Source organism: Paenarthrobacter sp. NPDC056912 (assembly GCF_042786555.1).
In the GTDB taxonomy this organism is placed as follows: Bacteria; Actinomycetota; Actinomycetes; order Actinomycetales; family Micrococcaceae; genus Arthrobacter.
This window is the reverse complement of record NZ_JBHUCD010000001.1, coordinates 168,389-283,313: the sequence shown is the minus strand read 5'-3', so window position 1 is coordinate 283,313 and position 114,925 is coordinate 168,389. Positions and strand designations below refer to the sequence as shown.

The 114,925-nt window shown below is 63.0% G+C and carries 100 protein-coding genes and 1 pseudogene (2 of these 101 cut by a window edge); 54 read left to right on the top strand and 47 right to left on the bottom strand.

Annotated features, from left to right (window positions below; translation table 11 throughout):
• Both ACFRJ9_RS01320 and ACFRJ9_RS01315 read right to left on the bottom strand, forming a co-directional pair.
• A protein-coding gene (locus ACFRJ9_RS01320; RefSeq protein ID WP_377663575.1) for an SRPBCC domain-containing protein crosses the window boundary here: on the bottom strand, positions 1-296 show its 5' end (the start). The gene continues 397 nt to the left of window position 1, outside the view; the window shows 296 of its 693 coding nt (coding positions 1-296); its start codon is at positions 294-296; its stop codon lies beyond the left edge, outside the window.
• Positions 289-924, bottom strand: a complete 636-nt coding sequence (locus tag ACFRJ9_RS01315; RefSeq protein ID WP_377663573.1) for an ArsR/SmtB family transcription factor — start codon at positions 922-924, stop codon at positions 289-291. The genes ACFRJ9_RS01320 and ACFRJ9_RS01315 overlap by 8 nt, the downstream gene beginning before the upstream one ends.
• A gap of 151 nt (positions 925-1,075) precedes the next feature.
• Between ACFRJ9_RS01315 and ACFRJ9_RS01310 the strand changes: the two genes are divergently transcribed.
• Together ACFRJ9_RS01310 and ACFRJ9_RS01305 are read left to right on the top strand one after the other, a co-directional pair.
• Entirely contained in the window at positions 1,076-2,005 is a 930-nt protein-coding gene (locus tag ACFRJ9_RS01310) for a pseudouridine synthase (protein WP_377663859.1), read from the top strand.
• A 33-nt stretch (positions 2,006-2,038) separates the two neighbouring features.
• A complete protein-coding gene (locus ACFRJ9_RS01305; RefSeq protein WP_377663571.1) occupies positions 2,039-2,698 on the top strand; it encodes a hypothetical protein in 660 nt (219 codons plus the stop codon).
• 18 nt (positions 2,699-2,716) lie between these two features.
• Here the strand turns inward: ACFRJ9_RS01305 and ACFRJ9_RS01300 are convergent, their stop codons facing one another.
• On the bottom strand, positions 2,717-3,256 hold the full coding sequence (locus tag ACFRJ9_RS01300; protein ID WP_377663857.1) for an O-acetyl-ADP-ribose deacetylase: 540 nt from the start codon (positions 3,254-3,256) through the stop codon (positions 2,717-2,719).
• Positions 3,257-3,309: 53 nt separating this feature from the next.
• On the opposite strand from ACFRJ9_RS01300, the gene ACFRJ9_RS01295 reads away from it, so the two are divergent.
• Entirely contained in the window at positions 3,310-3,942 is a 633-nt protein-coding gene (locus ACFRJ9_RS01295; RefSeq protein WP_377663569.1) for a DedA family protein, read from the top strand.
• Positions 3,943-3,951: 9 nt separating this feature from the next.
• On the opposite strand, the gene ACFRJ9_RS01290 is transcribed toward ACFRJ9_RS01295, so the two are convergent.
• From ACFRJ9_RS01290 to ACFRJ9_RS01245, 10 genes are all read right to left on the bottom strand, one after another.
• The gene (locus tag ACFRJ9_RS01290; protein WP_377663567.1) at positions 3,952-4,257 is read right to left on the bottom strand and encodes a hypothetical protein; all 306 of its coding nucleotides are present in this window, start codon (positions 4,255-4,257) and stop codon (positions 3,952-3,954) included.
• Positions 4,258-4,378: 121 nt separating this feature from the next.
• Positions 4,379-5,122: an IS3 family transposase gene (locus ACFRJ9_RS01285; protein WP_377663855.1), complete on the bottom strand. Its 744-nt coding sequence runs from the start codon at positions 5,120-5,122 to the stop codon at positions 4,379-4,381.
• A gap of 39 nt (positions 5,123-5,161) precedes the next feature.
• Positions 5,162-5,464 carry a transposase gene (locus ACFRJ9_RS01280; protein ID WP_377663565.1) on the bottom strand — a complete coding sequence of 101 codons (303 nt, stop codon included), beginning with the start codon at positions 5,462-5,464 and terminating at the stop codon, positions 5,162-5,164.
• A gap of 121 nt (positions 5,465-5,585) precedes the next feature.
• Positions 5,586-8,384 (bottom strand): phosphoenolpyruvate carboxylase, encoded by a 2,799-nt coding sequence (ppc, locus tag ACFRJ9_RS01275; RefSeq protein ID WP_377663563.1) that lies wholly within the window; start codon positions 8,382-8,384, stop codon positions 5,586-5,588.
• Positions 8,385-8,502: 118 nt separating this feature from the next.
• Positions 8,503-8,823 (bottom strand): hypothetical protein, encoded by a 321-nt coding sequence (locus ACFRJ9_RS01270; protein ID WP_377663561.1) that lies wholly within the window; start codon positions 8,821-8,823, stop codon positions 8,503-8,505.
• Positions 8,824-8,864: 41 nt separating this feature from the next.
• Positions 8,865-9,989 (bottom strand): hypothetical protein, encoded by a 1,125-nt coding sequence (locus tag ACFRJ9_RS01265; RefSeq protein ID WP_377663559.1) that lies wholly within the window; start codon positions 9,987-9,989, stop codon positions 8,865-8,867.
• A complete protein-coding gene (locus tag ACFRJ9_RS01260; protein WP_377663557.1) occupies positions 9,986-11,260 on the bottom strand; it encodes a glycosyltransferase in 1,275 nt (424 codons plus the stop codon). Before ACFRJ9_RS01260 ends, ACFRJ9_RS01265 begins: the two co-directional genes overlap by 4 nt.
• Positions 11,257-12,177, bottom strand: a complete 921-nt coding sequence (locus tag ACFRJ9_RS01255; RefSeq protein WP_377663555.1) for an ATP-grasp domain-containing protein — start codon at positions 12,175-12,177, stop codon at positions 11,257-11,259. The genes ACFRJ9_RS01260 and ACFRJ9_RS01255 overlap by 4 nt, the downstream gene beginning before the upstream one ends.
• Before the next feature lie 2 nt (positions 12,178-12,179).
• The gene (locus ACFRJ9_RS01250; protein WP_377663553.1) at positions 12,180-13,109 is read right to left on the bottom strand and encodes a PIG-L family deacetylase; all 930 of its coding nucleotides are present in this window, start codon (positions 13,107-13,109) and stop codon (positions 12,180-12,182) included.
• Between the two features lie 110 nt (positions 13,110-13,219).
• On the bottom strand, positions 13,220-14,749 hold the full coding sequence (locus ACFRJ9_RS01245; RefSeq protein WP_377663551.1) for an RNA polymerase sigma factor: 1,530 nt from the start codon (positions 14,747-14,749) through the stop codon (positions 13,220-13,222).
• Between the two features lie 294 nt (positions 14,750-15,043).
• On the opposite strand from ACFRJ9_RS01245, the gene ACFRJ9_RS01240 reads away from it, so the two are divergent.
• The 3 genes from ACFRJ9_RS01240 to ACFRJ9_RS01230 all read left to right on the top strand — a co-directional run bounded on the left by ACFRJ9_RS01240 (position 15,044) and on the right by ACFRJ9_RS01230 (position 18,346).
• Positions 15,044-15,757 (top strand): hypothetical protein, encoded by a 714-nt coding sequence (locus ACFRJ9_RS01240; protein WP_377663550.1) that lies wholly within the window; start codon positions 15,044-15,046, stop codon positions 15,755-15,757.
• A gap of 95 nt (positions 15,758-15,852) precedes the next feature.
• On the top strand, positions 15,853-17,244 hold the full coding sequence (locus ACFRJ9_RS01235; RefSeq protein ID WP_377663548.1) for an Ig-like domain-containing protein: 1,392 nt from the start codon (positions 15,853-15,855) through the stop codon (positions 17,242-17,244).
• A 274-nt stretch (positions 17,245-17,518) separates the two neighbouring features.
• Entirely contained in the window at positions 17,519-18,346 is an 828-nt protein-coding gene (locus ACFRJ9_RS01230) for a DUF1684 domain-containing protein (RefSeq protein WP_377663546.1), read from the top strand.
• 43 nt (positions 18,347-18,389) lie between these two features.
• On the opposite strand, the gene ACFRJ9_RS01225 is transcribed toward ACFRJ9_RS01230, so the two are convergent.
• On the bottom strand, positions 18,390-19,661 hold the full coding sequence (locus ACFRJ9_RS01225; RefSeq protein WP_377663543.1) for an acyl-CoA dehydrogenase family protein: 1,272 nt from the start codon (positions 19,659-19,661) through the stop codon (positions 18,390-18,392).
• On the bottom strand, positions 19,661-20,467 hold the full coding sequence (locus ACFRJ9_RS01220; protein WP_377663541.1) for an SDR family NAD(P)-dependent oxidoreductase: 807 nt from the start codon (positions 20,465-20,467) through the stop codon (positions 19,661-19,663). Before ACFRJ9_RS01220 ends, ACFRJ9_RS01225 begins: the two co-directional genes overlap by 1 nt.
• Before the next feature lie 92 nt (positions 20,468-20,559).
• On the opposite strand from ACFRJ9_RS01220, the gene ACFRJ9_RS01215 reads away from it, so the two are divergent.
• Complete coding sequence (locus ACFRJ9_RS01215; protein WP_377663538.1) at positions 20,560-21,714, top strand: glycoside hydrolase family 76 protein; 1,155 nt, start codon at positions 20,560-20,562, stop codon at positions 21,712-21,714.
• Between the two features lie 48 nt (positions 21,715-21,762).
• Here the strand turns inward: ACFRJ9_RS01215 and ACFRJ9_RS01210 are convergent, their stop codons facing one another.
• Positions 21,763-22,356: a YdeI family protein gene (locus tag ACFRJ9_RS01210; RefSeq protein ID WP_377663536.1), complete on the bottom strand. Its 594-nt coding sequence runs from the start codon at positions 22,354-22,356 to the stop codon at positions 21,763-21,765.
• A gap of 126 nt (positions 22,357-22,482) precedes the next feature.
• Here ACFRJ9_RS01210 and ACFRJ9_RS01205 point away from each other — a divergent pair, with 126 nt between their 5' ends.
• The gene (locus tag ACFRJ9_RS01205; RefSeq protein WP_377663534.1) at positions 22,483-23,166 is read left to right on the top strand and encodes a hypothetical protein; all 684 of its coding nucleotides are present in this window, start codon (positions 22,483-22,485) and stop codon (positions 23,164-23,166) included.
• On the opposite strand, the gene ACFRJ9_RS01200 is transcribed toward ACFRJ9_RS01205, so the two are convergent.
• The 5 genes from ACFRJ9_RS01200 to ACFRJ9_RS01180 are packed head-to-tail and all read right to left on the bottom strand — an operon-like array spanning position 23,163 to position 30,522.
• The gene (locus ACFRJ9_RS01200; protein ID WP_377663532.1) at positions 23,163-24,419 is read right to left on the bottom strand and encodes a M20 family metallo-hydrolase; all 1,257 of its coding nucleotides are present in this window, start codon (positions 24,417-24,419) and stop codon (positions 23,163-23,165) included. The genes ACFRJ9_RS01205 and ACFRJ9_RS01200 overlap by 4 nt on opposite strands.
• A gap of 8 nt (positions 24,420-24,427) precedes the next feature.
• Positions 24,428-26,134, bottom strand: a complete 1,707-nt coding sequence (locus ACFRJ9_RS01195; RefSeq protein WP_377663530.1) for an amidohydrolase — start codon at positions 26,132-26,134, stop codon at positions 24,428-24,430.
• Between the two features lie 8 nt (positions 26,135-26,142).
• Positions 26,143-27,540, bottom strand: a complete 1,398-nt coding sequence (locus ACFRJ9_RS01190) for a gamma-aminobutyraldehyde dehydrogenase (RefSeq protein ID WP_377663528.1) — start codon at positions 27,538-27,540, stop codon at positions 26,143-26,145.
• Positions 27,541-27,553: 13 nt separating this feature from the next.
• Positions 27,554-29,194 (bottom strand): thiamine pyrophosphate-dependent enzyme, encoded by a 1,641-nt coding sequence (locus tag ACFRJ9_RS01185; RefSeq protein WP_377663526.1) that lies wholly within the window; start codon positions 29,192-29,194, stop codon positions 27,554-27,556.
• The gene (locus ACFRJ9_RS01180; RefSeq protein WP_377663524.1) at positions 29,191-30,522 is read right to left on the bottom strand and encodes an MFS transporter; all 1,332 of its coding nucleotides are present in this window, start codon (positions 30,520-30,522) and stop codon (positions 29,191-29,193) included. The genes ACFRJ9_RS01185 and ACFRJ9_RS01180 overlap by 4 nt, the downstream gene beginning before the upstream one ends.
• A gap of 136 nt (positions 30,523-30,658) precedes the next feature.
• Here ACFRJ9_RS01180 and ACFRJ9_RS01175 point away from each other — a divergent pair, with 136 nt between their 5' ends.
• From ACFRJ9_RS01175 to tgt, 8 genes are all read left to right on the top strand, one after another.
• Complete coding sequence (locus ACFRJ9_RS01175; protein ID WP_377663520.1) at positions 30,659-31,870, top strand: PucR family transcriptional regulator; 1,212 nt, start codon at positions 30,659-30,661, stop codon at positions 31,868-31,870.
• Positions 31,871-32,024: 154 nt separating this feature from the next.
• Positions 32,025-33,404, top strand: coding sequence for an MFS transporter (locus tag ACFRJ9_RS01170; protein WP_377663518.1), 1,380 nt, complete (start codon positions 32,025-32,027; stop codon positions 33,402-33,404).
• Entirely contained in the window at positions 33,401-33,808 is a 408-nt protein-coding gene (locus ACFRJ9_RS01165; protein WP_377663516.1) for a RidA family protein, read from the top strand. Before ACFRJ9_RS01170 ends, ACFRJ9_RS01165 begins: the two co-directional genes overlap by 4 nt.
• A complete protein-coding gene (locus ACFRJ9_RS01160) occupies positions 33,805-34,413 on the top strand; it encodes an RraA family protein (RefSeq protein ID WP_377663514.1) in 609 nt (202 codons plus the stop codon). The genes ACFRJ9_RS01165 and ACFRJ9_RS01160 overlap by 4 nt, the downstream gene beginning before the upstream one ends.
• Positions 34,414-34,474: 61 nt before the next feature.
• Entirely contained in the window at positions 34,475-35,014 is a 540-nt protein-coding gene (locus ACFRJ9_RS01155; protein WP_377663512.1) for an NUDIX hydrolase family protein, read from the top strand.
• 73 nt (positions 35,015-35,087) lie between these two features.
• The gene (locus ACFRJ9_RS01150) at positions 35,088-36,089 is read left to right on the top strand and encodes a DUF6707 family protein (RefSeq protein WP_377663510.1); all 1,002 of its coding nucleotides are present in this window, start codon (positions 35,088-35,090) and stop codon (positions 36,087-36,089) included.
• 71 nt (positions 36,090-36,160) lie between these two features.
• Positions 36,161-36,871: an SRPBCC domain-containing protein gene (locus ACFRJ9_RS01145; RefSeq protein ID WP_377663508.1), complete on the top strand. Its 711-nt coding sequence runs from the start codon at positions 36,161-36,163 to the stop codon at positions 36,869-36,871.
• 47 nt (positions 36,872-36,918) lie between these two features.
• Positions 36,919-38,235 carry a tRNA guanosine(34) transglycosylase Tgt gene (tgt, locus tag ACFRJ9_RS01140; RefSeq protein WP_377663506.1) on the top strand — a complete coding sequence of 439 codons (1,317 nt, stop codon included), beginning with the start codon at positions 36,919-36,921 and terminating at the stop codon, positions 38,233-38,235.
• A gap of 83 nt (positions 38,236-38,318) precedes the next feature.
• Here the strand turns inward: tgt and ACFRJ9_RS01135 are convergent, their stop codons facing one another.
• Positions 38,319-39,029 carry a queuosine precursor transporter gene (locus tag ACFRJ9_RS01135; protein WP_377663504.1) on the bottom strand — a complete coding sequence of 237 codons (711 nt, stop codon included), beginning with the start codon at positions 39,027-39,029 and terminating at the stop codon, positions 38,319-38,321.
• Positions 39,030-39,278: 249 nt separating this feature from the next.
• Here ACFRJ9_RS01135 and ACFRJ9_RS01130 point away from each other — a divergent pair, with 249 nt between their 5' ends.
• Both ACFRJ9_RS01130 and ACFRJ9_RS01125 read left to right on the top strand, forming a co-directional pair.
• Positions 39,279-39,941: a TetR/AcrR family transcriptional regulator gene (locus ACFRJ9_RS01130; protein ID WP_377663502.1), complete on the top strand. Its 663-nt coding sequence runs from the start codon at positions 39,279-39,281 to the stop codon at positions 39,939-39,941.
• On the top strand, positions 39,938-40,855 hold the full coding sequence (locus tag ACFRJ9_RS01125) for a TIGR01777 family oxidoreductase (protein WP_377663500.1): 918 nt from the start codon (positions 39,938-39,940) through the stop codon (positions 40,853-40,855). Before ACFRJ9_RS01130 ends, ACFRJ9_RS01125 begins: the two co-directional genes overlap by 4 nt.
• Positions 40,856-41,456: 601 nt before the next feature.
• Here ACFRJ9_RS01125 and ACFRJ9_RS01120 read toward each other — a convergent pair.
• Complete coding sequence (locus ACFRJ9_RS01120; RefSeq protein WP_377663498.1) at positions 41,457-41,987, bottom strand: methyltransferase family protein; 531 nt, start codon at positions 41,985-41,987, stop codon at positions 41,457-41,459.
• 349 nt (positions 41,988-42,336) lie between these two features.
• Here ACFRJ9_RS01120 and ACFRJ9_RS01115 point away from each other — a divergent pair, with 349 nt between their 5' ends.
• From ACFRJ9_RS01115 to ACFRJ9_RS01095, 5 genes are all read left to right on the top strand, one after another.
• Positions 42,337-43,734 (top strand): MFS transporter, encoded by a 1,398-nt coding sequence (locus tag ACFRJ9_RS01115; RefSeq protein WP_377663496.1) that lies wholly within the window; start codon positions 42,337-42,339, stop codon positions 43,732-43,734.
• Positions 43,735-43,912: 178 nt separating this feature from the next.
• Positions 43,913-44,575 (top strand): response regulator transcription factor, encoded by a 663-nt coding sequence (locus ACFRJ9_RS01110; RefSeq protein WP_377663494.1) that lies wholly within the window; start codon positions 43,913-43,915, stop codon positions 44,573-44,575.
• Positions 44,572-45,984 (top strand): ATP-binding protein, encoded by a 1,413-nt coding sequence (locus tag ACFRJ9_RS01105; RefSeq protein WP_377663492.1) that lies wholly within the window; start codon positions 44,572-44,574, stop codon positions 45,982-45,984. Before ACFRJ9_RS01110 ends, ACFRJ9_RS01105 begins: the two co-directional genes overlap by 4 nt.
• Positions 45,977-46,960, top strand: a complete 984-nt coding sequence (locus ACFRJ9_RS01100; RefSeq protein ID WP_377663490.1) for a TAXI family TRAP transporter solute-binding subunit — start codon at positions 45,977-45,979, stop codon at positions 46,958-46,960. The genes ACFRJ9_RS01105 and ACFRJ9_RS01100 overlap by 8 nt, the downstream gene beginning before the upstream one ends.
• A gap of 44 nt (positions 46,961-47,004) precedes the next feature.
• A complete protein-coding gene (locus tag ACFRJ9_RS01095) occupies positions 47,005-47,838 on the top strand; it encodes a hydroxymethylpyrimidine/phosphomethylpyrimidine kinase (RefSeq protein ID WP_377663488.1) in 834 nt (277 codons plus the stop codon).
• On the opposite strand, the gene ACFRJ9_RS01090 is transcribed toward ACFRJ9_RS01095, so the two are convergent.
• A complete protein-coding gene (locus ACFRJ9_RS01090) occupies positions 47,835-48,764 on the bottom strand; it encodes a cytochrome b/b6 domain-containing protein (RefSeq protein ID WP_377663486.1) in 930 nt (309 codons plus the stop codon). The genes ACFRJ9_RS01095 and ACFRJ9_RS01090 overlap by 4 nt on opposite strands.
• A 303-nt stretch (positions 48,765-49,067) precedes the next feature.
• On the opposite strand from ACFRJ9_RS01090, the gene ACFRJ9_RS01085 reads away from it, so the two are divergent.
• Positions 49,068-49,682 (top strand): TetR/AcrR family transcriptional regulator, encoded by a 615-nt coding sequence (locus ACFRJ9_RS01085; protein ID WP_377663484.1) that lies wholly within the window; start codon positions 49,068-49,070, stop codon positions 49,680-49,682.
• 89 nt (positions 49,683-49,771) lie between these two features.
• Here ACFRJ9_RS01085 and ACFRJ9_RS01080 read toward each other — a convergent pair.
• A pseudogene (locus ACFRJ9_RS01080) lies at positions 49,772-51,074 on the bottom strand (serpin family protein).
• 139 nt (positions 51,075-51,213) lie between these two features.
• Positions 51,214-52,728, bottom strand: coding sequence for a helix-turn-helix domain-containing protein (locus ACFRJ9_RS01075; RefSeq protein ID WP_377663481.1), 1,515 nt, complete (start codon positions 52,726-52,728; stop codon positions 51,214-51,216).
• Positions 52,729-52,870: 142 nt separating this feature from the next.
• Between ACFRJ9_RS01075 and aceA the strand changes: the two genes are divergently transcribed.
• Complete coding sequence (gene aceA / locus ACFRJ9_RS01070; protein WP_224094253.1) at positions 52,871-54,193, top strand: isocitrate lyase; 1,323 nt, start codon at positions 52,871-52,873, stop codon at positions 54,191-54,193.
• A gap of 92 nt (positions 54,194-54,285) precedes the next feature.
• The gene (gene aceB, locus ACFRJ9_RS01065; protein ID WP_377663479.1) at positions 54,286-55,938 is read left to right on the top strand and encodes a malate synthase A; all 1,653 of its coding nucleotides are present in this window, start codon (positions 54,286-54,288) and stop codon (positions 55,936-55,938) included.
• Positions 55,939-56,085: 147 nt separating this feature from the next.
• Here aceB and ACFRJ9_RS01060 read toward each other — a convergent pair whose 3' ends face one another.
• From ACFRJ9_RS01060 to ACFRJ9_RS01035, 6 genes are all read right to left on the bottom strand, one after another.
• Entirely contained in the window at positions 56,086-57,279 is a 1,194-nt protein-coding gene (locus ACFRJ9_RS01060) for a CynX/NimT family MFS transporter (protein WP_377663477.1), read from the bottom strand.
• Positions 57,280-57,778: 499 nt separating this feature from the next.
• Positions 57,779-58,153 carry a DUF6188 family protein gene (locus tag ACFRJ9_RS01055; protein ID WP_377663475.1) on the bottom strand — a complete coding sequence of 125 codons (375 nt, stop codon included), beginning with the start codon at positions 58,151-58,153 and terminating at the stop codon, positions 57,779-57,781.
• Between the two features lie 647 nt (positions 58,154-58,800).
• Complete coding sequence (locus tag ACFRJ9_RS01050; RefSeq protein ID WP_377663473.1) at positions 58,801-59,178, bottom strand: hypothetical protein; 378 nt, start codon at positions 59,176-59,178, stop codon at positions 58,801-58,803.
• Positions 59,175-65,249, bottom strand: coding sequence for a hypothetical protein (locus ACFRJ9_RS01045; RefSeq protein WP_377663471.1), 6,075 nt, complete (start codon positions 65,247-65,249; stop codon positions 59,175-59,177). The genes ACFRJ9_RS01050 and ACFRJ9_RS01045 overlap by 4 nt, the downstream gene beginning before the upstream one ends.
• Positions 65,246-67,927 (bottom strand): LamG-like jellyroll fold domain-containing protein, encoded by a 2,682-nt coding sequence (locus ACFRJ9_RS01040; protein ID WP_377663469.1) that lies wholly within the window; start codon positions 67,925-67,927, stop codon positions 65,246-65,248. Before ACFRJ9_RS01040 ends, ACFRJ9_RS01045 begins: the two co-directional genes overlap by 4 nt.
• A 690-nt stretch (positions 67,928-68,617) precedes the next feature.
• Positions 68,618-69,835: an ROK family transcriptional regulator gene (locus ACFRJ9_RS01035; protein WP_377663467.1), complete on the bottom strand. Its 1,218-nt coding sequence runs from the start codon at positions 69,833-69,835 to the stop codon at positions 68,618-68,620.
• Positions 69,836-70,035: 200 nt separating this feature from the next.
• Here ACFRJ9_RS01035 and ACFRJ9_RS01030 point away from each other — a divergent pair, with 200 nt between their 5' ends.
• From ACFRJ9_RS01030 to ACFRJ9_RS00965, 14 genes are all read left to right on the top strand, one after another.
• Complete coding sequence (locus ACFRJ9_RS01030; protein ID WP_377663465.1) at positions 70,036-71,124, top strand: Gfo/Idh/MocA family protein; 1,089 nt, start codon at positions 70,036-70,038, stop codon at positions 71,122-71,124.
• Complete coding sequence (locus tag ACFRJ9_RS01025; protein WP_377663463.1) at positions 71,121-71,930, top strand: hypothetical protein; 810 nt, start codon at positions 71,121-71,123, stop codon at positions 71,928-71,930. The genes ACFRJ9_RS01030 and ACFRJ9_RS01025 overlap by 4 nt, the downstream gene beginning before the upstream one ends.
• A 118-nt stretch (positions 71,931-72,048) precedes the next feature.
• A complete protein-coding gene (locus tag ACFRJ9_RS01020) occupies positions 72,049-73,371 on the top strand; it encodes an ABC transporter substrate-binding protein (protein WP_377663461.1) in 1,323 nt (440 codons plus the stop codon).
• Between the two features lie 12 nt (positions 73,372-73,383).
• Positions 73,384-74,346, top strand: coding sequence for a carbohydrate ABC transporter permease (locus ACFRJ9_RS01015; protein WP_377663459.1), 963 nt, complete (start codon positions 73,384-73,386; stop codon positions 74,344-74,346).
• A complete protein-coding gene (locus ACFRJ9_RS01010) occupies positions 74,346-75,239 on the top strand; it encodes a carbohydrate ABC transporter permease (protein ID WP_377663457.1) in 894 nt (297 codons plus the stop codon). The genes ACFRJ9_RS01015 and ACFRJ9_RS01010 overlap by 1 nt, the downstream gene beginning before the upstream one ends.
• A 61-nt stretch (positions 75,240-75,300) precedes the next feature.
• Positions 75,301-76,047, top strand: a complete 747-nt coding sequence (locus tag ACFRJ9_RS01005) for a sugar phosphate isomerase/epimerase family protein (protein ID WP_377663455.1) — start codon at positions 75,301-75,303, stop codon at positions 76,045-76,047.
• On the top strand, positions 76,044-77,165 hold the full coding sequence (locus tag ACFRJ9_RS01000) for a Gfo/Idh/MocA family protein (protein ID WP_377663452.1): 1,122 nt from the start codon (positions 76,044-76,046) through the stop codon (positions 77,163-77,165). The genes ACFRJ9_RS01005 and ACFRJ9_RS01000 overlap by 4 nt, the downstream gene beginning before the upstream one ends.
• A 21-nt stretch (positions 77,166-77,186) precedes the next feature.
• Complete coding sequence (locus ACFRJ9_RS00995) at positions 77,187-78,368, top strand: Gfo/Idh/MocA family protein (protein WP_377663450.1); 1,182 nt, start codon at positions 77,187-77,189, stop codon at positions 78,366-78,368.
• A gap of 2 nt (positions 78,369-78,370) precedes the next feature.
• Positions 78,371-79,372, top strand: a complete 1,002-nt coding sequence (locus ACFRJ9_RS00990) for a sugar phosphate isomerase/epimerase family protein (protein ID WP_377663448.1) — start codon at positions 78,371-78,373, stop codon at positions 79,370-79,372.
• 3 nt (positions 79,373-79,375) lie between these two features.
• Positions 79,376-80,263 (top strand): DUF1080 domain-containing protein, encoded by an 888-nt coding sequence (locus tag ACFRJ9_RS00985; protein ID WP_377663446.1) that lies wholly within the window; start codon positions 79,376-79,378, stop codon positions 80,261-80,263.
• Complete coding sequence (locus ACFRJ9_RS00980; RefSeq protein ID WP_377663444.1) at positions 80,260-81,144, top strand: TolB family protein; 885 nt, start codon at positions 80,260-80,262, stop codon at positions 81,142-81,144. Before ACFRJ9_RS00985 ends, ACFRJ9_RS00980 begins: the two co-directional genes overlap by 4 nt.
• A 4-nt stretch (positions 81,145-81,148) precedes the next feature.
• Positions 81,149-82,150, top strand: coding sequence for a Gfo/Idh/MocA family protein (locus ACFRJ9_RS00975; RefSeq protein ID WP_377663442.1), 1,002 nt, complete (start codon positions 81,149-81,151; stop codon positions 82,148-82,150).
• On the top strand, positions 82,147-82,623 hold the full coding sequence (locus ACFRJ9_RS00970; protein WP_377663440.1) for a heme-degrading domain-containing protein: 477 nt from the start codon (positions 82,147-82,149) through the stop codon (positions 82,621-82,623). Before ACFRJ9_RS00975 ends, ACFRJ9_RS00970 begins: the two co-directional genes overlap by 4 nt.
• Before the next feature lie 3 nt (positions 82,624-82,626).
• A complete protein-coding gene (locus ACFRJ9_RS00965) occupies positions 82,627-82,920 on the top strand; it encodes a Dabb family protein (protein ID WP_377663438.1) in 294 nt (97 codons plus the stop codon).
• Here ACFRJ9_RS00965 and ACFRJ9_RS00960 read toward each other — a convergent pair.
• On the bottom strand, positions 82,917-84,008 hold the full coding sequence (locus ACFRJ9_RS00960; protein WP_377663436.1) for a LacI family DNA-binding transcriptional regulator: 1,092 nt from the start codon (positions 84,006-84,008) through the stop codon (positions 82,917-82,919). The two genes, ACFRJ9_RS00965 and ACFRJ9_RS00960, sit on opposite strands and share 4 nt — an antisense overlap.
• A gap of 186 nt (positions 84,009-84,194) precedes the next feature.
• Between ACFRJ9_RS00960 and ACFRJ9_RS00955 the strand changes: the two genes are divergently transcribed.
• From ACFRJ9_RS00955 to ACFRJ9_RS00925, 7 genes are all read left to right on the top strand, one after another.
• Entirely contained in the window at positions 84,195-85,442 is a 1,248-nt protein-coding gene (locus tag ACFRJ9_RS00955; protein ID WP_377663433.1) for an extracellular solute-binding protein, read from the top strand.
• A gap of 6 nt (positions 85,443-85,448) precedes the next feature.
• A complete protein-coding gene (locus ACFRJ9_RS00950) occupies positions 85,449-86,579 on the top strand; it encodes a carbohydrate ABC transporter permease (protein ID WP_377663431.1) in 1,131 nt (376 codons plus the stop codon).
• Positions 86,576-87,487 (top strand): carbohydrate ABC transporter permease, encoded by a 912-nt coding sequence (locus tag ACFRJ9_RS00945; protein ID WP_377663429.1) that lies wholly within the window; start codon positions 86,576-86,578, stop codon positions 87,485-87,487. Before ACFRJ9_RS00950 ends, ACFRJ9_RS00945 begins: the two co-directional genes overlap by 4 nt.
• Positions 87,488-87,573: 86 nt before the next feature.
• The gene (locus ACFRJ9_RS00940; protein WP_377663427.1) at positions 87,574-89,592 is read left to right on the top strand and encodes a glycogen debranching N-terminal domain-containing protein; all 2,019 of its coding nucleotides are present in this window, start codon (positions 87,574-87,576) and stop codon (positions 89,590-89,592) included.
• A gap of 40 nt (positions 89,593-89,632) precedes the next feature.
• Positions 89,633-91,273, top strand: a complete 1,641-nt coding sequence (gene mptB / locus ACFRJ9_RS00935; protein WP_377663425.1) for a polyprenol phosphomannose-dependent alpha 1,6 mannosyltransferase MptB — start codon at positions 89,633-89,635, stop codon at positions 91,271-91,273.
• 10 nt (positions 91,274-91,283) lie between these two features.
• Positions 91,284-92,315: an LLM class flavin-dependent oxidoreductase gene (locus tag ACFRJ9_RS00930; protein WP_377663423.1), complete on the top strand. Its 1,032-nt coding sequence runs from the start codon at positions 91,284-91,286 to the stop codon at positions 92,313-92,315.
• 107 nt (positions 92,316-92,422) lie between these two features.
• Positions 92,423-93,010, top strand: coding sequence for a TetR/AcrR family transcriptional regulator (locus ACFRJ9_RS00925; RefSeq protein ID WP_377663421.1), 588 nt, complete (start codon positions 92,423-92,425; stop codon positions 93,008-93,010).
• Between the two features lie 109 nt (positions 93,011-93,119).
• On the opposite strand, the gene ACFRJ9_RS00920 is transcribed toward ACFRJ9_RS00925, so the two are convergent.
• Complete coding sequence (locus tag ACFRJ9_RS00920) at positions 93,120-94,655, bottom strand: APC family permease (RefSeq protein ID WP_377663419.1); 1,536 nt, start codon at positions 94,653-94,655, stop codon at positions 93,120-93,122.
• A gap of 203 nt (positions 94,656-94,858) precedes the next feature.
• On the bottom strand, positions 94,859-95,272 hold the full coding sequence (locus ACFRJ9_RS00915; RefSeq protein ID WP_377663417.1) for a cupin domain-containing protein: 414 nt from the start codon (positions 95,270-95,272) through the stop codon (positions 94,859-94,861).
• Between the two features lie 355 nt (positions 95,273-95,627).
• On the opposite strand from ACFRJ9_RS00915, the gene ACFRJ9_RS00910 reads away from it, so the two are divergent.
• The 3 genes from ACFRJ9_RS00910 to ACFRJ9_RS00900 all read left to right on the top strand — a co-directional run bounded on the left by ACFRJ9_RS00910 (position 95,628) and on the right by ACFRJ9_RS00900 (position 98,481).
• Positions 95,628-96,005 carry a cupin domain-containing protein gene (locus tag ACFRJ9_RS00910; RefSeq protein WP_377663415.1) on the top strand — a complete coding sequence of 126 codons (378 nt, stop codon included), beginning with the start codon at positions 95,628-95,630 and terminating at the stop codon, positions 96,003-96,005.
• A gap of 219 nt (positions 96,006-96,224) precedes the next feature.
• On the top strand, positions 96,225-97,619 hold the full coding sequence (locus ACFRJ9_RS00905; RefSeq protein ID WP_377663413.1) for an NAD(P)-binding domain-containing protein: 1,395 nt from the start codon (positions 96,225-96,227) through the stop codon (positions 97,617-97,619).
• 331 nt (positions 97,620-97,950) lie between these two features.
• Positions 97,951-98,481, top strand: a complete 531-nt coding sequence (locus tag ACFRJ9_RS00900; protein WP_377663410.1) for a GNAT family N-acetyltransferase — start codon at positions 97,951-97,953, stop codon at positions 98,479-98,481.
• A gap of 17 nt (positions 98,482-98,498) precedes the next feature.
• On the opposite strand, the gene ACFRJ9_RS00895 is transcribed toward ACFRJ9_RS00900, so the two are convergent.
• Complete coding sequence (locus ACFRJ9_RS00895; protein WP_377663407.1) at positions 98,499-99,545, bottom strand: glycosyltransferase family 4 protein; 1,047 nt, start codon at positions 99,543-99,545, stop codon at positions 98,499-98,501.
• Between the two features lie 146 nt (positions 99,546-99,691).
• Here ACFRJ9_RS00895 and ACFRJ9_RS00890 point away from each other — a divergent pair, with 146 nt between their 5' ends.
• Complete coding sequence (locus tag ACFRJ9_RS00890) at positions 99,692-100,390, top strand: DsbA family oxidoreductase (RefSeq protein WP_377663404.1); 699 nt, start codon at positions 99,692-99,694, stop codon at positions 100,388-100,390.
• Positions 100,391-100,459: 69 nt separating this feature from the next.
• On the opposite strand, the gene ACFRJ9_RS00885 is transcribed toward ACFRJ9_RS00890, so the two are convergent.
• From ACFRJ9_RS00885 to ACFRJ9_RS00865, 5 genes are all read right to left on the bottom strand, one after another.
• Positions 100,460-101,998 (bottom strand): alpha-N-arabinofuranosidase, encoded by a 1,539-nt coding sequence (locus ACFRJ9_RS00885; protein ID WP_377663401.1) that lies wholly within the window; start codon positions 101,996-101,998, stop codon positions 100,460-100,462.
• Between the two features lie 56 nt (positions 101,999-102,054).
• Positions 102,055-102,951: a carbohydrate ABC transporter permease gene (locus tag ACFRJ9_RS00880; RefSeq protein ID WP_377663399.1), complete on the bottom strand. Its 897-nt coding sequence runs from the start codon at positions 102,949-102,951 to the stop codon at positions 102,055-102,057.
• Positions 102,952-102,953: 2 nt separating this feature from the next.
• Positions 102,954-103,901: a carbohydrate ABC transporter permease gene (locus tag ACFRJ9_RS00875; RefSeq protein WP_377663397.1), complete on the bottom strand. Its 948-nt coding sequence runs from the start codon at positions 103,899-103,901 to the stop codon at positions 102,954-102,956.
• Between the two features lie 36 nt (positions 103,902-103,937).
• Complete coding sequence (locus ACFRJ9_RS00870) at positions 103,938-105,272, bottom strand: extracellular solute-binding protein (protein WP_377663395.1); 1,335 nt, start codon at positions 105,270-105,272, stop codon at positions 103,938-103,940.
• Between the two features lie 185 nt (positions 105,273-105,457).
• On the bottom strand, positions 105,458-106,459 hold the full coding sequence (locus ACFRJ9_RS00865) for a LacI family DNA-binding transcriptional regulator (RefSeq protein ID WP_377663393.1): 1,002 nt from the start codon (positions 106,457-106,459) through the stop codon (positions 105,458-105,460).
• 197 nt (positions 106,460-106,656) lie between these two features.
• Between ACFRJ9_RS00865 and ACFRJ9_RS00860 the strand changes: the two genes are divergently transcribed.
• Entirely contained in the window at positions 106,657-107,361 is a 705-nt protein-coding gene (locus tag ACFRJ9_RS00860; protein WP_377663390.1) for a TetR/AcrR family transcriptional regulator, read from the top strand.
• 27 nt (positions 107,362-107,388) lie between these two features.
• Here the strand turns inward: ACFRJ9_RS00860 and ACFRJ9_RS00855 are convergent, their stop codons facing one another.
• Positions 107,389-108,036, bottom strand: coding sequence for a LytR C-terminal domain-containing protein (locus tag ACFRJ9_RS00855; protein WP_377663387.1), 648 nt, complete (start codon positions 108,034-108,036; stop codon positions 107,389-107,391).
• Between the two features lie 112 nt (positions 108,037-108,148).
• The gene (locus tag ACFRJ9_RS00850) at positions 108,149-108,448 is read right to left on the bottom strand and encodes a type II toxin-antitoxin system VapB family antitoxin (RefSeq protein WP_018778077.1); all 300 of its coding nucleotides are present in this window, start codon (positions 108,446-108,448) and stop codon (positions 108,149-108,151) included.
• A 137-nt stretch (positions 108,449-108,585) separates the two neighbouring features.
• Here ACFRJ9_RS00850 and ACFRJ9_RS00845 point away from each other — a divergent pair, with 137 nt between their 5' ends.
• Complete coding sequence (locus tag ACFRJ9_RS00845) at positions 108,586-109,506, top strand: hypothetical protein (RefSeq protein WP_377663385.1); 921 nt, start codon at positions 108,586-108,588, stop codon at positions 109,504-109,506.
• A gap of 216 nt (positions 109,507-109,722) precedes the next feature.
• A complete protein-coding gene (locus ACFRJ9_RS00840; protein ID WP_377663383.1) occupies positions 109,723-111,138 on the top strand; it encodes a stealth family protein in 1,416 nt (471 codons plus the stop codon).
• On the opposite strand, the gene ACFRJ9_RS00835 is transcribed toward ACFRJ9_RS00840, so the two are convergent.
• The 4 genes from ACFRJ9_RS00835 to ACFRJ9_RS00820 form a co-directional block, all read right to left on the bottom strand.
• Positions 111,139-112,104: a phosphodiesterase gene (locus ACFRJ9_RS00835; protein ID WP_377663381.1), complete on the bottom strand. Its 966-nt coding sequence runs from the start codon at positions 112,102-112,104 to the stop codon at positions 111,139-111,141.
• A gap of 140 nt (positions 112,105-112,244) precedes the next feature.
• Entirely contained in the window at positions 112,245-112,727 is a 483-nt protein-coding gene (locus tag ACFRJ9_RS00830) for a glutathione peroxidase (RefSeq protein WP_377663379.1), read from the bottom strand.
• A 102-nt stretch (positions 112,728-112,829) separates the two neighbouring features.
• Complete coding sequence (locus tag ACFRJ9_RS00825; RefSeq protein WP_377663377.1) at positions 112,830-114,515, bottom strand: M23 family metallopeptidase; 1,686 nt, start codon at positions 114,513-114,515, stop codon at positions 112,830-112,832.
• 157 nt (positions 114,516-114,672) lie between these two features.
• A protein-coding gene (locus ACFRJ9_RS00820) for a MarR family winged helix-turn-helix transcriptional regulator (RefSeq protein WP_377663375.1) crosses the window boundary here: on the bottom strand, positions 114,673-114,925 show its 3' portion. Its footprint extends 125 nt past the window's final position; only the last 253 of its 378 coding nucleotides appear in the window; the start codon falls outside the window, past its right edge — the gene reads right to left on this strand; it ends in the stop codon at positions 114,673-114,675.

Below are 114,925 nucleotides of genomic sequence, written 5' to 3'. Positions count from 1 at the left end.
CCGTCGTACTGCTCGTCCCAGTTGTCGGCGAAGATCCCACTGTGGACGTAATGCAGCTTGGCGCGGCCGCCCTCCGCAGGTTCCAGGACGTGTTCCAGCTGGTTGAACCAACCGTCCGGTCCGTCCATCCGGGACACCAGGTGGTTCGGGTATTCCTGGACAGTTTTCACGTCCGGCCACTGATCGGTGGGGAACATCCAGGCCGGCGTGCCCTCAGTGACCGCCTCCCACACCCGCTCAGGGGTGCCGGGCAGTTCAGCGTCCGCCACGATTTCGAATTTCCGGTTGTCAGTCATTGCTTTGATCCTTTTCTGCTGTGACTTCAGTTGAAGGTGTCTTAAGTGCCGGATGAAGTACGACGACGAGCCTGTGCTTGCGTGCGCCGCTCGCCTGCGCGGCAGCTCCGCCGTCGTGGTACTTATCCACGAGCTGCGTCACCGCTACGCCGAGCTCTTCTGCGAACGCTGCCCGTTCGGCGGCTGTGCGGAAGTTGATTTCGCCGTCGATGGCGAAGCTCGCCAGTTTCTTGTTGGCTGCGGCCGCACCGGAGATGAGCTTGCCCATTTCCTGTACGGTGCGGGAGGCCAGGGCCAGGAGCCAGAAGGCTGAGAACCTGTCCGCGAAACGCCGCGGATCCGGCGCCACCGACGCCAAGGCGACGGGTGAGATCAGGTACGAGGCCGCGGTCGCACGGAGAACGCGTTCGGTGACGTTCCCCTTACGGCGCTCCTCCACAAGCTCCACCAAGCCATGGCGTTCGAGCGCCTTCAGGTGGTAGTTGACCTTCTGGCGGGGCAGGCCCACCTTGGCAGCCAACTGCGTGGCCGAGGCGGGCTCGGCAAGTTCCTGGAGGATGCGGGTGCGGATGGGGTCCAACGACGCTTCCGCCGCGGCCGGATCCTCAATCACTTCGATGTCCAACATGCTTCAAGTATGGTTACCGACAACTTTTATTGTCAAGAACTTTTTTATCGTCGGTGACGCTTTGTGCTGCGAGGCCTGCTCTGCGCGCACTGAGCGTGAATTCGGGCGCAGAGCGGGCCCCGCAACGCAGCCACAGTAGAATTGATCGGTGATGCAATCCCCCCTCCCCGTGCGCGACGGCGTAAACGCGACCCGCCTGCGCCTGCCGGACGAGGGCCCGTGGACCACCGCGATGGACTACATGATGCACCGCTGGGGACACATCGACCCCCAGGGCATCGAGGACCGTTTCGACGCCGGAGAGATCGTGGGCGAAGGCGGAGTGCCGCTTGATCGCAGCACAAGGCTCGAGGACCACACCTTCATCTGGTACTACCGCACGCTCCCACCGGAGACGCGGCTACCCGTCGAAATCAACATCCTGCATCAGGACGAGCACATCCTCGTGGTGGACAAACCCCACTTCCTCCCCACCACGCCGGGCGGCACCTACATCCAGGAATCCGCGCTGGTCCGGCTGCGGAACCTGCTCAATCTCCCGGACCTCATCCCCATGCACCGCCTGGACCGCATGACCGCCGGACTGCTGCTGCTCTCCACCAACCCGGAGACGCGCGGCAAGTACCAGGTGCTCTTCGAGAAACGCCAGGTCCAGAAGGAATACGAGTGCGTGTCCGCCGCGACACCCGCCGCAGGCTTTCCCGCCGTCGAGTTCCCTGCAGTGGTCCGCAACCGCATGACCAAGTCCCGCAGCTACCTGCTGGCCGAGGTCATCCACGGCGAACCGAACGCGGAAACGCGCATCGAACAGACAAAAACGTTCGACGCCGGAACGCACCAGTGCGCGCTGTACCGGCTCGAGCCGCACACCGGAAAGACACACCAGCTCCGGGTGCACATGGCCTCGCTCGGGCTGGGAATCGTCAACGACGCCTTTTATCCGGACCTGTTGGACAAAGCCCCGGACGACTACGGCAAGCCGCTCCAATTGCTTGCCCGCGGCATCACGTTCGTGGACCCCATCAGCAAGGAACGAGTGGAGTACCGCAGCCGGTTGAAGCTGAGCGAAGCCCGGGACTAGCATGGTTCTGCTGGGCAGAATCCGGGAGTTCCCATGGAGCAACTCAATGAAATGAGCGGCGACAAGACCGCATCGGCCTTCGCCTATGCTGCCGCCGCGGTCGGGGTTGCCGGAGTCCTGACCCTCGGCGCCATGTACGCCATTGAAGTGCCCAAAGGCGGACCCTTCGTTTTCGGCACAATCAACGACGCCACCGGCGCAGTGTTCAACGCACTGGCCATCCCAGTGATCCTCCAAGTCCACAGGCGACTTCCACAGGCGCCGTGGACCGGACCGCTGAAGTGGGTCACGGTGGCGGCCTGCGCAGCGGGAGCTACGAGTTCTGCGCTGCTGGTGTTCAAGGTCCTGGCCTTCGAGCCTTCAACGGCAGTGTCAATCGCGGCGATCATCACCCAGGGCGTCTGGTTCCTGGTGGCGCACAACAAGCTTCTAGGCGTCGACGGCTACCCGCATGGACTGGCAAAGCTCGGCCGCTTCATCGGTGCAGCACTGGTGGTCGGACTGCCCGTTGCGGGCCTGGGATTTCTCCTGCCCGGCCCGGAATGGCTCCGCTACGCGATCATGGGCGTGGGCTTCGTGGCAGGGGCGTCATCGTGGGCTGCGTGGCCGTACTGGTACTACAAAGCGGGAAGGTTCCTGAGTCACAATCACGCGGTTGAGGCTCCGGGCCGCTCCTCGCCGGAACCAGCCTGAGCTGTTCGCCGTCAGGTGTCAGGCGTCAAACACGGCTCGGAAGACCGCCGTCGTCTCATCCGAGAACAGCACGAACTCCACCACCTCCAGCGCGCCGCCTGAATCGCCACCTCCGGAAGACGACGACGTCAACGAACGCACGGCGTCGAACGCTACTTCGGCAACTTGCCGGGCATCCCAGCCGTACACCCCGGCGCTGATCGCCGGAAAAGAGACGGACCGGGCGCCCAATCCGGCAGCCACGAGCAGGCTTTCGCGGAAGCACGACGCCAACAACGCCGGATCCCTCTGCCCCGCGCGCCGGTTCGGCCCCACCGTGTGGATGACCCAGCGCGCGGGCAGCCTGAATCCGGGAGTTGCGACGGCGGCACCCACTGGCAGCCCGCCCGGCAGCTCAGTGCGGCGCAACGTCCGGCAGGCTTCAAGAAGTTCCGGACCGGCCGCCCTGTGGATGGCTCCGTCCACTCCTCCTCCACCAAGCAGAGACGAGTTGGCGGCGTTGACGATCGCGTCCGTGCCGCGCGTGGTGATATCGCCCTGCATGATGTCGATCCGCATGGCGACAGTCTCCGCCGGAGCGGCGGCAGCGGCAAGTACGGTACCTTGTGCCAATGGACATCACCGCCCCTGAGACATGGGGATCCGCAATTTACCTGTGGATCGTACCCATCGTGGTGGGCGATGCCATCTTCCCGCCGATCCCTTCGGAATTGGTGGTCATCACCGGCGGAGCGCTTGCTGCGGACGGCCACGCCAACTTCTGGCTCCTGCTGTTCCTGGCGGCCTTCGCTTCCTGGCTTGGGGACATGGCCGTGTTCATGCTGTTCAAGAGGCGCATCAGCCACGTCCTGGACCGCTGGTCATGGGGCCGTCGCGTCCACCGCGGAATCCACGAGGCCATCGCGAAGGCCGGACGATCGTCAACCTACGGCGCCATCATCGGCGCACGTTTCGTCCCCGGCGGCCGGCTGGCAACGTCATCGGCTGCCGGAATCGCCAACGTCTCCGTTCGCGGTTTCAGTCTCTGCGCAGCCTTGGGCGGAGTGCTGTGGGCCGTCTGGCAAGTGGGTCTGGGATACTTCACGGGCTCCACCACCAAACTGCCGTTCTGGGCCAGTTCGCTCATCGGAGTGGGCCTCGGCCTGGTCATCGGCGTCGTGGTGGGATTGATCGTTACTCGACGCCGCGGCAGCAGGTCACCGGTTGATGAACCGTACGACGGCGACGTCCCCCAGCCCGAGTAGCGCAGGTCCCTAGACCGGCGCCCATCGCCCGCGGCTGCGGCGCAGCACGTAGAGGCTCCCGGTCAGGGCAACACGTTCGACGGCGTCACGCATCATGGCGGCCGACGTCCGGGCTTCGTCGTTCTCACCTGAGTAATCGCGGTCGTTCACCGTGAAGCGCAGGCTGAGCTGCGGCACGCCGCCCACAATATCCAGCTGGTTGGCTTCCACGTGGTTGCGGGTCTCCAAGGCCTCGACAGCGGCGGCCATCACAGATTCGGGAGCATTGCCCGGTTTGAGGCCAGTGATCTTCAACTTGGTCTGGAACGACGGCATTCCACTACCCTAACGCCCTCCCACATCCCTACACCTTCCAACCAGCGCTCTCTCCCATCCCACACCCATGGGCGCAATCTGCGCTCGTCAAGTTTTTGAGACAGGTTTTCGTTGTTGTTGGTTAGGCGGCCTGGGGTTGCTTGGTCTGGGTTTTGTAGAGGGTGTGGGCAGTGAGTGGTGGTGTGCCGCCGGCCCGGCGGTTGGGTCGGCGGCGGTTGTACCAGCCTTCGATATATGTCATGACGCCGGTCCGGGCTGCGAGCCGGGAACTGCAGCGTTGATGGTGGTAGTACTCGGTTTTGAGGTGGGAGAAGAAGTTCTCTGCGACCGCGTTGTCCCAGCACGCCCCGACCTTGCCCATGGACTGGGTGACACCGTTCGTGGCGCACCAGTTCTGGAATTCGTCGGAGGTGTACTGGGTGCCCCGATCGGAGTGGAAGATGACCGAGGTTCCGTCGAGGTGGCCGTGGTTCCGGGCCATCTGCAGGGCCGCGATGCACAGGCTCGCGCGCATGTGGGCGGCCATGGCCCAGCCGATGACCATGCCGGAAAACAGGTCGATGACGGTGGCCAGGTAGAGCCAGCCCTCACCGGTGCGCAGGTAGGTGATGTCACCGACCAGACGGGTCCCGGGCACTGTTGAGGTGAAGTCGCGGTTGCCCTGGGCGTCGAGCATGTGGTTTTCGATATGGGCGGTCTTGGCTTGCGGGTCCTGGACCGTGGTCGTTTTCCAGGCCTGGGTGCGCACCGCTTTCACCCCGTTCGCGCGCATGATCGCCCCGACGGTCGGGGCTGAGACCTTCACGCCCTTCTCGTTAAGCATCAAGGTCAGCTGGTCCCGCCCGGCAGAGCCACACCACCGAATGGTTGGCCTTCTCCGCTTCGATGAACTCGTAGAAGTCCTCTACTTTTGCTTCGCGGCAAAGAAGGCGCTGACTTTTCCCAGGAACTCGACCTCGGCCTTCAACCTCTCGTTCTCGGCCAGCGCCCGCTGATGCTCCTCCCACGCGACCGGCCCACGCTCTTGAACCCGGACCGGCACGGGTCCGCCGGCACGCTCACGGGCCCGCGCGAGCCAGTTCCCCAGCGTGCTTTCCTTGACCCCGATCTCCTCAGCGACTTGCTTCACCGACCGATCAGTGGACAAAACCAGCCGCACAGCTTCCTCACGGAACGCGGCATCATAATTTCTTCTGGGTGTGCTCATCCGAAACGAATCTCCCATCAAGCTGTCTCAGAAAACCATACGGCCGCAATGGGCGCAATCCCTCTCTCACCGAAGGAGAGAGGGATCGCCAAACGCCCCTCGGGATGTGGGAGAGCGTCTGCTAGCCGGTGTTACGCAGGCCGGCAGCTACACCATTGACCGTGATGAGCATTGCCCGCTGGAGCCGTTCGTCGATCTCGGCTCCGGAAACCGACTCCTCCCGCACGCGGCGAAGGAGTTCCACCTGCAGGTAACTGATCGGGTCCAGGTACTGGTCACGGATTTCCAGCGAGCGCTTCAGCGTGGGCTGCGCGTCGAGGAGCTCGATCTCGCCAGTGAGGCGCTCGATCTCGGCCACGGTCAGTTCGTATTCGTCGCGGATCATATGGAACAGCCGGTGAAGTTCCTTCGGGACCAGCGACGATACGTAGTGGCCGGCAATTTCCATGTCCGTCTTGGCCAGCGTCATCTCCACGTTGGAAATGACCGAGCGGAAGAAATGCCAGCGGTCCATCATTTCCAACAGCTGGTCCGTGTTGCCTGCCTCGCGAGCGGCCTTCAGGCCTGAACCCACGCCGAACCAGCCCGGAACGATCTGACGGGACTGGGTCCATCCGAACACCCACGGGATGGCACGCAAGCCACCAAGTCCCGCACCCGAGTCCGGTCGCTTGGAAGGGCGCGAGCCGATGTTCAGGGACCCCAGCTGCTCCACGGGCGTGGACGCCAGGAAGTAGGCCGGCAATTCGGGATCATCGATCAGGGCACGGTACCGGGCGAACGCCGAGTCGGAAATAGTTTCCATGACGTTCGCGTAGCGTTCGCGCTCGTCGTCCGAGGTGCGCGGAGTGCGGTGCAAGGCCGAGCCCTGCATCACGGCGGCCAAGGACAGCTCAAGGTTTTCGCGGGCAAGCTCCGGAAGGGAGTACTTGTCCGAGATCACTTCGCCCTGCTCCGTGAACTTGATTTCGCCTTCCAGAACGCCGTTCGGCTGGGCCATGATGGCGTCGTACGTGGGTCCGCCGCCTCGGCCCACGGAACCACCGCGGCCGTGGAACAAGCGAACGCGGACTCCGTGCTTCGCGGCCACGTCGCGCAGCTTTCGCTGGGTCTTGTGGATTTCCCACTGGCTGGTCATCACGCCGGATTCCTTGTTCGAATCCGAGTAGCCCAGCATGACTTCCTGGACATCGCCGCGGAGCCTGACGAGTTCCCGGTAGGAAGGATCGGACAGCAACTGGTCCACGATCTCCGCGGAGGCGCGCAGCTCTTCCACCGTCTCAAGCAGCGGAGCGAAGCCGATCTTGGCATGCGGCTTGCCCCCGAAGAGGTCGATCAAGCCGGCTTCGCGGGCCAGTACAGCCGCGGCCAGAACATCATCGGCGCCGCGGGTCATGGAGATGATGTACGTTTCCACAACATCCGGACCGTAGGTGTGGAGGGCCTGACGGATGCTCCGGAAGACGTCGTAGGTACCGTCGGCGGTGCCCTCGAGCTTGATCGGGTGACCCGAAAGCGGGCGGTGGGAAGCCAGCTCCGCACCCAGGAATTCGAAGCGCTGCTGGCGGGTCAGGTCACCGTAAGGCTTCTCGGTGCCGAGCCTGTCCACGAGCTGCCCCACAGCGTCGTGGTGGTAGTCGGCGTGCTCACGGATGTCGAGCGTTGCCAGGTGCAATCCGAAAGCGGCGATGGCGCGGCGGACGCGGGCCAACGCGCCGTCTGCCACCAGTGCCGCCGAGTGGTTTCGCAGTGAGTCCTCAAGCAACCCGAACTCCGCCAGGAGCTCGGATGTCGTGGCGTAGTCACGGCCAGGCTGGTGGTACGTGGAACCGGAAACGCGACGGCCCGTGTTGATGAGCTTGGCCTTGATGCAGGTCAGCTTCAGGCGGTAGGGCTCCTGTGCATTGAGTTCGAGGATGCGCTTGTCCAAGCCCGGGAGGTTCTTGAGGTCCTCGGTGATGGAGTCCAGCAGTTCCTTGTCAGCTCCGAAAAGTGCCGTGGAGTTGGAGAGCACGGAGATCAGTTCGTCGATCAAGGCAATGCTGATGCGCACCGCATTCTGGTTCTGCAGCTGCAGGATTTCGCGGGTCACGGCAGCGGTGACATTCGGGTTGCCGTCCCGGTCGCCACCGATCCACGAACCAAAACGAATCGGCGCAGCGCTGGCCGGCAAAGCTACGCCGTGCTCGGCCAGGAGCTCGGAAAGGTCGGTCAGCATTTCCGGCATGGCGTCCGTCAGGATGCTGTTCAAGTAGTAGATCGCGTTGCGGGCCTCGTCCACGGGAGTCGGACGCACCTGGCGAAGCTCATCCGTCTGCCACATCTGGTCGATGATTTCCGAGAGTTGGCGGTCTTGGCGGCGCCGGGCCGAGGTCCCTTCGCCGGTGGGTTCAGCCAGAACATCAGAAAGCTTGCGGATCTTGTCCAGCACGGATCGACGCGACGCCTCTGTGGGGTGGGCCGTGAAAATGGGCCGAACATCAAGTTCGTTGATGACGTCCTGCAAAACCTCCGGACCGGCCTGCCCGGCGATCTCGGAGACGGCCTTGGCCAACCAGCCATCCTTTTCCTGCCGGGTACGGAGTCCACGCACGCGATGCACCTGCTCGGCTGCGTTGCTGAGGTGGAAGTAGAACGCGAAGGCACGAACCAAATCCGTCGCCTGGTCCAGTGGCAGGGAGGCGAGCAACTCGCGGACCTGCGCAACGACGTCGTGCGCGCTCCAAGGGCCCGTTGCGTCAGCGCCGCCCCGGGCGGCTTCCTTTGATTCCTTGGTCAGCAGGCGTACCTGCTCCACGAGCTGGAGGAGTTCCGGGCCGTGCTGGCGTACCAAGGATTCGCCGAGGAGGGTGGAAACCCGACGTACGTCCGCACGCAGTTCGGCAGCGAGATCGGCGTCTTGATGGGCAGTGTGAACCATAGATACATACCTTCGGGATCTGGTTTTGGCTCGTACACTGCGCTGGATACTGTGAGCCGGATTACTAGTGTTTCCTACGGGATCTTACCCGCACCGAAGTCAACGCATTGAATGCGTCTCAGATTTTGGCGTCACCTTTTTCGGCTTTGCCCGTATGACCCGGCAGGATCACCCTTCCGCTGAACAGCCCATCGGCCGCCGTGCCGGGACCAGCGGACAGCCTCTCGTGCCTGCGCTGCCGCATCTCTTCGATGGCTGCAGCCGCTTCCACTCTGGTGGGCGCTCCGGTGGCCGGCTCAATCATGGACAAGACGCTTCCCAGTGTGCCTGTGGCGCCCTTCGCTGGAATGCCTCGCTGAACCAAGCGCGTGCCCGCCCACAGTGAACCAAAGATCAGCGCAACACTGACTACTACGGCAACCACAGCATCGATCCCCATGCGTTCAGGCTACGCCTTACATGAGGCCCAGCCCATCCCCGCTACCCGGCCCAAGCCCTCCTGAGGACCTCCCAGTACCGGCCGTCCATGAGGCTGGCGGGTGTCACGGACACCGACTGAGCCCCGCCCAAGGCCGCCTCCTGCAAGGCGCTTCCGAGTTGCTCCGGCGATATCCGCCCACCATCGGACCACAGCCCCAGCGACACCGACATGCGCGGGCCGGCGCGCCGCTCCAGTGCCTCAACCAGTTCTTCTGTTTGCGGTGAACTTTCATCGTTGAGTCCCACGTACTGCCAGACATGCAGCCGATCTAGTTGCTTGAGCAGGAGATCATAGTCCTGCCCGCTGTCTGCCCGGTCTGCTGACGCTGAGGCCCGCGGCGAGCGCACATCCATCTCCAACTTGACGCCATAACGCTCGACGGCGGACCCCACTTTGCGGACGATGTCAGCCATCGCTTCGCTGCGCCAAGTGCTGATGCGTGCGTCTGACTCGTCGATGGACTGGTCGTCCTTCCGGGGCCAGTCGCCGGCACCGGTGGTCGCCTTGAAATCTTCGAAGTCGTCGCTGCCGAAGCTGAAATCGTCGAACATCAATTCAGTGAAGTTGATCGCCGTAGGCCTGTACTTCTTGGCAACGGCCACAGCGAAGGCAGCCAGGCGGATGCCGGCCTTGCCGTGACGGAGGGACGACACACTCGCAAACGATTCAGAGGCTTCACCGGCCGTATTTCGTCCTGCAAGGGACGGGTCATCCTGCAAAGCACGGTCCAGCAGGACATCGATGGTGAGGACAACATCGCGTTCCTTGCCGTTTTCATCGACCTTGAGTGCTGAAATCGACTCCCGCACGAAGTCCCGTCCAGTGCGTGAGACTTCGCTGGATGCCGCCTGGGGCTGGTCGGGCCACGGGAAAGCCGTCCAATCCGTACGTCCCACGGAGATCGACACAGCCGTGGCCTCCACTGAATTCAACCGCTCCGCGAGTCCCGGAAGGTAGGAGGGGTCGCTGTTGACTACGTCCTCAAAACCAAGGTTGACCATACGGTCCGCGGGACGCCGCTGTTCTGCCGAGCACGAGCTGAGGCCCGCGCAGGCCGCTGCGAGGAGGACCGACGCCAACACTGCGGTTGTCAGTGTGCCCACGAACGCTGGACGACGCTTCATGCCCGGGCCTCGCTGCGGGGTAAGACATCGGCGGTGACGGAGATGACCCCGGTCCGTTGCAGCTTGTTCCAGCGGGCAGGGCTGCCGCGGACTTCCTTGACGATTGCGCTGGCCAGAGCCAAGCCAACGAAGACCGAATAGAAGGGCCACAACGGTAGCGTCCACAGGAACCGCAGATCCCGCCACGAACGATTAAGGCCAACGGAGAAGACAACCAGCGTTAGGGACACGAAGAGTCCCAGCCAGCCGAGAATGGCAAAAACTTCACCAGGCACAGGCCCTGAACCGGCGATGTACAGGAAAGGCAAAACCGCCAAAATCGCAAGTTGCAACACAGGGATCACCACCATGGTGACGGCGTTGAACACCAGGAACATGCCAAACAGACCGTACCGGTGCCTCCCGAGCATCCCCACATGCATCCGGAGCGTCTGAATCAAACCTCGCGACCACCGCACCCGCTGCCGCCACAAGCCCCCCATCGTCGAGGGCGACTCGGCATAGACCAGGGCGTTGGGCTGGAACCGGACACGGTACCCCGCCTTGTAGACACGCCATGTCAACTCAAGATCTTCGCCGAGGGTGTCCTCGTGGAACCCGCCCACTTGGCGAACCAAATCGCTGCGAAAGGCACCAATGTTTCCCGAAACTATGGGCAGGCAGTGCAAAAGGGACAAGGCCCTGCGAACCAGCCCCGTCCCAACGTGGCTCAGGACAGCGAGCATCATGGTCTGAATACGATTCAGGTTGACTGGCCGGTCGTCGCCGCACACCGCTCCCACCTTCGCATGGTCGAAACCTTCAAGCATGTGCATCAGGGTGTCTGGCGCAAAGATTCCATCGGCGTCGACGAACATCAGGACGTCGCCTTGGGCCGCAGAAATGCCGCGGTTCAAGGCGGCACCCTTCCCCGCGTTTTCCTGCGACAGAAAGCGCACCCGGTCGTACTGTTCCGCCAGGCCTGCCATGATGCTCGCGGTCGCATCTGTAGAGCCGTCGTCAACCAGAATGACTTCCATGCGCAGGTATCGGCTGGCCAGGATCGACTCGACGCATTTGGTGATCACTACGGCCTCGTTGTAGCCCGGAACGATCACGGACACCAGGGGCCGCTCGCTCAGGACGGAGTAGCGATGCCTGGCCGGGTTGGGCCGGTAGAGGCGGTTGAAATACAACGCCAGCGGAACGTAGACGATCTTGACCATTCCGAAACCGAGGATGACCAGGCCACCAACCTGGACGAACGCCACAGCCACCTCCAATAACGTCAAATAGTCCTCCCCAGCACTTGGCCTGGAACATGGCGGCGGAGGAGGCCTTCCAGAAGCTCCGGGGCGTAGGCGCTGTTCGCGCCAAACCTTGCATTGACCTCCAGGACCACCGGCGTTCCGTCCGGCAGGCGCCGGATATCGATATCTATTGGCCCGGTCAAGCCCAGCGCGGCCGCGGCCGCCCCAGCCACGTGGGCAACATCGGCTGCGGCCGACAGTTCCATTCTCCTGACGGAGATGGCGTTGCCGACGCGCCCGTCCTTAAGTTCCGTTTTCTCCAGCACCACCACAAGGTTGTGTTCCTCGGACTCCGTGGCATGGCGGAGAACCACGGGCGCATACTCCGTTCCCGGCGCGAAGCGTTGCACGATCCAGGAATCATCCAAGGATGACCAGATGCGCGCCGCGTTCCGGCCACCATCCGCTGCCCTTTCTAGAATCCGGACCCCGCGTCCACCGCGCGAAACCCTTGGCTTGACCACAAGCGTTCCGCCAAAGCGGGCCATGGCCTCGTTGACCGAACTGAAATCCCCGGGCAACCCGAAACCAGGCACAGCGACGCCGGCATTGGAAAGGCATTTCATGGTGAAGTATTTGTCGTTGGCGATGCGAACCGGAGCCGGATCAGCGATCAGGACTTCGACGCCAGGGGCAAAGCAATCCCGGGCTTCGGACAGCAGCACGAGCTCGTCGCTGACAGTGGGCACCACAAGTTCGATGCCGTTCGCGGCCACGAGTCCTCGCAGTTCCCACAAGTAGCCAGGCGAATTTGAAGGCGACACCACTGTCACTGCATCCGCTGCCGACCCATGGACCGGCTGCATGTCGACGCCCAGAACCCAGTGTCCTTGATCCATCAATTGGCGGGCCAAGGAGAGGCCGGCCGGCCCTCCGACGCCCGTTACGAGTACCCTCACTGTCAGAACTCCCCTACGGCCGAGCCGAGCAGCCGGACGGGCTCGAAACCCTCTGCGTAGGATGTCTTCACCTGCGACCCCCTGAAGGCCGCAAGACTCCGGACTCTCTCAGCGCTCATGTAGGGCTTGCCTTTCTGGTTACGGTGCATGGCGACAGCGTGGATCTTCACGTCCACGTACCCTGCAATGTCCACGAAAACGCTGGGATCGAATTGCCGTGTGGATGAGGGGCTCTCGAAGCACAGGATGGAGGAGTGGTGGCGGGCCGCCCGCATGGTGGCGCTGTGCACCGCCTGGTGGTCCTGGTGGTAGTCGTTGCTTGAGTGGGTCATGACAACGTCCGGGCGGAAGTCCTCGATGAAGGCTTCGATCGCCTGAACCATTTCCAGCCCGTGCTCGGACAGGTTGGTGTCCCGGAAGTCGTGGACCTGGACCTCGGACGCCCCCATGAAGTCCGAACCTGACGCGGCTTCCGTCACACGGACGGAACTGTCTCCACCCCGACTCCCGGAGCTCATCACCATGGTCCGGACTTCGTGGCCGGCATCGGCCAATTTGGCGAGGGTTGCACCACAGGCCAATTCCAGGTCATCGGGGTGCGCTCCAATGGCGAGCACCCTTCGGGGTTGCTTGGTCACCGCGTGGCGGATCCGGAAGAACGGTGCCACGAGGCATCCGACGACCAGCCCGATGCCTGCCAGCAGGACCACAATCTCAAGCCAGGGACGCTGTTCCGGACCGACAACGCAGCCCACCAGCGACACCAGCAGCAGGGCCCCCAGACTTGCCATGGTCCACCGGAAGCGATGAGGTGAGCTGAACTTGCGAACGAACCAGTTTTGACCGGCAGGGAGCATAGCCCAGACCGCCACGAGGGCGCCCAACGAGCCTGCGACGATCAAGCCAGCAACGACGAATAGCGTTGCTTTCATATTTCCCCTAGATTGCATAGATTCTGAGCGGCCCCATATCGGGCAACCGCCGTTCCGTTAAGTGGGAGGGTCTGCAGTTTCGTGTCGGAGAACTGAGCGCGAATATAGGCTCAGTACTTGTACTCAAACTCACCCGCGGCGAGCCCACTTCCGCTCAAGGAGTACGTCAGGACTGCACCATTCCTCTGCCGCTTGGACTCGGCGGTCACATGAAAATGGAGATCTCCGCGCTGCACCGAATCCGTGACGCAGGTTGCAAGGTTCCGTCCCTCCATGGAGCACGACCACCCATCAGGAGCTTGCAGCGCGTCCTCCACAATCCGCGACTCACGCCCCACAGAGAACACCACTTTTCCCGATCCCAGCGTTTTTGAGCCCGCAGCCGCAAAGTCCACCTGCATGACGGCAGTATCTGCGTCCCGATCCTTTAACTCCCGTACTGAGGCAGTGACCGCGGCGGGCGATTCCCCGGCCGGAGCCCGTTTTGGTGACGGAGAGACGGGCGACGACGGGACCGGCCGCGGCGAGACGGGCGACGGCGAGACGGGCGACGACGGGACCGGCGACAGCGTGGGTTGCGGTTGGGATGGAGGAGCCTCCACTGTGGATGGATCCGGCGCCACCGCCACTGGCCCAGGTGCCGCCGCTGGCGGAGCGGGCTCCGGAAGCAAAGGAGCGCTCGTGGTTGGTGGCGCCGGAACCGCCGCCGACGGGCCGACGCCGGGCACCTGATGGGCAGCAGTCGCCTCAACAACGGGCTGCTTCATATAGGCATTTGGGTTCAGGCCGCCAACGATACCCACCGCTCCCAGCACCAGTCCCAGACCCGCGGCCGAAATTGCCGCCATCACCGCGGGTTGCGCCATGACCGGGAACGCCATAGCTGCCTTGACCGGCACAAGCCCGCCCAAGACTCCCAGGCCGGCACTTTTGCCCGCCCAAGCCGCAAGGGGGGCACCGGTAACCAGCGGTAGCAGCACTGCCCTCATGGTCCCTTGAACGTCCTTCAGCTCAGACAAGGTGGCCGTGCATTTCGTACAACGGTTCAGGTGCCCTCGAACCTCGCGGCTGGCAGAACTGGAGAGTCCCCCTCGAATGAAGTTCCCGAGTTTGGAGGAGAATTTCGCACACTCGCCGCTCGGTTCTTCGGCGACGTGGGCTTGCAAGTATTGCCTCCGGAGGCCTTCCCGCGCACGGACAGCCAAGGCCGAGACCGCGTTGGGAGTGAGGCCAAGGATTGGCGCCACGGCAGCAGGCTTCATTCTCTCCACATCCAGGTACCACAGCACCGCTTGCCACCGTTCGGGCAGCGCCCGAAAGGCCCTGGCCACAGCGTGCGATTCGAAGGCTATGACAGCGACATCCGGTTCCGCCAGCGAGTGGTCCAGAACGGAATGGTCGTCGCTAGGCAGCGTTCTGGCCGCCTTCCGGTTCCAATGGTGCGAGAGTCGGGTGACCGTGGACAACAGATATGCCCTGAAGAAGTTATTCGGTCCCTTGCCGGCCACCAGGCTCTGCAACATGGTCTGGAAGGCGTCAGCAACAATGTCCTCGGCGTCGCCGGGGTTGTCCACGTTGCGTTTGGCAACAGCCGAAGCGATAGACACGTGGCGTTCATACAGCGCATCGAATGCAGTCATGTCACCCTGACGAACCATCGCAATGAGGTGGGCGTCACTCTCGACGCCAGAATCAGGCTTGCTGCCCCTACTTGTCCTGAATGCCACTACGACATCCACACAACGTCAATAATCGTGCCCATATTTAAGGAGTGGCTTTTCTTCACAAGACATGACGCGAATTTGTACATTGCCTTTAGCAAAAGCGAATCTGCCGTCGCGTCGTCATGAATGCCAACCGGGACGCACTGTTCGGTTATGACATCGTTCCGGACAAAATCTTTCGCTGAATGCATATTTTCGCGGCACCTTTTGATGCGCAGGTGGCAATCGGCCAGTTACCAGAGGGGCTGGCGGTTCCGGGCCGATTGGTTCCTGCCCGAAGTCCGGACCGTGGTGACCTCCCTGGCTACGCGATCCACCGTGCCGGCTCCCACCGCCAAGTCGCTCGGCGCTGCACGGGCCAGGAACGGCGTCAGCATCAGCGAAACAATGACCGACTTCCGCGCACTGTTTGCTGCCGCGGATCAAAGCCTGGACATCGATGCCCTCCAGTCATTGGCTGAAGGCTGGGCAGAAGTAGCCGAAACCGCGCCGCCCATCTCGTGCACGGATGTCTACACCGGCTTGGCCACCCAGGCCCATTTCCAGCGACGGATCCACGAGGTATCAATGTCCGGATCGAAGCACCCGGGCTCACACGCCCTGGCGATCTTGACGCTGCCGAGGCCCCTCGACAGGCGCAATCACTGCTGGACCGTTCTGGCCCGAATGGGAGAGGCCGTCCAAGGACAGCTGCAGGGGACCGGAGCAACCGCAATGTTCCATGACTCTGCCATCCATGTTCTCTTCCCTGTCAGCGAAAGCAACGTGGCCCGACTGGTGGAGTGCAAGACAGCTTTGGAAGCCGTGGGTGAAGGCCACCTGAGTCCTGCGCGCATGAGCTTCCACCCGCTTTCCGCAGCAACGGCGATGTCGACAGCAAGCCCGATAACGACAGCCCAGGACTCTTCCTTCGAACCGAACTAGGCGATTCAGCCAGCGAGCGCGTCACGAACCGTTCGCCCCCAACACTCACCTTTTGACGAGACACATCACCACGGCTTCTAAGGACCATCTAACTAATGACCAATCAGATCCATCTAAAAACCGCGTCCCTGGTGGCAGCTTTATTGGCCGCCGTCATGACTTTTCTGGGAATGGGTATGTCGGCATTGCCGGCCAACGCTGCAGTCATCCCGGGCGCGGTCGTCAGCATCAACACGGACTCAGCGGTAACAGGCCAGTGGGACCAGGTGGACCTGACCTGCACGTGGTCCGTCCCGGACAACTCACAACCTGGTGATACTTTCAGCCTCCAGCTCCCACCAGAGCTCCGTTGGTTTGGTGCAGCATCGTTTGACCTGGATAACGCCGACGGCGAATCGGTCGCCAAGGCTGTTGCCAACGATTCCGGGCTGGTGGTCTTCACCCTGACTGACTTCGTGGCCTCGCATCCGCTGAACATTGGCGGAATGTGCAATTTCACGACGCAATACTCATCAGTTCCGGGCAACGGCGGAATAACGGAGCTGAGCTTCATTGTGGGGTCCACCGTGGTCCGTATGCCGCTAGTCTTGGAAGGTCCATGCACTACGGACTGCGGTCCTGTTGTTCCTACGTCGGCCGGCAAAGCGATGTGGTGGGCCGACGCGGGGCAAACTGAACTTGAGTCGATCTTCTACATGCCGCCGATGGCCGCGGAGACCAACGACGTGGTGGTTACCGACACTCCCGCTGCCGGCATGGAAATCGATTGCGACCAAATCACTCCCCGTGTTGGTCAGGTGCTGAACACGGACGGCAACATCACCGAACCTTTCGACAACGAGCAGTTTCCCGCAACCATCGAGTGCACGCCTCAGAAGGCCACTGTCAGCTGGACTGGACTCCCCAAGGGGGAGCATGTGGAACTCTTCGTCGTGACTAAAGTGACGGATTCCACCTTGGACGTCTATGACAACAACGGAACAATCATCATCGCCGGCCAGGAAACCACCGTTGGGGCCCAGACGCGCCGAAGCACCGCAGGCGGCACAGGTGGCGGAACAGCAACACCCTCACCCACCCCAAGCCCCGCCACCAGCACAGCAACACCCTCGCCCACCCCAAGCCCCGCCACCAACACAGCAACACCCTCACCAACCCCAAGCCCCACCACCAGCACAGCAACACCCACCACCTCACCCACCCCGATTCCGAGCGCCCCAACACTCCCCCCGGCGACCACTCCGAGCCCCAGCGCCACAGCCCCCACCGCCTCACCCAGCGCGAGCCCCAGCACCACAGCCCCCATCCTTGCTGTCGTGGTGCCGACGGAAGAACCATCACTTCCCGCCGACGTCGACGACTCTGAGGAGTTGGCCAGCACGGGTGCCCAGGGATCGGCATTCGTCTTCATCGCCGCAGCGCTTCTGGCAGTGGGATCGATGCTCGCGTTTGCAGGGTCCCGCTGGACACGACGGAGGGCGCACTAAGGCGCACTAAGGCGCACTAAAAGTACCGAAACAACCCTCCCTTAGGGCCAAGACCGCAACGATTGGCCGAGCGCGTGCTGCTCGGCCAATCGTTGCGGTCCATTAGTCTCGGCTCGCGCTGGCATGCGTTGGGGGCCAGCGCGAGCCGTTCCACGTTAACCACCTGTTTCCCGGCACCAAGTTTCCCGGCACCAGGGTTTCCGGGAATGTCGATGCCCCGCGCATAGTTGAGGAAGTGAGCCCGCAGGGAAAAGAACACCAGCCGAGGAGAACCATGAGCTTGCCCACCACTTCGACCGACGCCCAACTCGCCCGTTGGGAGCGGTTCCGGGCAGGACGAAATGCGGCTCTGGCGACGGACCATGGGTGGCTGACGCTGACCTCGTTCCAGTGGCTTGAGGCCGAACCATCGGGTGTCGACCTCGCCCCGGGCCTCTGGTCCACGGACGGGACCACGGCCAGCCTCACTGCGAGCGCTGCGGATGGACTGACCTTCGTGGGGACCGACACGAAGGTCGAAGGAACGGTGACCGCCACCCTCGAGGACGAAGAATCCCTGATGTGGGTGCAGTATGGCGGCAGCGACGGCAAGCAGGTGGTTGTGGAGCTGGCCATGCGCGCGGACAAATATGCCATTCGCACACGCGACAATGGCTCTCCCGTGCTGACGGAGTTCGCGGCTGTTCCCACTTACGACTACGGCCCGGAATGGGTGGTCGAGGGACGCTTTGAAGGGTACGCAGAACCTGAAGATGTACCCATCGGCACGGCCAACCCCTTGGTGGATGGTGTTCATCGCTCCGTGGGTGAAGTGGTGTTCCGGGTGCCGGGTATCGGCCACGAAATCCGCCTCCACGCCGAGGCGGAGAAACTCGGTGCACTCAACGTGACCTTCCACGATGAGACCAACGGCGACACCACGGACGAGTGGCGCAAGGTGTTTATCCCGAGGCCTCGTCCGGACGGCTCCGTGGTGATCGACTTCAACCGCGCCATCAACTATCCCAGCGCCTTCACGCCCTACGGCACGTGCCCCATGCCTGTCCGCGGCAACTCGATCGACGTGCGGGTGGAAGCTGGAGAGAGGCTTCCCCAAGACTGACGCTGGCAACAGGCCGGCATGGGCGTAGCAAGGATGGTCCTGTCTAGGCGATAGCGGAAACCCCGGTGACGGCACGGCCCACGATGAGTGAGTTGATTTCGTAGGAGCCCTCATACGTGTAGATGGCTTCGGCGTCCGCGAAAATCTTGGCGATCCGGTAGTCGGTGACGATTCCGTTGCCGCCGAGAATGGACCGCCCCAAGGCCACGGTCTCCCGCATTCTGGCACTGCAGTACGCCTTAGCGAGTGCTACCTGGGCCATGTCTGCACCGCCGTGCCGCACGCCTTGGGCATCCGTGAAGATGTTCTCTTGGAGCTGCGCTATCCGCACCATCATCCCCATGCTGGCCACTGCGTTACCCAGCATGTCCACCAGGTGCTGTTGAATGAGCTGGAACTTGGCCAGTGGCTTGCCGAACTGCTGACGCTCCACGGCGTACTGCCTGGCGACATCGAAGGCTGCAAGTTGTTGGCCTACGGCTTGCCAGGCAACCATGATCCGTGAGCCGCGCAACAGGGCATTGGTGTCGGCAAAGCTGCTGATGCCGGCGAACCGGTCCGCTTCTGCCACCTCGACATCCTGGAGTACGATGTCCGCGTTCTGCACGGTCCGCAGGGCAATCTTGTGCTCAATCCTGGTCCGCGAAATACCCGGCAGGGCGGCGTCCACGATGAAGCCCCGCACAGAACCATCGGCTTCGTCTTTCGCCCAGACCAGCATGTAGTCGCAGAACGTCCCGTTGCCGATCCAGCGCTTGGCGCCGTTGATCACCCAGTAGTCGCCGCCGTCGGCGTCTGGCCGTTCCACGCGGCGGGCGGTGGTCTGCATACCGCCTGCAACGTCGGAACCGTGGTCCGGCTCTGTCAGTGCGAACGCGCCGGTGGTGCGGAGGTTGGAGGCGTCGTCGAGATAGCGGTCCTGCTGTGCGTCGCTGCCGAAGTCGTAGAGCGACTCGACGAAGAGATCGTGATGGACCATGAAGAAGGTGGCGATTGAGGTGTCGACGCGTGTCATCTCGGCGATCACCAGGCCGGCGAACAAATGGGTATACCCGCGCTGGGCCGGCGCACTGAGGCGCAGGGCCGCGAGCTTGGGCAGGATGTGTTCGGGGAACTCGGCTTTCTCCCACCATTGCCCTGCGTAGGGGGCGATCTCTGAGGCCAGGAATGCCCGCAGTTCGTTGAGTTTGCGTTGTTCCTGGACGCTCAGGAGCGATTCGAAGTCGAAGAAGTCTGCGGTGGGCAAGTCCGCCACTGAGGGTGGAAGCTGCCCCGCGGAACCTGACGGAACCGGACCGCCGCTGTAGTCGCCCATCACTTGAGTCCCATCCGGATGGCTCCGTCGAGGCGGATGGTTTCACCGTTGAGCATGGCATTCTCCACGATGTGGGCTGCCAGGTTGGCGTACTCTGCGGCCCGGCCCAGGCGGGCCGGGTGCGGGACTTGCTGGCCGAGGGAATCCTGGGCTGCCTGCGGCAAACCGGCGATCATGGGTGTCTCGAAGATACCCGGTGCGATGGTGGCCACCCTGATCAACGAGCGGGCAAACTCTCGTGCCAGCGGAAGCGTCATGGCGGCTACGGCACCTTTTGATGCCGCGTAGGCGGGCTGCCCGATCTGGCCCTCAAAGGCTGCAACGGATGCGGTGTTGATGATGACGCCGCGCTCAGGCCCGCCAAGTTCTGTGGATAGCGGTTCGTTGTCCACCATGGCTGCTGCGGCGAGGCGGATTACGTTGAACGTGCCCACGAGGTTGATTTGGATGACCTTGTTAAACGCTTCCAAGGGCAGCACGCCGTCGCGCCCGAGGACCTTGCCCGGAGTGGCGACGCCGGCGCAGTTGACCACGATGCGTAGAGCCCCAAGGGATGCTGCGGCGTCCACGGCGGCCTGGATCTGGGTTTCGTTGGTGACGTCCGCGGGCGCGAACACGGCCCGGGGACGGGAGTCGCCGCTGCCCTCGCTGGCCGCATTCAGTTCCGCGGCAAAGGCTTCCCCTGCCGACTGGGGCAAATCCACCAACACCACCGACGCTCCGGCGTCGAACAATCGCCGTGCGGTAGCGGCGCCCAACCCTGACGCCCCACCGGTGACCAGCGCGACTGTGCCGTTGATGTCCATCCATCCTCCTTGATGCAGACCCAATTATGTTAATGCATGTTAACTGAAATTGTGAGCCAACGCACGCCGGCCTGCCCCTATAGGCTGTTTGCATGTCCACGCACGACGTCCCCGCCGGTCAGCCGTCCCCCATCGCAGACGCCGCTGTTTGGGCGACGCGCGCGAACCACGCGGCTAGATCAGTCACGCATGGCTTCGGCCGTCGGTTGTTGTTCCTGCCCGGCACGCACCTGGGTGCGGTCAGTGTTCCCACCCGCGGTCTGGGGAGCCTGGCCAGCCCCTGGCACTACTGGTGGCAGGCCCACTACGTGGACTGCCTTGTGGATGCCGGCCGGCGGGAACTCGCGAGCAAGACAAAGTTCGACGGCGAGTCCCGTCCCAGCGCGGGACGGCTCGCTTCGCGACTGGTCACCACCATCCGGCTGCGGAACCTGCTGAGGTTTGTCAACGACTACTACGACGACATGGCCTGGCTCGCTCTGTCCACGCTCCGGCTGGAACAGTTGGCCGAAGAGACTCAGAAACCGGGACGCAGGCGTAACGCCTATGTCCGGAAAAGCCTGACTTTGCAATTCGATTCGGCGTCCACGGACGATTTGGGCGGCGGCACGTTCTGGAGCACCAAACGGGACTTCAAGAACACACCGGCCACGGCCCCCGTAGCCCTCTACTATGCACGGACGGAGCATCGCGAACGTGCCCAGTCATTGGTGAACTGGCTCAACGCCAAACTCCTCCACCCCGAACGCGGCGTGTATCAGGATGGGCTCCGGATCCGGAACGGCGAGCCCTACCTGGAGGCGGCGGTCTACACCTATAACCAAGGACCCATCCTGGGCGCGCTGCTGGAATTGGGCGGAGACGATAACCTGCGCCGGGCTGCCGGGTTGGTCGAGGCGGTCGCCCGCGAGTTGACGGTCCCGGGTACAAACATCATCCGCGGCGACGGAACAGGGGACGGCGGACTCTTCACCGGGATCCTGGTCCGGTACCTCGCATTGGCTGCGCGGGAGGCGCGGCTCCCGGAGGCGGCAAGGGAAACGGCCCGCACCCTGGTGATGACCACGGCCGAAGCCTTCTGGGCTGGCCGGACCGAGTCCATCGATAAAGCCACTCCCCGCCTCACGTTCTCGTCCGATCCCCAACGCCCGGCGAGCGAGACGTATCCGGCGGGTTCCGCCGTCGAACTTTCCACCCAACTGCAGGCGTGGATGACTCTGGAGGCGGCCGCGACACTGGCCAACTAACTCGCAGTAGTGGTTGTTCTGACCCGTCAAAACAACCACTACTGCGAGTCAGTTGGGTTTCTTGCGCTGCGGGTACGGGGCTTCGTGGCGGGCAAGCATTTCCACGAATCCGGCGATCTTACGCGCGCGCGTCTCGGCGCGCTTGACCGAATTGGTGCGGTGGATCAGCGCGAAGCGGTTCTGGGAGGTCAGGACGTCGAACATGGCCTGGGCTTCGGGAACTTCAGCGATGGCCGCGGCGAGGTCGTCCGGAACAACGGAGTCAGCAGGGCCGGCGTAGGCAGCCTCCCAGCGGCCATCGGCTTTGGCGGCCTCGACGGCGGCACGGCCGGCGTCGGTCATCTTGCCTTCGGATTCGAGCCGGGCGATGTGCCCCACGTTCCGCACGGACCAGATGCTCTTGCGGCCACGCGGCGTCATGCGCTGGAAGTAACTGTCGGCGTCGCGGCTCCTCGCCTGGCCGTCGATCCAGCCGAAGCACAGGGCTTCGTCCAGGGCAGCGTCGTAGTCCAGTTCCGTCACGTTTCCGCCCTTTTTGTGCAGGATCAGCCACACTCCGGGGCATTCTGCGGCATTCGCCAACAACCAGGAACGCCATTCGGCGCCGTCGTGGACAAGAAGTTCTTCAAGCTCAATGGGCATGGATTCATTCTGCTGTGCACCGGCCCTGCTGTGAACGGCGGACACGGCATAGGCTGAAACGCAGAAGCCCTGACAAACCCAGGAGGACCAATGTTGCGAGCCCGACCCCTTCACTTCACATCACGGATGGACCACTGGACGGAGCTGCTGACCGCCTTGGGCTTGGTCAAGGCGGTGGATCAGGGCGACTGGCGGGAGTTCGACGCCGGATCCGGTCGCCTCGCGCTGCACGCTGCCGCCCACGGTTCCCCGGAGGACGGGACAACGGTGTTTGGTGTGGAGGCGGGAATCCTGGAGGAGTTCGCCCGCCGAACCAGGGAAGACGGTACCAGCGCCGAAGTCACCGGGGCCTCCCACGGGATTACGGTCCAAGTCACTGCCAAGGACGGCTTCCAGTTCCTCGCCGATCAAGCAGAGCGGGCAGAGGACGGCACCTGGGCCACATCGGACCAATCCGACCCGGCACTCGTGGTGGTGGCCACCTGGGTGAGTCCCGACGTCGACGGTTCCGCCCATGAGCTCCGCAACATCGGTGCGCGGCCACGGTCTTCGGACGATGAATCAGCCACGTTCACTACAAAGAACGGCGGCATCCTGCGCGTGGTCCACGGCACCGCTGCCGGGTCCGGGGACCTGGCATTCGAGTACGACGGCGAACTGGACTCGTTGCTGAGTCGTCTCACCGCAGCAAAAGTTGAGGCGCGGATCAGCGAGGACGTCCTATACGTCGCCAATCCTGATGCAGCGGGCGGGGCGGCACCGGCGTCGATCGTAGTGGAAAGAACACAAACGACGCCGGAAACCAGTTAGTCTTCCAGCGCCCCGTCACAGAGGCGTCCAACAACCTCGGTGAGCATGGTCAGCCCTGCAACGATGTCCTCGTCCTTGGTGTATTCGTGCTCGTTGTGGGAGATGCCATCCACGCTGGGCACAAAGAGCATCACGGTGGGGACGAGGTCCTTCATGTTGGTGGAATCGTGCCCGGCGAGGGTCATGACTTCCTTGTTGGACAGCCCGAGATCGGCGGCCACCTTGGCCGCGAGTTCCACACCTTCGGGCTGGTACGGCGTGACCGCCCAGGAGTGTGAGTGGTTTTTCTCCACGGAGACGTTGGCGAGCTGTTCGATTTCCGTGATGCGGGTGTGCAGCAGGGCGTCGGCCTCGGCCAGGACGGCTTCGTCGGCGCTGCGCAGGTCCAGGAGCAGGTTCACGCGGGACGGCACCACCACCGGTGAGTTCGGGTACACATTGAGCTGCCCCACCGAGGTGTGCAGCACGCCGGGGAACCTATCCGCGAGTTCCCGCGCCGCTACCACCAGCATGGATGCCCCGAGGAGGGCGTCCTTGCGGTCCGCGATCACCGTGGAACCGGTGTGTGCCTGCTCGCCATGGACTACGAACTCATACTTGTTCGCTGCCCAGTTGGAGCTGACCAGTCCGATGGTGACGCCTTCGCGCTCCATGCTGCGGCCCTGCTCGATGTGGATTTCAGCGCAGTAGGCAGCTTCCGGCCCTTCAAACGTTCCGCGGCAACCGATCGCGTCCAGCGCGTCCCGCACGGAAACACCGGCAGCGTCCGTGGTGTTGAGGGCGTCCTCGAGGTCAAGCTTGCCGGTGTAGACGGACGATCCCATCATGGACGGCTTGAAGCGGCTGCCTTCCTCGTTGAACCAATTCACGACGGCGAGGTTGAACTTGGGTGCCGTGGCGCCGGCTTCCCAGCGCGCAGCCAAGCGGAACGCGGCGTGGGCAGCAGCGAGTACGCCATACGCGCCGTCGTAACGTCCCGCCGTCGGCTGTGAATCCATGTGCGAGCCGACCACCACGAAGGGCGCACCGGGCACGGCCTCATAGAGGCCCCACTGGTTGCCTGCGTGGTCGAACTTCACCGTGAAGCCGTGCTCCTCAAGGAGGCCTGCGAGCCAGCGGCGCTGTTCTCCGTCGGGAATCGTTGCGGCCTGGCGGTCCACGCCGCCGTTCTCGGTGGCACCGAAGGCGCTCATGGTCCGGAAGTCCTGCACGAAGGCGGTGTCCTGGGCGGTGAAACTTGTGGTGGTTGTCATGGTTTCCCCTATGAACTCTGCTGCGACTGAACCCTGCCGGTCGTCACAAGGGGCGACTGTGCAGCGTGGAACGCGGTTGATTGGTAGGTAAAGCGGCCTCCGACGGCGGTGGCCAGGACGTGCAGTTCGCTGATGGCCGGTGCTGTCAGCGGTGAGGCGGAAAGGACAACGAAGTCGGCAAGTTTGCCCGGCGACAAAGTACCCTTCTCGCCAAGGGATCCCGTGGCTGCGGCAGCACCGCTGGTGTAGGCGGCGAGTGCCTGCTGCGGGGTGAGGCGTTCGTCCGGGTTGCCAAAGACCGCTCCGGACTCGGTCCGGCGGTCCACGAAGGCCTGCATGCCGCGCAGGACGTTTCCGTCGGCGACGGGACGATCGGAGCTGCCTGCCACAACAACGCCGGCTTCCAGGAAGCTGGCTGCCCGGTACGCCCATGGCAGGCGGTCCGGTCCGAGGGAAGCGGTCATGCCGTCCCCACCGTCCCGGAAAAAGCTCGCCTGGGGTGTCACGGCGATGCCTGCGTCCGCGAGCCGGACCAGCTGCTCCGGGCGCGTCATGGAGGCGTGTTCGATCCTGTTGGGCACCCGACGCGGGCCGTATGTGGCCTGGCAGTCCGTGATGATGTCCACGGCGAGGTCGATGGCCCGGTCTCCAATGGCGTGCGCCGCGATGGACCACCCGGCGGCGTAGGCAGCCTCGATGCGCTCCCGCAGCTGGGCGGGGTCTGCCTGGAAGTAGCCGATATTGCCGCGGTTGTCCTTGTGTCCGTGGCTGCAGAACTCGTGGCTCACGGCCGCGGTTTCACCCAGGAGCGAGCCGTCCAGGAAGACCTTCGCGGGGCCGAGCGACAAATACTCGTTCCCGAATCCACTGGTGATGCCAAGATCCAGGCCGGCCGGGGTCGCTCCCATGCTGTCGGCGCTATGCCCGTCCAAGCCGTGCAGCACGTCCAGCACCGGCATGACCTGCGCCCGGGCGTGGAGCCGGCCATGAGCGGCAGCGCCCTGGTACGCGGCGAGCTCGGCCGGGCTGTGCCCGATCCAGCCGCCGCCCACGCCGGCTTCGGTGAAACTCGTGATGCCCTCGGAGGCGTAATACAACGTGGCGCGTTCGAGGGCGGCCTCGATGTCCTCCAGCGAATACGGCAGGATCAGCTGCTGGATCAGTTCCTGGGCCGTCTCCTGGACGAGTCCCGTGGGATGTCCCGCTGCATCGCGGACGATCGCTCCGCCGTCGGGATCAGGGAACGACGGCGATTCGGCACCTGCCAGCCGCAGCGCGGCTGTGTTGACCACGGCCATGTGCCCGGAGTTGTGCCGCATGAACAGCGGCCGCTCCCCCGTGATGCGGTCCAGCTCAGCGATGTCCGGGAAGGAACCGCCGTGCTGGGTCTGGCTGAAGCCAGTGGCGAAAAGCCACGCGTCGGAGCTGTCCATGGCGCCTCGCAGCAGCCCATACAGCTCCTCCAGACCGCGGGCACCGGACACGTCCAGTTCAGCCAGGCCCAGCCCGAACCACGTGGTGTGGCAATGGGCGTCGATGAAACCTGGAGTTACCGTGGCACCGCCGAGGTCCAGGACCTCAACAGCGTCCAGACCGGACAGTTCGTCGTCGAGGCCCACGATGCGTCCCTGCCAGATGCCCAGCGAACTGGCCACCGGGCGGGCCGGATCCATGGTGATGATGTCTGCGTTCCGCAGGAGGAGGTCGAGTTTCATGTCAGGTTCTAGCGGTGGGAGGTGGTGACGGACTTGATGCGGGTGTAGTCCTCGAGTCCGTACACGGAGAGGTCCTTGCCTGTGCCGGAGTGCTTGAACCCGCCGTGGGGCGCTTCGGCGGGAATCACTTGGTGGCAGTTGATCCACACGGCACCGAAATCGAGCTCGTTGGAAACGCGGGTCACCACGCCATGGTTCTCGGACCACACACTGGAGGCCAGGGCGTACTTGGTGCCGTTGGCCAGTTCGATCGCTTCGTCCTCGGTGGCGAACGGCTGGACCGTCAGCACGGGGCCGAAGATCTCATCGCACACGACTTCATCCGTCTGGAAGACGCCGTCGATAACCGTAGGCTCAAAGTAGAAGCCGGTGCCGGTGCGCTTGCCGCCGGACAGGACGCGGGCGTTGGCCGGAAGACGGGACATGAAGCCCTCCACGCGCTCCAACTGCGCGGCGCTGTTGAGCGGGCCGAGGTCGGATCCCACTTTCAACGCCGCAGCGGCATCTGCCAAAGCGGCCGCGAACTCCGTGTGGATGTCCTGGTGGACCAGCACGCGGGTCACCGCGGTGCAGTCCTGCCCGGCGTTGAAGAACGCAGCCAGCGCGATCTCGCTGGCGGTCCGCTGGATATCGACGTCGGCAAACACCACAGCGGGCGCCTTGCCGCCGAGCTCCAAGTGGACGTCCTTGAGCGTCTTCGACGCCGCGGACATGACCTGAGCCCCGGCCCGGGTGGAGCCGGTGATGGAGACCATCTCCGGGATGTCGTGGTCCACCATCGCGGCACCAGCATCTCGGCCACCACAAACAATGTTCACCACACCTGCCGGGTAAACCTGCTGCGCCAGCTCACCCAGGACCACAGTGGACCAAGGGGTGGTGTCGGCCGGCTTGAGGACCAGGGTGTTGCCTGCAGCGAGGGCAGGACCGATCTTCCAGATGGCCATCATGAACGGGTAGTTCCACGGCGTGATCTGGGCGACCACGCCAATGGGCTCGCGGCGGATGGTGGAGGAGAAGCCCTCCACGTACTCCGTCTGCGCCGTCCCGGAAACAACCCGGCATGCCCCTGCGAAGAAGCGCAGCTGGTCCGCGCCGCGCAGGATTTCGAGCTCCTTGGTGAGGGCCGCAGGCTTGCCCGTGCAGGCAACCTCAGCCTCAAGGAGACGATCGACATTCGCCTCAATCAGGTCGGCCAGCTGCAACAGCAGCGACTGGCGCGTTCCCGGCGTCGTGCGCTTGTAGCTCTTGAAAGCCGCGGCAGCGGCTTGGAAGGCGGAGTCGACGGCGGCAGCGTCACTGTCCGGCGCGGTGCCGATCTGCTGGCCCGTCGCGGGGTCGAAGAACGGCAGGCTGGCCGCGACGTCCACGGACTCGCCGTTGATGATGTTCTGAAGCTGGATCACAGTGAGGCTCCGGTCAGTTCGTTGAAGTCTTGGGGGAACGCGTGGTGGGGTCCTGCGGCAGGTGCAGCAAGGCCGGGAGGCCGGAGTCGACGGCGCGGCGGAACGCGGCGGCGAAGTCTTCCGTGCGGTCCACACGCTCGCCGTAGCCGCCATAGGAACGGGCGAGTGCGGCGAAGTCCGGGTTGGTCATGTGCGTGCCGGAAGGCCGGTCCGGGTAATGGGCTTCCTGGTGTTCGCGGATAGTGGCGAAAATGCCGTTGTCCACCACCAGGACGATGAGCTTGGCGCCGTAACCCATGGCCGTGGCGATTTCCTGGCCGTTCATCATGAAGCAGCCATCGCCGGCCACGGAGATGACCTGGCGGCCGGGGTATGCCAGGGACGCCGCCACGGCCGCGGGGATGCCCATGCCCATAGCGCCGTTGCGCGGAGCGGCCAGGGAGTTCGCGGAGTTGTGGTCCAGGTAGCGTGCGGGCCAGATGGCGTGGTTCCCGGCACCGAACGTAAGGACGGCGTCGGGGTCCATTTCCTTCTTGAGGACCTCCATGGCGACGCCCAGGTCGACGCCAATGCCGCCGTCGGGCCGGGGCGTGGAAAACGTGAGCTGCTCGGCGCGGGCGCTGGCGAACCAGCCTTCCTCGCGCTCGCCGGCCGCAGGAGAAGAAGCCAGTGCGTTCGTGGAAGCCAGCGCAGCAGCGAACGCCGTGACGTCCGCGATGATGTGCTGGTCCACGCGGCCGAAGTGGCCCAGGAGGTTGGCATCGGCGTTGACCACCACTGTTTCGGCGTCGAGCCCGCGCTTGTAGCCATCGGACAGGACGTCGCCGCGGACGCAGCCAACAAAGACGAGCAGATCGGCGTCGTCCAGGCGCTGGGCGTTGGCGTCGCTGCGGCCGTAGCCCAGGTAGCCGGCGTAGGCGTCGCTGCGGTGCGGAACGGCGTCGTAGGCGCGGAAGTCGGCCACCACCGGAACGCTGTGGCGGCTCGCCCAGGCGGCCAGCTGCTCGCCGGATTCCTGCGTCCAGCCTTCGCCGCCGACGACGACGAGCGGCTTGCGTGACTTCTGCAGTTTTTGGGTGAGGTCGGACAGGTCCGCCGCGGCCGGCTCCGGACGGGCCACCTTGCGGGGTTCCACGGTGGCGTCCTCGACAACGTGCACCAGCACGTCCTCCGGGAGGCCGATCACTACGGGGCCGGGGCGTCCGCTGAGGGCGGTGAAGATCGCGTCGTCCACCACGCGGGCGGCGGAAGCGGCGTCATCAAGGGTCACTACTTTCTTGGCGGTGCTGCCGAACCAGGCGTTGATGTCGAACTCCTGGAACGACTCGCGGCCGCGGTCTGCCACCGGGATCAATCCGACGAAGAGGATCAGCGGTGTGGCGTCCTGGTAGGCGGTGTGGACGGCGATGAAAGCGTTGGCAGCACCCGGACCGCGGGTGACCATGGCAATGCCCGGCAGCTCCGTGAGGCGGCCTTCGGCCAGTGCCATGAATCCGGCACCGCCTTCCTGGCGGGCCACAACGTTGGTGATCGGCGAGCCGTGCAGGCCATCAAGGACGTCGAGGAAGCTCTCGCCCGGAACGGTGTAGACGCGCTGGATGCCTGCCCGTTTGAGTTGGCCAACAATCAAGTGACCGGCGGTGGTTGTGCTCAATGCTTCATTCCTTCTTCTTCGATGGAAAGGGCGGGGAGGAACAGTCCGGAGAGCGCCGTCAGTGCGGACACGACCAGCAGGATGATGGCGCCGGGCCAGAAGGAGTTGTTGGCTGCCACCAGCGCGGTGGCGATCAGCGGCACGAAGCCGGAGATGACACCCGCAGTGTTGGAGGTGATGGCGACGCCGGTGTAGCGGACCTTGGTAGCGAACAGCGCTGTCAGGGCGGTGCCTGAGACGGCGTAGGGAATAGAGAGGACAGCGACCCCGATCATCATGCCGAGGACCACCAGGACGGGGTTGCGGGAGTCGATGGCCAGGAACACCGGGACCGCGACGATGGCCGAAGCCACGCCGCCCCAGAGGATGACCTTGCTGGCACCGAACTTTTCGCCGAGGCGTCCGGCCCAGATCAGGGCGCCGATCTCGAGCGCTGCAGCAAGCAGGGTGCCCAGGAGCAGGAGTTCAGAGGGCAGTTTGAGGACCTTGGTGCCGTAGAAAACCACGAAGCTGGTGATGAGGTAGAAGCCACCGATGCCAAGCAACGCCGAGCACATACCCACCAGGATCTGGCGCCAGCTGTTCTTCAGGACGCCGCGGATCGGAGCGTGTTCCGTTTCGCCGGACTCCATCAGGGCTTCGAACTCCGGTGATTCGCTGAGGCGGCTGCGGATCCACAGCGAGATGGCCAAAAGCGGGATGGCGGCGATGAAGGGAATACGCCAGCCCCAGGCGTCAAAATTGGTCTGGCCCACCAGGAACAGCATGCCGAAGAAGCCACCCGAGGACAGGATGGTGCCGATTGGCGATCCGATCTGCGGCAGGGCGGCGTAGCGTGCACGCTTCTCCACCGGAGCATTCTCGACGGCGATGATCACCGCGCCGCTCCACTCACCGCCGACAGCGAGGCCCTGGACGATGCGCAGGGCAACCAGGAGGATGGGGGCGGCCAGGCCGATGGTCATGTAGTTCGGAAGCAAACCGATGAGGCCGGTGACAATGCCGATGCCCACGATCGTGACCATGAGGATCTTCTTGCGGCCTACCTTGTCGCCAAGCGCACCGAAGATGAATCCACCGATGGGGCGGGCCACGAAGCCCACCGCGAGCGTGGCGAACGAACCCATGGCTGCCACGAAGGGGTCCTGGGAGACGAAGAACTGTGCGTTGAACACCAGCGCAGCGGCTGTGGTGAAAAGGAAGAAGTCGTACCATTCCAGCGCAGTGCCCACGAGGGCAGCCAGGGCCACCTTCTTGGTGACGCTTTCATCGACGACGCGTACTGCCGTGGGACTGGCGTCCGTGGCTCCGCTGACCGTGCTTGCCATTGTTGCTCCATGATTGCGAACGGGACCGGACGTTGGGGGTGCCCGGGCAAATTTGTGTGACTCAATCCATAGTGCCAGTAGTTTTTCCCAAAATGACTAGCAATCCACCACGGAATCATGGCGCTAGAATGTGTGAATGCACAATTCTGATACGTCGGGGCATGCTGTTCGGTGGACTGAGCTGGTGGATCAGCTCGAAGGCAGGCTGGACACCCTGGCCCAGGCCTTCACCACAAGGGTCCGCGAGATCCCCGAATACGGCGAAAGCCAAGTGACCGTCCTGGAAATCCAAGAGACAGCCAAGGAGACCTTTCGGCGACTGATCCGGGGACTCAGGAACGGGCATACCGACAGCCGGGACGGGCTGCTCGGCTTCGCATCCGACCTCGGATCCAAGCGCGCCAGGGCCGGTATTCCGCCGGAGTCCCTCACCTCCGCCGTGCGCCTGGACTTCAGCATCCTGTGGGCCGAACTGCTGGAGATCGCCCACACCGAGGACGCCGCCCTCCTGGCCACCAGGGTGGACCAAGTGTGGAGCGTGGTGGACGAATTCGCCACCCGGACACACACGAGCTACCTGACAGAACGCGTCAGGATGGCCCAGGAAGAATCGAGCATCCAACGCGAGTTCATCGCCCGCCTCTTCAACCAGAGCACTCCATCCCTGGAAACCTCCGCGCAAGTGGCATCGGCACTGGGCATCAACCCGGAATCGCGCTTCGCCTTGGTTGCTGCCAGCGGAGATCCCGGCGCGCGGCTGCGGGCAGCGACGTCCCAGTTCGGGTCTGGACAACACACCCGGCAGCGGTTGTTCCTGCACGAATCGGGCGGGAATACCTACGTGTTCTGGGCACTGCCCGCGGTGAGGACGCGGGGACCTGAACCCCGAGGCGAGACGCACAGTTCCGAAGCCGACGGCCAGCAGCTGCCACCCGGCGTCGTCGATGTCCCGTGCGGCTACGTGCCCGAAGTCCTTGGCCTCCGCGCACTACCGACAGCCGCCCGCACAGCCGAAAGCCTGGCCGCCCTGCTCCGCCCCCGAGACTCCGGCCCCCTCTCTGCCGATTCCGCCTGGGCGCGGCTGGCCCAACAGAACCTTCAGGACGCCGGGCTGGACCTCGCCGCAGAACTTGAGGAGGCCTTGGCCGACTGCCGGGGCGGCGAGCGCGAGCGGCTCTTGGAGACGGTCCGGAACTACCTGAGCACCGGCAATGTCACTGTCACCTCAGAGCAGCTCTTCTGCCACCGCAACACCATCCTCAACCGCCTCAACCGCTTCCAGGAGCTGACGGGGATAGACCTTGCCGTTCCTGCGAAGACGGCCCGATTGGTGGTGGCGTGGGCCTAGCCGATACCGACGCTGATGCGCGCCGATGTGTGTTCTCACATTCCCGGGCTCGGTTTCATGGAATTTATGCCATTGATGGTGTGATCGGGCACACACCATAGTTGTAGCTACCTTGCACCGGACATTCGTCCCCGCACCCCATCCGGAGAATCAGATGGCCCACACGGTAGATACTGCCTCCGCATCCACAGCCAGGTTGGACCTGACCAAGATGCGCAAGATTGCCCTTGCCAGCGTTATTGGCACCACCGTCGAGTGGTACGACCTTTTCGTCTTCGGGACGGCGTCGGCCCTTGTCTTCAACAAGATCTTCTTCCCCAGCTTCGATCCGATCGTCGGCACCATGCTGGCCTTCGGCACCTTCGCCTCCGCTTACATCGCCCGCATGGTTGGCGCCATCATCTTCGGCCACTTCGGTGACCGGCTGGGCCGCAAATCCATGCTGCTGGTCTCCCTCCTGACAATGGGCGCGGCCACGTTCGCCATCGGCCTGCTGCCGGACTACGCCAGCATTGGTATCGCGGCGCCGCTGCTCCTCCTCCTACTCCGCGTCATCCAGGGCCTGGCCCTCGGCGGCGAATGGGGCGGTGCCGTGCTCATGACCGTCGAGCACGCCCCTCCGTCCCGCCGCGGCTTCTACGGATCCCTGGTGCAAGTCGGCGTTCCGGCCGGCACCCTGATCGCCAACGTAGCCTTCCTGATTGTTGCCTCCACCGTCAGCACCGAAGCCCTGTACTCATGGGGCTGGCGCATCCCGTTCCTGGCATCGGTCCTCCTTGTCAGCGTGGGTATCTACATCCGCCTGAACATCGAGGAAACACCGTCCTTCCAGGCAGTCAAGACCGCCGGCGCCAAGGCCAAGATGCCGTTCGCCGCGCTGATGGCCAAGTACTGGAAGCAGGTTGTCCTGGGCGGCGTCGCCACCCTGTCCACGGGCAGCACGTTCACCCTGCTGGTAGCTTCCGGCGTCTCCTACGGCAAGAAGGAACTCGGCCACTCCGAGAGCCTGATGCTCTGGGTGGTCCTGGCCTCCTGCGTCCTGGGACTGTTCCTTATCCCGTTCTTCGGCAAGCTCTCGGACAAGTTCGGTCGCAAACCCATCATCTTCGCCGGCGTGGCGGCCGAGGCAGCACTCGCCTTCCCGATGTTCTGGCTCATGGACACCAAGTCGGTGGCACTGCTCTTCGTCGCCTACTTGGCCATGATGACCGCGTTCTGCGCCAATTACGGACCCATCGCCACGTTCCTGGCCGAACTCTTCGGCTCCAAGGTCCGTTACTCCGGCCTGTCCGTGGCCTACATGCTCTCCGGTCTGCTGGGCAGCGCGGCCACGCCGTTCGTCACCACCTGGCTTCTGGGCATGACTGGACAGAGTTCCTCGATCGCTTGGTACATCATGGGCGCAGCCGGATTGTCCCTGGTTGCACTCTTCCTGCTGACCGAGACCCGGTACGGCAACATCGACGCCGTCGATGAGGCACCCGCGGACGCGGCACCTTCCAACGCCGCAACAGAAACCGCGGCAGCGCGGTGACCCCACCCACCATCGAGCGCCTGGCCGGTATCCCCGGCCAGGCGCCCGCCGTCGGGCCTTTTTCCCCGGCGGTCATTGCGAACGGCTTTGTGTTCACCTCCGGCCAGATCCCCGCAATCACGGGCCTGGACGACCAGCCGGACACCTTCGAAGGACAGGTCCGGCAGACGATCGAGAACCTGGCCGGTGTCCTGGAAGCCGCCGGGTCCAGCCTGGAGCACGTGGTCAAGGTCAACACCTACCTGACCAGCCAGGACCAGCTGGACGAGTACAACCGCGTGTATGTGGAGTACTTCGGCACGGCCAAACCGGCCCGGACTACCGTGTGCGTGAGCCTGTGGGGCGTGTCCTTGGAAATCGAATGCGTCGCGGTCCTCGCCGGGAAGCCGGAGGTTGCCCCGTGACCGCCACACTCCTGCGGGACCTCACCGACGTGAGCTACCCGACCATCGGCCACTTCCTCGAAGACGGCTTCGTCTCCCCCGCCATCCAGTCGCTGCTGCACAACGTGAAAATTGCCGGACCCGCTGTCACCGTCCGGATCGCCGAGCACGACGCCATCGCCATGAACCACGCCCTCCTGGCGCTCAAACCCGGCGACGTACTGGTAGTGGACATGGGCGGCGACCACCGGCACGCACCCGTGGGGGCCGTCACGGCAGCCGCGGCACTCGCCCAAGGCGCTGTCGGCGTCGTGGTTGATGGGGTGGCCACCGACGTCCTGGAACTGCGGCAGACCGGCCTGCCGGTGTTCGCCCGCGGAACCTCGTGCCTCACCACCAAACGCCTGTACGGGACCGGCTCCGCCGTGAATGTTCCCGTCCAGTGCGGCGGCGTTGAGGTCAGCCCCGGCGACCTGGTGCTGGGAGACGACAACGGGCTGATCGTGCTTTCACCGGAAGCTGCACAGGACGTCCTGGGAAAGGCGCTGGCATCGGACGCTGCCGAGCCGGATATCCTGGCCCGCATCGCGTCCGGCGAGTCGCTGGAGTCCATCCTCGCCCTGTAATGCCGCGTTCCTGGCAGGGGCGCATCAGGTGCAACGGCTGGGGATGGGGTAGAACTTAACCATGAGCGTACGTACACCCGACCCGTATCCAGGCTGGCTTTCAGATGAAGACCTCTTCGAAGCCCGCGGCCGCCTTCCCATGGTCTATGTGGAGGCTGTTCCTGTCCGACTGGATCCGCTCGGGTACGTCAACGAGGTCGGCTCGCTCCTCCAGGGAGACGCCGACGGCAACATGGTGCGCTACCTCGTCTCCGGCCGCGTTCTCTACCGCGAGACCATCCGCGCGGCCCTCCTGCGCCACATGGAAAAGGACCTCGGTCCCTTGGCCTTCCCGCAGTTGCCCATCAGCCCGGTTCCTTTCACCGTGGCCGAATACTTCCCGGCGCCGTCACAGACAGGTTTCACTGATGACCGCCAGCACGCAGTCTCGCTGGTGTTCGTCATCCCGGTGACCGGTGAATGCGAGCCGCGCCAGGACGCCCTGGAACTGACGTGGATGACCCCGCAGGAAGTCCTCAGTGACGGCGTCCAGCAGGAATTCGAAGGCGGCCGCGGCCACCTGGTGCGCCAGGCTCTGGCATTCTCGGGCATCGTCCTCTAGCGGGTCCCGGCCGCTCCGGCGGCCGGACTTTGTAGACTGGACGGCGGACCCCACGAGAACCAAAGGATTTCCGATGACTCACAGCCCAGCCTCACAGCAGTACCAAGAAAAGCAGGCTGGGGACCTGCAGCCCGGAGATTTTGTGTTCCTGCCCGGAGACGGGCCAGCCGAAGAAATTGCCGGTATCGACGTCCAGCATGATGATTTCGGCGTCGCCGCGCTGCTGTTGGTGACAATGGTCGACGGCGGAACGGTGCGGATCGCTGTCGGGTCCAGTGTCCCCGTGGGCGGCCAGGCCTCGGCCGGGCCCAGTGAGGACGCCTCGGGTGAGGACGCCCCGGCCCTCCTCCCGGACTCCAGCACCTCCGCCGACGATGACATTGAAGCGACCACCGGCCCCGCCGTCGTCGTTCCACCACGCCCGGACACCCCACCGGCGGTCACGATGCCCGGCGCTGAAGAACTTGCACTGATCCCCGATCCTGAAGGGGCGCCCGAGGCCGTGGTCCGTGCCGCCGTCGCCAACCACAAGGGCAAGAACGGTGTCCAGGTGCTTGGGGAGCGGCTCGCGAAGGGCATCAACACCAAGTCCGGAAGCTGCCTCCGGGACCTCAGCGACCTCGCGTTCGACCTCTGCATCGTGCTGCGCGATCCGGACCAGGCCCTTGCGGTCGCGGACCTCCTCAACGTGCTGCCTTTCGATGGCAACCCGGACCGATGGACATCGATAGAACGTGCGCTGGCGCTCTCAAGCTTCATTTGCCGCGAGGCCGGACAAACCGAACGTGCCGCGGTCTACGAGAAACTGTTGCGAGCCCATGAGACGGAGGAAACTGACCCGTTCAAGGCCCGCATCGCCGCCAAGGTCCGCCAGCGGGGCCTGAACGAACCCAATCTCTACGACAAAGAGATCTTCCGCGCGATCGACAACGGCAACCACGAAGCCGAACGTGAATGGCGTTTCCTTCGGCTTGAGTCGTTGTTGTTCCTGCGTGCGCACGGCGGCTCCCAGACAATCGACGAGGAAGAACTGGGCCGGCGGATCGGCAACGAACTCGAAGCCGTGCGGGCCTAGGCTCCCGGGACCCGCAACACGGGAACATCAAGACCTGTTATGTGGGCCTGAACGGCGGTAGATTCGGGGCCATGACGAACAATCTGAGCGTTGTGATTAATGCCGACGCGCAGCAGGTTTGGACCATGCTGCGCGAACCGTCCCTGGTTGCTCAATGGCACGGCTGGGAGGCCGATGACCTCGACGCCGAAATCAAACAGATCTACTTCAACACGGACGTTGTGGAAGGACCCGACCACACCAGCCTGACCGTCAATGCCGGGGATGTCTTCGAACTCCACCCCGTCTCCGGCGGCACCGAGGTCCGGGTCATCCGGGCCGCACTGGACCATGATTCCGAGTGGGCAGAGTGGGACGAGGACATCACCCAGGGCTGGCTCACGTTCCTTCATCAACTGCGGTTTGCTTTGGAGAGGCACCCGCACGGCCATCGGCGGACACACTTTGCTTCCCTCCCGGGCAAAGGCGGTCCGGCGATTGAAAAGCTGGGGCTCGGGGACTTGCCGCCCGTCGGCGACGAGTATTCGCTCACCCTTTCCACCGGCGAGGCAATTTCCGGCAAAGTCTGGTTCAAGAGCCGCCACCAGGTAGGCCTGACCGTCCACAGCTACGCCGAGCACGGTGAAGGGCTGCTGATCGTCGCGGAGCAGCTGCCGATTCCGGAGAAAAGGCCCGACGGCGGCTCCATGGTGATTGCCTCCACCTACGATTTGGGGGCCCACACCTTGGCGGACATCCGGTCCTCATGGGAGAACTGGAAGGCTGAGAAGTACGGGTCGTAGGGTTTCCTCGGCAGGTTGCTCCGGGTAAAGCTGGCACACTTGGTAGGGTGCCAGCTTCCCTTCCTGCTTCTGTTCCGTCCACTGCCCCCGTTTTGCCTGCACTTTCCGACAGGCAATCCGAGTTCTCCTTTTCGGTGGGCCAGCGCCTGACTGAAACGTGCTCGCCGTCGGACGCTCAGGTGGACGCAAACGGCGGCGCTTTCCTGGGCCGGACCGGAACCATCACCACGCCGCACGGGACAATCCAGACGCCCGCGTTCATCGCCGTCGGGACCAAAGCCACGGTGAAAGCAGTGCTGCCCGAGTCCATCGCAGACCTCGGTGCGCAGGCCGTGCTGGCCAATGCCTACCACCTGTACTTGCAGCCGGGGCCTGAAATCCTCAACGCCGCCGGCGGGCTGGGCGCATTCATGAACTGGTCCGGGCCAACGTTCACCGACTCCGGCGGATTCCAGGTGATGAGCCTGGGGTCGGGGTTCAAGAAGGTCATCGACATGAAGAACGTGGACAGCTCCGGCCCGGATGACGCCGTGGCTCCCGGCAAGGAACGGCTGGCTCACATTGACGACGACGGTGTCTGGTTCAAGTCGCACCTGAACGGGGACCGGCACCGTTTCTCCCCTGAGATCTCCATGCAGGTCCAACATCAGATCGGCGCTGACATCATGTTCGCGTTCGACGAACTCACCACGCTGCAGAACTCGCGGGCGTACCAGGAGGAGTCTCTGGAGCGGACGCGGTTGTGGGCTCTGCGGTGCTTGGCGGAGCATGCTTCTTTGACGGCTTCCCGCGTAGGTAAGCCGTACCAAGCCCTGTTTGGCGTGATCCAGGGCGCCCAGTACGGGGACCTGCGCCGCAAGGCCTGCCAGGACCTCGGTGCGATGCCCTTTGATGGCTACGGAATCGGCGGGGCACTGGAGAAGGAAAACCTGGGCACGATCGTGCGCTGGTGCAACGAGGAACTGCCCGAGGACAAGCCCCGGCACCTGTTGGGCATCTCCGAGCCGGACGACATCTTCACGGCAATCGAGAACGGCGCCGACACGTTCGACTGTGTCTCCCCGACCCGTGTGGCCCGGAACTCCGCGTTCTACACGCCTTTTGGCCGGTTCAACCTGTCCGGGGCCCGCTACAAGACCGACTTCGGACCGCTGCAGGACGGCTGCGACTGCTACACGTGCGTGAACTACTCGCGGGCGTACATCCACCACTTGTTCAAGGCCAAGGAAATGATCTCGGCAACGCTCATCTCCATCCACAATGAACGTTTCGTGGTGAAGATGGTGGACGACGCCCGCCTGGCCATCGAATCCGGGGACTTCTTCGAGTTCAAAGCGGAGACCCTGGGGCGGTACTACTCGTAGCTGCGGCGAGTTCGCCGGAAGCGTGCGTGAGCGTGCGGAAACCTCCGGCGAACTCACACGGTTCCGGCGAACTCGGCCCGAGCTTAGGCTGCGGCCACTCCGTAGCTCGGCTCGCGCTTCTTGATCCAGCCCACCACGAGCACGGTAACGGGCACGAACAGGAATTCCACGGCCGTCTTGTAGACGAAGCCCACCAGCACGTAGTTGACGAACATTCCGGCGTCGGTGATGCCGATGACCGACGCCGCGATGCTGCAGAAAATCAGGGTGTCCACGAATTCGCCCACCACGGAGGACCCCATGAGCCGTGCCCACAGTGACTTCTCGCCCGTGCGTTCCTTCATTTTCACGAGGATCCACGAGTTGATGGTCTGCCCGGCCAGGAAAGCGAGCAGTGAGGCGAGGACTATCAGAGGCACAGGCCCCAGCGCACCTTCGATGGCTGCCTGCTTGGCGGTTCCGTACTCGTCAGTGAAGCCGGGCAGGACGATGATCACCCAGTAGCAGATGGACGCGAACACCGAGAGCGCGAACGAGGTGATGATGGCCTTCCGCGCCACTTTGAAGCCGTAGACCTCGCTCATGACGTCGCCAAGGATGTAGGCCAGCGGGAAGAGGAAGAATCCGCCGTCGGTGATGATCGGCCCGAGCACCACTCCCTTGGAAGCGCCGATGTTGGACAGGATCAGCACCACGGCCATGACAGCCAGCATGATGCCGAAATACGGGGAGCCGATTGAAGCGAAGCGCGGAGCAGGCTTGCTCAAGGTACTGGAGCCTGAAGGCGAGGGCATGGGTCATCCATTCGTAGTGGTTCGCGTAGGCCGCTGCTTGGCTGCCCCGCTGTATTAGCACTGTGGTTGGTGGGGCATTCGGCCCGGCACCGGTTCCATTCTCCCACCCACCGACCCCCTCTCACATCCCACCCCCTTTCGGGCAACCCTCCCTCACCTCCCTGCCCTTCCATCAACATTTGAACGCGTTCAGAAATGGTGGCATACTCATTCTTGAACACGTTCAAAAACGATTCCAAGGAGCACCGAATGGCCGCGAAGAGTGAGCAGACCCGCCAGTTGGTTGCCGATGTCGCGTTGAAGATGTTCCGGGAAATCGGATTCGAAAAGACCACCATGCGCGCCATCGCCCAGGAGGCCGGCGTCTCCGTGGGCAACGCCTACTACTACTTCGCTTCCAAGGATGAACTGGTCCAGGAGCTGTACGTCCAGGTGCAGGACGAGCACGCAGCGGTCGCAGCCAAGGCCCTCGACGGCGTCCAGGATCTCGCGGGCCGGCTGAGAGCCGTGCTGCACACGGGCGTCGACGTCATGGCGCCATACCATCAGTTCGGTGCCGATTTCATCGCGACGGCGATCCGGCCGACGTCGCCCGTCAACCCGTTCGGCGAAGCATCCACCGCCGCCCGCGAGGCCTCGCTCGCGATCTTCCGCACCGCCGTCGAGGGTTCCTCCCCGGCCGTCGCGAAGAAGCTGCGCGGCGATCTGCCAGAGCTGCTGTGGCTGGCATACATGGGCGTCGCGCTGTTTTGGGTCTATGACACATCCGAGGGCCAACGCCGCACGCGCAAGCTGATCGACGGCGCCGCGCCGCTGGTGGCGCGCGGATTGTCGCTCGCGAAGATTCCGGGCGTGAGCAAAGTCTTCGACGACGTCCTGGGACTGGTCCGCAACGTCAAGGCAGACTCATGAATCCGCGGACGGTGGTGATCGCCGGCGCAACTGGCTTCATTGGCAGCTACTTCCAGCGGCGTTTTCTTGAAGAGGGCTGGCAGGTCCGGACAGTCGGGCGGGCTGCTTCGGCTGACGCGCAATGGCACGACGACGACGCCATCAGCAGAGCGCTGGACGGCGCCCAACTGCTGGTGAACCTCGCCGGACGATCCGTGAATTGTCGCTACAACGAGCGGCACCGGCGGGAGATTCTGGACTCCAGGGTTCGCACGACGCGAGCGTTGGGCCGGGCTGTTGCTGCGTGTGCGGAACCGCCCCGGACGTGGATCAACTCGAGTACTGGAACCATCTACAGGCACGCGGAAGATCACCCACAATCAGAGGTTTCGGGAGAACTTGGCAGCGGGTTCTCCGTGGATGTCGCGCGTGCTTGGGAGGACGAGTTGGCGTCTGCGGTTGTGCCCGGTACGCGCAAGGTGCCGCTGCGTATCGCGATTGCGCTCGGGCCTGGCGGGGGCGTGATGGGTCCGTTCCGGAACCTTGCCCGGCTTGGCCTGGGTGGGCACATGGGGGCGGGGACACAGAAGTTCAGTTGGATCCATGTGGAGGACTTGTTCCGTGCCGTACTGTTCGTGCACGCTCATGGTGAGCTGACGGGTCCGGTGAATGCGGCGTCGCCCTACCCCGTAGACAATCGCGATCTGATGTCCCTGGTTCGGCAGAGCATGGGAGTGCCGTTTGGCATCCCAACACCGTCGTGGCTGCTCGAGGCCGGAGCTGTCCTGATCCGGACACAGACCGAGCTGGTGCTGAAGAGCCGGTGGGTCGAGCCCCGGAAACTGCTCAATGCGGGGTTCGCGTTCGAGTATCCCTCTTTGGCCGGGGCGCTCAACGGGATTGCCAAGGGAAACCCCGAGCCCTCTCTCACCTAACCATCCTTCCCGATGAACGCTCTCTCACATCACCCGGAGGTAAGTAATGAGCCAAGAGCCTTGGACTGACGAGGATGAGCACTCACTGGCGGTGCGGAACCCGTCCAGAGAATGGCGCTACGGGCCAAAAGACAGAGTGGTGCTCGGTGGCAAAGGACTGGCAGTCGGAATCGGAGTTGCACACCTGACCTTGAGCATTCTCCTAAGCATCCAAGCACCGGGGTGGTGGATCCTCATCTTCATATACAGCCTGCTCCCGGCATGGACAGTCGGCGTGGTTGTGGGATCACTCGTGGGCCTGACCCTGCGTCGTGTTCGAAGTCAGTGGGTTCATGTGGCCGCATTTTTCTTAGTCGGATTACTCATGTGCACACCGTTTGGCGGACTCTCGTCAACGGGTCCACTGCTGTTATCGCTGTCTATCGCCGTCGCCGCCGGCGTTGGCCGCCTGGCAGTCTGGAAGATCGTCGTGACGAACCAGCAACCTTCTCTCACTTAATCGCCCTCTTCGGGGAACCCTCTTCTACTTAAGTGAGGGTCTCCCCCGATCCTCTCTCACTCATCGCACCGTTGAGGGGGAACGCTCACTCACATCACGCAATTACGACGGCGGCCCGGGGGCGCGTCGTTGGAATCCGATGTAGCGGGGAACCCTTGCCGAGTACTCGGCGTACGCCTGTTGAAACTGCTCCGACAGTGCGGCCTCCTCATGAAGCACCCCCCAATGTTCCGCGAGCATCCCGGCAGGCAGTGTGGCAAAGGCCCAGGCCGTACCAGCAAAACCGCCGGCACCCAGATGGATGAGCCACCAGCCGACGTACATAGGATGACGGGTGAAGGCATATGGGCCGCTGGTAACCAGAACGTCTGGCCGCTCCAGAGCGAACCGGCCAGCCGACCGGCGTCGCCGTTCATTAAGTGCCCATGTATTGAGACCGACGCCGGCGAGCGCCAGCCCGGTCCCCACCAGTCCGTTCACGAGCCGCGGACCGGGAAGCCGCGCGGGATGCAGCCTTTGGAGCAGGACGCACACCGCCAGCCCAGTCACTTGTCCGGGAGGCAGCGGAACATTACTGAACGCTCCCTTCCAGTTAGGCAACGTCCCCTCGGCCGCCCCCGATAATCTCGCCATGCCAGCACGGTACTCCCGGAAACCACTGTGAAGTGAGAGAGGGACCGCCAAAACACGACGGGACGTGAGAGAGCGTCCACCAAAAGGCGACGGGACATGAGAGAGCGTCGGTGGGTCGCGCGCTGACCGGCCTCACCCGAAACCTAAGGAAGTGTTAGGAAATCCTGTCCCGCGTTGGCTGTGCCGTGCATCACCCATAGTTTGGAACATGTCCTCTTCACCCCAGGAGGGCCTTTCTTAGTCGACGAAGAGCCATGCGCAAGGACGCCATGAGCACCCGCTTCATGGACAGAACGAACTCATGCAAGACACGGCTGCCGTATCAGGCGCCGTCCAGGAAGGTTCATTGATGAGCACCCAACAAGCTGCGCCCCTCAGCGAGGCGGCCCAGACACGCAAGGCCGTGAGCAACATCCTCAAGGGCTCCGCGGGCAACCTCGTGGAGTGGTTCGACCTCTATGTGTATACGGTTTTCGCGGCGTATTTCCAGTCGCACTTCTTCAACTCTTCGGACGACCTGCAGGCCGGCCTTGAGGCGATGGCGGTCTTCTCGACGTCGTTCCTCATGCGGCCGATCGGCAGTTGGTTCTTCGGCCGGTATGCCGACCGGAAGGGCCGCAAGGCTGCGCTGACGCTCAGTGTGACGCTGATGTCGGCCGGTTCCTTCGCCATTGCGATCCTGCCGACGCAGGACGTGATCGGCCTCTGGGCACTGATCCTGCTGGTGTTCATCCGCGTTGTGCAGGGCTTCTCCGTGGGTGGCGAATACGGCACCAGCGCCACGTACATGTCCGAGGCAGCCACGTCCAAGCGCCGCGGCTTCTTCTCGAGCTTCCAGTACGTGACGCTGATAGGCGGCCAGATGCTTGCGCTCCTGGTGCTCGTGATCCTGCAGAACACCATGAGCAAGGAAGACCTGACCGCGTGGGGCTGGCGGATTCCGTTCGCAATCGGTGGCGTAGCTGCCCTTGTGGTTCTCTGGCTGCGCCGCTCCATGGAAGAAACACTTTCCTCTGATCAGCTCCGCGCCGCCCACGTCAAGGTTGAGGGCGAAGCCCAGCCTGGCACCATGAAGCTACTGCTCACCAAGCACTGGAAGCCTTTGCTGATCTGCATCGGGATCACCCTTGGCGGCACCGTAGCGTTCTATACGTACACCAACTTCATCCTGAAGTTCATGAACGATACGTCCGGCATTGCCAAGACCGATACCTCCGTCATCAACTTTTGGGCGCTCTTCATCTTCATGCTGCTGCAGCCTGTGTACGGCCTGATCTCGGACAAGGTTGGCCGCAAGCCGTTGCTGATCTGGTTCGGCGTGACCGGTGTGCTCTTCACGTGGCCGCTGCTCTCCACTCTGTCCGGCACCAAGGACCCGTTTATCGCCTTCCTGCTGATGCTCGGCGGACTGCTCATGGTGGGTGGCTATACCTCCATCAACGCGCTGGTGAAGGCTGAACTCTTCCCGGCCTCGATCCGGGCGCTCGGCGTTGGGCTCGGCTACGCGATTGCCAACTCGTTGTTCGGCGGCACCGTTCCGCTGATCGGTGCAGCGCTGCAGAAGTCGGATCAGGTGGACCTGTTCTTCACCTACGTCACGGCGGCGATCTTCATCTCGCTGCTGGTGTACATCTTCGCCCTGAAGAACAAGAAGCCCACGCACTTGGACGCGGAGCAAGGAAGCGCCTTCGTGGCCAAGAGCACAGCCAAGGACGATGACGACAAAAAGGATCTCGTCAAGGCCTGACCTGGCTGCCTTGTGAGGCCCGTTCTGCGCACTCTGGATACTCCGAGGGGCGCAGAGCGGGCCTCACAACGTTAAGCTCTAGTAGCGGACCATCCGGGCAGACCAGCCCGCGGCCAGCCCGCGGCCAGCCCGGCGGCCGGCCCGCGAACCAGCCCACCAAGCCCCAAAGGACCACACAGTGCACGTGCTCATCGTCGAGGATGACGACGCCATGGCGTCGGCCTTGAGCGCAGCCGTCGCCTCCGCCGGCCACAAGCACACCCGGGTGTCCCGTGGCGAGGATGCGCTCCTGGCCCACCGGCAGCACGAGGTCATCCTGTTGGACCTTGGCCTCCCCGACCTGGACGGCTTGGACGTGTTGAGAAAGCTCCGCCAAGTCACACAGATCCCGATCCTGATCCTGACTGCCCGCGATGACGAGCGCAGCGTTGTCCTGGGCCTGCGTTCGGGAGCCGACGATTATCTGGTCAAGCCTGTGAAGCTCGTGGAACTGCTTGCCAGGATCGAGGCAGTGACTCGGCGAACCAACCGCGCAGGCCAGGAAGCTCCGCACAGCATCGCGCTCGGAGAACTGGACGTGGACCTCGACCGCCGCGTGGCCGTCGTCGGGGAACGGCAACTCGCCCTCACGGCAACGGAATTCGACCTCCTCAGCCTCCTCGTCAGGAACGCAGGCTCGGTGGTCACCCGCGAGCAGATCCTGGATGCGCTCTGGGGAGATGCTTTCCTGGCACACTCGCGTTCCTTGGACGTGCACCTGACCGGGCTAAGGTCCAAGCTTCAGCTGCCCGGGTTCATCATCAACGTGCGCGGCGTCGGCTATCGCGTCGAGCAGCCGTGAAGTTCCGCGTTCTTGGCATCCTGAGCCTGCTGGTGGTGATCATTGTGGTGACGATGTCCAGCGTGATCCTGACCTCGGCCAGCCGGGAGCTCACGCAGGAACTCCAAATCAACCGAGTCGCAGCCCTGAACCGCTTCGCGCAGCTGGCCAGCGATGCCGCAGAGGACAACGACACCACCCAGCTCCAGCGCGAAATGGACCGCTATTCCGAGCTTTACGGTGAGGGAATTCTGATCCGGCTGCAACAGCAAACCATCCGCTCCGGCAGTCTTAGCGCGGATCAGCCCGAAGTGCGGGACGCCCTGAACCGCGCAAGCCTCAACCTCAGCGACACCACCCTCAACCCCGTCCGCGCCTTCGGAACCGGTGGGGACATCATCTCAAGGTCCTTCGGCACCGCCAGCCAAGTGCTCGGTGAGGTGGTTCTTGAAGTGGACCTCGACGCTGCCCGGCAGAAGCTACGGGAGCGATGGCTCGCCGTCGTGCTTGCCGCCGTGGCCCTGGGTGCCCTGCTCTTGCTGGCGGCAGCGCGCATCACCGGTTGGGTCCTTCGCCCGGTCCACAGACTGAGCAGGGCTGTCCACGAGCTGGAAACAACCGGCAAGACGAGCCAACTCCCGGAAGCCGGCCCGCCGGAACTGCGCGAACTGAGCCGTTCCTTCACCGCCATGGCCGGCACCGTGACGGACAGCATGGAGTCCCAGCGCCGGCTCATCGCCGACACCTCACACCAGCTCCGGAACCCTGTTGGCGCGCTGCGCTTGCGGATCGATTTGCTGCAGCTCGAGCTGAAAAGTGAGCCGGAAAAGGCTGCGGCAGCCGGCGTCGTTGAAGAACTCGAGCGCGTGGAGGAAATGCTCGACGGCGTGCTGAAGCTCGCGACGGCGGAACACCGTGCCTTTGAAGGGGCTACTCGTGCGGACCAAGCGGAGCACCAACGCCACGCCGTCATTGATCCCTTCCCCGTCCTGCAGGGCGAAGTGGAACGGGCAGCCCCCGCAGCCAGGAATGCAGGCTCCCAGCTGACCTTGGAAACCCCTGCACCCGAAAGCCAGATCGCCTGCGACCCCGACGAACTCGCGCACATGGTGGGCGAGCTCCTCACCAACGCCATCAAGTACGCCCCAGGCGCACGCATCACCGTGGCGACCCGGCAGACGCAAGGCGGGACCGTCGTCGTGATTTCCGACGACGGTCCAGGCCTCCCAGCCGAACAGCTGGCCGCGTCCACCGCTAGGTTCTGGCGGGCGCCGCAGCACGGCAAGATCCCCGGCAACGGCTTGGGTATGACCATTGTTGAACGGCTGGCGCAGGCGAACGGTGGCCGACTGGTCTTGGAACGGCGCAGTCCTCACGGCTTGACGGCACGCCTCGAGTTCGCGAAGCCGGAGGAGGACACGCATGCTTGATCATCTGTCCCGGCGAAGCGCACTCAAAGCAGCCGTTGCCTTCGGCCTTGGCGGGGGCATGCTCGGATCAACTGCCGCCTGCTCCCCGGAGGAACGCCCAAAGGAGCTCACGGTTGCCGGTGGTGAATCAGGCGGCTTCTACCTGGAATTCGCCACTCTGCTGGCAGACCTGCTGCAGCGGGAGCGCGTCGCTGAACAGGCCGTTGCGCTGACGACCGGCGGGAGTCTCGAGAATATCCAGCGGGTCCTGTCCGGCGAGGCGACGTTCGCCGTCGCGCTTGCCGATGCAGCAGCCCAAGCAGCGGCTCCCGGCGGGAAATCAACACAGTCCGGAGAGGGTTTGGTGGCGCTGGGCAAGGTGTACCAGAACTACGTCCACTGCATCGTGCGGGAGGACAGCGGCATCCGAACCTTCGCGGACCTTTCCGGGAAGGCCGCGGGTGTGGGCGAGGTTGGCTCGGGGACCACACTGACGGCTGGACGCATCATCACAGCTGCCGGGCTGTCCGAACCGGGCCGCGCTCTGAAGCAGGTAAACCTAGGCTTGAACCAGGCACTGGCTTCGCTGAAGGACGGTTCGATCGACGTCATGATCCAGTCCGGAGGGGTTCCCACCGCTCCCATCGCCGCCGCGGCGCAGGACATCGGCGTCCGGCTCCTCGATATTTCCGAGCTGATCCCGGCGACGCGGGCGCAGTCGGGGTTCTTTTACGACCGCGTCCTCATCCCCGCAAACAGCTACGGGAACGCACCCGCCGTGTGGACCATCGGCGTCGCGAACCTGCTTTTGTGCCGGAGGGATCTGGCCGGCCACGTGGTTCGACAGACAGTGGAGTTGTTGGTGGAGCAGGCCCAGGACCTGGTACCGAAGTCGAGTACCGGTGTGCAATTCCTCAGCCCCGAGACCCTGATCAACACCGCGGGAGTTCCGCTTCATCCGGCTGCGGAAGCGGCTTACCGGGTCCTGCACGGCTAGACGTGAAATCGGGCCACGGCCGGGCCAATGGCAAGATGGAAGACATGACTTCAGCCGTTGCCCCTGCCATTGCCCTGACCATTGCCGGCTCCGAAGCGACCGGTGGCGCCGGTGCGCAGGCGGACCTCAAGACCTTCCAGGAACTCGGAGTGTTCGGCATCGCGAACCTCACGTGCATCGTTTCCTTCAACCCGCAAGACAACTGGAACCACCGTTTTGTGCCGGTGGACCAGCAGGTCATCGCGGACCAATTGGAAGCGACGACGGCGGCCTATGGTGCCGCTTCCGGCGCACCTTCGGTGCTGGATACCGTGAAGATTGGCATGCTCGGAAGCCCGGCAACCATCAGCACCGTGGAGAAGGCGCTGGCCGATGGCTCGTTCGCCAACGTGGTGCTGGACCCTGTCCTGATCTGCAAGGGCCAGGAGCCGGGCCACGCCCTGGATACCGACCAGGCGTTGAAGGCCCAGATCCTGCCGCTGGCCACGTTCGTCACGCCGAACCACTTCGAAGCCGAGTCACTGTCAGGGCTGACCATTACCGATGAAGAGTCGCTCAAGGCTGCCGCCATCCGCATCCATGAGATCAGCGGCGCAGCAGTCCTGGCCAAGGGCGGGGTGCGGCTGGAAGGCCCGGACGCCGTCGACGTCTACTACGACGGCCAGACGCTGGAAGTCCTGCGCGCACCGAAGGTGGGCGAGGTTGCCGTGTCCGGCGCCGGTTGCTCGCTTGCCGCTGCCGTGACTGCGGAACTGGCCAAGGGCTCAACGCCGCTGGAAGCCGCGCGCACCGCGAAGGCTTTCGTGACGGCGGGCATCAAGAACCGTGTGTCCTCGGGCGCTCCCTTTGATGCTCTGTGGCAGGGCGGGGCTCGCTAGCGCGAGACCTTCCCCATGAGCGAGGCAATGGGGCGCAGGAACAGCGGGCGGGCCAGGAACCAGGCCGCCGCAGTGAAGATGATCGAAGCCGCGAAGATGCCGAAGCCCCACCAGCTGTAATCGTTGTTCGAGGCGTACATGTGGTTCAGGTTGTTCAGCGCGCCGGTGGCCAGCACCAGGGTCACGTGGACGATCACGAAAGCAACGAAGTAGATCATCACCGGGAAGTGGAACTTGCGCGCCAGTTCGATCGGGTAGAACTTGTTGATCGCAGCCTTCTTGGGCCAAGCGCCGGACATCCGAATGCCTGTGATGATGGCCAGCGGCGCGGCGATGAAGACCGTGATGAAGTAAGTGAGGAGCTGCAGGCTGTTGTAGTTGTTCCAGCCGTTTTCAACGGGCCAGTTCAGCGAGGCGTACTGCAGGCCGGCGGAGACGGCATTCGGGAAGACGTCCCAGTTGGTGGGGACGATCCTCAACCATTGCCCGGTGGCGAAGAGCAGCACAATGAAGATGATGCCGTTCAGGACCCAGAGCGCGTCCAGCGTCAGGTGGAACCAGAGGTCCAAGCTGATCTTGGTCGGCGGGTTCTTGGTCTTGATGAAGCCCTTGTTGTTCCGGGTCCAGTTGGCGGCCGGGCGTGTGGTGGTCCGAACCTGCCAGCCCGAACGGATGATCAGGACGATGAAGAACATGTTGAGGAAGTGCTGCCAGCCAAGCCAGGCGGGGAATCCAGTCGGAGTACCTTCAGGAATGGCTGAGTGCCCGGGGTAGTCCACCAAGAACTGCTGGACCGGCTGGAGGGTCCGGAGCCATTGCGCAACGAGCACCAGGATCAGTGCCACCACCAAAGCTCCTGCGGTGACGACGACGGGTTTGAACCACCTGTTCGACGTGATCCCGGACGACTTGCTTGAAACGGACATCAGGCCGCGTTCCTCTCTGGCTTGGTTGGCTGCGACCAGTTGGCGCTATATAGCGATTCAACCAGTTGCAGCCCGACGGTGAAAACGGCACCCGGGTTTCGGGGCGTCCGACGTCAAAATTCGCAGCATTCGGAGACATGCCGCAACATACATTTCTAGAACAGACTTCCAGAATTATTTCCTTTGAATCATAGCTCCGTCAAGGCTTGCTGCTGGCCATGTGGATTCTTCCAAGGGTAGGATTCCAAAAATAGCTGGGGTCGACACTCCGGTCTTCGTTCTGACTGCGGGAGGAGCCCCACCATGGTCCGCAAGACCTCCGACGTCGCCAGCAACGCAGGCTCCTGGCAGTGGACCCGCACCGCGGCCACGCAGCGGCACTTGCTCGATGCGGCCACCGAAGTATTCGTGGAACACGGCTTCACGGATGCCAGCATCTCGGACATCGTTTCCCGCGCAGGGTCGAGCGTGGGCAGCCTCTATCATCACTTCGGCGGCAAGACTGAGCTCTTCCTTGCCCTGTGGGACGACTACCAAAACGAGCACGAGAGGCTCGTGGCCGCTGCCGTGGCCAAAGCGCGCAAAGCCGGCCAAAACGATGCCCTGGCCCTGTTCAACGTGGGCAGCCGCAGCTACTTCGACTACACCTGGAAGCACCGGGAGCTGGAGCGAGTGTTCATTGAGGGCGACACTCCCCCGGGCTTCGAGGTTTTGCGGCGCGAACGCGGACGCGAGTGGGTCCGTCAGAACTCGGTGCTCCTGGGCGCCAGCGATGACACCTTGGGCCGGCTCACCGTTGCCGTGATCACGGACATTGTGACGGTTTCCGGCCAGGAAGTGGCCTTGAGTGCAACCAAGCGTGAGGCGGACGAGGTTGTTGAAGCCGCTGCGGTGCTGGTGCAGCGGCTGGTCCGTTAGCCGTACGCGCCGAATTCGCCGGAAGCGTGCAAGCACACCCGGAAACTTCCGGCGACGCCGCATCGTTCCAGCGAACTCGATTCGCCGACCTAGCGCGGGTCCGCCACCCACCCGGTAAACAGCGGCATTCCCGTCTCGACATGGAGAATCTCGTAGTGGAACGGATGGTCAAGGATCATCACGCGGTCCGGAACCAAGGCGCTTGAGGCTTCTGCGTTAATCTGGGTCACTGCGGAAGCGATGGTGCCCTTCTCGGGCAACGGTAATGTTGGCGGCCTGTGCAGCCTGCGTCAGTTTCATTCCCTGCTGGATGGCGTCGAAACCGGTGGAAGTCGCCAGCATCTCCTTGAGTCCCAAAGATTCGAACACTTTCCGCAGTTCGAACGTGGTCTTGTGGTCCCACTTCGGCAGGCTGATCTGCACCATTTCCTGCGAGTCCGAGCTCAACCCCTTCGCCACGTCCCCAAGCACCTCAACCGACACCGCAGCCGGACCACCCGCACCCGACGCACCGCCGTCGGGCAGTACCAGCCGCATCACGAAACCCTCGGCATAGGGCAGGTCCACGGCTTTCCATCCAGGAGCTTCCGCGTACGCCATGGCAAGCGGAGCGTGCATGGTCGGTACGTTGATCACTTCACCACCGGCCTTGGTGAACGGGCGGTCCGCGGTGTCGTTCGCGTCGAAAGGGGTCTGCCAGGCCGCGGCGAAGTACAGCGTGTTGAGCAGGCTGAACGTGTTGTCCGGACTGTATTTTGCCGGCGCTTCCTTGATCCGCCCGCCGGTGTTCTTGCTCACCCATTGGTCAATGGCGGCCTTGGTCACGGCCTCGTCCCTGAACGACACCGGGTACACGCCCGTGCCGAAATGCCTGGCGAGCGTGGTGAGGAATCCCTCGCCCGTAGGCACACCCTTATCCACGAACAGCCCATTGGCCGCGTGCATGACCGGCGTGCGCGGCGGGTTGTCTTCGTCAACGGAGCCGGGGTCGCCGTCGAACTTTTCCAGGGAGGCGAGCAGCGCGTTCATTGCCTCGTCGCGCCCCTCTGCAGGGAGTCCAAGCACTGCATCCATCTCCGCCGCTACGGCACCCGAAGCACCAGCGCGGAGCATGCTCAACGCGATCAACAGGCTGGCAGGGGACGACACCACGTTGCCGTTGGTGGAGTCGCCACTGTCCGCAAGCAGCGCTGCGCCGAGCTTCCGAGCAGAAGCGTTGAAGGCCTCAAGCTGCGCGGAGTAGTCGGTGGTTTGGACCGAAACCCGGGTTACGCCGTCGGCGGTGAGAAGTCCGACGTCGGCGGGCTGGGGCGCGCAGGCAGCGACCACTACGAGTGCACTCACCAACGCCGCTGCCCCGGCAGCCGCTGAAGACTTCCGAACCCGGGCCATGACCCACCCCCTCGAAACCGTGATGGCTTCATGGTGCTCCAAAGGCAGGCAAAGTACACGCGAAGCGAGAGAGGGATCGCCGAATGTTGCCGGAAGGTGATAGAGGGATCGCCTAATGTTGCCGGAACGTGAGAGAGCGTCAGCGCTCGGAGTGGGCCGCCAGGAAGGAGTACACCTCGGTCTCGTCCACGCCGGGGAACGCGCCGGGGGGCATGGCCGCCAGTAGGTGCGAGTGGGCCCGAGCGGACGGCCAGGCGTTGCCGGCCCACTCGTTCGCCAGGGAGGCCGGCGGGCGTTTGCAGCAGTTCGGGTCCGGGCAGTTGGACGTTGCCCGCGCTGTAGTTTCCCGCCCGCGGAACCACTTCACATGCTGGTACGGCACCCCGATACTCAAGGAAAATTCACCAGCGGCCGAGCGCTCCGTACGGGCCGTGCACCAATACGTGCCCGACGGCGTGTCCGTGTACTGGCTGTAGGCGCTGAACTTGTCCGGAACATCGAAAACGGCCCGCGAGGTCCAGGCCTTGCACGACGGCTGTCCCTCGATGGCCCCGGTGTGGTCTTGCGGGAAGGTCACGCCGTCGTTCTCGTAGGCCTTGTAGATGATGCCCGACTGGTGGGTCTTCTGGAAGTGGGTGGTGATGCCCAGGTGCTTGGTGGCCAGGTTGGTGAAACGGTGCGCAGCGGTCTCGTAGGACACGGCGAAGGCGTCGCGGATGTCCTCCACAGCGATTTCCTTGGCGGCCTTGGCCTTTTGCAGGAACTCCACCGTGGCCTGCTCCGGCAGCAGCAAAGCCGCCGCGAAGTAGTTGGTAGCCACCCGCTGCGCCAGGAAATCCCCGTAGTTCCGCGGAGTTTCGTGCCCCAGGACGTAGTGGCCCAGAGCCTGAAGGAGTACCGAGCGGGGATCGTGATCCTGCCGCTGGTTCTGCGTCAGATAAATTCTGCGGTTCTTCAAATCGGTCACTGACCGCGTGGAATGCGGCAGATCGCCTACGTGGTGCAGGCTGAAACCAAGGTTCTCGGCGATGTCCGCAATGACGTGCTGGCTAAGCGGACCCGCGGTGTAGCCGACCCCCTTCAGGACCTTCTGCGCCTCGGCCTCATACTTGGGGAAATAGTTACCGCGCTCGCGCATCATGGCACGCAACTCGCCGTTCGCACGGCGGGCTTCTTCCGGCGTCGCGACCTGCTCGTTAAGTTTGCGTTCGAGCTCCTGAAGCAGCCCTACCTGCGACTCCAGCACATCCAGCGGAAGCCGCGAGCTGATGCGGATTTTGGGCAGGTTCAGCGACTCATACAGCGGCCCGCGCTGGTACCGTTCCAGCTCGATCTCAAGGGCGGCGCGACGACTTGGCGGCTCTGCCCCGAGCAGCTGATCGATGCTCACATTGAGGGAGGCAGCGAGCTGCTGCAGCAGTCCCAGTTTGGGTTCCCGCTTGCCGTTTTCAATGAGGCTCAGCTGGCTTGGCGCGGTCCCGACGGCGGCACTCAAGTCATCGAGCGTCAGTCCGGCCTGCTTGCGCAGATGGCGCACGCGGCGGCCGAGGCTGATGACGTCCAGTTCAGGGGACGCAGGGGACAACGGCGGCGACGCGACTTCACGATTCCAGCTCACAGGCGACATTTCTTGAGAATACGCGAAGAACTGCATTTCTTTCCATAGTTTTCCTCTAGCGAGCCTCTTGAAAGTGCAGAAAAGTAAGTCCTACGAAAAGAAATACAGATCCCGGATAGCCGGCCGAAGCAGCAAAGGCGCAGCGGAGGCCGGCCGGGCACCACCAAGGAGACATGCAATGACCGCATCGTTTGAACCAGCAGAATCCGCACAGACTGCAGAGCAGCAGGCAGCAGCGCTGGAACTTGAATGGTCCGCCAACCCGCGGTGGGAAGGCGTCACCCGTGATTACTCGGCCACCGACGTCGTCCGTCTCCGCGGTCGCGTCTCCGAAGAGCACACCTTGGCCCGCCGCGGTTCGGAGAAGCTCTGGAAGCAACTCACCGAGGAAGCTCCCACCGGCGGCTATACCAACGCCCTCGGAGCCCTGACCGGCAACCAGGCCGTACAGCAGGTCAAGGCCGGCCTCCGCGCCATCTACCTCTCCGGCTGGCAGGTGGCCGCCGACGCCAACCTGTCGGGCCAGACCTACCCGGACCAGTCCCTGTACCCGGCCAACTCGGTACCCCAGGTTGTCCGCCGCATCAACAACGCCCTGCTCCGCGCAGACCAGATCGAATACGCCGAGGGCGTCAAGACCGTTGAGGACTGGCTGGTCCCGATCGTCGCCGACGCCGAAGCCGGCTTCGGTGGCCCGCTCAACGCCTACGAGCTCATGAAGTCCATGATCACCGCAGGCGCTTCGGGCGTTCACTGGGAAGACCAGCTCGCTTCCGAAAAGAAGTGCGGCCACCTCGGCGGCAAGGTCCTGATCCCCACTCAGCAGCACATCCGCACGCTCAACGCAGCCCGCCTGGCAGCCGACGTCGCAGGTACTCCCACTGTCGTCATTGCCCGCACCGACGCCGAAGCAGCAACCCTGATCACCTCAGACGTTGATGAGCGCGACCAGGAATTCATCACCGGCGAGCGCACTGCCGAGGGCTTCTACAAGGTCCGCAACGGCATCGAACCCTGCATCGCCCGCGCCAAGGCCTACGCACCGTACTCGGACCTCATCTGGATGGAGACCGGCACACCGGACCTGGAGCTGGCCCGCAAGTTCGCCGAGTCGGTCAAGGCTGAGTTCCCGGACCAGATGCTCTCCTACAACTGCTCGCCGTCGTTCAACTGGCGCAAGCACCTGGACGACACCACCATCGCCAAGTTCCAGCGCGAGCTCGGTGCCATGGGCTTCACTTTCCAGTTCATCACCCTGGCCGGCTTCCACGCCCTGAATTACTCGATGTTCGACCTCGCTCACGGTTACGCCCGTGAAGGCATGAGCGCCTACGTCGAGCTCCAGGAGAAGGAATTCGCTTCCGAGTCCCGCGGCTACACCGCCACCAAGCACCAGCGCGAAGTCGGCACCGGCTACTTCGACGACATCGCAACCGCGCTCAACCCGAACGCATCCACTTTGGCCCTGGTGGGATCCACCGAAGAAGGCCAATTCCACTAAGAACTTGCCCAACTAGATAGCAGTAGTGGTTGTTTTGAAGGCTCAGAACAACCACTACTGCCAGTCAGTTGGGGCCCTGAAAGGACACTCCCATGAACAGCTTTACTGACAACTTCACTATCAATGGCATTACTTTGACCGCCCAGCCCATTTCCCGGCAGAACGAGGTCCTTACGCCGGACGCCTTGGAGTTCATCGGCAAGTTGCACCGGGCTACGGCTGATCGTCGTCAGGAGCTGATGCAGGCCCGGCATGCCCGCCGCAACCAGATTTCGTCCGGCCAGGATCCGCGGTTCCTTCCCCAGACCGAGGCCATCCGGAACGATCCGTCGTGGCGTGTCGCCCCCCCGGCTCCGGGTTTGGAGGATCGTCGCGTGGAGATCACGGGTCCGGTGGATAAGAAAATGACCATCAACGCCCTGAACTCAGGTGCGAAGGTGTGGCTTGCCGACATGGAAGACTCGTCCACGCCGACGTGGCGCAACGTGATCCAGGGCCAGCTGAACCTGACCGACGCGTTGGAGCGCCGGATCGATTTCACGTCCCCGGAGGGCAAGGAGTACAAGCTCAAGGCCGCCGAGGAGCTGCCCACCATCGTGGTCCGTCCGCGTGGCTGGCACCTGCCGGAGAAGCACATGTTGATCGATGACAAGCCGATCGCCGGCGGGATCGTGGACTTCGGGTTGTTCTTCTTCCACAACGCCCGACGCCTGCTCGCCCAGGGCAAGGGCCCGTACTTCTACCTGCCGAAGATCGAGAACCACCTCGAGGCACGTCTGTGGAATGACATCTTTGTCCTGGCCCAGGACCTGCTCGGCATCCCGCAAGGCACCATCCGCGCCACGGTGCTGATCGAAACCATCACGGCAGCTTTCGAGATGGAAGAGATCCTGTACGAACTCCGTGACCACGCGAGCGGTTTGAACGCCGGACGCTGGGACTACATCTTCTCGCTGATCAAGAACTTCCGTACCCGTGGTCCGCGTTTCGTGCTCCCGGACCGCGGCCAGGTGACCATGACCCAGCCGTTCATGCGTGCCTACACCGAGCAACTGGTCCGGGCTTGCCACCGCCGCGGTGCCATGGCAATTGGGGGCATGGCAGCAGCGGTCCCGAACCGTAAAGACGAGGCAGCCAACCAGGCATCCTTCGAGAAGGTCCGTGCCGACAAGACCCGCGAGGCCAACGACGGCTTCGACGGATCCTGGGTGGCGCACCCGGACCTCGTGCCGGTATGCCGCACCGTCTTTGACGAGGTTCTCGGAGACCGCCCCAACCAGCTGGACCGCTCCCGCGAGGACGTCACCCCGGATGACCGTGCGCTGATCGACATCGCCAGCACCGAGGGAACCATCACCGAGGGCGGGGTGCGCCTGAACATCGAGGTAGGCATCCGCTACATCGAGTCCTGGCTGCGCGGCAACGGTGCGGTTGCCATCCACAACCTCATGGAAGACGCCGCCACCGCGGAGATCTCCCGTTCCCAGCTGTGGCAGTGGATCCACTCCCACGCGATCATCGAGAACGGCGACATCATCACCCGCGAATGGGTGGAGGACATGCTGGACGAGGAATTCGCCCGCCTGGAACGCTTCGACGGAGACCGGTTCGCCGATGCCCGTGCCATCTTCGAGGAAGTCACCCTGGCCGAGGAATTCCCCACCTTCCTGACCATCCCGGCGTACGCCCGTTTCCTCACCGAGGCCCGTGAAGAGGCCACGGAGGAGGAACTCGTCGCCGCCTAGCAGCGCCTAACCAAGCCCCGACGCTGGGCTGCCTGCACTCTTCGCAACAAGTGACCCCGACCGTCGGGGAGGCAGCCCAGCACCGGAACATCCAGCACGACGGCGGCACCCGCCTCCCGCGGCTGGCCCACCTGGTGCGCGGCTCACCTAGCGCTGCTTGGCTACCCAGCGCACGGACAGCGTGGTACACACGCAGAACGCAAGCACCGAGCCGAGGATCACGAACAGCGGTGCAGTCCAGCCGTCGGAGACGCTGTGCACGTAGCCAACAATGGTGGGAGCCAAGGCAGCGAAGCAGTAGCCCACACCCTGCACCACTGCGGACATCTTCCCGGCGGCGGCCTGTGAATGGGCGAACTGGATGATGGCAATGAAAATGACCGTGATGCCACCACCTTGGGCAACGCCGCCCAGCGAGGACCACAACCACCACAGCGATGGCGCCAGCAGCAGGCCCACGGGAACGGTCAGCCACAGCGCGCTCAAGGTGACCGCCACCGTCGTCGTACTGGCGAAACGGGCCAGGAGCGGCACTCCCAAGCCGCCAACGATCGCGAAGATCTGGAAGAGCGAGGAGCCTGCCCCGGCGTCGGCGGTGCCCATGGCAAGTTCGTCGGCCAGGAAGCTTGGAAGCCAGGCGGTGACGCCGTAATAGGAGAAGGCCTGGCCCGCAAAGCCGAGCGTCAGGCCCACGGTCAGCCAGCGAACACCCGCAACGCCTCCGGACGAGGAAGCAGGAACCACCGGCACAGCCGCCGGAACAAACGCCCGGCGGGCACCGACCGTGGGGACCCAGAAGAGGATGGCGGCCAAGGCCAACAGTGCACTCGAGGCAAGGGCAAGCCGCCAACCCACCAGTTCAGCAAGGGGTGCGGTGGCCACGGAAGTCAGGAACGAGCCGATGTTCAGGGCCGCCGTGTAGACGCCCATCGCGGTTGCCTGCCGTCTGGGTGCGAAGTCACGCCGGATGATGAGTGGCACAGCGATGTTGCCGATGGTGATGGCCACACCGATGATGACCGTTCCCACCATGACGGGAACTCCGCCGCCACTGGACCGGATCACCACGCCCGCCAGCACACCCAGCAAAGTGAGCATCACGGCGAATTCAGCCCCGAGACGCCGCCCGGCCAACGACGCCAAGGGCGAGGCCAGCGAGAAGCAGAGCACCGGGATTCCGGTCAGCAGCCCCAGTTGAACCGGCGTGAAGCCGAGGTCCTGCTGCAACAGGTCCACGACGGGCGCCACTGCCACGAAAGGACCACGCATGTTGAGGGCGATCAGTCCGATGCAGGCGAGGATCAGCCAGCCACGGGGGACTTTGGCGAGAAGTTGGTTCATGGGGCGCACGGAAACGCGAGGGAAGTAGGCATCACCTTCATTGCTATCACGCCGCCGCCCGGCATCCGGCAATAAACAAGGCCTAGCTGCATTAACCACGAAGGTTGGTGCCGCACTGGCGGATGGCTGGCCTTTGAGGGAGGTGTGGCCTCGGCTGTGGTTGTAGTGGTGAAGCCAGTCGGGAAAAGTGGTGACAGACTCGGCCTCGGAGTTCCGGCCCGTGGGGTTGGCAGTGCCCCCGACGGTGTTCGGAGGCGTGCCGCAGGGAGGAGGCCGGGAGCCGAAAGAAAACCGGCGGGGGCTGCTCTCATCTGCCGATCCAAGTTGATCGCTCGGGGAACAAGCGCCGTGACCCGCAGGCTCCATTTCTCAAGCGCTCAGCCTGTGCCCTATATCATTGTCGCGAACCACTCCGCTGTATCTGATAGTAGGTCTTCATCTCTTGGCTCACACCCGTAGCCTACGAACTAGGAAACGTCACCTCGATGGCTAAGGTTTTCTAGTTTCTTGCATCCTGTGGTGGCCAGTGGGCCAAGCCGCCTCCCGGCTGAGATATCCATATTTCTCCGGCCTGTGTGGTGACTGACCATGCTTCATAGTATTCATGACATTGGCATTCCAAGCTGCCACCACTTGCGAAATGCATCATGAGGCTCCCCTTATCCGCGTCCACTGACGCCGATTCAATGTCGGCCCTTAACAGGGAGAACAGTCGTGCCCCACCCCCATCAATGTGCTCAGGTTCAATAAGGCACGAAGTTCCAGAGGAGTTTACCAACGTGAACGGCTGTGCGAATCGTATCTCCACACCCTCTGACGTCAAGATGGTGAATGCAAAGTCGAAGCTGATTCTGTTGACTTGCTGACCGGCCATGTTAAGAGTCAATGTTTCCACCCGCCCGGTATGTCGTAGGAACCGTCCCGTTTGATGGGGATGTGAGTTACAGAATCTGGGCCTGGTTTGCCGTTGATGTCGATTGGCTGCCCGTGCTCATTGTAGAACCGCACGTAACCGTTTGGATTCTTAGCGTTGGGTTCCATGATCCGAAGGGAATTGGCGTTGCCCTTCGCGCCGGCCTACTGCCAAACGAGTCCGAGACCGTTATCTGCGATGCGACCCAGCCAATCGTTCGGCGCTCCTTTCGAGCGGAGGATACTGGCGCCAACGGGCGTGCCGGGCATCGGTTTGCCTGCGGCGCCGATTCCTCCCTTACCGCCTATCTTGATCGTACTGTCTGACAATGAATACACCCAAGTGCCCACGACATCCTCAACAGTTGCAGAGCGGGGCTGCCCTGATTTGCAGGCAGTGAATGACATGGAAAGCAGGCTGACAAGGAGGAATATGCCGAACACCCTTCGCCAACTTGTGCCCCTTAGGTCCACTGCGGCATCTCCTACCAATGCACAGCCTCCGCCCAATTGAACTCTTGCCAGAAAACGAGCCTAGGCGCGATGCCGGGTAACGTAAGCGTCAGTCCTGCGGGCGTCCAAGGAAGTGGGACATCCTATTAGCAGGATTCACTCGGATTCCCGCCGCCACACGGATTCACCGATGCGCCGCCCCTCCGACGTGACGGCAAACCATGCAATTTCGCCTAGCGGTACGTCAAACGGATTAGGATAAGCACACCATTCCTCGATGATCCTACTCATTGCCTGTCCGGAGTCGCAGTTCCAGGGTCGATGGCCGACCTTCGACTCGATGTCGCCGGCTAGCAAAAGGCCCCTCGTCAGCATCCGGGCGATTATGCCGATCGCCAAGTCCAGCAGATCCTCCTCGTTCCGAAGACCGGATCGCTTGCATATACGAATCACCTCGAATGGGCTGACCCAGTCCTCACTCGCCCGAGCCAGAATGTCCTCGGTGAGTGTACGTATTTCATACGGCGTGCTCATTTTATATGTACCTTTACATACGTCTTATCGGGATAAACTATGTCAATCGTCCGGCCGCCTGTGTCAGAAGTGTTGCGCAGGCCAATCTCGCTTCCATCCGGTCGCCTGACCCAAGTTCCATCGTAATTTGTCCGATTGAGTATAGGCGTTGAATTTGGGGCGAGTGAATCGTAGACAGCTTTGAGTTCTGCGTCATTCTTAACTGTTTTGAAGCCGGGCTGTATTCCTTCGGGTAGTCGACTCAGGACATCGTCTATGGAAGTGTTCAGAATTGTTCCAGTACCGGGCCTGCCCGGCCGGACCACTTCTCCCTTACCGCCTCCCTTGCCGAGACCACCACCACTGCTACCACCGAAAACGATCATGGCCAGGTCGGCTATGGGTTGGAGTCCTTCGTCCCAAGAGTGGTTGCCATCATCGGGTAACCCTTGCATCGCCAATAGAGTCTTTTTGAGACTCCAGAGATGGCTGGGCGCTTGACGCATCTCCGCCGGATATGGGTTGTAGGGTACCGCGGTCACCGGAAGAGCCTGTTTGGGGCCGTTGTTCCAGCTTTCGGGCCTCATGTACCAGGGGGTGGGCGGCTCTTGTGTTCCGTCGTTGTATTCGCCGTTGCCTTTGTAGGAGTAGGTGCCTTTGTTGTCGTCTTCGCAGTCGCATGTGGGTTTGAGCCCGGACGGGTCTGAGGTGTTGATGACGTTGCCGAAGGCGTAGGTGTAGGGGGTGAAGCCGCGTTGGTCTTCGGTGTTGAGTATGGGGTCTGGTGTGGTGAAGATGCCGGTGACAGCGTCCATGTCACGTGCGCCGAGGTGGGTGAGGGTGCTGGCGGTGTCGTCGAGTCCGGAGATATAGCCGTTGGTGGCGCCGAAGCCTGCTGGGTTGGCGGCGTTGGATCCAACTCCGGCTGTTGCACCGGTGGCCGGGGCGTAGGTGTTGTTGGCGGTGGCGGTGGCGTTTGCCCTTCGGGCCAACCCCAGGGGGTCGGTGTAGCGGGTGAGGGTGGTGATCGCGCCGGCGCCGACGGTGGGCAGGGTCATGGTTTGGGCGGTGTTGACGGTGTCGCCGATGATGAACATCAGTTTGGTGCCGGAGGTTGTGGCCGTGCGTTGTGCGATGGTTTTTCCGGCGAAGGTGTAGGTGCAGGTCGCGGTCTTCACGTTGGTGGTGCTGGTGTGTGCGGTGACGGATCCGATGGTGATGGTGGTTCCGGTGCCGTCTTTGATGCCGACCAGGTTTCCTGCGGCGTCGTAGTATCGTTCTCCGGTTTGGGCTGCGATCGCGGGGGTCACGGAGGCCGGGGTTCCTGTGCCGGCGTTGGGGTTGGGGTTCGCAAGGATGGTGCTGGCCCCGGTGCTGGTGGCCAGGTGCCCGTCAGGGGTGTAGGTCAGGGTTTGCCCGGCTCGGTTGGTCATTTTTCCGGTGCTGTCCCAGGTGAAGTTCTGGGCGCTCCCCGATGTGGGGACCGTGTCGATTTCCTGGACCCTGTGCGGTCCGGGTGCGCCGGCGGCGGGGTAGGTGTAGGTTTCCTTCATCGCCAGCGCGCCGGTGTTGTTGAAGCGTCTGACTTCGGACCGGTCACCGGTCGGGGTGTAGGCGTAGGTTTGCGCGTACGCTGCCGGGCCGCCGAGCCCGGTGACGCTGGCTGCGTTGGTTGCCGGGACCGCGGAACAATCCGTGGTCGTTGTCGGCGCCGGGGTCCAGACAGCGGCGAGCCGTGAGGCGTAGTCGTAGTCGTAGCACTGGTAGTCCGACGGGCTGGTCGGGCGGCTGCTGAAGGCCAGTTCCCGGGACGCTATTTTCCCTGAGGGCGTGTATGTGTACAGGGTTTTGCCCAGGTCAGCGACGACGTTGCGGGTCGTGTTGGTTGACCACTGGTCCGTGAGCCGGCCCGTGGTCGCGTCCCAGGTGAAGTTGATTTGGTTCCGGCCCGTGGTGTTGGCGGTCCCGCCTATTTTGTTGTTGTTGTCTTCTTGGGAGTACTGGGACATTTGGCCCAGGTGGTTGAACTTGGTGTCTCCGACTATGGTTTCCCAATCATCGTTGACCAAGGATGTTTGGAGGTCGAACGTGTTGTAGATGTAGGTCAGGTTTTCGGCCGGCATTTGCCCGATGGCGGGTCGGCTTTCTTGTTCGATCTGACCTGTTGAGGTGTAGGTGCGGGTGGTGGTGTAGGTCGGGGATCCGGTCTCCAGCAGGGCCGGGAGCTGCACGGAGATTGTCCCGGGCTGGTATGCGGCGTTATAGGCGGTCGTCGTAGTGGTGACCTTCTGGTCCAGGCCGGCGCCGTTGTAGCGTGTGCTGGTACTGAGCTGGCCGAACTTGTTTCCGTCGTAGGTGTACGTTTCGAGGGGTTTGGCTGTGGCTCCGGTTCCGAGGGTCTTCTTCACGACCCGGTCCACGTCGTCATAGACATAGCCGATGACGACGTTGGCTGCGTCTGTTGTACTTGCTTTTCGGCCACCAGTGTCGTAGGTGGTGCTACGGGCACCGGCGTCGGGGTCGACGGCCGAGATTTCCCTGCCGGCGGCGTCGAAGGTCCAGGACCATGCGTTACCGGCGGTGTCTTTCATGCCGGTGAGCCGGTCCAGGGCGTCGTAGGTGTAGGTGGAGGTGTCAGCGGTTCCGGTCGCGGCGGGGCCGTGGAAGAGCTTTCGGGTCTGGACCTTGCCGCTCATGTTGTTCACGGTGGTGGTCGCCGCTTCGCTGCCGGGCCCGGTAACAGTGGTCGTGTCTGCGCCGGAGTAAGCCATTTGGGTGCTCCAGAGCAGCACGTTGTCGTTGGCCATGGCCTTGACGACGGTGGGCCGCTGGGCTCCGTCGTAGAGATACGTGGTGCTGGAGGGAACGGCCAGGGACGGGATTTTCAGGACACCGTCGGGGTTGGCAGCGAGGTAATAGTTGTTGTTGGTCTTGGACTTGTCGCCGCGCGAGTTGTACCAGGCATCGGTGGCGATGGTGCCACCGCCGGGGGATTGGTTTTGGGTTTGCCGGACCCGTCCGAGCCCGTCGTAAAGGGTGTAGGTGGAGGTTAGGGCCTCATCGCTGGAGAGCTTGGTGACTTTCACCCAGGACGGGGCGGTTTGGGAAATGGAATAGGTGGTTTCAATCCCGGGGGTGGGGTTTGTTGCCTTCGGTCGCAAGGGACCCCATTCGCCGGTGACCCTACCTGCAGCGTCGTAGCGGTAACTGGTCAGGTTCTTGTTGATATCGCTTTCGACCAGGACCTGGCCGCGCATCGAATCCAGCGTGGTTGTCTTGACCCAGTTTTTGGTGTTGTTGGTGACGGTCACTGTTGTCGCCAACCCGGTTGCTGGTGTGTACGCGGTGGTCGTGGTCCGCGGGGTCCCGGTGGAGTTATCGGTAGAGGTAGTGGCTCGGCCCAGTGCGTCGTAGCCAATGGTCGGTCCCTGTTTCCACACACTGACAGCGGTACCGCTGACGGCGGTGGCTCCGTCGGCGCGGGCGATGTTGCCCTTGGTGGGGGTAACGTATCCGGTGCTTCCGGGGGTGGCTGAGGTGGACGTGTCGTACAGGGTTCTGGTTGCGGTCAGCAGGTTCCCTGGTGTGCCGCTGGGGCAGGCGAACACGTTCGCCTCGGCCGGCAAGGAGTAGATGTTCAGTTCGGCGTTATCGGCGTAACTGGTGGTGGTGCACGTTTCATCGCCGCTGATCAGATCTTCACCGGGGTCGTTGACCGAGATCGGGCGGCCGTAGCTGTCGTTGATGGTGCTGACCACGTTCTTGCGTGGCGTTGCCGAAGTGCTGGTTGCCATCAACGTCGTCACCTTGACGGTGCCGATGTGCCGTGCCTGGACACTGCCAAGGGCTGCGGAGGAAGTCGCTGTCGGGTCTGAGGCCCAGGGCACGGTGATGGTCGTCCCGAGTCGGGCGCCGCCGTCCCCGACAAACGTTTCCGACTCGATCACCCGGCCAGCGAACCAAGGCGAGTCCGTGTACGGGGTTCCGTCTGAGGCCGTGACAGAGACCGCGCGCAGTCCCCCCGTGGTGTTGGACGGGGTCCCATCCAGTCCGCGCAGATAGGTCGTGACGGTGGTGGGTGTCGGAGCGGAGTTACCGATGGTGGTTTTGACCTTGGACCAGCCAGCAAGCACGGACCAGGTCAGCTGGGAGCTCCCAGTCCCTGCAATGTACTTTGGACCGGCGTATTTCCACGCGGGAGTGCCTTCGTAGCTGTAGTTCGTGACCGTGTCAGCGGTGCCGTTGGTCCCGGGTCCGGCACTGACGCGTACCGTTTTGACCGGGTAGATGTGGAAAAAGTCCCGTTTCGCGTCTTGAACGATCGGTGTGGTCGGAATCCACCACTGTGGGAAGCACCGCTTGGCGTTTGTTTCCGGGACGATGTCCAAGACGCCGTTATTGTTGGCGTCCTCGATGGTGCACTCTTGGTCCATGTAGCTCACCGACGTCGTGGCCCCGGTCGCAGCCTTAATGGAGTTGATCCTGTACCGGTTCAACGGTGCCAGACCGTCCACAGTCCAGACCCGGTTCTGCAGGGTCTGGCCGCTGAATTCAATGTGCGGGTCGGCAACGAAACCAGTACCAGCGTCCGTGCTGGTCCTGTTCGTCCCTTCGTGGAGGATTTTCCACAACCACAACGCGGGCTTGGTCGTATCCCCGGGGTCGGGCATCGAGTGGTAAAAAGTCCAGTAATCCAAGTCCCCGTATCCGGCCGGGTTGGCGGATAACGCCTGGCTGACAACGGTGACCAGGCGCTGATCGGTGAAGAACGTCGGAGACTGCATCGAGCAGGTCGTTGAGGTAGAGGCACACACGAACTTGGTCGTGTCAGGGATGTCGGAACCCCACGAGCAGTTCACGCTGGTGCACCGGCCGGTGTACCCGTAGGTCACATGCAAAGGCGCCTGGGTGGAGAGTTCAGTGCCGGCGCGCATGCCGTAATCCACCCGTTCCAGGCGGCTGGCACGGTGGTAGGCCTTCAACGTGCCCGACCCGCCCTGAGACTTGTAGAAGTTCGTGTCCTGCTTGTAGAAGTAGCCCTGCGAGTTCCCGTTCAGGTCCACGACGTAGTCCAGGTTCCAGGCATACGCCTGCATACAGGACGAATTACTGAACCCGGTGTTGCTGTAGCAGGGCTGCCCTGGGAGCCCGTAGACAGGGACGATGTCAGTTGAGTAGTTGTCCTTACCGGCCGACCAGCCCGGGATGCGGTTCACACCGAACCAGTACTGGGTGCCAGCGCTGTCCGTCAGACGCCAGTATCCGCCATCGAAGGTGCCATTGGCCGCACCGAGCAGGTACTCGAGTTTGGTGTTGTCATCGTCGCGGAGCTTGTACCTTTTCTCCTTGGGCTGTGTGGGGTCCATGATGATTTCACCGGACCGGCCACCGAAGGAGATCGAGAACGACTGCCCTTCCTTGTTCCCACACAGGTCATACGACGTGGTCACACCTTGGTCATTGCAGGAACCAAATTTCTGCCGAATGGTCCCGGTGCCGGAGAGCGCCCACCCATCACCGACTACGGAGGCCTGGTTGTTGGTCGCGCTGGTCAGCCCATCGACCCGGGAGGAGTCATAGGACAGGCCCAAGGCCGGGGTGGCGCCAGCTGGTGCCTGCCGCAGCGAGAAGGGGTAACTGTAAGTGAATCCGCCGGTTTGGCCCTTCACACCCCAGGACCCCGAGGACGTACCGGGTATTTTCGCGAAATCGCCGGCGCCTTTGTCGTTCGCAGGGGCGGGCGCCATCGGGGCGGGCCCCATCCGGACCGGTGAGGCCCCGGTGTCGCTGAAGGTCCCCTCCGCTTCGGTATCAGCCTCAGCGGGGTCGGGTTCAGCTCCGAAACGCATGGTTTTAACCCCGTCGGCTGATTCACCGACCACGACAGCTGCCGGGGCGCCGTTGTTGGTGCCGGGCTCAGCCGTTGGCTGGAAGTCCGAAGCCGGGACGGGCTTGATCTGCTGTGCGCTGTCCGGGGAGGCCCACGGGGCAGCAATGTAGATGAATCCGGCACCGGAAACGATCACGGCAGCGGCGACCAGGCTGGTGAGGACTGCTTTTGGCTTGCGCAGTAATTTCTTGTGGCGGCTCATTTGAGCAGTCCTCTCGTGGTGCCGTAATCCTGCTGGATATCTCCGAATGAGTCATTGCTGAGCACGCGTTGGGTCATCACGGGCCGGTAGATCTGCCCAACGAATCCTTGTCCCAAGCGTGCTGGTTGAGTCGCGTCCGCTGTTGCACGGGCCAGTGACGGGGAGGCCGCGACGGTCCAGTCCCCGGTGTGGTTGGCGTTCGCGGTCGTTATTCGCATCTGGGCGTTGATCTTGTCGTAGACCGCGGTGACGTAGGTCCAGTGGCCGGCAAGTAGCAGGCCCGAGGTCACCCGCTCTTCTGCCCCGGATGTCAATTGGGAGCGCAGGTTATAGGAGGTGCCTTCATATCTCAGGGCCGCCGCGATGGTGCTCGAGTTCGCCAGCTGACTGACCAGCGGCTGAATCCCGGTTGTTGTTTTGGGGCACACCCACGCCGCGATACTGAAGCTTTGGGAAGGATCTACAGCCCGCTTTGCGGTCGAACCCGCCTTGGCTTTGGTGTCCGCGTACGAACCTGTTGTAGGCAGATTCAGGACATCGGCAGTCGTGAATGCTTCCGTCGGTGGACCGTCAACGCATTGACTCTGGGTTATCTTTTTTGAATCAACCCACTCCGCGTCCCCGAATAGCTGCAACTCGAGGAAGTCAGTCTGAGGGTTGGGGAGCGCCTGTGCTGCGGGAACGGAGAAGGCCACATGCGCCGGGGCACCCTTGATCGGCATCGCAACGTTTCCGGCGTCATCGAACGCCCACACCGTCAAAGAGGTGTTCTGATCCAAAGCCGTGATGGTGATGGTGGTCTCCTGCCCATAACCGGGGCATACCACCACAAACTCCCTCAGGCGGGTGTGGGAACAGTTCAGCAGGTCATCGGCCGGGTAGACGGTCGCGGCTGTCCCCTCGTGGATGGAGAAAATGTAGCCGTCTGCCTTGTTCGCGGCGTTGCCGCTTTTGAGATTGAACTGGTACTTGGTCTCGCCGATTTTGCCGTTGGCGTCGTATGTCCCCGTGGTCAGGGGTGCCGTGAGGGATTCGATGATGGGTGTGGACGGGGCCGTCGTGTCGACGGTGAAGTCCACGGCCATGAGGGGCGAGGTGAGCCCCCCACCGTCCCTCGCGATGGCCCTCAACGTATAGGTTCCGTCGGCCAGGGCAGGACCGTTCCAGGTGACATTCGCCCCTCCCGGACTAATGCCGGAGAAGTTTCCGTCGTAGCCCTGCCACACCCCGTTCTGGTAGACGGACATCTGCACGAAGAGATTGCCGCCCTGGTAGCTGTCGGGGTCGCTGACCTGGATGGTGAACGACGGTGTCTTGTCCCGGGTATACATCCGTCCTGTGTCGGTCCAGGGCGCACCGAACCACCGGCCATCAGAAATCGACTGGAACGACGGCATGTACGGGGCCAAGTTATGAATAACGGTGATGGTCGCCGAGTTTTCGAACTTCTTCCACCCCAACGGGTCGGATTCATTGCCCGCAGCAAGCATGACATTCCACTTCGTCTTGTTCAGCAGAATCGCCTTCGCGGCCATCAGATCAAAACCCACCGTCCCGGGCGGGCACGAAGCGCTCCACCCCTTGGCCACAGCCCCCATGTCTGTCCGCAGGAGCAAACTCGGCTGGTTGTTCCAGGTCGTACCGGTGCCGATGTCGCTGGTAATCCAGGACGCCACATCTGTCGGGGTGCACGATGACGAATAGGTCTCGACCGTGTTCAGCCGTGCAGCGGTGATGTCTCGACCCACGATGTATGAGGTATCGAACTGAAAATACGACCGAGTCAGGTGCGTCCGATTATCTGGTGTCCCCCACGAAGCCGGCATGTACCCAACATGCATGCGACCGTCTGTGAGGTTGCCGCCCCAATATGACGTCCCCGGGTAGGCAGTATCAACAAAAACAAAGGCGGGTTGCGTGAAGCTCCAGTCCGGGTCCACATACACCGGGAACGCCAGCCCTGCCGTGTCCAGGATCGTGTCCATACCAAAGACTTGGGCCTGCTTCCCGGCCTCGGATTTCAATGACAGCGCAAAGGGGCGGGTCACGCCCAGCCCGCCCGGATCCTTCGCTGTTGCGCCCGCGGCGGAGGAATCCCACCACAGACCGCCAGTGTTGCGCAGTTCAACATCACCGGAGTCAGTGCCCGTGGCCGAAAGCTCTCCGGCCGCGTTTTGTTCAACGGCGAGGTTTTCCGAGTCGAGGAAGATCCTCATCTCGGCAACGCGAGGGTCGCGGGCAGCTTCTGCAGTCTCAATTTTCAGGACCTGGGAAATGCCGGTCTTGTGGGCGATCTGAATCAGGTCCACACCGGGCAGAACCTGCCGGTACGTGGCCGAGTTGCCTTCCACCACCGGTGCAGGCAGCGTCCCGAACGGCCATGACTGCGAAATGGAATGCCCGTTCTTGTCGTCCAAGCTCGCGATCTCGGTCCCGCCACCCGTGCTCACCGTAATATCTACGGGAACGTTCTCCGGCTTCAAGACAGAAACACCATCCACTGTCGACCGTACCAAGTCCGTGGAGATATCAGTCCAGCCCTCGCTGGTCTGCATCCGCACCGGTTCATTGCTGATGGTCGTGGACAACGTTCCATCAGGATGCGCGGTGGTCAGAGATGTCGGAGACGTCGCTGCGTCAACGACCACATCAACAGAGGTCGCTTTAGCCTCAGCCATGGCCGATGACTCAGACTTAAGTTTCTCGACCGGGGACGTCGGCGGTTCGGTATCGGCATGGGCCGCCGGTATGGCAAGACCCGCGGACAATAAACCCAAGCACAGCACCGGCACGCAGGCACGGCGGAAATGGGCAGAAGAAAAGCGCACTGCATGGCTCCTCGGAGTAAGAACACTCGACAAAGGGATGCAGCAGACGCAGTCTCGAACCCCCAATTTCGACTAGCGAGAGCAGACTATCCCGCCCTTTTGCAAAAACCCAAGGTTTGTCCAGTCAACACACAGAAAGTTGTGATTTGTGACGGAAACCGTACAACCAGCGTTGGATCCTTCGTTCCCTGCCTATTCCGACTACCGCGGAAGACCTTGCCGGGCGTCAGGGCTTTAGGATGACAGGCGGTTGGATCTGACCTTAGGCGTGGGTCGTGGCTATTTCCGCAACTCTCGCCGCGGCCTTGGGTTCCCGGCCGAGGCCGTGTAGTGGTACCGGAGGGTTTTGCCGTCGATGCTTTGGCCGAACGAGACAGCACGGAAGATGCAGGGCAGCTCTTCTGGCTTCGCCAACAGCGTAGGCCGCTGCTCCAAAAGCAGGGGTGAGAGTCAGCGAGATCTTGCAGGAATGCTTCGGCCGGGCGCTCCCGGACACTTGTGCCAGCCTGTCGGTAGACTCCGCGCTATGACCAACAAGGCCTAGCCCGTGGCTTGGAGCGTGGCTTCAATCACTGCCGGGGACAGGACGTGTTGGGTAACCATTTGGCTGGCACCGAGGATCGCGGCGCGGTCCCCGGCCATCGCGATGCCGATGCGCAGGTGAGTGGTGGCCAGAGGCAGGGACCGGCGGTAGACCACCTCGCGAATGCCTGCCACCAGGTGCTCGCCGGCCTCCCCCACGCTGCCGCCGATGATGATCATGGACGGGTTGAGCAGGTTGACCACGGTTGCCAGGACATCGCCAACGTCGCGGCCCGCTTGCCGCAACGCCTGGATGGCCTGCAGGTTGCCTTCGGCTACGAGTCGCAACACGTCGGCCCCGGTGACGGCGTCGAGTCCTTGCGATTGCAGTTGGCGTGCGACGGCGGGACCTGAGGCGAGCGCTTCGAGGCAACCGTGGTTGCCGCACCGGCAGAGGACGTCGTCGCCGCGGGGGACGCGGACGTGGCCGAGGTCGCCGGCGGTGCCGTTGGCTCCGCGTTGGAGCTCACCGCTGCTGATGATCCCGGCGCCGATGCCCGTGGCTACCTTGATGAACAGGAAATTGTCGTGGTCCGGCCAGTACGCGGTCCGTTCGCCGAGCGCCATGATGTTGACGTCGTTGTCCACCAGCACCGGCACGGGCAGGGAGCGCTGGACGTAACGGACGACGTCGAATCCGTCCCAACCCGGCATGATCGGCGGCTTGACCGGCCGTCCGGTGTCATGTTCCACGGGTCCGGGAAGTCCGATGCCCATGCCGGCGAGGTCACCGGCGTCGCGTCCTGCTTCGGACAGCAGTTCCCGGCCGGCTGAAATGACGCGGCCCAGGACCACGTCCGGACCGTCGGCGACTTCCTGCGCCAGGCGCCGTTCGGCGAGGATGCTGCCGCCCAGATCGGTGACGGCAACGATCACGTGGGTAGCGCCGACGTCGACGGCCAGCACCACCCGCGCGGCGGGGTTGAAGGCAAAGCGCGACGGCGGCCTGCCGCCGCTGGAGGTGGCCTCGCCGGCAGGGCCCACCAGGCCCGAGCTGATGAGGGCGTCGATGCGGGAAGCGACTGTGGAGCGGGCGAGTCCCGTGGTGACGGCGAGTTCGGCCCGCGTCCTGGCCTGGCCATCCCGCAGGAGCTGGAAGAGATCACCAGCGCGCGAAAGACTGCCGGCCTCCAAAACGGAGGTGGTTCCGGCGTCGTTTCCGGTGGCTGAAGTCATGCCTTTAGTGATAGCACGATTGGTTATGCGTGTCACGCAGCAGAAGATTGTCGAGAATATTTCAACTTTTGCTTGACGCTCGGCAAAAGTCCTCCTAAGTTGTGAGGAGCAGCACATCTCCGCTTCTCGATGATGAGTTTCCCCGCATCGATGTCCCCTTCCGCTCAAGAGCCAGTCCGCTTACGAAGAGGTAACTGAACTTGTCCAGCCATACAGAGGCCCTCCCCCAGACATTGGGAGTCGGCATCCTCGGTGCCGGTCCCGTCACCCAGGCCATCCACTTGCCGTCACTCGCACGGCTCGGCGACATCCTGACAGTCCGCCACATCATGGACGTCGATCCCAACGTCGCCGCTTCGGTGGCCGCACGGGTCGGCGCCACGCACAGCACCAGCATCGACGCCCTGTTGGGCGATCCCGCCGTAGACATCGTCGCCATCTGCAGCCCGCACCAGTTCCACGCCGAGCAAGTGATCGCCGCTTGCCGGGCCGGCAAGAAGGCCGTCCTTTGCGAGAAGCCCTTCGCCATGAACGCCGAGGAAGCAGCACGGATCTCGGCCGTGAGCGAAGAAACAGGGGTGCCCATCATCGTGGGCGCCATGCACACTTTCGATCCAGGGTGGATTGCGGCACAGGAAAACTGGGACAACCTCCCGGACACCGCGCACACCATCCGCTCATCCATCGTCCTTCCGCCCAACGCACGCTTCGAGGACTTCGCCACGGAGATCATCACCCGCCCCGCCGGCGGCGCTCCGGACTACTCCGATCCGGAGGTCATCAAGGGCGCACTGCGCGGCGGAATCATGGGCCTGGCCATCCACGACCTCCCCCTGGTCCGCCGTTTCACCCCGGATTTCGCGGACATCGAGGTACTGCAGGCACGCCATGTACGCCCGTTCGGCTACGTCATCTCGCTCCGCACTCCCACCCGGACCATTGAACTGCGCGCAGCCATGAACAACACGTGGAAGCCGGAATGGAGCTTCGAGGCCATCTCCGACGACGCCGCCCTCCGCATCGATTTCACTCCCTCCTACGTCCAGGCCGGATCTGCCACGGCCACCTTTACCCGCGGCACGGACACAACCGTGCTTGGCCCCTTCGAGCACAACGGCTACGAAGGCGAGTGGCGGGAACTCGCCGCACTCGCAGCAGGAACCAAACAGCCGCCGTCGGCACAAACGCTGATCGACGACCTCACGTTCGCCCTGGACATCGCGGACGCCACCGTGGCCAGCGTCCAAGCACAAGCTGCCGAGGCCGCCCGTGAAGGAGCCCACGCATGAGCACCCCCGCAGACATCAAGCACTACACCGTCCGGGCAACGCCCCAGGCAGCAGAAGCCGGCGCCGTGGCTTTGGCAGTGGCTTCCCTCCCCGAGTCATTCGGCCCGGCCACCGCCGCTGCGGACATCCAGGTCATCGCCGGACAGCCCGGCTGGCCTGAGGAAGCCGCGAAAGCGATCAGCACCGGAGCCCGCGGAATCGTCGTAGTGAACCCCTCGCCTGCAAATGTGGACTCCTTGGTGGAAGCTGCCGAACGGACGGGCACCGCGGTGGTCCTCGACCAGCGTTGGGCGTCAAACCCGGCCGTACCCGCAGCCGAGGACGCAGTCCGTTCCATGGCCGGCCGCGCCGCCATCCTCGACACCGTTGCCACGGCGCCGGTGGGAACCGGCTCCGGCGAGCTCCTCGCGGACCATCTTGCCGCCGTCGTACGCATCACGGGACCGCTGGGAGGCCTGCGGGTCCTGACCCGCGGACCGCACGGTTACACCGCGACGGCGGTCCTCGCCAACGGGTCTCCGGTTGCCTTGCAGGGCATCCTGTCAGGTGCGCGGCCGGCAGGCGTCACCATCACCATGTTGACCGACGACGGCGGCGTCAGCGTAGCGCTGCCCGAACCGGTGGCGGCGTGGCCGGCAACGGTCAAGGTCACCGGCCCGCAGGGCGATGTGCTCCTGCCCACGATTTACGAATCCGCCCACCGCGCCACGTGGCGCCGGCTCAAGGGACACCTTGACGCCGGTACCGTCCCCTCCGACCTGCACCGCTTCGCGGCGTTGTCGGAGTCCCTCGAATCCCTTACCTAACGAAACTCCGACTCAGTAAACGCACCACCCAGCCATTCAGTACGCATTGCCCTACTCAAAGTTGAGCTGGACCGGCAAAGAACGCACCCCAGCGTTTCCGGTCCCGAAAGGAATCATCATGAATGTTCAGTCCGCAGCCAACCGTTCCTTCTCCCGCCGCGGTTTCCTCGGCCTGACCGCGGCAGCTGCCTCAGTGCCGCTCCTGGCCGCCTGTGGCGGCGGCTCAGCCACCCAGGGCGGAGGCGGAGGCGCCGGCGGAACCATCAAGTTCTGGGACATGCCGTGGGCAACGCCTGCCTACAACGACGCCGCCAAGAAAATCGCCGAAGGCTTCTCCGGAGCCAACAGCAAGGCCAGCTACCAGATAATCCAGTGGAACAACTTCTACCAGACCTTCTCCTCGGCCATCGCGTCGAAGACCGGCCCGGCAGTGTCCACCGGCGGTGGCTTCCAGGCCTTCCAGTTTGAGCAGCAAGGCCAGATCGCGTACGCGGACAAGGTAATCGAAGCGCTCAAGAAGAACGGCCAGTTCGATGACTTCCTCCCCGGCGTGGTGGAGCCATTCAAGTCGGATAAGGGCTACGTTGCCGTTCCGTGGCAGCTGGACATCCGGCCGCTCTGGTACCGCAAGTCCCTGTTCGAGAAGGCCGGCGTGGAGGTTCCCACGGACTGGTCCTCACTGCTTGAAGCGGGCAAGAAGCTCAAGGCTGCTGGTTCAGTTGGTTTCGCCACGGGATCCGGTGCCGGCAACAACATGGGCAACCACTTGATGATCATGATGATGCTCAACAACGGTGGCGGCGTCTTCTCCAAGGAAGGTGAGCTGGACGTCCTGAACGACCGCAACGTGGAGGCGATGGAGTTCATGCTTGAACTGGTCTCCAACGGCATCGTTGACCCGGCCGCCGTCAGCTACACCACGGACAACCTGGACGCACAGTGGAAGGACGGCAAGGCTGCCTTCGGCATGTACGTTCTGGGTGTTCCGGAACGGGTCGGTGACACCTCCGGCGACATCGCAGTGGCCAGCCCGCTTGCCGGTCCGCATGGCGACAAGGCATCGCTCATCTTCCCGAACAACATCATGATGTACACCAACACTCCGTCGCAGGAAGCGTCCGAAGCGTTCCTGGTGTACTACTTGGGCCAGCTGAAGGAACTCTGGCGCCAGAAGCTGATGAACGCCCTCCCGGTGTTCAAGTCCATCACCGAACTGCCCGAATTCTCCAGCGACCCCAACAACGTGAAGATCGTCAAGGAATACCAGCCGATCGGCAAGACCTTCGCTGCGCAGGGCACCTCGCTCAACGCCAACCTCGCGGCACTCGACGGCGGTCAGGCCCTGAACCAGTTCTCGCAGACCATCCTCACGGGCAAGACCGACGCCAAGTCCGCACTGCAGGCTTTCGAGTCCGGGCTCAAGTCCGTCTTGAAGAAGTAGGCGACCAGCACCATGTCGTCCACTACAGCACCATCCGGCCTGGCCCGGGCCCGCAAGGGGCTTGCCCCCGGCGGGTCCGGGGGCGGGACCGGAAACCGCAAGAGCAAGCTGTCGGCGCAGGCGTCCAGGACGTTCTTCTGGCTCCTGCTTCCCTCTGTCATCCTGCTGGTCCTGATCCACGGCTACCCGCTCTTCCAGGCCGGCATCCAGGCCACCCACGACGGAAACCTGATCCAAACCGGTGACTTTGTTGGCATCGAAAACTTCCAGCAAGTCCTGGCCTCACCGGCGTTCTGGAAGGCCGCACAGTTCACCCTGCTGTTCACGATCGTTGGTGTGTTCGGTTCCTGGGCCGTTGGCCTGGGCCTTGCCTTGCTGCTTCGCACCAAAATTCCCGCCGGCGGCACCTTCAAAGTTCTCTTGCTCCTTCCCTGGGTGGTGCCGATCGTGGTGTCCTCCACGGCCTGGAACTGGCTGGTGGCTACCCCGGACAGCCTCATCCCGTCCATCTTCCGCAACCTCGGACTAGGCACCCCGCTGTTCCTGGCCGACCCCACCCTGGCAGCCGTGACGGTCATGATCTTCAAGGTCTGGGTCAGCTTCCCCTTCATGATGATGATGACCTCCGCAGCTCTCGCCTCCGTGGACTCCACGGTCTACGAGGCCGCCAACATGGACGGCGCCAGCCGTTTCCAGCAGTTCACCCAGATCACCTTGCCGCTGATCGCGCGGTCCACCTATATCTCGTGGATCCTCATGACGATCTTCTGCGTCAATGACTTCCCCACCATTTACCTGCTCACCGGCGGCGGACCCGTTGACGCCACCACGTCCCTGGTGGTCCTGGCCTACCGCACGGTCTTCCAGGACTTCGCAACAGGTCCGGGCGTAGCCATCGCCTTCCTCATGACCATCACCTTGGTAATCGTCTCGGTCCTCCTGTACCGCCAGATCCGAAAGTCGAGCGTCGAATAATGAGCGCTGTACTTCACGCCCACCCCGAATCCGGCCCCGCACTCGGCATCGCCCAAACCGGCAAGGCCCGCCGCACGCTTTCCGAAGCCGGCATGCGCGGGCGCTGGTGGCGGTTCGTCCTGATCCTGGCCATCACCGCAATCGTCCTGGTACCTATCATGGTCACTGTGGTCCTGGCCTTCACCCCCAGCCCCAACAGCACCGCCACCGGGCTGACATTCGAGAACATCACCAACGTCTTCTCCAAGACACTGGCCGCCACGTGGCTGCAAAACAGCCTCATCACCACCATCTCCACCGTGATCGTCTCCGTCGCCGTCGCGGCGCCGGCCGGCTACGTTCTTTCCCGCGGCCGCAGCAAGGCAGTCTCCGGTTACTCGCTCTTGCTGTTCGTCATGCAGTCCCTGCCCATCATCACTTCCGTGGTGCCGCTGTTCATCCTCTTTGCAGCCTTGGGTTTGGTGGACAACCTCATGGGCCTGACCATCATCTACGTAGGTTCCACCATGACCGTGGCAACCTGGATGATGGCCGCGTACTTCGACTCCATCCCCATCAGCCTCGAAGAAGCCTCCTGGATTGATGGCTGCTCCGTGTTCGGATCCTTCACCAAGGTGGTGCTGAGGAACAGCCTGCCGGGCGTGCTCTCCACCGCGATCTTCGCCTTCCTGCTGGCCTGGAACGACTACCTGGTAGCAATCGTGTTCCTCCGCTCCAACGAGATCTTCACCCTTCCCATGGGTGTCCAGTCCTTCTTCCAGCAAAACCTCACCGACTGGTCCGGAGTGATGGCCCTCGCCGTGATCATGATGCTCCCGCCGATCATCGTCTTTGCCGCCCTGAACAAGTACTTCAGCGTTGGCGGAATCGGTGGATCCCTCGCCGGCCGCTAGGCAGCCCCTTACCGCCCCGACACCCAGCTCCACGTAAAAACAACTCCCGAAAAGGAACCCCATGTCTTACTCCATCCAGCTGTACACCCTGCGGAACGCCATTCAGGAGGACCTGCCTGGAACCATCAAGAAGGTTGCCGAGATCGGCTTTACGCAGGTTGAACCGTACAACTTCGTGGCAACGGCCGCGGAGCTCGGGGCTGCCCTGAAGGAAAACGGCCTCACCGCCCCTTCAGGCCACGCACCGCTGCTGAGCCAGGACCAGGACGAGATTTTTGCCGCCGCCAAGGAACTGGGAATCACCACGGTCATCGATCCCTACCTCCCTGCCGAACACTGGCAGGACGCCGCGACCATCCAGGACACGGCAGCCAAGCTCAACGCTGCAGCCAAGAAGGGCGCCGAGTACGGCATCCGCGTGGGTTACCACAACCACGCCTGGGAGCTGGAGTCCACCATCGAGGGCAAGACCGCGCTGGAGTACTTCGAAGGATTGCTGGATCCGGAACTCGTCCTTGAGGTAGACACCTACTGGGCAGCTGTCGGCGGTCAGGATCCTGTGGAACTGCTTGCCCGTCTGGGTGATCGCGTGAAGCTCATCCACATCAAGGACGGCCCGGGCAACACCGACACCAAGGCACAGCAGCCCGCCGGCCAGGGCACCATCCCCGTGCTGGATGTCATCGCGGCAGCCAAGTCCCTGGAAGTGGGCGTGGTGGAATTCGATGACTACTCCGGCGACATCTTTGAAGGCATCACCGAAAGCCTCGCATTCCTCAACGCACAGTCGGCAGGAGCCAAGGCATGAGCTTCTCCCCATCAACCCGCCGGGGCCCGGTAGGCGTCGCCGTCATCGGTGCGGGCAATATCAGCAAGCAGTACCTGGACAACCTCACGGTCTTCCCCGACCTGAAGGTCCTGGTGATCGCGGACCTCTTCGTTGAGGCCGCTGAGGCACGCGCCAAGGAATACGGCATCGCCGAGTTTGGTACGCCGGAGCTGGCACTGAACCATCCCGACGTCGAGCTCATCGTCAACCTGACCATCCCGGCAGCGCACGTCGAGGTGGCCACGGCCGCAGTGAACGCGGGCAAGCACGTCTGGACGGAGAAGCCGTTCTCCCTGGACCGCGAATCGGGCCTGGGCCTGCTCAAGGCCGCCGACGCGGCCGGTATCCGTTTGGGCACCGCCCCTGACACGTTCCTGGGTGCGGGCCTGCAGACGGCGCGCCGGATCATTGAGCGCGGCGATATCGGCACCCCGCTGACCGGCATGACCACGTTCCAGACCCCCGGTCCGGAGTCCTGGCACCCGAACCCGGCGTTCCTGTTCCAGCACGGCGCCGGTCCCCTGTTCGACATGGGCCCGTACTACCTCACCGCGCTGATCCAGACCTTCGGATCGGTCCGGAAGGTGGCCGCCGTCGGTTCCGCCGCCAAAGCGACCCGCGTGATCGGTTCCGGCCCCAAGGCCGGGGAGGAATTCGCCGTCGAGGTCCCCACGCATGTGTCCGCGATGGCGCAGTTCGAGGGCGGCCAGTCCTCGCACAGCGTGTTCAGTTTCGAGTCCCCGCGCCTGCGGATGGGCTTCGTGGAGATCACAGGCTCCGAAGCGACGCTCTCGCTGCCGGATCCGAACTATTTCGACGGCGACCTGAAACTGTGGCGTCCCGGCGCGGAAGAACCGGAGATCATCCCGGCCACCGGCCCGGCCCACGGCCGCGGCTTGGGCGCACTGGACATGGCACGGGCCATCCGTGCCGGCGTCCCGCACCGCGCCACAGGCGATCTCGCGTACCACGTGCTGGACACCATGGTCTCCATCGCCGAATCCGTCGAATCGGGTTCGTTCGTGGATGTCACCAGCAACGCTCCTGTCTCGGCGTCCGTCCCCGAGGACTGGGCGCCGGAAACCGCAACGCTCTAAGAACCAGCGAGGAACAAGAACATGACCACCCCCGCCCACACGTCCCGGCCTTCCGAGCGACCACTCGGCGTGGCCGCCATCGGCTACGCCTTCATGGGGAAGGCCCATTCGAATGCGTGGCGGAACGTGGCCAGTTTCTTCGACGTCCCGGCCTTCGAGCAGAAAGTGCTCGTTGGCCGGGACGCCAGCCAGGTGGCCGAGGCCGCAGCCAAGTACGGCTGGGCCGAGTCCGCCACCGACTGGCGCACTGTGATCGACCGGGACGACATCGACATCATCGATATCTGCGCCCCCGGCTGGATGCACGCCGAAATCGCCATCGCCGCCCTGGCCGCCGGCAAGCATGTCCTGGTGGAAAAGCCGCTCGCCAACACCCTGGGTGAGGCCGAACTCATGGTGGCCGCGGCCGCTACCGCGAGGACACGCGGGGTGCAGTCCATGATCGGCTTCAACTACCGTCGTGTCCCCGCCCTGGCCCTGGCCCGCGAGTTGATCGCCGAGGGCCGCCTCGGCACCATCCGCCACATCCGCGCCGCTTACCTGCAGGACTGGCTCTCCGACGCCGAGTCCCCCATGACCTGGCGCCTGCGCAAGGAAACCGCCGGCTCCGGCGCCCTGGGCGACATCGCCTCCCACGCGATCGACCAGGTCCTCTACCTCCTCGGCGATGCCGTCACCGAGGTTTCAGGCCGCCTGCACACCTTCGTAACCAACCGCCCCGGACCGGAGGGTCCCGAGGATGTCACGGTGGACGACGCCGCGTGGGCCACGCTGACCCTGGCCTCCGGAGCCATCGCCTCAGTGGAGGTTTCCCGCGTGGCCACGGGCCAGAAAAACTCCCTCAAACTCGAAATCTACGGCGACAAAGGCACCATCCTCTTCGACCTCGAAAACCTCAACGAGCTAGGCTTCCTGGACGCCACCGCGCCCGTGCGCGAACAAGGCTTCCGGCGGATCTTGGTCAACGAACCCGAGCACCCCTACCTCGAAGCATGGTGGCCGCAGGGCCACATCATCGGCTGGGAACACACCTTCACGCACCAGATCCGGGACTTCCTCACCGCCATCGCCTCAGGTGAGGCACCGTCGCCGTCGTTCGAAGAAGGGCTGAACGTCCAACACATCCTCGCCGCCGTGGAAGAGTCCGCGGCAGCCAAAAGCTCACTGATCCAGCTTTCCAGCACCGCTACTGAAGGAGCCTGACCATGTCCCGCCCGTACACCCTGTTCACCGGCCAGTGGGCCGACCTCCCCTTCGAGGAAGTCGCCCGCCTCGCCTCCGGCTGGGGCTACGACGGCCTGGAAATCGCCGTCTCCGGAGACCACCTGGACGCCTGGCGCTGGGACGAACCCGGCTACGTCGACTCCAAACTCGCCATCCTGGACAAATACAACCTCAAGGTCTGGGCTATCTCCAACCACCTCAAGGGCCAGGCTGTGTGCGATGACCCCATCGACTTCCGCCACGAAGCGATCGTCGGCTCCCGCGTCTGGGGCGACGGCGAACCCGAGGGCGTCCGCCAACGTGCCGCCGAGGAAATGAAACACACCGCCCGCCTCGCCCGCGCGTTGGGTGTTGACACCGTGGTCGGGTTCACCGGCTCCTCCATCTGGCAATACGTCGCCATGTTCCCGCCCGTCCCCGAAAAAGTCATCGACGCCGGCTACCAGGACTTCGCCGACCGCTGGAACCCCATCCTGGACGTCTTCGACGAAAACGGGGTCCGCTTCGCCCACGAAGTCCACCCCTCCGAAATCGCCTACGACTACTGGACCACCGTCCGGACCCTCGAAGCCATCGGCCACCGCGAAGCGTTCGGCCTGAACTGGGACCCCTCCCACTTCATGTGGCAAGGCATCGACCCCGTCTCCTTCATCTGGGACTTCAAGGACCGGATCTACCACGTGGACTGCAAAGACACCAAGCTCCGCCCCACCGGCCGGAACACCGTCATGGGCTCCCACCTGCCCTGGGGCGACCCCCGCCGCGGCTGGGACTTCGTCTCGGCCGGACGCGGCGACGTGCCCTGGGAATCATCCTTCCGCGCCCTCACCGCCATCGGCTACCAGGGACCCATCTCCGTGGAATGGGAAGACGCCGGAATGGACCGCCTCCACGGCGCCCCTGAAGCCCTCGCCGCCCTCAAGAAGTTCGACTTCCCCGCCTCCCAAACCTCCTTCGACGCCGCCTTCAGCACCAAGGACTAGTGCATGCCTGAGACCACAAAGCACGACGACGAGGGTTTCGTCCCGCTGTTCGACGGCACCACCTTGGCCGGATGGCGGGCTGTGCCCCGCGTATACGGCACGGAGTACCCCGGCGGTCCGGCTCTCTCCGAACGCTTCGCTGCTTTGGGCCTGACCGCACCGGTGGAGCCCGAGAACCACCCGGCCACCTGGTTCGTGGAAGACGGCGTGCTGGTGGGTGAGCAGGACTCCCCCGGCAGCGGCTACGGCGGCTACCTCGTGAGCGAGGAGGCGTTCGGCGACTTTGAGCTCGTGCTGGAGATGCACCCCGACTGGCCAGCCGACACTGGTGTGATGGTCCGGCGCCGGCCAGATACCTGGGAGGGCTTCCAGGTCCTGGTTGACCACCGGCCGTCGGGCGGCATCGGGGGCTTCTTCGGCAACGGACTCGCAAGCTTCTCGGCAGTGCCCTTCGCGATCGACGTCGCTGTGGATGCCGACGGCCGTCCGCTCGGCTTGGTAGCAGACAACCCGGCCACGTCCGTGGAGCCCGTCACGGAAGAAAAGCGTGCCCGGCTGGCGTACGCGGCCGACGTCGACGATTTCCTGAAAGTCTGGCGCTGGGACGACTGGAACGAGCTCCGGATCCGCTGTGTGGGTGCGCTGCCGGTCATCACCACCTGGATCAACGGCCTCAAGATCGCCGAACTGGACACAGCAACTTTGGACTCCCCCAACTACCATCCCCAAGCCATCCTGGAGACCCTCGGCGAGCGCGGGCACATCGCCCTCGAGGTGCACGATAACGACTCCATGTTCGGCGAAGCCCGCTGGGGCAAAGGTGCGCAGTGCCGGTGGCGGAACATCCGGATCAAGGAACTGTCCTCCGGTGACTCGGCGGTGGCCGGGTGAACCGCACCCTCCAACCCGGCCAGCGCTGCGAGGTGTGGATCGCGTCGGTTACCGGGGAGTCCGAGTTGCTTTACAGCACTGGCGATGTGTTGTTCGAAGCTCCGAACTGGAGCCTCGACGGCAGCTCACTAGTCCTCAACGGGGACGGGAAGTTGTGGACCCTGGACGTTTCCGGCGGTGAACCCGCGGAAGTCCCGCTCAGCGGAGTGCCCGATCTCAACAACGATCACGTCCTGGCCCCGGATGGCGCAGGGATCTACGTTTCGGCGAACGACGGCCACATCTACCGTGCCCTGCTGGAGGGCGGACCGGCCACGCGAGTCACCGAGGACGACGACTCTTTCCACTTCCTCCACGGCGTCAGCCCGGACGGCAAGGAGTTGGCCTACGTCGGGATTGAGTCGGGCGACTTCACCAGGCCCGGTGCCCTCATGACCATAGCGTCCGACGGCGGTGCTGCCGCCCGCGTTGACGTCGGCCCCGGGCACTGCGACGGGCCCGAGTATTCGCCTGACGGAAAGTGGTTGTACCTGAACACTGAGTCCTTCAGTTCGGTGCCAGGCCACGCCCAACTTGCCCGCGTGCAGGTTGACGGCAGCGGTTTCGAGCATCTGCTTGAGTCTGAAACAGTCGATTGGTTCCCGCACCTCTCCCCCGACGGCAGCCGCGCCAGCTACATCCGGTTCCCCGGCGGAACGCAAGGCCACCCCGCTGACTTGCCTGTCGCCGTCGTGCTTGTCTCAACCGGCGACTGGACAACGCCGCTCCACACATGGCCGCTGTTTGGCGGCCAAGGTACGCTCAACGTCAACAGCTGGTCGCCGGACTCGACGCGCTTTGCGTTCGTGGCGTACCCCCTTGCCGACTCGACAAAGGACTAATTTCGTGACGATTCATCCTGAGAACCCGATCCGCTGGGGCATCCTGGGCACCGGCTTCATCGCAGGGCTCCAAACACAGGACCTGAACGAGAACGGCTTCACAGTGCAGGCCGTTGGTTCACGCAGCGTGGACTCGAGCAAAGCGTTTGCCGAGCAGTACAGCATTCCGGCCTCGCACGGCAGCTACGAGGACCTGGTCTCCGATCCCGAGGTGGACGTCGTGTACATAGCGACGCCGCACCCCTTCCACCGTGCCAATGCTTTGTTGGCGTTGAATGCGGGCAAGCATGTGCTGGTGGAGAAGTCGTTCACCATGAACGCCCGCGAAGCCCGGGAGATCGTGGAGTTGGCGGAGTCCAGGGGGCTCGTGGCGCTCGAAGCCATGTGGACCCGGTTCCTCCCGCACATGATCCGACTCCGCGAAATCATCCAGGAGGGCACCATCGGCGAGGTCCGCAAGGTCGTCGCCAGCCACAACCAGAGCCTCCCCACGGACCCTGCCCACCGGCTCAACGATCCCGCCCTGGGCGGTGGAGCGCTGCTGGACCTTGGCATTTACCCGATCTCCTTCGCGTTCGACATCCTCGGCACCCCGTCCCGTATCCACGCGAGCGCGTCCATGACGGCCACCGGCGTGGACCGCCAGACGGCAGCCATCTTCGAATACGCCGGCGGTGCCCAGGCAATAGTTGATTGCGAACTCGACGCAGCCAGCGCCAACCGCGCCCTGGTCATTGGAACGGAGGGCTGGATCGACATCGAACACACCTGGTACAACCCTGTTCCTTTCACCGTTCATGCCGTGGACGGAAGCGTTGTTGAACGCTACGACCAACCAGTGAACAGCCGGGGCATGCAGTACCAGGCTGCGGAAATGGAACGTTTGGTGAGGGCCGGATCCACTCAAGGAACCATCCTGCCGCCAAGTGAGACTGTAGCCATCATGGCCGCCATGGATGAGATCCGCCGGCAGATCGGCCTGAGCTACGAGGCGGACGCCGAATGACTGGCTCAGCCCGCATGGCCGAACTCCGCCAGCAGGAAGAGGAGCTGGTGTTCGCTAGCTTCGACCAGCACGACGCGTGGCGTCTCGGTTCCCTGATCGCCAACCGCGCGATTTCCGAGGGCCACGGCGTAGCGATCGACATCCGCCGCCACAACCTCGTGTTGTTCCGCTGCGTCCTGCCCGGTGCCACCGCGGACCAAGAGGCTTGGATCCGCCGCAAGTCTGCTTCGGTGCTGCGTTTTGAACACAGCACCGCGCTGCTCACCGAAATGTTCGCGGAGCGCGACGCCGACCCTACCCAGGGTGGCTGGCTTACGCCCGAGGACTACACCCTTGCCGGCGGCTCCTTCCCCGTCCGGGTGCGGGGCGCCGGCGTGATTGGTGCGATCACGGTGTCCGGGCTGTCCTCCGACGACGACCACCTGCTGGTGGTCGATGGGATCCGTAATTATCTGAAGACGGTGGGCGCGTAGGACATGAACGCCATTACCCACACGGTGGTTTTCTCGTTGATTCACGAGCCTGGTTCGGCCGAGGAGACAGAGTTTCTCACGACGGCGGAACAGACGCTTGCGGAGATCGACGGCGTGAAGGACTTCTCCGTCCACCGTCAGGTCAGCGCCAAAAGCGACATGAACTGGCAGTTCTCCATGGTCTTCGCCGACCAGTCAGCCTACGACGCCTACAACGCACATGCTCAGCATGTGGCCTTCGTTGAGTCGCGATGGCAGAACGAAGTGGCTGCGTTCCAGGAATACGACTTCGCCTAAACACCCTCGGTTGGGATCACTTGGACCAACGGCCTGCGAACTATCAAGCTCGGAGGAAGAAGCCTGTGGGTTGGCGCTTGAGCTGCCCTGTCCGCCTGGATACGCCCGCCGTGTACTCCGGTGAGCAGTTCAAGGACGGCCTCTGCAACATCGTCAAGGGGTTGTTCGATGCTGGAGAGGCCGATGGAGGATGCAACCGGGGTGTTGTCGTAACCGATAACGGGGATCCGGCCTGAACTGTGCATGAATGCTCCCAAGGCGAGCGCATCGCTGGCGCAGACAACGCCGTCGATATTCCCGGGTGTGGACTCAAGCAGACCCATGGCGTCGGCCCCCGCGGTGACACCGTCGTCAACACTGACGTGCAGCGAGGCGATGACTTCATCGCTGAGTCCGCTCGCCGCCGTCATTGTTTCCTGCCAGCCGTTTCGGCGGTCGTCCCCTGTGCCGGAAGGGCTGGGCCAGCCGATGTAGGCGATACGCCTGGCTCCGGCGTCGAGAAGATGCTTTGTTGCCTGCTGGATGCCTTGCTTGCCGTCAACGTCTACCCACAAATGCTTCGGGTCGGTTCGGTCATCGGTGCCCCAGGGACGGCCGAAGGTCACGAATGGTTGGCCGTGGTCGATCAGCCATTGCGTTCGCGGGTCACCGTGGAAGGTTGACGTCAGAACGAACGCATCGACGTCGGCCCCCTCGCTTAGCCGTTGGAACTGGCGGATCTCGTCATTGCTGTCCGTTGCCGTAAACAGCAGCACCCGGAGGTTTCTCCGATCCGCGCTCTCGGTCAAGGAGCGCAGGAAGCGGTCCAGGACCGATCCGGAGATGCCATCCGCGGCCAGCGGATCGAGCCGGATTCCGATGGTGGCGCTCTTCTGAGTCCGCAACCTTCGCGCCGAAGCGTGCGGGCGATACCCCAGCCCGGCGATGGCGGCTTCCACTTTCTCCCTGGTCGCCGGCCGCACCAGCGACGGCGAGTTGAGCACGTTGGACACGGTCTGGCGTGAAACGCCCGCGACCTTTGCAACATCATGAATGGTGGGCAGTTGCCCCATGGTCTTCCCTCCCAACGCTCTTGACAGCTTCGACACGCATATGGGTAGTCTAGTCAAAACCAATTTGATCGTTCAAATTACTAGTTGGCAGGAAAATTTGAACGATCAAATCGTCGGGCTGACGGCATGTGCTTTCCTCACTCAGCAAGGCTTCGCCCAGCGGCGAGCTCTTGGTTTTTCCCCGTACCGTGCCAACACGCACACACAGTCAAGGAGTAGTTCATGCAAGGAAGCATCCCGAGCAAACTCATCGCAGGCGCTGCGGTCATCGCAGTATCCCTTGCACTTAGCGGGTGCGGTTCAGGGTTCAGCCAGGGAACGCCCGCTGCTGGGGGGCTCACCTCCTCGGACAGCGAACTCACCGTCATGATTGGCTCCAGCGGCGAAGCCGAGACGAAGTCAGTCAAGGAAGCTGTGGCCGGGTGGTCGACGGCGTCCGGCACCGCGGCTTCGGTGGTCACCGCCAGCAACATCAGCCAGCAGCTCTCCCAAGGTTTCGCTGCCAAAAAGCCGGCGGACGTTTTCTACCTTTCAACCGCTGCGCTTGCCGGCTATGCCTCCAACGGATCCCTGCTTGCCTACGGCGACCAGCTCGCCAACAAGGACGATTTCTACCCCAGCCTGGTCAAGACGTTCACTTATGACGGCAAGTTCTATTGCGCGCCCAAGGACTTCTCCACGCTGCAGCTCATCATCAACGCCGATATGTGGAAGCAAGCAGGATTGTCCGACTCGGACCTTCCCAAGACCTGGGACCAGCTTGAGTCTGTCAGCAGGAAGCTGACCACCACCGAACACATCGGCCTTGGTATCTCCGGCGAATATGAGCGCCTCGGCTCCTTCATGACCCAGGCGGGCGGCAACCTCATGAACGAAGGGAGCACGGAAGCCACCACCGACACTGACGCCAACGCCAATGCTTTGAACTACGTGAAGAGGCTCCAGGCATCCGGCGGACTCAAATTCACAAAGGACCTCGGTGCAGGCTGGGGCGGGGAGGCCCTGGGCAAGGGTCTGGCTGCCATGACCATCGAAGGCAACTGGATCACCGGTGCCATGAAGGCTGACTATCCCAACGTCAACTTCAAGGTGGCCGAGCTCCCGTCGGGCCCCGGGGGCAAGGGCACTCTTCAGTTCACCAACTGCTGGGGCATTGCGGCAGACAGCCCCAACCAGGCTGCAGCGCTCAAGCTGGTGGAGCACTTGACCGGCAAGAACCAGCAGCTGGCCTTCGCCAAAGAGTTTGGCCCCATGCCGTCTATCAAGTCCGCCGCGTCCGAATGGACTGCCGAGAACCCGGAGTTGGTCCCGTTCCTTGCCGCTGCCGACTACGCGAAGGGCGTCCCGGCAGCGAAAGGTTCGGCCGACGTCGTCACTGAGCTGAACTCCAAGCTGGAAACGCTGGCCACCAGCGATCCCCGTGCGATTCTTGCGGCCTCGCAAAAGAACTTCGAAGCACTGGCCCGGTAGCCGCAGATGACCACAAACAATAAAGGGTCTCGTCGCACCGGGGTCCGGCGCGACGAGACAATCTCCGGATGGCTGTTCACAGCCCCGACGATCATCCTTCTCGCCGTATTCCTCGCTGTTCCGGTCTTGATGGCCCTGTGGGTGAGTTTCAGCGACTGGGGTGGGCGCGGAAACCCCTTCTCAGGTGACGTCAATTTTGTGGGACTCAAGAATTACCAAGCGCTCCTCACCGACGGTGGACTCGCCGAACAGGACTTCGGCACCGCCTTGCGCAACAATGCCTGGTACGCGGTGCTGGTGGTGCCCTTGCAGACGGCCGTGGCGTTGTTCCTTGCCGTCCTGGTCAATCGTGCCGTCCTGCGGGGCCGCGGAATCTTTCGGACTGCCTTCTACTTTCCTTCCGTGACCAGCTCTGTGGCCATGACGGTCCTCTGGTTGTTCCTCTTCAGCGCCAGCGGGACCGTCAACAAGGTACTGTCCTGGCTTGGGATCAACGGCCCCAACTGGTTCAACGATTCCTCCGGCGTCATCCACAACCTCTTGGCATCGTTCGGACTGACACGGGGACCAACCGTTCTGACCGGAAGTGAGTTCCTTGGCGTTACGTGGTGGGACTGGCTCAGCGGGCCGTCCGTGGCCATGACGGCTTTGATCCTCATGGCGATTTTCACCACCAGCGGCACGTTCATGCTGCTCTTTATCGCGGCCCTCCAAAACCTCGGCGGTGATGTCACCGAGGCAGCAATCATGGACGGCGCGAATGGCTGGCAACGCTTCTGGCGCATTACCCTCCCCCAGTTGCGGCCAACACTCTTCACGGTGCTCACCCTGGGACTCATCGGCTGCTGGCAGGTCTTCGACCAGGTCTATGCGGGCACCGGCGGCGCACCCGGCAAGACGACGCTGACGCCTGCATACCTTTCCTACAACAGCGCCTTCGTCAATCAGCAGTGGGGGCAGGGTGCTGCCATGGCCTTCATTCTTTTTGTCATCATCGTGTTCTTCACGCTTCTCCAGCGATGGGTCCTCAGGGAACGCGGAGTTTCCAGGCGGCACAGACGCCTCTATGGCCAGCCGACTCCGGCAGCCCGAAATGGGCTGCCGACCCAGAAAGAGATCAGGGAGGTACAAAAATGACAGCAGTAACCGAGCAACAGGCTTCGCCGAAACATGATCTCCTCGTCCGGAAAAGTGCCCCAGCCCGGCCGCGGCGGCGCTCCACGGCGAACACCGCCGCCTGGGTCGCCTACGCCATCCTGGTCGCGGTCGCCGTCATCTACGTCCTGCCGTTCCTGGTTCAGCTGGCAACCTCCTTTAAGAACGACGCCGATGCTGCCGCCAGCCCGGTATCGCTCGTTCCGGAAACGTGGACGGCTGAGGCGTACCGGAAATTGTTCCTCAACTCCGACCTTCCAACGTGGTTCATGAACTCAACCATCGTCACTGTGGTGGTTACCCTGGGCCGCGTCCTGCTGGTTTCTCTGGCCGGCTACGCCCTGGCGCGCTTGCGCTTCCGTGGCCGCAACGTCGTTTTCGCGGCCTTGGTGGCAGTCATGGCAGTGCCCGGAATAGTGCTGATGATTCCCAAGTTCCTGGTCATCAACCAACTTGGCATCTACGACTCCTACGCCGGCATGATCATTCCACTGCTCACCGATGCCGCCGGTGTCTTCATCATGAAGAACTTCTTTGAGTCCATCCCGCCCAGTGTCGAGGAACAAGCGCGCATCGACGGCGCGGGTCTCTTCCGCGTGTTTTGGTCGATCGTCCTGCCCATGGCGCGGCCGGCCCTGGTCACCATCATCATCCTGTCGTTCCAAGGTTCCTGGAATGAGCTGGGACATTTCATTGTCGCCACCCAGGATCCCGCCCTGACTACCCTGACCAAGGGCGTCGCCGGCCTGGCCAGCGGACAACTCAGCGAGGGTTCGCAATACCCCATCAAACTCGCTGCTGCCGCCATCATGACCGTGCCGGTCGCCGTCGTCTTCTTCATCTTCCAAAAGCGAATCATGAACACCAGCGAAGGCGCCGTCAAGGAGTAAAACGAATCGGCCTTGGCGCAACCGCCTTGGCTTTGCTGTGCCCGGAATACTTTCAACACCCAATGCCTGAGAGGCGTGACTACCCCATGACCCAGACACTCCAGCCCTTGCTTCACGACAGCGCTGTACTCCTCGCTGCCCCCAGCCAAGCATGGTCAGCAAACAACGGCGACATGTTCGGCCGCGGAATTCAAGGCTTCTACCATTCCGACGTGCGTGTGCTCAGCGAGATCGACCTGATTGTTGGCGGCGAGCCTACCGAACACATCGCAACAACATCAGACGGCCCAAGAACATCAACATTCACCTCCCTGGCCCGTCATATCGACGACCACACAGCCGATCCCCGCGTTCGGATCGACCGTCAGCGCTCCATCGCCCCGGGTTCCCTGACTGAAACCCTCATCCTGGCCAACGCGCTGTCCGAGCCACTAACCACCACGATCTCAGTGTCCGTACGCGCCGACTTCAATGACATGCAGACCGTGAAAGCCGGCCTGCGGGACAACAACGAGGGAATCGCAACAAGGGCATCGGGCGACTCTGTGAACTTCGCGACCCCTTCTCTGACCGCAGTCTTGTATGCACCCGGGGCTACGGTTGTCGCCACCGATTCCGCAGCCTCCGTCTCGTGGGAGATGACTGTTCCTGCCGGGGAAAGCCACTCGGTCAGGTGGAGCGTCGATGTCCGCGATGACGCCGCGGTTGTGCACGGCGCTGCGAAGACCACCGCATGGTCGGGGGTGGAAATCGACTCGGGCGACTCCCGGCTCTCTTCCTGGGTTCACGCCGCGCTGAAGGACCTGGAGTCCCTGCGCATGGTGACGCTGGACCACCCCGATGAGGTGTTCCTCGCCGCAGGCGCTCCGTGGTTCTTCACGCTGTTTGGACGGGACTCGATCTGGGCCGCACGGATGCTCCTCCCCTTTGGAACCGAAACCGCCGCATCAACCCTGCGCGTCCTGGCAGCACTGCAAGGCACGCGGGAAGACAACCAAACCGCCGAACAGCCCGGCAAGATCATGCACGAACTCCGCGCCAAGACGCTGATCATTCCTGGCGAGAATGTGTCGCTGCCGCCGCTGTACTACGGCACTGTGGATGCCACGGCACTGTGGGTCAACCTGCTCCACGATGCCTGGAAATGGGGTATGCCCGACGCCGAAGTAGAGCAGTTGCTTCCTCATCTGGAAGCGGCCTTGGGCTGGCTGCGGGACTTCGGCGACAGCGATGGCGACGGTCTGATCGAGTACGCAGACACCACGGGACACGGATTGGCCAACCAAGGTTGGAAAGACTCAGGAGATTCCATCCAGTGGCGGGACGGCTCACTCGCCGAGGGTCCCATAGCCCTTTGCGAAGTTCAGGCCTACGCCTACGAAGCTGCAATGGGCGGCGCTGCGCTCCTTGAGCACTTCGGGCGCCCAGGCGAGGGATGGCGCTCTTGGGCTGCAGACCTCAAGGACCGCTTCAACGAATCCTTCTGGATCGGATCCCCCGACGGCGCGTACCCGGCAGTCGCCCTGGACGCCAACAAGCAGAAAGTCGACACTGTCACGAGCAACATAGGGCACCTCCTCGGTACCGGAATTCTCGACGCCGCCCAGTCGAAACTGGTAGCGCAACGCCTTTCTTCCCCCGAAATGAACTCCGGCTTTGGACTGCGCACTATGTCTACTGACTCTGCAGGGTACTGGCCACTGAGCTATCACGGCGGATCGGTGTGGGCACACGACACAGCAATTGCCATCTCCGGCTTGATTAGCGAGGGTTTCAGGGAGGAAGCCGCAGCCCTGATCGAGGGCCTGCTGAATGCTGCCGAAGGATTCGACTACCGCATGCCTGAGTTGCACTCAGGAGACTCCTCTGCCACAGCGTCATCGCCAATCCCGTACCCGGCGTCGTGCCAGCCGCAGGCTTGGTCTGCAGCGGCATCTGTGGGAGTCTTGTCCGCCCTGCTCGGTCTGCGCGCGGACGCCCAGGCGGGTAATCTCCAAGTAGAACCACTCAATACCGTTGCACCTATCAGCGTGCAGGGCCTGTCCTTCGCCGGCCAGCCGCTGACAGTCACGGTTGCGGCAGACGGCTCGGTGACACGCTCCTGAGTCTCCCTTGCCCTACTTTTAGTAAGGAAATCATCAGCCCTTGGCACTCATCAGCTCTGGCAAACCCACCGCCCCGGCTACCCTTGGAAGCTCATCCGCCGAACCCCACCAGGGACCTCTGACGTCAGCGACCACAGTGGACTACTGGTCCGGTGCCTTGGGGTCGGCGATGATGACCTTCGCCTCAATCGGCATCGGCTGGCTCGCGCCTATTTCCGAGCTTCGGCGCCTCCCGCTGTTCATTGGGATGCGTACGGAGTTCTGGGGCGTGGTGATTTCGGTTGCGCTCCTGACAGCCGGCGGCATGCTCTTGACTCGAGCATGGCTGCGGCTCGGTCAGGAGATCGGTTCGCGGGGCCAACAGGCAGCCCCCGCCGTGGTCCGTGCCATGTCCTTTTGGAGCCTACCGCTGCTGTTCTCCGTTCCTCTGTTCAGCCGTGATGTCTATGCCTACATAGGCCAGGGCCGGCTGATGCTCGAAGGCCTGAACCCTTACCAGTACGGGATCTCGGCGCTGCCGAACTATTTCCAATTGGGCGCTGACAAGATGTGGACCGAGGCTCCGGTTCCCTATGGCCAGGTGTTTTTGTGGATTGAGCAGGCCATAGTCGGACTGACTGGGCTGCACCCTGAGATGAGCGTCGTCTTGTTCCGCCTGGTCTCCATCGCCGGCGTCGTCATCTCCGCCTACTACATTCAGCGCCTGGCCCGGCATTTCGGCGTGGACCCGGCCAAGGCCCTATGGATTTCCGCTGCCAACCCGGTTTTCCTCACCTGCTTTGTCGCAAGTGTCCACAACGATTCGCTGATGATCGGCCTGGCCCTCGCCGGGTTGTACTACGCCCTTACCGGGCGGGCCAAACGCGGTGTGCTCTTGGTGACTCTCGCGGTGTCCATCAAGCCAATCGCCCTGATTTTCCTGCCGTTCATAGGGCTGCTCTGGGCGGGAAGAAACCCCACTTGGGGCCGTAAGATCCGTTCGTGGACGGCCGTGGGACTCATGAGCTTCAGCCTCCTGACTCTTTTAGGGCTGCTGGCCGGCACAGGATTCGGTTGGATTGACGGCATTTTTGATCGTGGCAGCATGTGGATCTGGTATGCACCGGTGGGACTGGCCGGGCTCATCGTGGCATCGATCGGGAACAGCTTTGGTGTGGACGGCTGGAACTGGGCGACGTGGGTTCACCTGGTGGGAAAGGTCGCCTCGATCATCGTTGTGGGTTGGCAAATTCTCCGCGGCGACAACACCGACGTCGTCCGACGACTGGCAATCGCTTTTGCGGCTTTGGTTCTCCTCGCTCCGATGATCCAGTCGTGGTGGATCCTGTGGTTCCTGCCCCTGTTTGCCGTGATCGGCATACCGCGGCAGTGGCACTTCAAGGCAATTCCCGCGCTCACCATCTTCTTCATGATCTACGCCATCTCGGACCAGATTGAGGTTTTCCCCTACCTGCAACCAGGGGACCTGACCTGGCCCCTGTCCTTTGCCCGCGGTTTGGCGGCGGTCTTGTCGATCGCTGCCGGCATTTACCTGATCTTCTTCGACCCAAAGACCAAAGCGTTGTTCACTGCGGCCCACACCCCCGCGCCCATCACAAAAGGTAACGTCCCGCCGTCGTCCTCGGTACCGGCACCTATTCTGGGCAGTAGCCGCCACCCGAGCCCAAAGCCCGAGTCCTGAAGGAAGTCCCATGCCCAGCCCCGACCATCCCCTCCGCAAGCTTGGATTCCTCACAATCGGACTGTTCGACCCCGCAGATCCGGCCGCGGGCCACCGCTCAACGTTGGAGATCATCGAACTCGGTGAGCAATTGGGGTTCGACAGCGCCTGGCTGAGGCACCGTCATTTGCAGTTCGGGATCTCCTCCCCTGTCGCGGTGATGGCCGCCGCCAGCCAGCGAACCTCCAGAATTGAGCTCGGCACCGCAGTGACCCCGCTGGGCTGGGAAAATCCTTTGCGTCTGGCGGAGGACCTCGCCACAGTGGATCTGCTCGCCGGGGGACGGATCAATCCGGGGCTGAGCGTAGGCGAACCCATGCACTACGACACCGTGAAGCATGAGCTGTTCCCGGATTCCTCGGAAAACGAAGACTTCTCCTATGCCCGCGTGGAACGGTTTGCCCGTCTGGTCGCCGGCGAGAAGGTCAGGGACTTCTCCGGCAAGCAGGGCGTTGTGGAGGAATTCTCAAACCGGGTGGAGCCGCACTCTCCCGGGCTGCGCGGCCGGCTTTGGTACGGGGCAGGCAGCGGGAAGTCGGCCGTCTGGGCAGGGGCCAACGGGTTCAACCTGCTGTCCAGCAGTGTGATCTTCCCGGACAAGGACCAGGAACCGGACTTTGCCAGGGTCCAGCAATCACAGATCCGTGCGTACCGCGAGGCCGCCGTAGCGTCCGGAAACCTTGCCCGGGTCTCACAAGGCTTGGTGGTGATCCCCACCGATTCCGCTTCGAAGGACCAGCGGGAGAAGTACCAGCGATATGTTGACGAACGCAGTCCCCGCACGCTGGCTCCACAGGGGCCGAAGGGCATGCTGTTCGCCCGGGATCTGATCGGCACCAGCGACGAAATCGCCGAGCAACTGTACGCGCATGCTGGTTTCCAGGAAGTGGACGAGGTGGCGTTCGCGCTGCCCTTTAGTTTTGAACACGAGGACTACGTGCAGATTCTTAGCGACATTGCCGGCAAACTGGGGCCTGCTTTGGGCTGGCAACCGGCCGCCTGACCCGGCCTGCGAGCTATCAAGAGCTGCCTGAAGACGGTCGGGGCGTAGGGACGGTCCCAACGGGAATACTCTTGTAGGAAATGACCTACGGGCGCAGGGAGGACACCGTGCGAATACCTTCAGAAGAACGAAAAGAACAGCTAATTGCCGCCACCGTGGAATTGATGAAGCGTGAGGGAGTTCAATCGGTAACGATGCGTGCCATCGCCAAGGAAGCCAATGCCCCGTTGGCTACTGCGCACTACTGCTTTGACAACAAGGACGTCCTCATGGAGGCGGCGGCCGGAGCTTGGTTGAAGAATCTGGGACGCTTCTCCCGTGACCTTCCCCTGCATTTGGGCCTGCGCAAGACCGTGGAACAGGTAGCCGATGGATACTGGCATTCACTGGTGGACGAACCCGCCAGTTTGCTCGCTGAATTCGAACTCATCCTGTGGGCAACACGCAACATCGGTTCGAGTCATGTTGCCGGGAAGATTTATCCGGCGTACGTAGTCGAGCTGGGAAATTTGCTGTCTTCGGCGGCCGAGAATGACAGCGAGAACTGCCAGATGGAAATTGCGACCTTGGTGCGGTCATTTCTGATGATCTTTGACGGCGCGGCAATTCAGTACATTACCGATCCCCAGGCGACGGACCATCGCGGCAACTTCCTCATGATGGTTGACGCGCTCCTGATCAAAGCGGGCCTCTAGGAAACCTGGCTACACCGTTGGGACGAGGATACCCAGTGGGCGCCTGGCCCACTGGGTATCCCGGACTCACCGTCCGTCATCCAGCCGTTTTCCGGTGGTTAGCCACGCATCAGCGGGCGGCGGGAACCGCCTGGGGATCGCCGTCCAGCTCGGAATCGGACGCGTTTACATCCTCGGCGTCGACGCTGCCCGGGGCTTCATTGTTCACAGACTCCTTGGCTGCAGCGGCCCCCTTATGGCGTTTTTGTTCATACTGCGTGAAGAACCAGATGGGGACATAGAGCGCCAAAGCAATGAATCCCAGCCAGGTTGAGGCCCAGCCGATCTCCAGGCTGTTCAGGTAAACGACGCCCACCAGGCAGAGGGGAAGGTTGAAAAGACCGAACAGCAAGGCCACGTTCTTCCAACCGGCAGGAGCCCGGAAGGGGCGTTCCAGACGCCGGAACGATGGGTGCCTCTTGGCCTTGACGTATGCAAAGAGGCTGATGCCGTTCGCGCAGGTGTAGCCGATGGCCGCCGCCGCAAGAATTGCCGGGATTGATCCCATGGAGATGAGGGCCACGTTGAAAGCTGCCGTGAAGAACATGGCAACCCAAGGAGTTCCGTGGCGGTTGGTTTTCCCGAATACTTTGGGAAGATTGCCTTCGGCTGACATCGAGTGCATGGCCCGCGAGGAGCCCAAATAAGCGGTCTGGATAATCAGGACCATCGCAGCAATCAGCATGACGATGGTGACCACTGATCCAACGCTGCCAAAAACAGCCTGGGCAACGGGGATCAGCGGCGAGATCGGTTCAGCCATCACACCGTCAACGCCCAGGACACCAATGACGGCAGCTTGAACCAGGACGTACGAGAAGAAGCAGATGATGCCGCATGAGAAGAGCGCTTTGGGCACGTCTTTTCCGGGCTTCTTGTACTCGGGGCCGTAGATGGCGGCCGTTTCCCAGCCACAAGCACTCCACTGGGCGATTGCGAAGATACCGAAGAGGATCAGTATGTGGTGCATGTCCCACGACCAGTCAGCAGGCAGCCAGCTTCCGGTGATGTTGGCAATGTCCACGTGTCCGGTTGCGAAGGGGGCAACGGTCAGGATGACCAGCGGAATCAACGAAACGGCAGCGAGGATGTAGCCGAGGATGGCACCGTCTTTCAGGCCGAACCAGTTGACCACGGACAGGCCGGCAAAGATCACCAGACCCGCGATCAGGGAGAGCTGGTACTCGGTGAAGGTTTCTGCCAGCGCCGGAAACAATCCGTGCAGGTAGCCGCCCACCAGCATGGCGAAGATGGCGAGCACCGGGTTCCATGCGAACCAATAGCTCCATGCGCTGAAGCCGCCGATCAGCTGGCCCTTGTTGAACCGGCCCTTGTGGTTTTCGGTTCGGAATACGTGCTGGGCGAAGCCTGGCAGACCGGAGGCCTTGGGAAAGGTTGTGGCAAGTTCCGCGTACGCCGTGTTCTGGAAGAATCCTTGAACAACTGACAATCCCCAGATAAGAATTGCGGCGGCGGACAAGTACATCGGCAGGTAGCCCAGGGAAGGCAATATCAGCAAGGGCACCCCCAGCGAAATGGCGAGTCCTTGTTTCCAGTCGATTGACCGTTTCAGGTGGTCGACTCCGTCCAATGTCTCTTGACTCATTAGATCTCCTTTGAATGGCATCAATATCTGCAAACTGACGTGTTTGCAGGCAGGACAATGTCACTGCATGCCGGATGGAATCACTCAAAGTGGCGATCAGAATGCAGTTAATTGCGCCGCATCGCGCAGGTGGATGCGAGATGAAATATTTCTTGTGCGAACGTCGGCATTTTGCCGCGGACGAATGGGGTGGAGCGGCTTGTCTAGAGCTCGAAGTATCGGAAGGAGTCTGACTCCAGGCCTTCCGGGTTTGGCCCGTAGATCGTGACCATCCGGGCATAGACCGGTGCCCAGTATCGGCCAAGTTGTCCGGGGTTGACCCTGGCAGCGTCGCCGGGTTTCAGGATGACGGTCTTGCCTTCACTTTCAACGTGAAGTTCACCTTCAAGAAGCACGTTGGTTTCGGTGTGAGGGTGGAAGTCCTCCCAGCCGCAAGCTTCCAACTCCCACTCCGAGAGTATGAAATCGGCCCAACGGCCCACCGGCTTGGAGTTGATGAATCGGCACCGCAACCGCGGCCACTCCTCTTTCATCGGGGTCATGGGTTCAGCTGACCAGAGGTCAATGACTTCCCCGGTCATTGGCGTCCGCATCAGCGGTGTAGGGGTTGTGGTCAAAGTTCTCACCCTTTCGTAGGTGTGCCAGCTGCGCCACAGAATCATCAGTGATTTCAAGGCCCATCGCGCCAATATGATGTGGGTCACAGCGATGCCAACTTTGACAGGAACGGATGTTCAAGTCAACGGTTCAAGGCAAAGAATTCTGCATGCAGGCAATCCAACGAATTTTTCATGAACGGTTGACTTGTACAAGCGTTCATGTCAACGTAATTCAGGCAAGGGGCGTGACACGCATCACAGACCTGAAGGCCCGACAAGCCGACGTCGCCCGGCGGTAAAGGGGCGATGAAAAGAACCAACAGTCCCGTGACACAGCTCTGCCGAAATCCTCACCATACTCAAAGGAGAAATCATGGAAACGCTTAACGGATCACTGAGCAAGGCTGGATCTATCCACAAAGTTGAAGGCGGCTACCTCGACCTTCCCTCGATGAACGAAGAAGGCTGCGACGCGGCAATTGGAGACTCCCTCTCCAACCCGGCCGGATCTGTCATGTGCGCCGGATTCTTCGAGCTGAAGGCATCGAAGCCCCTCGTTTACACCTACACGTACGACGAAATGAAGGTTGTTGTTGCCGGCGAATTCATCCTCACGGACCAGGCAACCGGCGAAGTAACCCGGGCCAAGGAACGCGACGTTCTGTTCTTCCCCAAGGGCACCACCGTGAAGTTCGAAACTCCCGATTATGCCCTCGGGTTCTTTGCCGGCGATCGCGATTTCGCAGCCTAGGAAATTCCGGGCCAAGGACCGACGGGTCAGCCGGGCTCCTGCCGGTCACCGCACTGGCAGGAGCCCGGCAGACCCTCTTGAAGTCCCGCGAAAGCAGCGGGAACAGGACCCATTTGGCTACCACGAACCGACGTTTGCGATTGCCGGCTCACGAAGTAGCTCAACTCATCGCCTCGCGCAGCGGAGGCACATTACATAACTCTGGAAGAGGAAAGCAGCATGACACTTCGAGTCGGAATCATTGGCGCAGGACCGAGCGGCCTGGCGCAACTGCGAGCATTCGAATCAGCACGGCAAAAGGGCATCGAAATCCCTGACATCAAGTGCTTCGAGAAGCAAGATGACTGGGGCGGCCAGTGGAACAACAGCTGGCGGATTGGTTTGGATGCCAGCGGCGAGCCGGTTCACTCCAGCATGTACCGGCACCTCTGGTCCAACGGGCCCAAAGAGTGCCTCGAGTTCTCGGACTACTCGTTCGATGAGCACTTTGGACGCCCGATTTCCTCCTTCCCGCCCCGCGAGGTCCTCTTTGACTACATCAAGGGCAGGGTCGAAAAGTCCGATGTCCGCAAGTACGTCAAGTTCAACACCGTGGCACGCCACACCACGTACAACGAGGCAACCCAGGAATTCACGCTGACGGTTGAGGACCTCCGGACCAACCTCACCGAAACGCATGTGTTTGACAAGCTTGTGGTTTCCACCGGCCACTTCCACGTTCCTGCGGTCCCCGAATTCGAAGGAATCAAATCCTTCCCCGGTGAAGTCATGCATGCCCACGACTTCCGCGGGGCCGAGCGCTTTGTGGGGAAGCGGCTGCTGATGATCGGCAGCAGCTACTCTGCCGAGGACATCGGGATGCAGGCCCACAAAATGGGCGCCGCCTCCATCACCATGAGCTACAGGAGCAACCCCATGGGCTACCACTGGCCCTGGAACACCGTTGAGCGCCCGCTGGTTACCCACTTCAAAGGCCGCACCGCATACTTCAGCGATGGCACCCACGACGACTTTGACGCCGTCGTGCTGTGCACCGGCTACCAGCACAAGTATCCGTTCCTGCCCAGCGAACTGTCCCTGAATTCCCGGAACGTGCTGTACCCGGCAAATCTCTACAAGGGTGTGGTCTGGCAGCAGAACACCAACTTGTTCTACCTGGGTGCGCAGGACCAGTACTACACCTTCAACATGTTCGACGCCCAGGCATGGTTTGCCCGCGACGTCATGACCGGAGTCATCGAGCTGCCCACCCTTGCAGAGCGCGACGCCGACATCATGCTCTGGCTTGAGCGCCAGGCGGCACTCCCGGACCACGACGCCGAGGCCGACTTCCAGTCGGACTACCTGCGTGAACTTATCGATGCAACGGACTACCCGTCCTTTGACCTCGACGCCGTTTCCCAGCTGTTCAAGGACTGGATGCACAACAAGCACACAGACATCCTGGGCTACCGCGACGCCATCCACCGCTCAGTTGTTACCGGCACCATGGCAACCAAGCACCATACCCGGTGGATCAACGCCATGGATGACTCTTTGGACCGATACCTCAACGGGCCTTCCCAAGAGGGAGCCGGCGAGTCGTCAAGGGTGCTGGTGGACGAACGCTCATAGTCCCATCGTCAACGACTTGGAGAAAAGCGGTGAGAAGGGCCTTTTGTCTGGCGGACCAGGAAGAGTGGGATGCGGAACTCTTCGCCTCGTTGAGCAGGACGGTCAGGTACGAGCTCCGGCACCACCTCCGGTGCCTCGCTTGCGGCGGAAAAGCGCTGTTCCGCAGCGCGTCCGTACAACGTCCGGCCCTGTTTGCTGCGCGGCATACGTCAAGCTGCCTCCTCGTCAACCATCCACCATGGGGCGTCTTCAGATACCTGCAGTAACAGCCGATGCGCCTAGGATTTCTTCTTAGGCGCATCAGCTGTCCACAGGCTCCGAGGGGGACCACATGACCGAGACCATCCGCACCGCACAGACGGACGACGCCGGGAAGCTGGCCGAGCTTGCCGCCGTCACCTTTCCGCTGGCCTGCCCTCCCGGCTCGTCGCCGGCCGACATCCAGGCCCATATTGAGAAGACGCTGAGCGAGGCCAACTTTGCGGACTACCTCGCCGACGCGAACATCACCATCCTGGTGCTCGACGACGGCGGGCAGCTTAACGGGTACACCATGCTGATCGCCAAACCGGCAAGCGACCCCGAAGTCGCCTCGGTCCTTTCGGCGCTGCCGTCCACAGAATTGAGCAAATGCTATGTGCACCCTGAACACCACGGCCACGGTGCAGCGTCACGCCTGATGAAGGCCTCGCTGGCGGACGCGGCAGACAAGGGCGCCGCCGGTGTCTGGCTGGGTGTGAACAGCGAGAATGCGAAGGCTATCCGGTTCTACGAAAAGAGCGGCTTCCAGCGGGTGGGCACCAAGTCGTTCACGCTGGGCAGCACGGTGGAGCACGACTTCGTCATGGAGTACGAGCTCTGAGCTGAATCGACGGAAGGCTAAATTGATGGAAGCGGCTCTGCCTTGGCGGCAAATCGTTCAATGACCCGCGCATAAAGTTCTACATGGTCCTCGGCCATTCGGGCTGCGGTGAAGTGGTCCTGGACTGAACGGCGGCACGCCTCCCGGCTGATGCCTTTCACGGCTTCGATGTAGGCTGCGAGTTCCTGGGCCGGGGCAAGAAAACCGTTCACGCCGTGGGACAGGATTTCCGGTGCTGCCCCCATCGAGGTCGCCAGGACTGGAGTTCCGGTGGCCAAGGCTTCGATCATCACCAGGCCGAAGGGTTCGGGCCATTGGATGGGGTTGAGCAGGACGAACGCATCACCCATCAGTTCGTATTTCGCGGGGTCGGACAGTTCGCCGACGAAGTCTTCGTTGGGACCAAGCATTGGTTCCACGACGTCATGGAAGAACTGTCGCTCGTCCGGGGCGTGCATTTTCGCGGCGATGCGAAGGGGAATGCTTGCCTGTCGCGCAACATCCACCGCCTCCAGGAGACCCTTGTCGGGACACATCCGGCCCACGAAACACGCGTAGCCTCCCAGTCCCCCGCCGACGGCGACCTGGGAGAGGTCCAGGCCATGGTGGATGACACCGGCGATGGGCAAATCAGGGACGCCGTTGGCTTGATCGTGGGAGATAGCGATGATGGCGGTGTCCTGGGCCATGTCCCGGTACAGGCCTGCGGTGCGTGGGGAGAGCGGCCCGTGGATGGTGGTCACCACGGGTATTCCGGTGGGACGGTGCGCGTAGAGGGGTCCGGCCAGGGTGTGGTCGTGGATGATGTCCACGTCCTGCAGGCCCGCATAGGCCTTGATCACGTGGTTCAGTTCGGACAGGCTGGTTCCCAATTCGTCGGGCTCGGACACTTCCAACCCGGGGACCAGGGGCACTGGGCAGGTACTGTCCGAGGCAGCAGCAAGGAAAACCTCGTGCCCGGCGTCCACCAAGGCGCAGGCAAGGGCGTCCACCACCCGTTCCGTGCCACCGTACTTCTCCGGCGGCACGGTAAACCATGGTCCAACGACGAGTCCGATGCGCATGCCGGGCCTCCGCGCGAAACCCCCAACTATAGGGCTGGCTTCATAACCCTTTCCAAGACTATTGGGGCCCCGGCTGCACAGCAACGGGTGAGCAAAATAACAGGCGTGTAAGGAATGCCTCCCGTGCTCGGAGGGTTGTCCACAACATGAAGATTGAGATCTGGTCAGACGTCGCGTGTCCATGGTGCTACATCGGCAAGCGCCGTTTCGAGACCGCCTTGGCACAGTTCCCGCACCGTGATTCAGTGGACGTCCAGTGGAAGAGTTACCAGCTGGACCCGACAATTCCGGAGCACTACGACGGCACGGAACTGGACTACCTGAGCAAGCGCAAGGGCATGGCTGCGGAGCAGGTCAAGCAGATGTTCGGCCACGTTACCGAGACAGCCAAGGGTGAAGGCCTCAATTACCGGTTCGACACCGTGGTGGTGGCCAACAGCTTCACCGCTCACCGCCTCATCCACCTCGCCGCAACGCACGGCCGCCAGGATGCCGCCAAGGAGCAGCTGCTGAGCGATCACTTTGAGCACGGCAAAGACATCGGAAACCAGGAGTACCTCACGGAACTCGCGGCCGCGCTCGAGCTGCCGGCGGACGAAGTCGCCGAACTCTTCACCACGGACAAATACACGGAAGAAGTCAACCAGGACATCAACGAGGCCCGCGCCATCGGCGTGACCGGCGTACCGTTCTTCGTCATCGACCGCAAATACGGCATCTCCGGCGCCCAGCCTGCCGAGCTCTTCAGCGAGGCCTTGAACCAGGCGTGGCAGGAAGCCAATCCGCTGATCCCCGTGGGCGCCTCCGACGCCGAGGCCTGCGGGCCGGACGGCTGCGCGGTCTAAGTAGCCCCCGCCGTCGTGCGTTAACCCAACTGGGTAACAGCTTTTGCTGTTACCCAGTTGGGTGCGCGGTTAGGCTTTCGCCACCTCAAGCTCGACGACGGACCAAGACAACGCAGGCAGCGTCAGGCGAAGTTCAGCACCAGTGGCTTTGACGCCATCCAACGCCTTCAAGCCGACGCGGCCCGGCTGCTCCTGGCTGTTGACCGTGAAGCGGTCCCCGCCTTCCGGTATTTCCAGGACCTCGGCCCGGACCACTTGCCGGGCGTCGAAACCGCGCAGCGCCACCTCGACGTCGGCGGCTTCTTCGAGGCCCCGGTTCGCGAAGAACAGCGCCACGCGCCCCGTTTCCTCATTCCACGTGGCGCTGACGTCCACCAGGTCCGTGCCGCCAAACCGCGCATTCTCGTACTTGTCCGAGTCCACCGAAAGCCGCAGGATCTGGCCCTTGGCGAGCTCGGCCATCCGCGCGAACGGGTGGAAGATGGTCTGCTTCCACGCAGGTCCGTTCTCCTCGGACAGGATGGGCGCAATCACATTGACCAACTGAGCCTGGTTGGCGATCTTGACGCGGTCGCCGTGGCGGAGCAGCGAGTTGAGCAGCGTTCCCACCACCACCGCGTCCGTGACGTTGTATTTGTCCTCGATGATTCGCGGGTGCTCGCGCCAGCCGGCCTTGATCACATTGTGCGGCTGGTCTTCGGTATCCAGGCCGCGCTGGTACCAGACGTTCCATTCATCGAAGGACAGGTTGATGTGCTTCTTGTGCTTGCCCTTGGCGCGCACGGCGTCAGCGGTGGCGATCACGGACTCGATGAAGTAGTCAGTGTCGACGGCGGTAGCCAGGAAGCTGCCAACGTCGCCGTCGCGCTCCTGGTAGTAGGCATGGAGGGAGACGTAGTCCACTTCCTCGTAGGTGTGCGTCAGGACGGTCTGTTCCCAGGCGCCGAAGGTAGGCATGCCCGAGTTGGAACTGCCGCAGGCCACCAACTCGATGGAAGGGTCGACGAAGCGCATGGCCTTGGCGGCTTCCTGCGCCAGGCGGCCGTATTCCTCGGCGGTCTTGTGGCCGATCTGCCAGGGACCGTCCATTTCGTTGCCCAGGCACCAGAGCTTGATATCGAACGGATCCTTGTGGCCGTTCTTGGCACGGAGGTCCGACCAATAGCTGCCGCCAGGGTGGTTGGCGTATTCCACGATCTCGCGGGCCGCGTCCACTCCCCTGGTGCCCAGGTTGATGGCTTCCATGATTTCCGTTCCGGCCTGCTTGGACCAGTCCACGAATTCGTGAAGACCGAACGCGTTGGTCTCCACGGTGTGCCAGGCACCGTCCAGCCGGCGGGGGCGGTCCTCCCGCGGGCCGATCCCGTCTTCCCAGTTGTACCCGGAGACGAAGTTGCCGCCCGGGTAGCGGATCACGGTGGCACCGAGTTCCTTGACGAGTTTGAGGACGTCCTGCCGGAAGCCGTTTTCGTCAGCCTCCGGGTGCCCGGGTTCGTAGATGCCGGTGTACACACAGCGGCCCATGTGCTCCACGAAGGAACCGAATAGGCGGCGGGGTACTTCGCCGATGGTGAAGTCGCGATCGAGGGTGATCCGTGCGCGTGACATGTGCAGTATCTCCTTGGTTGTGGTTCGGGTCCGGGTGTTTCAGAAAAGGGTGCCGGTCAGGTTCCGGCGAGGCCCGTCGTCGCGACGCCTTTGATGATCTGGCGCTGGAAGAACAGGAAGACGACGATCAGCGGCAAGGCGGCAAGCAGGGCGGACGCCATGTTCTGGGCATATTGGACGCCGTACGCGCTCTTGATGGTCTGCAGGCCTACCGGGAGGGTGAGCAGGTTGCCGTCGTTGGTGGCGATGAACGGCCACAGGAAGTTGTTCCACGCACCGATGAAGACGAAGATCGCCACGGCTGCCAGGATGGGCCGGGACAACGGCAGGATGATCTGCATGAAGATCCGGAGGCGGCTGGCACCGTCCATCACGGCGGCTTCCTCGAGCTCACGCGGGATCTGGTCGAAGAACTTCTTCAGCACGAACACCATGGCCGGGTGGATGACTTGCGGCAGGATGATGGCCCAGGAGGTATCGATCAGCTGCAACGCCAGCATTTGGTAGAACAGCGGGATGATCAGCACGGGCGGCGGGATGATGATGGCTGCGATGATCACCGTCATCAGCACTTTCTTGCCCTTGAAATCGATTCTGGACAGGGCGTACGCCACCAGTGCCGAGATCACCAGCGTAATGGCGGTGATGGCCGCCGAGGTGTAAAGCGAGTTCCACGTCCAGAGCGGGATGTTGCCGTCCTGGAACACCTTGACGAACGCGTCCGCTGTGAAGCCCGACGGCGGAAACCAGCTGATCTTCGACGCCGACGCATCAGTCTCGGACTTGAAGGCGGTGACGGTAGCCCAGGCAAACGGGATGAGCCACAGCACGGCGATGAAGGCGGCGACGACTACCGCGGCAATCTTGCCGACGGTCAACTTCTTGCGCGGCTGCCGGATGATTTGGTCTGTGCTGGTGCGTGGTGCGGGTCGGGTGAGGGTAGGGGTTGCCATGGTTATGCACTCCTGCGGCGGGTAATGACGAACTGCATGACGGAAACCACCACAATCAGTCCGAAGAAGATGTAGGAGATGGCTGCGGAGTAGCCCAGCCGGTATCCGGTGAACCCGGTTTCAAAGATGTACTGGACCACGGGCCGGGTAGATCCGCCCGGTCCTCCCGCAGTCATCTGGTAGATCTGGTCAAAGACCTTCAGGGAAGCAAGGATCTGGAGCAACACAATCATCACGGTGGTGGGCGTGAGCTGCGGCAGTGTGATGGAGAAGAACTGGCGCCAGGCTCCGGCGCCGTCCAACGACGCTGCCTCATAGTGCTGTGCAGGGATGTTCTGCATGGCGGCCAGGTACAGCAGGAAGTTGAAGCCAACGGTCCACCAGAGGGTAGCAATCACGATCGACCACATGGCTACGTTGGGGTCGTTGAGCCAGCCCACTTTGGGTATGCCCAGCGAAGCCAGGAAATTGTTGATGAGGCCAAGCTGCGGGTTGTACATCCAGACGAAAAACAGGGACACAACCGTTGAGGCCAGCAGGAACGGGGCAAAATAGGACAGCCGCCACAGCCACTGGGCCGGCAGGCCGATGTTCAACAGCGCCGCCATGACCAGCGCAACCAGCACCAGCGGGACTGTGCTGATCACCGTGAAGTACAGCGTGTTGCCCAGGGAACGCCACATTCCCGCGTCGGCAAAGGCCTCGGCGTAGTTGGCAAAACCAATGAAGTTGTCGTTGGCGCCTGTCAGGGACTTGCCTGTGAGGCTCATGAAGAAGCCGGAGAGGAGCGGCCAGAGGAGGAAGACGAGGAAGAACACGAGGAACGGGGCTGCGAATCCCCAACCACTCAGGTTGTCCTTGTTCCTACGCAGCGATGGCCCGCGGTTGGCGCCTTGCCGTGGTGTTGTCCGGGACGGGCTGGTCCGCCGGGACACTGTAGAGGAACTCATGAAAGACTCCTTTGTCGCTCGGTGCGCTGGTGCCGGTCAGACCGGGTTGGGGCGGGAGAGAAGGTTGTTGGTGCGGGCCTCGAAGCCGTCCCAACCAGTGGCCGCCTTGTCGCGTCCAAGAAGCACGTTTTGGATGTGCTCGGCAAAGTAGGTCTGCCAGTCCGAGCCGGAGCCACTGAACCAGGCTTCGGGATCGTACGCGATGACGTCCGCCGCATTGGCGTAGTGGATCTGGGGCGTGAGCTCACGGTAGGCCTGCGATTTAACCACAGGCTGGAACGCGGGGATGTGCCCCGCCTCGGCCCAGGAAAGTGATCCCTTGAGGACGTCGCTGACGAACTTGTAGACATCGCGCCTCTTGTCCTCGCTGATGTTGAGTTGCCGGGGAAGGACAAAGGAATGTGAATCGGCGTAGGCCGCCGGGGTCCCGTAGAGCGTTGGGATGGTAGCGGCGTCCACCGGCAATCCCGCCTTCTTCATGGTGGGAAGTTCCCAGACGCCGCTGAACAGCATGCCTGATTCGCCCCGGACAAATTCGGCGATGCCGGTGTTGATATCGCCGCTCTTGGCAGCGATGGTGTCGTCGAAAAGCGATGCCATGAACTCCAACGACTCGATGGCAGCGTCGCGGTCCACCTTCATCGGCTGGCCCGGCGTCAGGACGATCTCCGCTCCGTGCTGCTTGTAGAGCGTGTAGAACAGCCGCCACATCTGTGATCCCAGGTTCAGGTAGCCAAACGAGAGGCCGTGGGCCTTGGTGACTTTTTGCATTTCCAAGGCCATGGCCTTGAAATCCTCAGGTGACGTGACTTCCTGGAGTTGGCCGTTGCTTTCGAGCATTCCGGCTTTTCCGGCCACGTCCGTGTTGTAGAACATGACGAAAGGGTGCGAATCCAGTGCAATGGAGAAGACTTTGCCGTTCTGTTGGCTCTTCTCCCAGATCCGCGGTGCGAAATCGGCGCTTGTCACTCCGTTCTCGGCGAGCAGGTCCAGGTCCCAGGGCTCTATGAGTCCGCCGGGCGCGTACCCGGGAACCCGGCTTGCGTGCATGATGGCTACCTCCGGTGGCCGTCCGCCTGCTGATGCCATAGCCAATTTGGTGTAGTACGGCGGGCCCCAGGCCAGCACAGTGGGGTGCACTTTGAAGCCAGAGTTCGCCTGGTTGGCACTGTTGATCATGGCCTGCATCTTGATGCCGTCACCACCGGACAGGAGGTGCCAGAAATCAATGTCCTGAACGGCCGAAGCCTGGGCGGTTCCGCCGCAGCCGGTGAGGCCGGTGGCCAGGAGGCCTCCGCCAAGGAGGGCCGATCCGGTCAATAACTGTCTCCGGGACAACTGTTTCCCGGTCAAAGATTCAAACTGCTTCACCCGTCACTCCTTTGGATGGGTCCGCTGAAAGGTCACTTCTTGTTGCGCAAAATCCGGCTCCGGCGCATCCCCTCGCCCGGGTAAAAGGTGGCCCGGGGGTGACGCAGGTCTCACATTACATCGTTGTAATGGAAGGGGCAAGAGAAAATTGTTAGCGCAAACAATTTCGCTTCGCCGGCCTCGCTTCAGCCGCGGCTGCTGTCCCTCTCCACGATGCTGTAGCCGACTTCAACAAGGCGCTGCCCGTGCCCCCTGTCCGCCATTCGTTCCGTGAGCAGGCGTATGGCTTCAGTGGCGATGGCACGTTTGTCGAACGAGACGGTGGTCAAGGACGGCACCGCATAACGCCCGTCCACAATGTCATCAAAGCCAGCCACCGCAATGTCATCGGGAACGCGCAAGCCCCTTTTCCACAGGGTATTCAAGGCACCAAGCGCCATGGAGTCCGTGAAACAGAAGAGCGCCTCGGGAAGCGGGTGCTCCTCCAGATACTCCATCAAGGAGTCTGCAGCAGCACCCGGGGTCCAGCTTTCGCAGGAAATCAATAACGACTCGTCCCGCTGGATCCCCAGCTCCTGCAGGGCTGCTTCATATCCCCTGGTCCGCTGAATGGCCGTAGCCGACTGGCGCCCACGGTTCACACCCAGCGCGGCGATGCGACGACGTCCGGGCCCAGCCAGCGCCAGGGTCAGGTCCCGTGCTGCGGCAAAGCTGTCCACAAAGACGCGGTCCGCCAGTTCCTGCGTGACTTCACCCAGCAGGACCACGGGAGGCAAGGCGATACCCACCTTGACCGCACTTTCGTCAAGTACCACAGGGTTGAGGATCAGTCCGTCGATCAGGTTGGACCGTGCCCGGGTCATCAGTTCCTGCTCGCGCTGCGGGTCCGAACCGGTTTCCTCGATTTGGACAATCCAGCCTTGCTCGTGCGCAACTTCCACAATGTTCTGGGCGATCTCCGCAGAGAAGGGAGTCGCCAGGTCCGGCAACGCCAAGGCAATGACGCCGGACCTCCCGTTTCGGAGCCCCCGCGCAGACAGGTTCGGGACATAGTCGAGCTCCTGCATGGCCTGTTCCACCCTGAGCCGCGTGGGGCCGCTCACCGGAACGATCCCGTTCATGACATTCGAGACCGTCTTGGGTGACACCCCTGCGCGGCGCGCGACGTCCTTGACCGTTGCGCGCAAGACGCCCCCTAGCTGCTGTTGTCCGGTTTTCCACGATGTTACGCGAGTCCGGGCACCAAGGAGTCCGTCCCTTGAGTCCCTTGATGCGTCCCTGATTGCCTGCAAGAAGGGGCCTTGAACCACCCCGAATGATGGCGGCACGGAGCGTCGCCGCCGTCCAGCAGGAGTTTGCTGACAGATCACTGTAAAGTGTCTATATGCCAAGGATCACGGCCGCCACGAACGCTGCCCAACGCGCCGAGACCCAACGTCGGATTCTGACCGCTTTCGGGGAACTGCTCTTCACCCACGGCCTGCCCGGGCTGACCATGACGGACGTCGCCCGCCACGCCGGAGTGGGCCGCACCGCCGTCTACAACTACTACGCGGACATGGAGCAGCTGCTCATCGCGTACGCCCTGGACGAGACCGAGCGCTTCATCGTGGACCTCCGCGATTCGCTGGCTGCGCTGGAGAACCCCGTAGACCGCCTGGCCCTCTACGTCCGCGCCCAGGTGGAGGACCTCAGCCGCCGCCATTTGCCGCCCGGCCCCGCAATGGCCGCAGTCCTCTCCCCCGGATCCTTCGCCAAGCTGGCGGACCACGTGGGGGACCTCAATATCCTGCTCCAGGACATCCTCAGCGACGGCGTCCGGCAGGGCTACCTTCCTGATATCGACGTCGGACAACTCGCGCGGCTCATTCACGGGACACTGTCCGCCAGCGCCGCACGACGCAACCGAACGCCCGACGGCGATGCTCCCCCGCCGCCCCCAGCCTCCGACGTCGAGGCCCACACCGAGCAAACGGTGCGATTCATCCAGTTGGGTGCCGGAGCGCGCTTTGACGACGACGGCAGGCCCGTCCGCCTGGACGACCTGACGAGCCTTCGCACGGATAGCGCCCCCAAAAGCCCGGTCTAGGCAGGAACCGTCCAAGAACTCCGGGTGCTACTGGCCCGCAGGGAGGGTGGGGATGACCGGCCATTTTGAGGTGTCCGCGATCCGCAGGTCTTCCCGGGGACAGCTGAGCATTCCCGGGGTCTGGTCCACCAGTTGCGGCTCCACCAAACCCTCGTAGCCGGGGGTCAGGATGACATCCACGGATTCATCCTCCCGGTTGTCCTGGAAGTAGTCAGTCCCGGCGAGGTTGCGCTGGACGTTGAGCGCCGCGGCTTGTCCCTTGACGCCGGAGACCACCACGCCGATTCCCGAGTACGCGGTATCGCTGTTGTCCACCGCTCCCACCTTGTAGCCGCGGGCTACGAATTGGTCCGCGACGGTGCGGGCCAATCCGCCACGGGACGTGGCATTGAAGACGTTGAGGTTCACTGTTTCGTTCGGAATGTAGTCGAACGTGGTGGTGGGACAAAGACTGGTAGCCGCTTTGCTGGCGATCGCCGTGGGGACTTTGATCATGCCGTTCATGATCGCCCAGGCACCCACTGCTCCGGCAGCGATGACGCCTACCAGGAGGACCAGGACAATCCCGTGGAACAGGCGGCGCCCGAAGCGGCTGCGGGGCGCCCGGGCATCATCGGCGAACGTTGCGCGAAGCTCCGGTCCAGTCACCACGTGATGCCCGTGAAGCTGGGTCACGTCCTTGGGACGCTTCCGTTTCCTTGGTTGCTTCTTTGGCTGCGATTGCGTCGACTCCGCGGGCATGCCTTGACCCGGAGGGTCAATGGTGTCCTGCTCCGGGGCTGACGGCCTAGCCATCGATCACCAACACGCGTGCGTGGATCGCCGTCCTCTGGTGGAGGGCCGTACGGACAGCACGGTGAAGCCCGTCCTCGAGGTACATGACGCCCTGATACTGGACGACGTGCGGGAACAGATCACCGAAGAAGGTTGAATCCTCAGCCAACAATGCCTCCAAATCCAGCGTGCGCTTGGTAGTTACAAGATCATCGAGTCGGACCGGGCGCGGTGGCAGTGCCGCCCAGTCCCTCGGCGCGGAGTATCCATGGTCAGGGTACGGGCGTCCCTCGCCCACAGCTTTGAAGATCACCCTGCAAGCCTATGGAAGTTGCCGCCCTAACGGAACTTGTGAGTCCCGGCACATTGAGGTTGTGGCCAAAAGGTGACTATCCGTTCGCCGTGCGTCATAGCTGTGATGCGCGCCGGGTGGACTGACAGAATAGGGGCATGACTCAACCGCACCAAGGTACTGACCGGACCGCTGCCCACGCCACGCCCGCACTGGCGTTGCTGCTGGACGTTGATGGCCCCATTGCCAGCCCTGTGACGCGCGACGTCAAACCGGACATCATCACGGACCTCGTTGCCCTGGCGTCTGCCGGCATCCCGGTGATTTTCAACACCGGCCGCTCGGACTCGTTCATCAGCGAGCAGGTCATGGCCCCGATGATTGCTGCGGGAATGCCTGCCGGCACCCTCATCCATGCCATTTGCGAGAAGGGTGCCGTCTGGTTCAGCTACACGGCCGAAGGTCCCGGCCCCATCCACGTGGATCATGGGCTCGCGGTCCCCAAGGCTTACGGGGACGATATCCGCAGACTGGTCGCCGAGGATTACTCCGCGCACATGTTCTTTGACGAGACCAAACGGGCCATGGTTTCCGTGGAGCAGCACCTGGAAGTGACCAGCGCCGACTACTTGGCCGAGCAGAAGCTCTTCGACGCCGACGCCCTGGACATCATGGGCCGCCACGGCCTCAATGCCGCGATCCTGGACCACCACGCACCGGAATCCGACGACGCCGCGGACTACCGCCTGGACCCCACCATCATCTCCACGGACATCGAATCGGTCCGCCTCGGCAAGGACCTCGGAGCAAGCCGCGCCGTGGAACTCCTGGCGGCCCAAGGCATCACCCCGCTGGCCTGGCGTACAGTGGGCGATTCCCGCACGGACTATGCCATGGCAGACTGGCTTCACCACAACGACCACGACGTGAAGCACGTGGATGTCCGGCCCGCAGACGGCGTTCCGGTGAAGCCCTACACCATCCTGACGGCCGCTGACCTGGAACTGGCGGACGACGTGATCCACGACGACGCCGGCGGCGCCTTCCTCCGCAGCTGGCGCGAGGCACTTTCCATCTAGCAGCAGCGCATCCCGCACCCTAACGATCCCGGAGAAACAGCCATCACTCAAGCACAGGTCGATCCGATTTACCACGGCAGCCCGTCCATAGAAGAAGACGCGATCGCCGAGGCCGTCTCGCCTGCCGTCGTCGCGCATCTTAAGCACAGGTCCGACGTCGTCCGTCACCGTGGGCGGTACGCCCTGGTCAACAGCGACCTCACCCCGCAACAGGCCATGGTGTCCGATCTCCTGGCCGTCAGGGCCGCGCTGGACGCCGCAGGTGTCGATTTCATCCTGGTGCGCGGCAATGATGAGCGGCCTGTCATCGCGGTCGATTGGGAGGCGCGCAAGGACGTCCGTGAAGCCTTGGTTGCCGCCTTCCGCAACGAGCCGTTCTATTCCATGACGGTTGACTCGAAGAAGAAGACTTCCAGGTTGGTGGCTGACGGGGAACTCGCCGCCAACCGGAAGGCCAGAATCTTCCGCCTTTACCGCCCCAGGGTGGAGCCGGGTGGCGGTCTTTGGTACGGCCCGGCCCTTGGCGTGCAGCTTGAGCTGTGGAGATTCGAGGGCAACCACCTGGAGCTCCCGGTGGAGAATTCACTGACGCGCCGCACCATGCTGCGCCAGGACGCTGTCCGCGGCACAGTCCAGCGGCACGGCCTCGTGTGGCCCACCATCGAGAACATGTTCGCGGACCACGCCAGCGACATCGACTTCGACGTCGACATCGTTTTTTCGTGGGTGGACGGCAGCGACCCCGAGTACATTGCCAGGAGGCGCGCCCAGCAGGCCGAGACTGTCCTGGGCGAGGGAGATGACCACGAGGCACGCTTCCGCCAGATCAATGAGCTGAAGTACGCGCTGCGGTCCGTGCACATGTTTGCGCCCTGGATCCGGCGGATCTTCATCGCCACCGATTCGCCCGCACCTGCCTGGCTGGCCGACCACCCGTCGGTGACCATTGTGCGCAGCGAGGAATTCTTCGCTGATCCCTCAGTCCTGCCCACCCACAATTCGCAGGCGGTGGAATGCCAACTCCACCACATCGAAGGCCTGTCTGAGCACTTCCTGTATTCCAACGACGACATGTTCTTCGGCCGTCCCGTGGGCCCGGATACGTTCTTCACGCCCGGTGGCATCACCAAGTTCATCGAGGCTGACACCCGTATTGGCCTGGGCGAGAACGACGCCGAACGCAGCGGATTCGAAAATGCTGCACGAGTCAACCGCAAACTGCTGTGGGAGCGATTTGGCCGGATTACCACCCGGCACCTGGAACACACCGCCGCTCCCCTGCGGCGCAGCGTGGTGGCCCGGATGGAGAAGGAATTCCCGGCCGAGTTCGCCAAGACCGCCGGCAGCCGGTTCCGGGCTGCTGACAACATCTCGGTGACCAACTCGTTCTACCACTACTACGCGCTGCTCACCGGACGTGCCGTCACGCAGACCAATGCGAAGGTCAGGTACGTGGACACCACCATGTGGGCAGGACTTCACTACTTGCCCAAGTTGCTGGCCAAGCGGCACATGGACTTCTTCTGCCTGAACGACGGCAGCTTCCCCGAGGTTGCAGGGGAAGAGCGCGCCGAGTTGGTGACCGACTTCCTGGAGAAATACTTCCCGGTCAAGGCACCTTGGGAGAAGTAGTCAGGGCACCCGGGGCGAAATAAGCGGCAGGGAAGAAGTGTGGGTCCCCGGAGAAGTATGGGCGCCCACCCGGGACTCGTGCGGAATCCGGATGCCGGCATCGGCCAGCCTCCGCTGAACCTCCGCAGCGTCCACCGGCTCCCCCACGGTCACACCGCCTGACATGGGCACCACCGAATGAACGATCGTGTGCTCATAGACGTGGATCATGTTGTACGACTGAGCCCCGTCGCGCCCGCGCTGGCCACCGGCACGCACGCCAAGATCCTGCGTGTAACAAGTCGCTGAGGCGACCGATACCGGGATGCCGGCGAAGCCCGCCGTCGTGGAGTAATGCAGATGGCCACCCAGGATGGTGCGGACGTCCGTATTACGGACGACGGCGGCCAGTGCGGCTTGGCCGCGCAACTCCACCAGCACCGCGAGGTCCTGGACGCACGGGACAGGCGGGTGGTGCAGCGCCAGGATGGTGCCGTCCGGGGCAGGAGTGGCCAGTTCCGAGGCCAGCCACTCAAGCTGGGCCTCCGACAACTCGCCATAGTGGTAGCCAGGGACGGTGGTGTCCAAAGTGATGATGCGCAGTCCGTTGACGAAGTAGCTGCGGTCCACGGGGTCCTGGGGCTTGCTGGATTCTGAGGCATCAGCGAACGCGGAGCGGAAGTTCGCACGGTTGTCGTGGTTGCCCATGGCCCAGATCGCCTTGGCTCCCAGGGCGTTGCAGACCGGTTCGATCATCTCGCGGAGCCGCTTGTATGCTTCGAGCTCGCCCCGGTCCGCGAGGTCTCCGGTGAAGATGATGGCCTCGGGCTTGATCTTGGAGGCGATGATCTGGTCGCAGATCTCCTGGAGCCGGGTGGCGCTGTCGACAGAACCGTAAAGCGTGCCCGGACCACCCACCAGGTGAAGATCGCTCAGGTGCAAAAGCACATGACCCGGTTTGGGGTACTCGGCCTCGATGAGCTCCATAGCTTGCCTTAGCGTTTGGTGGGAGACGGCGTCTCCCGTGTCAATCCAGTAGGGCCAATCCAACCAGACAACTAGCCAACAACTGGCTAACTTCCGGCGGAATGTTGGAAAATTACTTTTCTCCCTTCAGGTCTGATCAGTTATGCCAAAGCCTTTTCCACTGCTTTCAACAGGTCTTCGGAGTCAGGCTCCACCGCGGATGGGAACCTGGCAACCAACCCGCCCTCGCGGTTAATGACGAACTTCTCGAAGTTCCACTTCACCTTGACCGGCTGACCATCGCCGTCCTGGGTCAGCTCGGCAAACAGGGGGTGCTGCTCCTTGCCCAGGACATTGGCTTTGCTGGTCAGCGGGAAGGAGACGCCGAAGTTCCGCTCACAGAATTCCGCGATTTCCTCGTCCGCGCCAGGCTCCTGCCCACCGAATTGGTTGCAGGGCACGCCAAGGACCTCAAGGCCCTGCTCACGGTATTTCCCGTAGAGCTCCTCCAGGCCCGAGTACTGGCGGGTGTAGCCGCACTTGGAAGCGACGTTCACAACCAGGACCGCTTTCCCCGCGAAGCGTCCGAAGTCCGCTTCGGAGCCATCGTTGAAGGTGAGGGGAATGCTGTACAGGCTGGTCATGTGATCGCTTCCTGACGACGTCGGCTGGCGGGATCGCCGCCATCGAGCTTACGGGAGCTGCCTTGGACCGCGAAACGCAGGGGGGTGCCTGCGTCACGCGGACTAGGGCTTGGGAAGGATGAGTGTGGACAGGGGCACGATCACGCCGTCCGGACGTTGGACCAGGTCAGGTGCGATCAGGATGTAGCCGGGTGGCAGGACCACGGCCGGGAGCGTTGCAGCCAATGCCCCGATGGGACTGGGGGCAGGAGCCGGCGCTGCAGGGGCGGCCGGAGCGACGGACTGCGTCACTGCGGCGGGAGCGGGCGCGGGAAGTACAACTGGTGCAGGAGCTACTACGGCTGGTGCAGGAACCACTGCTGCGGGAGCAGGGGCGACAGGTGCCGGGACTTCCGGTGCCGGAACGGCGGGAGCAGGTGCGGCCGGGGCCGGTGCTGCAGGTGCCGGGACTTCCGGTGCCGGAGCGGCGGGAGCAGGTGCGGCCGGCGGCGGAGCGCTGGCGGACTGGGATGCAGCTGGCTCCGGAGCCGTGGAAACCCTCGGCGACACGGTGGTGGTTGCCGGTGCCGTGGTCGACGACGACGGGGTTGGAGTAGGCGTCGGGGTAGGCGTTGCTGTGCCTGTGGGTGTCGGGGTAGGCGTTGCCGTGCCAGTCGGCGTCGGCGTCGGTGTCGGTGTGGGTGTCGGCGTCGGCGTTGCCGTGCCAGTCGGCGTCGGTGTCGGTGTCGGCGTCGGCGTCGGCGTCGGCGTCGGCGTCGGCGTCACCGTAACGGAAGGCGAGGGGGTCGGCGTCGGCGTCTGGCTGGCAGGCGGATTGATCGTCGGAGTAGAAGTGACCGGCGGTGCCGTGGTGGGCGGAACCACTACGGGCAGCGCAACTGGCTCTTCGTGCTCGCCGCCGATGACGGCGCGGTTGGTGCCGTCAGCTACCGGTACGGCCCACTGAGGCGTGGCCGAGCTGCCGGTGCCCACTCCGGGCTGGTAGTTCACCATGGTGATGTTCTGCAGCGGATCAATCTGCCGCATGGGCAGATAAGTCCAGCCGTTGGGGTTGGTGTGCAGTCCGTTCACGATGGTCTCGAAGTGGAGGTGGCAGCCCGTGGACCAGCCGGTGGTTCCAACCTGGGCAATGACCTCGCCCACCCGCACTGATTGGCCTTGCGTCACGCCGATGGCCTGCAGGTGGTTGTACGTGGTGACCAGGCCATTGCCGTGTTCGATCTCCACGCGGTTGCCGCCACCCCAGATGTGCCATCCGACGGCACGGACCACGCCGGCATCGGCAGCATAGACGCGAGTACCGCAGGCTGCGGCGTAGTCCTGGCCCCAGTGGAACTCACCGGCAAGGCCCGTCAAAGGGCTGTAGCGGTAGCCATAGGGCGAACTTGGGTTCAGGACCTCAAGAGGTGCGTACAGGCTGCCGCTGGGTGGCCTGGAAAGGCCTGCGGACGCCACAGTGAGTCCAGTGGATCCGTCTTTGCTGACGGTGCGGACCATGGCCCGGTCAAAAAAGACCATGGGCGTTCCGGGTAGCTGGACGGGCGGCTCGACAGCTGGGTCGATCACCATGGTTTCGGCCTCTGGAGGCGTCAGGGTGCCCAACGCTGCGGGACCTACCACGCCCTGCGCCATGGCGCCGTCCACCGATCCCGTGGAAACGGAATTCAGTGGTTGGAAGCCAAAGGCGAAGAAAGCCAGAACGGCGAGGCTTCCGGCGATAAGGACGCGGCGGAAACCTTCGGTGCTCACCAGGTCAATGACCCGGTCTGATTCATGATGCTTGCCCACAAAACACTCCCCAAAGCCAGCGGCACCAAACCCCAGCCTGGCGTGCAAGCACCATTGTTGCGGGAATCACCATGAAAATAAAGGCTTCTCCGATGCTTGCAACAGAAAGGTTCGCTCAGTTTTAGCTCAAGACATCTTGAGCTTGAGAAAGGGCGGCTTAGCCCAGGTTTTCCTTGAGCAGCGCGCGGTGCTCCACGGCGGCCGTGGCATGCAGGGCGCGGCCCGTTTCCGTCAGCTCCAGGAACAGCGAACGGCGGTCATCCTCGCACGTTTGACGTGACACCAATCCCGCCTTTTCCAAGCGGTCCACCACTTTGGAGACAGCGCTTTGGGTCATGGGGGTGCGCTCCCCCAGGGACTTCATGCGGCACGCGGATTCTTCGCTTTCGGCCACCAGGTCAAGGATTTCG

What these genes read in the sequence shown, in the direction of transcription:
- ACFRJ9_RS00920 (WP_377663419.1), bottom strand. Translation starts at nt 94,655, where the DNA reads ATGAGTCAAGAGACATTGGACGGAGTCGACCACCTGAAACGGTCAATC.
- ACFRJ9_RS00985 (WP_377663446.1), top strand. Translation starts at nt 79,376, where the DNA reads ATGCCTGAGACCACAAAGCACGACGACGAGGGTTTCGTCCCGCTGTTC.
- ACFRJ9_RS01025 (WP_377663463.1), top strand. Translation starts at nt 71,121, where the DNA reads ATGAGCACCCCCGCAGACATCAAGCACTACACCGTCCGGGCAACGCCC.
- ACFRJ9_RS01095 (WP_377663488.1), top strand. Translation starts at nt 47,005, where the DNA reads ATGACTTCAGCCGTTGCCCCTGCCATTGCCCTGACCATTGCCGGCTCC.
- ACFRJ9_RS00840 (WP_377663383.1), top strand. Translation starts at nt 109,723, where the DNA reads ATGGTGTCCGATCTCCTGGCCGTCAGGGCCGCGCTGGACGCCGCAGGT.
- aceA (WP_224094253.1), top strand. Translation starts at nt 52,871, where the DNA reads ATGACCGCATCGTTTGAACCAGCAGAATCCGCACAGACTGCAGAGCAG.
- ACFRJ9_RS01000 (WP_377663452.1), top strand. Translation starts at nt 76,044, where the DNA reads ATGAGCTTCTCCCCATCAACCCGCCGGGGCCCGGTAGGCGTCGCCGTC.
- ACFRJ9_RS00950 (WP_377663431.1), top strand. Translation starts at nt 85,449, where the DNA reads ATGACCACAAACAATAAAGGGTCTCGTCGCACCGGGGTCCGGCGCGAC.
- ACFRJ9_RS00900 (WP_377663410.1), top strand. Translation starts at nt 97,951, where the DNA reads ATGACCGAGACCATCCGCACCGCACAGACGGACGACGCCGGGAAGCTG.
- ACFRJ9_RS01215 (WP_377663538.1), top strand. Translation starts at nt 20,560, where the DNA reads ATGTCCACGCACGACGTCCCCGCCGGTCAGCCGTCCCCCATCGCAGAC.
- ACFRJ9_RS01045 (WP_377663471.1), bottom strand. Translation starts at nt 65,249, where the DNA reads ATGAGCCGCCACAAGAAATTACTGCGCAAGCCAAAAGCAGTCCTCACC.
- ACFRJ9_RS01090 (WP_377663486.1), bottom strand. Translation starts at nt 48,764, where the DNA reads ATGTCCGTTTCAAGCAAGTCGTCCGGGATCACGTCGAACAGGTGGTTC.
- ACFRJ9_RS01295 (WP_377663569.1), top strand. Translation starts at nt 3,310, where the DNA reads ATGGACATCACCGCCCCTGAGACATGGGGATCCGCAATTTACCTGTGG.
- ACFRJ9_RS01180 (WP_377663524.1), bottom strand. Translation starts at nt 30,522, where the DNA reads ATGGCAAGCACGGTCAGCGGAGCCACGGACGCCAGTCCCACGGCAGTA.
- ACFRJ9_RS01120 (WP_377663498.1), bottom strand. Translation starts at nt 41,987, where the DNA reads ATGGCGAGATTATCGGGGGCGGCCGAGGGGACGTTGCCTAACTGGAAG.
- ACFRJ9_RS00830 (WP_377663379.1), bottom strand. Translation starts at nt 112,727, where the DNA reads ATGACCAGCCTGTACAGCATTCCCCTCACCTTCAACGATGGCTCCGAA.
- ACFRJ9_RS01240 (WP_377663550.1), top strand. Translation starts at nt 15,044, where the DNA reads ATGCGCAGGTGGCAATCGGCCAGTTACCAGAGGGGCTGGCGGTTCCGG.
- ACFRJ9_RS01315 (WP_377663573.1), bottom strand. Translation starts at nt 924, where the DNA reads ATGTTGGACATCGAAGTGATTGAGGATCCGGCCGCGGCGGAAGCGTCG.
- ACFRJ9_RS01005 (WP_377663455.1), top strand. Translation starts at nt 75,301, where the DNA reads ATGTCTTACTCCATCCAGCTGTACACCCTGCGGAACGCCATTCAGGAG.
- ACFRJ9_RS01125 (WP_377663500.1), top strand. Translation starts at nt 39,938, where the DNA reads ATGAATCCGCGGACGGTGGTGATCGCCGGCGCAACTGGCTTCATTGGC.
- ACFRJ9_RS01020 (WP_377663461.1), top strand. Translation starts at nt 72,049, where the DNA reads ATGAATGTTCAGTCCGCAGCCAACCGTTCCTTCTCCCGCCGCGGTTTC.
- ACFRJ9_RS01205 (WP_377663534.1), top strand. Translation starts at nt 22,483, where the DNA reads ATGGACCACTGGACGGAGCTGCTGACCGCCTTGGGCTTGGTCAAGGCG.
- ACFRJ9_RS01075 (WP_377663481.1), bottom strand. Translation starts at nt 52,728, where the DNA reads ATGCAGTTCTTCGCGTATTCTCAAGAAATGTCGCCTGTGAGCTGGAAT.
- ACFRJ9_RS01200 (WP_377663532.1), bottom strand. Translation starts at nt 24,419, where the DNA reads ATGACAACCACCACAAGTTTCACCGCCCAGGACACCGCCTTCGTGCAG.
- ACFRJ9_RS01170 (WP_377663518.1), top strand. Translation starts at nt 32,025, where the DNA reads ATGGCCCACACGGTAGATACTGCCTCCGCATCCACAGCCAGGTTGGAC.
- ppc (WP_377663563.1), bottom strand. Translation starts at nt 8,384, where the DNA reads ATGGTTCACACTGCCCATCAAGACGCCGATCTCGCTGCCGAACTGCGT.
- ACFRJ9_RS01050 (WP_377663473.1), bottom strand. Translation starts at nt 59,178, where the DNA reads ATGAGCACGCCGTATGAAATACGTACACTCACCGAGGACATTCTGGCT.
- ACFRJ9_RS01195 (WP_377663530.1), bottom strand. Translation starts at nt 26,134, where the DNA reads ATGAAACTCGACCTCCTCCTGCGGAACGCAGACATCATCACCATGGAT.
- ACFRJ9_RS01290 (WP_377663567.1), bottom strand. Translation starts at nt 4,257, where the DNA reads ATGCCGTCGTTCCAGACCAAGTTGAAGATCACTGGCCTCAAACCGGGC.
- ACFRJ9_RS00875 (WP_377663397.1), bottom strand. Translation starts at nt 103,901, where the DNA reads ATGAGTTCCTCTACAGTGTCCCGGCGGACCAGCCCGTCCCGGACAACA.
- ACFRJ9_RS01225 (WP_377663543.1), bottom strand. Translation starts at nt 19,661, where the DNA reads ATGGGCGACTACAGCGGCGGTCCGGTTCCGTCAGGTTCCGCGGGGCAG.
- ACFRJ9_RS00995 (WP_377663450.1), top strand. Translation starts at nt 77,187, where the DNA reads ATGACCACCCCCGCCCACACGTCCCGGCCTTCCGAGCGACCACTCGGC.
- ACFRJ9_RS01015 (WP_377663459.1), top strand. Translation starts at nt 73,384, where the DNA reads ATGTCGTCCACTACAGCACCATCCGGCCTGGCCCGGGCCCGCAAGGGG.
- ACFRJ9_RS01055 (WP_377663475.1), bottom strand. Translation starts at nt 58,153, where the DNA reads ATGGCCGGTCAGCAAGTCAACAGAATCAGCTTCGACTTTGCATTCACC.
- ACFRJ9_RS01220 (WP_377663541.1), bottom strand. Translation starts at nt 20,467, where the DNA reads ATGGACATCAACGGCACAGTCGCGCTGGTCACCGGTGGGGCGTCAGGG.
- ACFRJ9_RS01035 (WP_377663467.1), bottom strand. Translation starts at nt 69,835, where the DNA reads ATGACTTCAGCCACCGGAAACGACGCCGGAACCACCTCCGTTTTGGAG.
- ACFRJ9_RS00835 (WP_377663381.1), bottom strand. Translation starts at nt 112,104, where the DNA reads ATGGAGCTCATCGAGGCCGAGTACCCCAAACCGGGTCATGTGCTTTTG.
- ACFRJ9_RS01175 (WP_377663520.1), top strand. Translation starts at nt 30,659, where the DNA reads ATGCACAATTCTGATACGTCGGGGCATGCTGTTCGGTGGACTGAGCTG.
- ACFRJ9_RS01085 (WP_377663484.1), top strand. Translation starts at nt 49,068, where the DNA reads ATGGTCCGCAAGACCTCCGACGTCGCCAGCAACGCAGGCTCCTGGCAG.
- ACFRJ9_RS00945 (WP_377663429.1), top strand. Translation starts at nt 86,576, where the DNA reads ATGACAGCAGTAACCGAGCAACAGGCTTCGCCGAAACATGATCTCCTC.
- ACFRJ9_RS00965 (WP_377663438.1), top strand. Translation starts at nt 82,627, where the DNA reads ATGAACGCCATTACCCACACGGTGGTTTTCTCGTTGATTCACGAGCCT.
- ACFRJ9_RS00970 (WP_377663440.1), top strand. Translation starts at nt 82,147, where the DNA reads ATGACTGGCTCAGCCCGCATGGCCGAACTCCGCCAGCAGGAAGAGGAG.
- ACFRJ9_RS01145 (WP_377663508.1), top strand. Translation starts at nt 36,161, where the DNA reads ATGACGAACAATCTGAGCGTTGTGATTAATGCCGACGCGCAGCAGGTT.
- ACFRJ9_RS00845 (WP_377663385.1), top strand. Translation starts at nt 108,586, where the DNA reads ATGACTCAACCGCACCAAGGTACTGACCGGACCGCTGCCCACGCCACG.
- ACFRJ9_RS00880 (WP_377663399.1), bottom strand. Translation starts at nt 102,951, where the DNA reads ATGGCAACCCCTACCCTCACCCGACCCGCACCACGCACCAGCACAGAC.
- ACFRJ9_RS01135 (WP_377663504.1), bottom strand. Translation starts at nt 39,029, where the DNA reads ATGCCCTCGCCTTCAGGCTCCAGTACCTTGAGCAAGCCTGCTCCGCGC.
- ACFRJ9_RS00860 (WP_377663390.1), top strand. Translation starts at nt 106,657, where the DNA reads ATGCCAAGGATCACGGCCGCCACGAACGCTGCCCAACGCGCCGAGACC.
- ACFRJ9_RS01210 (WP_377663536.1), bottom strand. Translation starts at nt 22,356, where the DNA reads ATGCCCATTGAGCTTGAAGAACTTCTTGTCCACGACGGCGCCGAATGG.
- ACFRJ9_RS00990 (WP_377663448.1), top strand. Translation starts at nt 78,371, where the DNA reads ATGTCCCGCCCGTACACCCTGTTCACCGGCCAGTGGGCCGACCTCCCC.
- ACFRJ9_RS01245 (WP_377663551.1), bottom strand. Translation starts at nt 14,749, where the DNA reads ATGACTGCATTCGATGCGCTGTATGAACGCCACGTGTCTATCGCTTCG.
- ACFRJ9_RS01115 (WP_377663496.1), top strand. Translation starts at nt 42,337, where the DNA reads ATGAGCACCCAACAAGCTGCGCCCCTCAGCGAGGCGGCCCAGACACGC.
- ACFRJ9_RS00940 (WP_377663427.1), top strand. Translation starts at nt 87,574, where the DNA reads ATGACCCAGACACTCCAGCCCTTGCTTCACGACAGCGCTGTACTCCTC.
- ACFRJ9_RS01250 (WP_377663553.1), bottom strand. Translation starts at nt 13,109, where the DNA reads ATGAAAGCAACGCTATTCGTCGTTGCTGGCTTGATCGTCGCAGGCTCG.
- ACFRJ9_RS01230 (WP_377663546.1), top strand. Translation starts at nt 17,519, where the DNA reads ATGAGCTTGCCCACCACTTCGACCGACGCCCAACTCGCCCGTTGGGAG.
- ACFRJ9_RS00885 (WP_377663401.1), bottom strand. Translation starts at nt 101,998, where the DNA reads ATGTCACGCGCACGGATCACCCTCGATCGCGACTTCACCATCGGCGAA.
- ACFRJ9_RS00930 (WP_377663423.1), top strand. Translation starts at nt 91,284, where the DNA reads ATGCCCAGCCCCGACCATCCCCTCCGCAAGCTTGGATTCCTCACAATC.
- ACFRJ9_RS01130 (WP_377663502.1), top strand. Translation starts at nt 39,279, where the DNA reads ATGGCCGCGAAGAGTGAGCAGACCCGCCAGTTGGTTGCCGATGTCGCG.
- ACFRJ9_RS01040 (WP_377663469.1), bottom strand. Translation starts at nt 67,927, where the DNA reads ATGGCTGAGGCTAAAGCGACCTCTGTTGATGTGGTCGTTGACGCAGCG.
- ACFRJ9_RS01155 (WP_377663512.1), top strand. Translation starts at nt 34,475, where the DNA reads ATGAGCGTACGTACACCCGACCCGTATCCAGGCTGGCTTTCAGATGAA.
- ACFRJ9_RS00905 (WP_377663413.1), top strand. Translation starts at nt 96,225, where the DNA reads ATGACACTTCGAGTCGGAATCATTGGCGCAGGACCGAGCGGCCTGGCG.
- aceB (WP_377663479.1), top strand. Translation starts at nt 54,286, where the DNA reads ATGAACAGCTTTACTGACAACTTCACTATCAATGGCATTACTTTGACC.
- ACFRJ9_RS01235 (WP_377663548.1), top strand. Translation starts at nt 15,853, where the DNA reads ATGACCAATCAGATCCATCTAAAAACCGCGTCCCTGGTGGCAGCTTTA.
- ACFRJ9_RS00955 (WP_377663433.1), top strand. Translation starts at nt 84,195, where the DNA reads ATGCAAGGAAGCATCCCGAGCAAACTCATCGCAGGCGCTGCGGTCATC.
- ACFRJ9_RS00890 (WP_377663404.1), top strand. Translation starts at nt 99,692, where the DNA reads ATGAAGATTGAGATCTGGTCAGACGTCGCGTGTCCATGGTGCTACATC.
- ACFRJ9_RS01280 (WP_377663565.1), bottom strand. Translation starts at nt 5,464, where the DNA reads ATGAGCACACCCAGAAGAAATTATGATGCCGCGTTCCGTGAGGAAGCT.
- ACFRJ9_RS01010 (WP_377663457.1), top strand. Translation starts at nt 74,346, where the DNA reads ATGAGCGCTGTACTTCACGCCCACCCCGAATCCGGCCCCGCACTCGGC.
- ACFRJ9_RS01270 (WP_377663561.1), bottom strand. Translation starts at nt 8,823, where the DNA reads ATGGGGATCGATGCTGTGGTTGCCGTAGTAGTCAGTGTTGCGCTGATC.
- ACFRJ9_RS01300 (WP_377663857.1), bottom strand. Translation starts at nt 3,256, where the DNA reads ATGCGGATCGACATCATGCAGGGCGATATCACCACGCGCGGCACGGAC.
- ACFRJ9_RS00895 (WP_377663407.1), bottom strand. Translation starts at nt 99,545, where the DNA reads ATGCGCATCGGACTCGTCGTTGGACCATGGTTTACCGTGCCGCCGGAG.
- ACFRJ9_RS01100 (WP_377663490.1), top strand. Translation starts at nt 45,977, where the DNA reads ATGCTTGATCATCTGTCCCGGCGAAGCGCACTCAAAGCAGCCGTTGCC.
- ACFRJ9_RS01060 (WP_377663477.1), bottom strand. Translation starts at nt 57,279, where the DNA reads ATGAACCAACTTCTCGCCAAAGTCCCCCGTGGCTGGCTGATCCTCGCC.
- ACFRJ9_RS01310 (WP_377663859.1), top strand. Translation starts at nt 1,076, where the DNA reads ATGCAATCCCCCCTCCCCGTGCGCGACGGCGTAAACGCGACCCGCCTG.
- ACFRJ9_RS01305 (WP_377663571.1), top strand. Translation starts at nt 2,039, where the DNA reads ATGGAGCAACTCAATGAAATGAGCGGCGACAAGACCGCATCGGCCTTC.
- ACFRJ9_RS00910 (WP_377663415.1), top strand. Translation starts at nt 95,628, where the DNA reads ATGGAAACGCTTAACGGATCACTGAGCAAGGCTGGATCTATCCACAAA.
- ACFRJ9_RS01265 (WP_377663559.1), bottom strand. Translation starts at nt 9,989, where the DNA reads ATGAAGCGTCGTCCAGCGTTCGTGGGCACACTGACAACCGCAGTGTTG.
- ACFRJ9_RS01150 (WP_377663510.1), top strand. Translation starts at nt 35,088, where the DNA reads ATGACTCACAGCCCAGCCTCACAGCAGTACCAAGAAAAGCAGGCTGGG.